Source organism: Mesorhizobium sp. M0848, assembly GCF_040319805.1.
Lineage (GTDB): Bacteria > Pseudomonadota > Alphaproteobacteria > Rhizobiales > Rhizobiaceae > Mesorhizobium.
Genome location: NZ_JAMYOM010000004.1, coordinates 1 through 110,325, shown reverse-complemented (window position 1 = coordinate 110,325; position 110,325 = coordinate 1). Strand labels below are relative to the sequence as shown.

Sequence of the window (110,325 nt, the reverse complement as noted above, 5' to 3'; positions counted from 1 at the left end):
CTTCTCATCCTCGGTCATGATGACTTCGGGCTGCATGGCAGCCTTTTCACCACGCCCGGTAATGATCGAACGGGTCGAATCGTTGAGGATTTCGTTGACCACTTCGGCCATGAACGACTTGCCGTAAACCTTGCGCAGGTGCTGCACCGGCACCTTGCCGGGACGGAAGCCGTTGATGCGGACCTTGTTGCGGGCATCCGAAAGCCGCGCCATCAGCTTGGCTTCCATGTCACCGGCCGGCACGGTGATCTTGATCTCTCGCTTGAGACCGGAGTTGAGCGTTTCGGTGACCTGCATCGTAAAACCTTTGTTTTCACCAATGAGACTGCCACGGCCTCTGCCGTTCACAGCCTGCCGGTATATTCTTGCCGGGAATGGCTTTTGGTACGGAACCTGGCGATTTGACCGAAAACCCGGCTCAAACTCTCCCAAACTGCGTTCCAAAATGTGAATAAGTTCTTGTTTTTCCTACTTCTTATCACATTCTGCAGAAGCGGATCGTCGCGTCCCGTCACATTTGACACGCCTTTTGTCACAGGCGAGGCCAATTTTCAACAGTCTTCGCATTCCGGCGAATAACCAGCATTCGGGCCTGACCACATCTTGTCGCTGACCCACATCTTGTCTCTGACATTGACAGAATGATGGCCACATGGGATTGCCGGTCCATGCGGATGTGGCGGAACTGGTAGACGCCCTGGATTTAGGTTCCAGTGCCGAAAGGCGTGGGGGTTCGAGTCCCTTCATCCGCACCACCCTTCGCTCTGCGAGCTTCGGGTGGCGGCCACCGAAGCTCGGTTCAGGCAGCGATCGGATTGAGCTTCAGATGCTGGATCAGAATAATGGTCTTGGCGTCGAGGATACGGCCATCGGCGATGCCGGCCAGGGCCTCGTCGAGCGGCATTTCCAGGACCTCGATGTCCTCGCCCTCTTCTTGCGCGCCGCCGCCGGCCGAGATGCGGTCGGCGGGTGAATAACGGGCGATGAAAAACCAGAGACGTTCGGTGACACTGCCGGGGCTCATATAGGGCGAAAACAGCCGCTCGACGTTCTGTAGCCGGTAGCCGAGTTCTTCCTCCGCCTCCTTTCGGATGCAGGTTTCGGGATCGTTTTCGTCCAACAGGCCGGCACAGGCCTCGATCAGCGGCTCGCGGTGGCCGGTGACGTAGGCGGGATAGCGGAACTGGCGCACCAGAAGCACGGTCGAACGCAAGGGGTCGTAAGGCAGGATCACCGCGCCATCGCCGCGATCATAGGTCTGGCGGATTTGCGTCTCCCACTGACCGTCGCGCCGACGGTAGTCGAGAACGGTCTTCTTCAGGACGGCCCAGTCGTCGGAGAGGATTTCCTCCGAACGGACGCGAATACGATCTTCCATCGTGGTCTCCATGCAAAAGCGCGTCGCGCTTTATGCTCCTGTTTTATGCGTGTCGTTCTCCCAAACCGGGGCCACTTTTGGGCGCCATGCATTGCCGAGGCCTATCCGCGAACCGGCATTTCGGCAATCCCGTCAGTGATTGGTCCAGAACCCCTTTCACCGCCTCGTGTCTGGCGCAGGCGCCATCGGTCGCCTAAATAGCTGCGAACCCTCCCGGAGTTTCTCATGACAGCGTCGCTTTTCCAGTCGATCACCCTCGACGGCCTCACCTTTCCCAACCGCATCGCCGTCGCGCCGATGTGCCAGTATTCCGCCGACGACGGCTCGGCCAGTGACTGGCATCTCCATCACTGGATGAATCTCGCAATGTCCGGTGCCGGCATGGTCACAGTCGAGATGACCGATGTCGAGCGGCGCGGGCGTATTACCCATGGCTGCCTCGGCCTTTATTCCGAAGACAATGAAGCCGCCGCCCGCCGCGCACTGAACGCCGCACGACGCGTCGCCGCACCCGGCACGAAATTCGGCTCCCAACTCGCCCATGCCGGCCGCAAGGCTTCGAACCGCAAGCCGTGGGAAGGCGGCGGGCCATTGCAGCCAAACGAGGATCCCTGGCAGACCGTTTCCGCCTCGGCCATCCCCTACGACACCGGCTGGAACGTGCCGCACGCACTGGAGGACGAGGAGATCCTGCAGCTCATCGAACGCTTCACCGAGGCCGCAAGGCGAGCCGAACGCGCCGGCTTCGATTTCATCGAACTGCACGCCGCGCATGGCTATTTGATCTTCCAGTTCCTGTCGCCCTTGTCCAACCAGCGCTCGGACCGCTGGGGTGGCTCGCTGGAAAACCGCATGCGTCTTGCCGTCGAAATCGCCAAGGCGGTGCGCAAGGCGGTGCCAAAGCTGATGCTCGGCGCAAGGCTGTCGGTGAAGGATTGGGTCGACGGCGGCTTCGATGTGGCGGACGCGATCGAAGTGGCCAAAGCGCTCAAGGACGAGGGCGTTGCCTATCTCTGCTGCTCGAGCGGCGGCAATTCGCCGTTGCAGAAATTGCCCACCGGCCCCGGCTATCAGGTGCATCTGGCGGAGGCGGTGCGCAAGGGTGCTGATATTCCGACCCGTGCCGTCGGCCTGATCGACGACCCCAAGCAGGCCGAAGCGATCCTCACCGAGGGCCGCGCCGACATGGTGGCGCTGGCGCGGGCCTTCCTGGCTGATCCGCGCTGGGGATGGCGTGCGGCGGCGACATTCAGCGAAACGATCCACCCGGCGCCGCAGCTTGCCCGTTCGGTGACCACGATGCAGCACTGGATGAAGGCGGTGGGCTGAACGGTCCGCGCTCCCGAAACGCGCGCCCCTCCTGTCTCCAGACAGTTTGACGGTGCTTCGCAGCTATTCCGTCCGCAAGCTGTTGGGTGGGACGAGGCTGCGGCGGGCGTGGCCGGCGTGGGAGGAAACTGTTCAGGGCATTCTTGCCGGTTGCGCGCTGACCGCAGGTGTAGAGCCTTCAAACAGCCTCTGAGACGTTTGGGCGCAGGCTGACGGCCATGGTTGCAACCAAATTGGCTGCTTTGCGTTGCGGCCATGATGGACAACAAACCTTTTGAAGTGCCGGTCGTCGTCGAACTTGGCCACGTCGGCAAATATCGCCACATCCGCAGCGCCCAGGAGGCCGCGGAGTGCCTGATGACGGTGTGGCCGCTCAATCGCGGCCCGCGCCATCGTGATGCCCTCGACACTTGCCTCAAAGTGCTGGAAGGTTATCGTTCGACAGCAGATGCGCGCCGGGCGCTGATTGAAGCCGCCAAGGAATCGGAAGTGCTGGTGCCCGACGACAGACTGCCCGACGACCGGCTGCATTGAGCAGACGGACCTTTCAACCGGAGGTTTTCCATGGCGAAGCTGACTTACAAGATCGTCGAGCATGACGGCGGCTGGGCCTACAAGGTCGGAGCGACCTTTTCCGAGACGTTTCCCACGCATCAGGACGCATTGCGCGCAGCCGAAATCGCCTCGGCCGAGCAGCAGGTCGCCGGAGCGACCGACGGCATCCAGTATGAGGACGCCGAAGGCAAATGGCACGAAGAATTGGCCGACGGCCGCGACCGGCCGCAGACAGAAGTCTCAGATTAATTCGGTATAGCGCTTGATGTTGAGCGGTCCGACAGGGCGCCGACCGTAGCGCCGTCCGGAGAAAGGACGCGCCAGCGGCCAGCGGCTGTCCTTGCGGACTAGCCCTCGAACATTGCTTTCCAGAAAATCAGTGTGCGCTTTTCGGAAATCGCGTTCTGGCTATTTGCCGCAATACTGATCGTTGACGTTTTGCCCTGCGTTGGCGTCCGGGCCGGGCGTGTTGTGGGCACATGGGCCTATTGCGCCGGTATTGCCTTGGGTGTTCAACCCGGAGCCGTCACGGATGCTTCCCGTGGTATAGGGGTCGACAGTTGTCTGGTCGTTGTCGCCGAACAGCCACCAATCACGATTGTTGGAATACCTGTCGTCCAGTGACTGCGCCATCGCCGATGTTGCGAGACCGATCGTCAGAACAGATGCTGCGAGAATTTTTGTAACCATTGAATCACTCCGTATCTTAGCCGCCTTGGTGCGACACTCATAAAACCCGGTAGTCAGCCGAATGGTTCCTTGAAATTGTCGTGAAGCTGAGGTGAGGCCCTGACCAGCAAAGCCCGGCCGGCGATGCGCTCGATGAATGCGGCGGTTCGCTCCGGGATCACGAATTGCGGCATGTGCCCTATTCCCTCGACCAGTTCGAACCTAGATCCTTGACCTCATCGGCTCGCCGTGGCGGCGCGAAGATGACATTGCGGCCACCGTCGCGCCGCGCTATCTCAGACCACTCGCCTTCCCAGGCCACTCGCCTTGCCGGAGCCTTCCATGCCTGAAATCGTGACCGCCGCCATGCTCGTCATCGGCGATGAGATTCTGTCCGGCCGCACCAAGGACAAGAACATCGGCCATCTCGCCGACATCATGACGGCGATCGGCATCGACCTCAAGGAAGTGCGCATCGTCCCTGACGAGGAAGACGAGATCATCGCGGCGGTGAATGCCGTGCGCAGCCGTTACACCTATGTGTTCACCACCGGCGGCATCGGTCCGACGCATGACGACATCACGGCCGATTCCATATCCAAGGCTTTTGGCGTGCCTTGCGAATACGATGCCCGGGCCTATGCGATGCTGGAAGCAAGCTATGCCGCGCGCGGCATCGAATACACGCAGGCCCGCAAGCGCATGGCGCGGATGCCGCGCGGCGCCGATCTCATCGACAATCCGGTGTCGGTCGCGCCTGGCTTCCGCATCGGCAACGTCCACGTCATGGCCGGCGTGCCATCGATTTTCCAAGCCATGCTCGACAATGTCGTGCCGACGCTGAAGGCCGGCACGAAGATGCTGTCGGCGACCGTGCCCTGCCCGTTCGGCGAAGGCCTCATCGGCGGGCCGCTGGGTGATATCCAGAAAGCGCATCCCGATACGATCATCGGCTCCTACCCGAAATATGGCGATGGCAAGTTCTGGACCGAGTTGGTCGTGCGTGCCCGCAGCCAGGAGGCGCTGGACGCCGCCCGCGCCGATGTCGAGGCGATGGTCGCCGGCTTCGCCAGCAATCCCGGCTGATCTGGTCCAGGCCGGAACAAAGCACGACGCTGCAACGTTTCCCCGGCACGAGTTCGCCAGCTCGTAAACCGAGGGATTGTCATGCGATTCAAAACCATCGTCGCCATTCTGCAGAACGAGCAGGACGCCGAGCGCGTGCTCGACTGCGCCATTCCGCTCGCCACCCGGTTTCAGAGCCATCTGGTCGGCATCCACGCCGAAACGCTTCCCGTGCCCTACACCTCCGCCACAGGCTTTCCCGACACCGAATTCCTGCAGGTTTCGGCAGACATGAACCGGGAACGGGCCGAGAAGTTGAGGACGCTGTTTCTCAGGCATATCGAGGATTCCGGTCTTTCCTTCGAGTGGCGAAGCCTGGAAAGCTTTTCGGGTGACAGCGCACTGTCCGGGATTTCGAGCGTGCGGGCCGCCGACCTGATCATAGCGGCGCAGCGCGAAACGGGCGGAGATTCCAGCGCGGACGTAGACACGCTGGTCTACGATGCCGGCCGGCCGGTGCTGGTGGTGCCGCACGAGGGTCCGCTGATCACCACCTTCAAACGCGTCTTGCTCGCCTGGAACGGAAGCAAGGAAGCGGCACGCGCCGCCTTCGACGCGCTGCCCTTCATCATCGAAGCCGAGAAGACCGACATATTGGTTATCGACCCTCCTGAAACGCTCGACGACAGCCCGGAGGCCGCCGGCGCCGAAATCGCGTCGGCGCTATCGCGCCACGGCGCCACCGTCAGCGTCTCGGTGCAGCAGTCGGGCGGCAGTTCGGTCGATGACATCATCCAGACCAGGATCGCGGAAACCGGCGCCGATCTGCTGGTGCTTGGTGCCTACAGCCACTCATGGCTGCGTCAGCTTCTGTTCGGCGGCGTGACGCGCAGCGTGCTGCGCACCGCGCCGGTGGCAGCCTTCCTGTCGCGGTAGGTCCACACCGATCGTTGGCCCTTGCCTTTGCCAAGGCCCTTGCTCTTGCCAAGATGGGGGCTTTCCAGCTAATTCCGCGCGCATTCCCCTGTTTACCTGCGCGCGATCCTCGCGTGCTGTGGAGTGCGCGACATGTCCCTTCCCGAAAAAGCCTTTCCGGTCTCCTGGGACCAGTTCCATCGCGACGCCCGGGCGCTCGCCTGGCGGCTTTCCGGCGCCAACAAGGGACAATGGAAAGCGATCGTCTGCATCACGCGAGGCGGGCTGGTCCCCGCGGCGATCATCTCGCGTGAACTCAGCATCCGCGTCATCGAGACGGTCTGCGTCGCCTCCTATCACGACTATACCAGCCAGGGGCAGCTGCAGGTCCTCAAGGAGATCACCCCTGCCCTGCTCGCCGAAGACGGCGCCGGCGTGCTGATCATCGATGACCTGACCGACACCGGCAAGACGGCGGGCATCGTGCGCGCGATGATGCCCAAGGCGCATTTCGCCACCGTCTACGCCAAGCCGAAAGGCCGGCCGCTGGTCGATACTTTCGTCACCGAAGTCAGCCAGGACACCTGGATCTATTTCCCGTGGGACATGGGCTTCACCTACCAGAAGCCGATCGCCGACGACCACGCGGGCTGATTCGAACTACCTGCCTGTTACAGACCGGCAGCTTGCACTGGGGATGATTTGCTTTCGCAAACAGGTCCGGCAGGGCCGGATATTTTGTGAAATCGACCTCTATCGGCGGAAATCGGCCAGGCGAATGAAATTTTTTACTTTTATTGCCGACAATTAGCCGTAAGATTCGTGAGACGGCAAACGATTCCGGAGGCTGGGGCTAGCTTCTTCGATGTTGACGAGGCCAACGACACATAATCATCTGGCCGAAAGGGTCCGACGGCTCTTCGGCACGGCGCCGTGCCGCCTGCAGGTTGCCGCCCTGCCTTGGCGCGACACGGGAGACGGCGTCGAGATCATGCTGATCACCAGCCGCGATACGGGTCGATGGGTGTTGCCCAAGGGCTGGCCCGAGGCCAGGGAGCCGCTCTGCGAGGCCGCGGCGCGCGAAGCCGGCGAGGAGGCCGGGCTGCGCGGTCGTGTCTCTCATCTTGAAGCCGGCCGTTACTTCTACGCCAAGGTACTGGCTTCCGGCGAAGAAGTGCCGTGCGAGGTCCTGGTGTTTCCGCTGCATGTCGACAAAGTCGCGGACCGCTGGAAGGAAAAACACTCACGCACCCGCAAATGGGTCCGCGCAAGCGAAGCGGTGCGCATGGTCAACGAACCCGACCTTTGCCAGATCATCGCCTATTTCTGCGCCGACCCGCACAGCTTCTCCTGACGGGCGGCCACACCGCGCTCTTTGCAAAACGGGACTGGCTTGCAAGGGCTGGACATGCGTTGCCGCGTATCGACATGAATGCTTTGCTAAGGAATCAAGGATAGGATTCGGCAGCTCTGGTATTTTTGATCGATGGCGAATCCCGCAAATCCAATTCCAAACGAGTCCGACGAGCCCCAGCGCGAGCGTCGTCCGCGCGTGCTCAAGGGCGGGTCGATCATCACCGGAATTTCGAATTCGGAAGTGGGCTGCACGCTGCGCAATCAGCACGACGGCGGCGCCGAACTGAAGATACCGCTCGAAGCCCGGGTCCCAGATCGCTTCCTTCTCTATGTGCCGCTCGACGGCATTGCCTATCGTTGCGAGGTCCGCTGGCGACGCAACGACCGTATCGGGGTGCAGTTCACCGGCACCGAGCCAAAACCCCGGCTGCATTACGGCTGACGCCCGGGCAAGCTTGCGCGCGGAAAATCGTGATCCGCGCCTGCATTCTATCCCCGTTATCCACATATGTGACACACAAGATGTTGGGGTCACAAAAGCTACGCAAACGAATCCTTGACGGCGCAAAACGAGTCGCCTTTTATAGGCCATGTGCTCCTGTTGAGAGTGCGACCGGAAAGTTCTGAGCCCGGTCTTTTTTCCCGGACTATGTGCGTTTTTGCTCGCATTTCCGCCTGTTTACGAGGCCGGCGGAAGCGTTGGGATTGTGGGGCGGTTGGGACGATAGGGACAATTGTCGGGCTTGAATAAATTGTCTGTTAATACTATATTTAGTGTTTGCAGGTAGGTTCGACGCTAGATAGTGTGAATTTCCCTCGATCGAGGGAATCGGAAAAAATCAGTTTTGAGGGACCCGCGGGTTCGTCGGCGCGTTGGACAGATACTTCGCAAGGAGTTTGACCAGCAGGGCCGGCGGAGACCGCGAAAATGGAGAGCCGGTCGTTTCGAACGCCCGGCAGACGGCGGACATGCGCGTTTCGCATCGGGGGCAGAAATCCCTTGGGAAAAGCGCTATATATAGACAAAAGGGACCGGACCAATGCGCATCGAGCGTCGTTTCACCAAGCCAGGACAATCTGCCTATGCGGAGATCGAATTCCGCAAGGCGCTTTCGGAGATCAAGAATCCGGATGGTTCGGTGGTGTTCCGCTTGGACAATATCGACGTGCCGGCGCAGTTCTCCCAGGTTGCAGCCGATATCCTGGCGCAGAAATATTTCCGCAAGGCCGGTGTCCCCGCACGCCTTAAGAAGATCGAGGAGAACGACGTCCCCTCCTTCCTGTGGCGCTCCGTCGCCGATGAGGCGGAACTGGCGAAGCTGCCGGAAGCCGAGCGCTACGGTTCCGAGATCGACGCCCGCCAGGTCTTCGACCGGCTTGCCGGCACCTGGACTTACTGGGGCTGGAAAGGCGGCTACTTCAAGGGGTCGGAGGAAGACGCGCGCGCCTTCCGCGACGAGCTTGCCTACATGCTGGCCACCCAGCGCGTCGCGCCGAACTCGCCGCAATGGTTCAACACCGGCCTGCACTGGGCCTATGGCATTGACGGCCCGAGCCAGGGCCACTTCTATGTCGACCCGTTCACCGGCAAGCTGACCAAGTCGAAATCCTCCTACGAGCATCCGCAGCCGCATGCCTGCTTCATCCAGGGCGTACAGGACGACCTCGTCAACGAGGGCGGCATCATGGACCTGTGGGTGCGTGAAGCGCGCCTGTTCAAATACGGCTCCGGCACCGGCTCCAACTTCTCGCTGCTGCGCGGCGAAGGCGAAAAACTGTCCGGCGGCGGCCGCTCGTCGGGCCTGATGAGCTTCCTCAAGATCGGCGACCGTGCGGCGGGCGCGATCAAGTCGGGCGGCACCACGCGCCGCGCCGCCAAAATGGTCATTGTCGACGCCGACCACCCCGATATCGAGGAATTCATCGACTGGAAGGTCAATGAAGAGCAGAAGGTCGCCTCGCTGGTGACCGGCTCGAAGATCGTCAAGAAGCATCTCGAAGCGATCATGAAGGCCTGCGTCAACTGCGAAGGCAATGGCGACGACTGCTTCGACCCGTCGATCAACTCCGCGCTGAAGCGCGAGATCAAGGCGGCCAAGAAATCCGCCGTGCCGGAGAACTACATCTACCGCGTCATCCAGTTCGCCAAGCAGGGCTATAGCTCGATGTCGTTCAAGACCTACGACACCGACTGGGATTCGGATGCCTACCTCACGGTTTCGGGCCAGAACTCCAACAATTCGGTGTCGCTGAAGGACAATTTCCTGCGCGCCGTCGAGGACGATGCCGACTGGCACCTGACCGCCCGCAAGGACGGCAAGGTGATGAAAACGCTGAAGGCCAGGGATCTCTGGGAAAAGATCGGTTACGCCGCCTGGGCGTCGGCCGATCCGGGCCTGCATTTCAACACCACGATGAACGACTGGCACACCTGCGCTTCCGCTGGTGCGATCCGGGCGTCCAACCCGTGCTCGGAGTACATGTTCCTCGACGACACGGCCTGCAACCTCGCCTCGATCAATCTGCTGCCCTACCGCAACGCCGACGGCACCATCGACATCGCTGCCTATGAGCACACGGTGCGGCTGTGGACCATCGTTCTCGAAATCTCGGTCATGATGGCGCAGTTCCCGTCGAAGGAGATCGCCAAGCAGTCCTACGAATACCGCACGCTTGGCCTCGGCTATGCCAATATCGGCGGCCTGCTGATGACGTCGGGCATTCCCTACGACTCCGATGAAGGCCGCGCGATCTGCGCCGCACTCACCGCGATCATGACCGGCATGGCCTATGCCACCTCGGCCGAGATGGCCGGCGAGCTCGGCGCCTTCGCCGACTACGACCGCAATGCGCAGAACATGCTGCGCGTCATGCGCAACCATCGCCGTGCCGCCTATGGCGAGAAGCAGGGCTACGAGAAGCTCGCCGTCAATCCGGTGCCGCTGGTCGCTTCCGACCTGAAGCAGCAGGACCTTGCTACCCACGCTAAGGCCGCCTGGGACCGCGCCATCGAACTCGGCGAGGAGCATGGCTACCGCAACGCGCAGGCGACCGTGATTGCGCCGACCGGCACGATCGGTCTGGTCATGGATTGCGACACCACCGGCATCGAGCCCGACTTCGCGCTGGTGAAGTTCAAGAAACTGGCCGGCGGCGGCTATTTCAAAATCATCAACCGCGCCGTGCCGGAAGCGCTGCGCACGCTCGGCTACTCCGAAGCCCAGATCGCGGAGATGGAGGCCTATGCGGTTGGCCACGGCAACCTCAACCAGGCGCCCGCCATCAACCCCGGCGCGCTCAAGGCCAAGGGCTTCACCGACGACAAGATCGCCGCGCTCAACGCAGCCTTGAAATCGGCCTTCGACATCAAGTTCGTCTTCAACCAGTGGACGCTCGGCGCCGACTGGGTGAAGGAGACGTTCGGGTTCACCGACGAGCAGCTCAACGACTTCTCGTTCGAGATCCTGCCGGCGCTCGGCTTCTCCCGCAAAGACATCGAGGCCGCCAACATCCATGTCTGTGGTGCGATGACGCTGGAAGGCGCACCGTTCCTCAAGGCCGAACACCTGGCGGTGTTCGATTGCGCCAGCCCGTGCGGCAAGATCGGCAAGCGCTCGCTTTCGATCAACAGCCACATCCAGATGATGGCGGCTGCACAGCCCTTCATTTCCGGCGCCATCTCCAAGACCATCAACATGCCCAACGATGCGACGGTGGAAGACGCCAAGGGCGCCTACATGCTGTCGTGGAAGCTGGCGCTGAAGGCCAACGCGCTCTACCGCGACGGCTCGAAGCTGTCGCAGCCGCTGAACTCCTCGCTGCTCGCCGATGGCGAGGATGACGAGGATGATGCCGTCGAGCAGCTGCTCGCCGCACCTGCGGCAGCACGTGCCGCACAGATCACCGAGCGGATCGTCGAGCGCATCATCGAGCGCGTGTCGCGCGAGCAGGAAAAGCTGCCCGGACGCCGCAAGGGTTACACGCAGAAGGCCAAGATCGGTGGCAACACCATTTTCCTGCGCACCGGCGAATATGACGATGGCCGTCTCGGCGAGATCTTCATCGACATGAACAAGGAAGGCGCGACCTTGCGCGGCCTTCTCAACAACTTCGCCATCGCCATTTCGCTGGGCCTGCAATATGGCGTGCCACTCGACGAATATGTGCATGCCTTCACCTTCACCAAGTTCGAGCCGGCCGGCATGGTGCAGGGCAATGACGCCATCAAGAGCGCGACGTCGATCCTCGACTACGTGTTCCGCGAGCTGGCGATCTCCTATCTCGGCCGCAACGACCTCGCCCATGTCGACCAGTCGGACTTTTCCAACACCGCACTTGGCCGTGGCATCAGCGAAGGCAAGACCGATGCGGTCTCCAAGGGCCTGACCCGTGGCGCCTCGCCGGTGAAGCTGGTGTCGCGCGTCAGCGGCAACGATCCGAAAGGCTTTGCAGCCCCCTCGGGCGCCCCTGCCCGCTCGGCACCGACCGCCTTCTCCGGCTCCAACGTGCTGGCGCTGAAGCCAGCCAGCGACGAAGCGGTCGCCTACAAGCGCGACTATGAGGAGCGGGCGAAGGAACTGGCCGAGGACATCGCCTTCGAGGAAGCGGCTGCATCCGACGCCACCGCGGGATTGTTCACCGACGCCGCGGCCGTCGAGGCGGCCGAAGCCAAGAAACTCGCCAACGACCGCCGCGCCAAGTCCCTGCTCCAGGGCTACACCGGCAATTCCTGCTCCGAGTGCCAGAATTTCACCATGGTGCGGAACGGGACTTGTGAGAAGTGCGATACGTGCGGCTCCACGAGCGGGTGCAGCTGAGGTCTAGTGCCACCTCGGCTTACAGTTCGACGGCTGGTATCTGGTTGCAACCAAGGGCAGCCATCGCCAATATAAGCATGAAGTCAAAGCCGGCCGCGTCACCGTGGCTGGCAAGCCGTCTGAAGAGGTTGCACAGGGAACACTGAACAGCATCCTCAAGCAGTCAGGTTTGAAGGAGTGATGACATGCGTTACGCGGTGGTGATTGAAAAAGCAGGAAGTAATTTCTCTGCCTATGTGCCGGACCTACCCGGCTGCATCGCGACAGGTGCCACTGTGCCTGAAGTGGAAACCGAGATTCGCGATGCAATACGCTTTCACATCGAAGGTTTGCGAGCCGATGGGCTGGATGTGCCCAAGGGTGTCAGCCTCGCGGAATACGTAGAGGCGTAGAAGGCAATTCACTCAATCGGATCAGGCTCTGATCCCGCCTGCTATCTCTACGGCAACACCTCCAGCGTCTGCTCGTCCTACCCTATCCGCACGAACAGCACCTTGCGCCCCTCACCCGTGGGCACCTCGAAATACTGGATGCCGTCAGGCATTTCGCCGCAGGGCGGCTCGGGGATCTCATTGAGGTCGGCTACTGCTTTCAGTTCTTTCGCGTGGGCGGCGTCAGGGCTGAACGTGTAGCGTTTGACGGCGGCAGGCGCGGCGTCCTCGGCGTAAAGGCTCGAATTCAAGAACTTGTTTGCATCTGCCCATGCCTTAGGCTTGCCCAGCTCAAAGTCTCTCGCCATGCCATCTCAGATGGTCGTCCATAAAGCTGGAGATGAAAAGATACGAGTGATCATATCCATCCTGCATCCGCAGCTTTAGCGGAATACCTGCTTTGTTGCAGGCCGCTTCAAGCAGCCAAGGCCTGAGCCCGTCGTCAAGAAATCCATCCGACGTTCCCTGATCCACCAAGAATTCGGGGAAACGGTATCCGTCATCGATGAGCGACGTCGCGTCGCAAGTTCGCCACGAGGCCTCATCATTGCCGAGATACTTCTCAAAAGCCGGTCTCGACCAGCCGGCGGTGCTTGGCTGGGCGATCGGGGCGAATGCCGAGCAGCTCTTGAAACGTTGCGGATTCTTCAAGGCAATCGTCAGCGCGCCATGCCCGCCCATCGAATGGCCGGAGATAGCCTGGCGGGCCATATCGGCTGGAAATTCAGCCGCGATGAGGGCCGGCAACTCCTCGGTGACATAGGAATACATGCGATAATTCTTCGCATAAGGCTCTTGCGTCGCATCGAGATAGAAGCCGGCGCCGGAGCCGAACTGCCAGTTGTCTTTTTCATCCGGAATGTCGGCCCCACGCGGGCTGGTGTCGGGACAGACGACGATCAGGCCAAGCTCGGCGGCCATGCGCCTGTACTCGCCCTTGTCCATTACATTGGCGTGGGTGCACGTCAGGCCTGAGAGATACCACACAACGGGACAAGGCGCCTCCCGCGCCTGCGGAGGTATGAAAACGGCAAAAGTCATGTCGCAACGGCAACTCGTCGACAAATGGGAATAGACGCCCTGCACGCCGCCATGGGCTTTCGTTTGAGAGATGATTTTCATGTGTTCTCCACGTTGCGGGTCGGATGACGGTCGCCACCTACTGCCATCCAGCGGCAGCACTTGCGTCCTGCCATCCTATGGCTCTTGTGTCGACGGATCTCAGCGCGGAAAAAGAACCTCGCCCATTCCGAGCACTGCGTTATCCCCGCCATATTTGCGCGGTGCGCTCCCCAGAAGCGGCCGCTTCAATATGCCCTCGGTGATCAGATGACGATCGATGATGGCGGCGAAAACGCTCTCGGGCGCGCCGCATTCGACGAAGCTCGGCGACATGCGTGCCGGCGCGCGATCGAGAAGGATCGAACCGCGACGCATCAAATAGCCGGGCATCTCGCCGGTGCCACCGGCCACCACCAGCGTGCCGGCGATCATGCGGCTGCCGGCAAGGTCGCCGGAGCCTTTCAGCACCGCGATCAGGCCGCGCCGCATGCGGTCCGCCGCGAAGGCGCCCGCCTTGCCCCTGACAATCAACACACCGCCGTTCATGCCGGCCAGTTCCCCCACGAGCGGCGCACCGAGGTGGTCGCCGGCATTGCCCGTTATCTCAAGCCTGCCGCCGCGCATGCCGGAGCCGGCGTATGGACCCGCATTGCCCTCGATCGTGAGCTTGCCACCGCGCATGGCGCGCCCGGCCTGGGCGCCGGCATTGCCAACGAGGCGAACCGACCCGGTCCGCATGCCTTGCGCCACAAGGTCAAGGCGCGCGCTTCCACCTTCGAACACGATGCTTGTCGGATCGCTGCCGGCGACGCGAAAAATGTCGCCCACCTTCGAGCCGTGCCTCGTCATGCCGATCTGGATTCTTTCGACGTCGCGCCTGTCGACCCCGGCCAGCCGCTCCGGCGTCAGCGGCGACAGGTCAAGGCGCTCCGGCGGCTCGGTAACCAGGGTGAAGGTCAGCCCCTTCATGGCAGCATATCCTTCAGCGAGTAGATGAATTTTCCGAGCTTGCCGCCGTAATTGCCGGCGCTGATGCGAACCGCGCCTCTTTTCGGTCCGAGCTCTATGACAGCCTTGATGCCGGCCTTCATCGCGGCGGCAACTGCATCATTGGTTTCACCATCGATGACGATTTCCAGGACGGCGTTGATGTCGGGACCGAGCTCACTCGCGACGACGCCGCGCAGCGTCGGCGCGTAGGCTTCGTTGGCCGAAGCGATCATGCGTTTGTATTTGCCACCTATCTTGGAACCCGAACGGGCAATTCCGCCCGGAAACGGCACGATGGCGCCAGGCACCATGCCGATCGCAGCGACCGCGGCCTCGGCGGCGACCAAAGCGTTGGGGCTGCTTTGCGCCATGACAAAGAAATTGCCGCCACCGACAGCTTCCTTCGTCAGTCCGGTCGTTGCTTCGCACAGGAACTCGCCATCCATGACGGGAATACGCCAAAAATGCCTGTCGCCGATCTTCTTGGAGATTTGCCAGCCGTCGCCGAAATAACGCAGCGCCGAACCGAGCTTGAGCTCGGCGCTGCCCTGCAGTCCGGCAAAGCAGGCGGAACCCGGCGAGGTCAAAACGCACTGGCCGACACGATTGAGCAGTTGTTTCTGCAATTCGTCCGTTCCCATCGCGAAAATCATGACGCGGCAGCCCGGCCGGCCATCCGGTGTGGCCGATGGCGGCAGGTCGAGATCGATTGCCGCTTCGCAGCCGCAACCGATCACCGAGGTGGCGAAGCCGGTCATCGTGATCGCCGCCTGGCGAGCCCATTTCCGACTCGGCGCGGTGATGACGATGGCGGTTGCGCGCATGCCGAAGGCTTCGGCGAAGGTATCGTCGATCGTTACCCCATTGACGCTCATGTCCGGCATGGCACCTCGCCGAATGGCTGTTCGCGCGCAATCGCGGAATCCGGAAAATTGAACCAGTCCAGCGACAGGCCGTAGCGCTGCTGGTGATAGTCCTCGAGCCGTCGCACCATTGCCTTGTCGACAGGCGGCTTGAGCCTCAATGCCTTGCCCCAGCGGTAATGGATGATTTCCCCGTCTTGCACGACGAGATCGCCATCCTTGAAAACATACGCCGCCCGTCCGAGCATTTTCGCGATACTGCGGTCCCTGCGATAGATAGCGATGTCTGCTGTTGCGCCGGCGCCGAGATGGCCTCGGTCCGTCAAGCCGAGCAGCTTGGCTGGCGCCGCGCGCGTCATGATGGCGATTTCCTCGAACGTGTATTCGCGGTCGATTGCGGCCAGGGTAGAGAGCGCCAGAGCGGATCGTGAAAGTCCGGCGGTCATTTCGGCGCGCGCTTCCCGGCTCATCAGCAGTTCGAACAGCGCCGGATAAGCGGTAAAAGGTGCACCGTTGGGATGATCGGTGGTGAAGAACACACGCCAGGGATCGTCGATCAGGAGAAAAAGCTCGAGCCCGATCGCCCACTGCATCGTGCCGTAGAAGTCCTTGCCATAGCTGTAGGGCACGATGCCGCCGCCATTGCCGTCACCGTCATGAATGACGGTCTTTTTCGGGTGCGCGCTGCCACGCGCCGAAAACTGCCGCATGACGTCGGAGGAGACCGTGACCGTCTGGCCGAACATGACCTGGCCGATATCGATGGTGACTTCCGGCGTCGCGTTGACCAGTTCGGCAAGCCGTGCGGCGGCGGAAGAAAACCCGCGTTTTCCTTCCGTGCCATAGCCATAGAACTGGAGGTGGGCGAGATGCAGCGGCAGCCCATCCGCCGCTGCAATCGTCGCAGCCGCCGTATCCGCCGATCCGGGGCTGCCCAGATTGTTGCAATGGACATGCAGGGGATGCGGCAGGCCAAGACTGTCGACGGCGGCCTGCAGCGTCTTGACGATCTTGCGCGAACTGACGCCATAGGAAGGCACGACATCGTCCAGCGAGAAGGTGCGGACGTTCTCCTTGAAGGCGGCCGCCGCACCGGCGTTGATCACCTTGACCCCAAGCGCTCGCGTCGAAGCGACCGTCCAGGCGACATAGTCCTCGATCATCGTTCGGGGGGCGTCGTCGCGGATCATCGACAACAGGAAATCGTCATTGCCGAGAATGGCGAGGGTTGCTTTGTCGATGATCGGGATGTCAGCCAGTTCGAGATGCGTGTGAAGCGCCGCTCCCGGCGACATCGCCGGCTCGACCACCGTCGTAAAGCCCATCTTTGCGTAGAGGCAGCCGGTCTGGAACGTCGACCAGCCGGCATTGGAGAGCGGCGTCATTGCTGGCCGCGGCTGATGGGCGGCGTGCTGTTCGGGCAAGAGCAGCCGCGCGGTGTTCACATTGCCGCCGCCGATGTGGGAGTGGATGTCGATGGCGCCAGCCATCACGATGCAGCCGCTGGCTTCGATGATCCGGTCGGCCGCCCCTCCCGCCGGCGCCGGAACGATCTTGTCGTCCTTGATCCAGAGGTCGCCTTTGCCGAGACGGCCGTTGACGGGATCGATGATGTCGCCGCCGGCGATTTTCGTCAGCATGGCAGTGCCTCGGCGAAAGCATGGGTAGCGATCAGGCGGATGATCGTCGCGGCGGAGGGCAATTGCGAGGCCGCTTGCGCATCGATCGACCTGAGCGAGCCCGTGCGGCTGGAGTAGACAACCGCATCGTGATCGACCCCAGCCTCGCCGATGGCGATGGTGACCGCGGCGCCGGCAACCGGCTCTTGCGTTTTCGTCAACGCAATCAGCGCCATGCGGCGCTTTTTTTCCATCGCTTGAGCCGTTGTGGCGGAGATCCGCAGGTGCAGGTCGGCTTCGCCGGCAGCGATCATGCGCGCCACATCGTAACGCCAGGGATCGAACTCCGGGAAGCCGCGCGCAAAGCCCGTGCGCAGCGGAAAACCTGTCATCCAAGCCGAGGCGAGCGTGCTTCCCCAGCCGTTTTCGTTCGCCGGCAGATGAAGGCCGGATGCGCGCGATTTGCGATTGAGATCGGCGATTAGTCCTTGCAGCATCTCCAAAGCCAAGCCTTCGGCGGCGTGGCCTGAAAACAGGAACACGGGAAAATGCGCGGCCGCCAGAGCTTTGGCGAAATCATTGAAATTCGACACCGGTTGCGATGTACGCTGCCCTTTGTACTGTGCTCTCAGTGCCGCCAGCGTGGCGGCGAGGCTGGCTTGGCCACAGGAAAGTTGCGTTGCCTTGCGCCCGCCGTTCAGCGGCGGCACAGACATCCCGTTTGGACCTACCACGAAGAACGCGCGCTGGTTCCCGGTCGAGAGGTCGGGAACCGTTCCAGCGAGTTCGCCAACAAGACCATGATGGATCCGCGGGAGCTCGCCCACGATCACCACGACATCGGCACGCCGGCGCGTCTCTCCGGGGGCGACGGTCATTGCCCCCGTGTCCGTAAAAAGCGCGGTCTCTCGGGCAAGTGCCGCGCCATCGGCATGGTCGTATGCCGCGCCAGCCCGCTCGGCCAGCGCGATCGCCGCCCTAGTGCCGTCTATATCCGTATCAAAGCTGAAAACCGGGCACCGACTTGACGACAATAGCGACGCGGCATGCGCAGCCGCGTGCTCAATCAGCGCTTCCCGGTTGCCGATCCAAGCAACCGCCATTCGCTAAACTACTTTCTGGTGCCGGCCCGATCCTAGACGAAACTGGATTGGCCGTGAACCCCACCTTGCAGCGGATCAGCGAATGTTTTCATACGCGTCAACAAATTCCGACCCTGCCTAGTCATATTTGACGTAAGCGAAGCGTTGATCGGTCAGCGGAGTGCCTTCCAGCGCCCCGCCTTCCTTGGCCGGCTGCCACTGAACAACATCCTCGATCTTTTTCGCCAACTCGAAATCCTTGTCGGTAATGCCTTTCGCCGCGTGGTTCGTCAGGCGCACCTCGACCCAGGCATAGGAGGCGGTGATATCGGGATGGTGCCACGCCGCCTCGGCGAGATGGCCAACCGTGTTGATGACCATGAGCGTCGATTTCCAGCTGTGGGTCTTGTATTTGCGCCGGATCCAGCCGTTTTCGTAACGCCATTTCGGCAGCTCCTTCTCAAGCCGATCGGCGATCTCGGCTTCCGAATAGACCTTTTCCTTGACTGTCTCGTTCATCTCGACCTCCGCGAATTGCTCGGTCTGTCTATGCGCCGGAGCCGGCAAACACGTGATGCATTCTCTTTGGCTTGCCCCATCGACGAAAACAGTTATCATGGTACCGGGCACCTAAACTTCCATGATGCATCCATGATGCACCCATCGGGGGGCAGATGTCGAATTCTGTTACCATACGAGTGCCCGCTCGCCTGCACCTTGGCTTCCTTGATCTCAATGGCGATGCCGGACGGCGGTTCGGCAGCGTCGGGCTTCCATTGAGCGAACCCGAAACCGTCGTCACCCTGTCGCGGTCCGGCGAGACCATCGTCGAAGACTCCGAGAGCACCCGCGCCAGCGAGCATCTGTCGACGCTCTGCAAGCATCTCGGCATTCGCGGCCAGCACCATCTGGTGGTCGAGCAGTCGATCCCCAGTCATGCGGGTCTGGGGTCCGGCACGCAGATCGCCCTTGCCGTCGCCTCGGCATTGCGCACTCTCCATAATTTGCCTCTGGATATCGTCGGCGACGCCAGCCTGCTCGAGCGGGGCGGCCGATCCGGCATCGGCATCGCAAGTTTCGAAGACGGCGGCGTCATAGTCGACGCCGGCAAGAACGACCGCGGCGGAACGCCTCCGGTCGTCGCGCGGCTGCCGTTTCCGGAAGAGTGGCGCGTCATCCTCATCCTCGACCATTCCGGGCATGGACTGCATGGCGCTGCCGAGGTCGCGGCGTTTCGTTCGCTGCCGCCATTCCCAACGGCAGGCAGCGGGGAGATCTGCCGGAGGGTGCTGATGGGCATTATGCCGGCTCTGGTCGAGCGGGACCTTCCGGCATTCGGCGCCGCCGTCACCGCGATACAGATGCTGATCGGCAGCCATTTCGCCCCGGCGCAGGGCGGCGTGTTCACCTCGAAGGGGGTCGAGATGGCGGCCCACCGTCTCAATGAAGCAGGCGCCGTCGGCATCGGCCAGAGTTCCTGGGGGCCGACAGGCTTTGCCTTCGCGCCATCGCATGACGCCGCACTCAAGTTCGTCGACGCGGTTCGGAAGACGAAAGTTGGAGACGGCCTTGAGATCAAGATCGTCAAGGGCAGGAACTCCGGCGCGAAGATCAGCTCAACCAGGCTGAATCTCGTCGGCAGCTGACGCTCCCGTTTCAGGCAGAAAGGCAAGAAATGGCCCGCAAACACATCCTGCACATGCTGACACCGTTGAAGCAGATGAGCCCCTTCGACGTGAATATGGCGCTCGACGCAGGTTTCGACGCCGTCGTCCCCTATGTCGATGTAAGCCTCGCCGAAGTGACAGGCCTGGTCCAGGACGCGATCTTTTCGCGCCCGCCGGATGCGGGTGTCGACACCGGCATCTTCATCGCCGGGAAAGATGCCTCGTTGGCGCTCGACATGTTCGACGCCGCGAAGAAGGCGATGGTGCCGCCTTTCCAGGTTTCGGTATTTGCCGATCCGGCCGGCTCGTTCACCACGGCCGCGGCGATGGTGGCCAAGGTCGAAAAGGCGCTGGAGAAGAAATTCCAGCGTGGGCTCAGGGATACGAGGGTGGCTGTTTTCGGCGCCACCGGCGTCGTCGGCTTCTGCACCGCCGTCATCGCGGCAGAGGAAGGTGCACGGGTCACACTTGTCGGCCATGACGGCATTGAAAGGGTCAAGCAGATCGCGGCCGAGATCGAAAGCAGATTCAACATCATCGTCGATGCCGCTGACGGATCGAGCGACGCCCGCAAGACAAAGCTGGTCGAGGCAAACGAAATTATCCTGGCTTGCGCTAAAGCCGGCGTCCAAGTGGTCTCCAAAGCCCAATTGAAAGGCAATGACCTGCTTATTGCGGCCGACGTCAATGCTGTTCCCCCGGCCGGCATCGAAGGATTGGCCGTCAATGCCAATGGTGATCCACTCGAAACGGCAAAAGCTGTCGGCATTGGTCCGCTTGCCATTGGCAATGTCAAATATAAGGTCGAATTCGGTCTCTTCAAAAGAATGATCGAATCCGAAAAGACGATCACGCTCGATTTTCAGGAAGCGTTTTCCCTTGCACGCGAGATTGCCAAGTAACGCCGGATCTCTTTTGATCGCGGCAATTTCAGGCCGGGCGCTGGCCGCCGCCGCGCGTCGCGCCGGTTATCGTCCGCTGGTCGCCGATTTCTTTTGCGATACGGACACCGTCGCGCTCGCAGAACGCGCGACGACATTGCCGGGCGACCTGCAGGGGGGCGTCGATGGCGAGCGCATCATCGACACGCTTCGGCGATTGGCTGGCGACGACCTCCCGGTCGCCATTATCCTGGGCTCTGGGTTTGAGCGGATGCCTGAGACCGTGGACAAGATCGCGCGACACTTTCCGCTCGCAGGCAATGGCGGCGGCGCGATCCGCAGGATCAAGGATCCGCAGTTGCTGGCTGATGATTGCACCGAACTCGGCATCCCGCATCCGCAATTGCGATGGGACCAGCCGCCTGATCCGGAGAACTGGGTGGTCAAGACCGCGGGCGGCGCCGGCGGCGGGCACGTCAGACGAGCAGCCGGAGAAAGCCCGACCGCCGGCCGCTATTTCCAGCGCTTCGTTGCCGGACGCAGCATCTCGGCCCTGTTCGTCGGCAACGGGCAAACCGCGCACATCGTGGGCTTCAGCCAACAGTGGACGTCCCCCTCCCCGACAGCGCCCTATCGCTACGGCGGCGCCGTGCGGTTGAGACGCTTCGATCGCAGACAGGCGGCGCTCATCGGCGGTTGGCTCTCAAGTCTGACGCGGCGCGCCGGCCTGGTTGGATTGTGCAGCGCCGATCTCATCCGCGGGCCGGATGGCTACAAGTTCATCGAGATCAATCCGAGGCCGGGCGCCACCCTCGACATTTTCGACGATGTCGAAGCGCCATTGATCGAAGCGCATCTGCGCGCCGCGACGGGTCAGGTCTTCCGCTTGCCGCGCTTCGTCGATTCGATGGCGTCGATGGTGACTTACGCCGCGACGCCAATCACTCACTTTCCGTCGATCGCCTGGCCTGAATGGACAGCGGACCAGCAGTCGGCTGGCACCCGTCTGATTGCCGGCGACCCTGTCTGCACGGTCTTCGCACGCGGTCCGAGCGTCCAATCGACCAAGCGGCTCATCAAGGGACAAGCCAGTCAATTGCAACTCCAATGGGAAGGAGACCGGACATGAAAGACGGTTCGGCATTCCTGAACGACAATGCACAGCGCATCGTTGACGGCATGATCGGCGACGCCGAACGCCTGCGTATCGTCGTCTCCACGGGGCCATTGGGCGAGCGCCTGATCGATGCCGGCGCCAAGACCGTCGGCAGCGTCGAAGCCGGGCTGCGCATGGCTGAGGCCGCGATGGGCGGTCTCGGCAGCGTTTCGGTGTTCATGGATCGCGCGTCACAGCAATGGCCGTTCACCGTCGAAGCGCGATCTTCGCAGCCGGTGCTAGCCTGCCTGGGCAGCCAGTATGCGGGCTGGAACCTGTCTGGCCAGGACTATTTCGCCATGGGATCTGGACCGGCGCGGGCACTCGCCCGGGTCGAACCGCTGTTCGAAACACTTTCCTATCGCGACATCGCATCGTCCGCGGTGCTTATCCTGGAGACCGCCGAACCGCCTCCCCGCGCGATCGTTGAGAAAGTGGGCAAGGCAACTGGACTGGCGACGGAAAAGCTCACCTTCCTCTATGCGCCGACACAAAGCCTTGCCGGCGGCGTGCAGATCGTTGCGCGCGCGCTCGAGGTTGCCCTGCACAAGATCAACGATCTCAAATTCCCGCTGGAGAACGTTGTCGATGGCATCGGAACGGCTCCGATCCCCGCCCCCCATCCGGATTTCCTGACCGCCATGGGCCGAACCAACGATGCCATCATCTATGGCGGCAGCGTCCAGCTCTTCGTGAAAGGATCGGCGAAAGAAGCTGGCAAACTCGCGGAAAAACTCCCAAGCAGCGCCTCACGGGACTACGGCCAACCCTTCGCCGAGATCTTCACGCGGTTCAAGGGCGATTTCTATGCCATCGACCCGCTGCTGTTCAGCCCGGCCGAAGTGATCGTGACAGCGATCGAAACCGGCGATACGTTTCGCGCCGGTGGGCGTGATCTGAAGATGCTCGAACGGAGTCTCGGCTAAGAGGATGGCGGTGCAAAGGGATTCGTCCGTCATTCGCCTGCCCGACGACTGCATTTCGTGCAGCCCCATCGCGGACGCGGCCATTGGGGCGTGGAATCGCTCGCGCCGCCGACATTCCCGTACCCGAGAGGCCACATGATCCCTCGCATCCTGATCGTCAGCGACAAAGTGGACACCGGCTCCAACGGCCTGGCGGCAGGGCTTGGTCGGCGAGGCGCCGCCGTTGCAGCCGTGCCGCTGGCGGCGATCGCATTCGACACCAGCAGCCCGAGCGGGCTTTCGATCCCTGGCTTCGGCGGCACGCTGCCCGACGCCGTGCTCGTCCGTTCGATCGCCGCCGGATCGTTCGAAGCGATTACCCGGCGCCTCGGCGTGCTGCACGCGTTAAGCAGACTGTCGGTTCCCGTGTGGAATTCCGCGCAGGCGATCGAGCGCTGCGTCGACAAGTCGATGACGACATTCCTCCTGAAAAATGCCGGCCTGCCTACGCCACGCACCTTTGCCGTAGAAGGACTTGCCGTCGCCGAGGAGATCGCGGCGCAAGAGCTTCCGCGGGGACCGCTGGTGCTGAAACCATTGTTCGGCGCGCAAGGCCGCGGGATAAAGCTGATCCGCACGCTCTCGGACCTGCCGGCCGCAGAAGAGGTGAACAGCGTCTACTACCTTCAGCAATATGTGTCGCGTGCCGGTCCGCCTTTCCGGGATTTTCGCGTCTTTGTCTGCGCCGGCGAGACCGTGGCGATGATGAGCCGCATCAGCGACGACTGGATCACGAACGTCAACAGGGGCGGCGTGCCGGAACAGGTTTCCGAACATGGCAAGGCGGAACTGGCCTCGCTGGCTGTCGCCGCGTCAGCCGCGGTCGGCGCGGATTTTGCCGGCGTGGACATCGTGCGGGCTGACGACGGCAATCTGTTCATACTCGAAGTGAACAGCATGCCCGCCTGGTCGGGATTGCAATCGGTGGTCGCCGTGAACATCGCCGAAGCAATCGCCGATGCCTTGCTGAAACTCCTGGCCGACCGCGCCGAAGCGGCCGCCGCGCCGCGGCCCTACCGTTTCGCCGCGCCTGCGAATTCGTGAGGGCCCGTAGGATGGCGCTATCGCGTGAACGCCTCCGGGCCAGCTACAAGGATGCCTGCAGGATGGAGATCGAAGCCCTCAAACCGGGCAACGTCCATCTGTTCGCCGACGGACACGGCATGTCGGCCGCTCAATTCATGATGAGTGCGGAGGTTTCTTCCGGGCCGCTGACCGATCCTCGTCTGCCGGTCGGACAGCGCATGCTGGAGGCGGTGCGCGCGACCCGACTGGCGGTCGCAACCAATACCAATCTCGGAATCATCCTTCTGACAGGGCCACTGATATGCGCCGCCGAAATGAGCGGTGACAGACTGCAGGACAATCTCGACTCGCTGCTTCGGGCTTTGAGCGTGCAGGATACCAAGGCGGTGTTCGAGGCGATCGTCACGGCCGCGCCAGGCGGCCTCGGAGAAGCCGCCAACGATGTGCGGCAGGAGCCGAAGATCCATTTGCTGGACGCGATGCGGGAGGCCACCGACCGGGACATGATCGCCCGCCAGTACGGCAGCTGTTTCGGCGACGTGTTCGGGGTCGGGCTCGCGGCGCTGGAGGGAGCGTTGGCACGTGGAGAAACCGGCATGTGGCCGACGGTATTCGTCTACATGGCGTTTTTCGCCGACTTCCCCGACAGCCATGTGATGCGCAAGCACGGCGTTGACGTCGCAAATCAGGCGCGGCAGGAAGCCGTTGCCGTTCAGGCGGCGCTCCATGCGGAGGGCGACGAACCGTCGCGCATTCGCCTGCTCATGGAGTTCGACCGCCGGTTAAAGACCGACAACATCAACCCCGGCACCTCGGCCGACCTCACCGTGGCTACTCTTTTAGTCCACACCCTCGCCCTCACCTTGCATAATCGCGGCGTTGGTGCTTGACTTCCAAAAGTGGAAGCTGTGCTTCCGCGGCTATCTAGCCAACCGGTCCGGGCAAATCCGGACGCTGCCAACAAGGATAGCTGTCCATCGAGCGCCTGCTCGGTTGCAGCGTCCGTGGACACCATAATTGTGTCTTGGAGGAAATTGGCATGGCAAAAATCTCAAAGGTTATGGTCGGTGAATCGCTGGTGGGAGACGGCAACGAAGTCGCGCATGTCGACCTGCTCATCGGCCCGCGGGGGAGCGCGGTCGAAACGGCATTCTGCAACGCGCTTACCAACAACAAGGACGGCTTTACTTCGCTTTTGGCGGTGATCGCGCCCAATCTTCAATGCAAACCCAACACCGTGATGTTCAACAAGGTCACGATCAAGGGCGCCAAGCAGGCGGTCCAGATGTTCGGCCCGGCGCAGCACGCCGTGGCAAAGGCCGTGCAGGACAGCGTTGCGGACGGGACCATTCCGGCCAACGAAGCGGACGACGTGTTCATCTGCGTTGGGGTATTCATCCATTGGGACGCGGCGGACGACGCCAAGATCCAGAAATACAATTACGAGGCGACAAAGGAAGCTATCCAGCGCGCCGTTGCAGGAACCCCGACCGCCGCCGAAGCAACGGCCCAGCGCGACAAGGTCAAGCATCCGTTCGCAGCCTAGACAAGAGACAGCCCCGCACAGGAAAAACCCTCTTCTGAGACGGATGGTCTGTTGCGCCGGCTGAAAAAGGTTCTGGGCTTTTGAAACGTCAGTTCCCGAAGGGCGCTCGCCCTTCGGGAGTTGACGAGCGACGATTGTCAGGCGCCGAGTGACGCGAGGCGGCCGGGTGTGAGCGTAGCGTTGTGCAATGAGGTTGCGACCAGCGCCGCGGCGACGCCCATTGCGGACAAGGCGCTGATGTCGGTCTCATCTCGGACGCCGCCGGCCGCGATGACGGCGCGATTTCCGGCCTTGGCCTTGACCTCCTGCAACCGCCCGAAGTCGGGACCGGCGGCCGCACCGACCTTGGCCAGCGTCATGACAATCACCTTTTGCGGCCAAAGCTCGGGCTCATCGAGAAGAGAACGCGGTCCGCAAAAACTATCGCCGACGAAATCAAGGGACAGGATGAGATCGGGATGATCGCGAAAACGCCGCAGCAACATGTCGTCCCGCTGCGATTCAGTGCCCAGAACAGGAGACAGCGAGCGTTCGGCAAGCGCCGCCAAAAGTGTCTTTTCGTCGTCCACGCCGGCATCGACCCAAAGTTCCGGCGGCTCCGCCATCGTCCTCAGCCGGGCGAGTGCGTCACTGTTTGGCGCTCCGCCCTCGATAGCGTCCAGATCTGCGATGTAGAAGGTCGAAAAAGGATAAAGCCCACGCAGTCCTTCAGCGACCGCGACGACATCAGGGCTTCGGCTGAGCGGCGTAACGATCGGCCTGTAGCGATCGCGTTTTCCCTGCTGGGCGCGAACCACCACGCCGTCTTTCAGGTCGAGAACCGGAATGATACGCAACGCTTTTTTCACCGACCAATTGCCCCCGTCATGAAAGCTTGAAGCGTGGAAAAAAGAAAGGGCATCATTGCCGGTTTCGACATTGGCGGCGCACATCTGAAGGTGACCCGCGCACAAGACGGTCGCATCGTCGAGGCGGTAACGATCGCAACGCCGCTCTGGCAAGGGCTGCACAAGCTGGCTTCAGCCCTCGACGAAACGGCTCCGATCTACGCGGGTGCGGATCTCAACGCATTCACCATGACAGGCGAACTGTCGGACATCTTTCCGTCCCGCGATGTCGGCGTAGCGGCTCTGCTGGGTCAGATTTCCACCCATTTCCCCACAGACAAAAAGCTGGTCTACGCCGGACCATACGGTTTCGTCGGGGTCGAGCGGGCAGCGCAGCTAGCCGCCGATGTGGCTTCCGCCAATTGGCACGCGACAGCCTTGTTGGTGGCAAAACTCGCCGGCGATGCCCTGTTCGTCGACATGGGCTCCACCACCACCGATATTATCGCCATCAAGAACGGCGCCGTGGCCAACGACGGCTACACCGATGCCGGACGGCTTCTAACCGGCGAATTGGTCTATACCGGCTTTACCAGGACATTCCTGTTCGGCGTAGCCTCGTCGGCTCCCGTCCATGGCAGGCTAACGCCGCTGATGAACGAGTATTTCGCCTCGATCGCCGACGCGCATCGCATCCTGGGCGTGCTCGACGAGGACGACGACAGGCACCCTCCCGCCGACGGCAAGGAAAAGACCGTGGATGGCTCGATCGCGCGGCTGGCGCGCATGGTCGGGCGCGACGCCACTGACCTGACCCCGCCGGAATGGGGTGAAGTCGCGCGCTGGTTCAGCGAGCAGCAACTGCGCAAAGTGCACGATGCAGCGTCGCTGGTTGCCGGAACCCTGCCTCGGGACGTCCCGATCGTCGGCGCCGGAAGCGGTCGCTGGCAGATCAAGCGACTGGCCCAACGCATGGAACGCAGTTACGTCGATTTCGCCGACATCATCCCCGCGGATGACACCGTTCGCGGCCAAGCGAGCAGCGCGGCACCCGCTTCCGCGGTAGCGCTTTTGGCGGGATATCCGTCGTAAGCAGGATGCGGCGCTCGGCCTAAGCCCGCGCGTCCTCGCTCCCGGAACCTTTGGCGGTCAAATGATCGCTGACACGCTGCATCAGCCAGCCCCAGGCTTCCTTTTCACCGTCGCCTGCTGTCTTTTCGATGGCGATCGAAAGGTAGGCGATTTCCGCCTCGATCTTGTCGCGCGGCAGCATGCCGAGCCGGCTGACCAGGATGGCCAGCTCAAGCACCGCCGCCTTGGCTCGGTTAAGGCCGGTGAACGGCGCAAGCGCTTCCTCCCGCACCACGCGGCAGAAATGGCGGGGGCGCACGCCATTGTCATCGACCGCTTGGACTTCGAGGCCCGAATACGCCAGCGCGGCCTCGAGCCTCGGCACCGGAAACCCGTCAACCGGAACAGTTGGCCAATGCTTGCGGCCTGTCAGGCAGCCGGCAAAGACACGCACGTCGTCGGTATAATTGGCGATGGCGAACGGCACTTCGGCGAGATTGTCGAGCGTGACCGACGGCCGGAAGGGCGCAATCACCCAGCCGTCATTCTCGGCGATGATGCCGATCGGCGCGATGTGGACGTTGCCTGCCTTGTTGACCGTCGTGATGATCGATTCGCGAATGTAGGGCATGGTCCTAGCGCTCTTTCCTTGCGCGGAGCGTCTTGCCCGGCTCAGCAAGACGGGTACGGTCGGGTTCGGGAGCCGGCGCGGCAACGCCCCATGCGAGCGGCTCGTCCTGCACATAACGCTTGCCGAGGCGCCACGCGATCTCGGCCTTCATCAGTTCGGCGCCGAGGTAAAAAGCGTGTGCGCCATCGGCGTTGACGTCCAGCCCGGCAAAAAGTTCGAACGCATCCGTGGCAACTGCATGCCCTTTGCTATTGAAAACATGGATGCCGTCCTCCGCTACCGCGATCCGGAAGTTGGCATCGCGCACCTGGGCCGCCAATGCCTCGATATCGTCGGTTGAGGCTGTGAAAGGCTTGCGATCGTGGACCTGCAACAGGCCTGGGTGATAGCCGCGCGGCAAGGCGCCGTCCGTGCAAGCAGCCAACATGACGCGGCGGGCGATATCGTGCTCCTCGATCGTCCGCACCGTGTGTGGGCTGACATGCACCGCCAGCACGTTTCGGATCCGGAGTTCCGAGCAGAGTCCCGCTAGAACGGCCGTAACACCAGAACTGTCCGCGTCGGTCAATTCGGTGAGATTGCCGGTGCCCATCAGCAATTCGACGTCCGGCCAGCGGCGCCGCGCCTCGATGAAGCGCCCGAGTGAAACGGCGAAGCCGAAATGGATCGGGTCGAGCACGGGATCGGCAATGAAGGCAACGCCGGCCTTTTGCGCGGCTTCGATGGCCCGGCCGAGCGAATCCAGATCGCCAGGCGTGGAAGGTATCAACACTGCCGTAGCCCTATGGTCGAAGATCAACGGCAGCGTGTTCTCGTCGAGGCTGAGAAGATAGTCCGCGCCGGCGCGTGCCCCGATCGTCAGTTCGTCCACGCTGGCCGAATCGACGCTGACCATGAATCCCCGTGCCTTGAGCGCTCGCACAGCCTCCGCCAGCAACGGAAACGGCGTCTCCGGCAGGCAGCCCAGATCGATGACATCGGCGCCGGCCGCAGCTAGCATCGAGGCCCTCGCCATCAGTGCCTCGACCGACAGCATCGGCGCATCGACGATCTCGGCGAAGATGCGCATATCGTGACGCGTCAGATCCGGCGGTTTGCCCGCCCGGCCAAGGAAGGCCGGAAGGTCGGCGATCTCGTCGGGGCCGCGCACAAAAGGCACGCCGAAATGCTCCGACAGGTGCTCGATGTTTCCCCGATAGCGTCCGGGCAGGATTACGCGGTCGACGTCTCCTGTCAGAGTGAGCCGACGCTTCACAATGTCCTCGCTCATCAGCGCGGCGACCTTGACGCCGACGTCGACGATTTCCCACGCGAATTCGGTTTTGCCCAGCCCGGCCAGCAGCCGTTCCAGCCGCGCCTTGGCCAGATGGCCGGTAAGAAAAACCAGCCGCTCAGCCATCGCTTGCGAGTTCGGCCTGTCGCCGTGTGAGCGAGGCTTCGAGATCAGCGAGCGACTCGACCACCTGGGTCCGCTCGAAACTCTTCAACTGCTTGGTATTTTCCAGGTCGATCCCGCGCGGATAGACCTTGACTAGCCCGTGCGGTGCCTGGGTTTCGAGTTCCGGCGCGGTGTCGCAAGCAAAGACGATGGCTGGCACACGGCACTTTCCCGCTTGGGCAAAGACATTGGTGGCGAGCGTGTCGGAAATGCCATGCACGCATTTGGCGACCGTGTTGGACGTGGCCGGCGCCACCACGACCGTGTGATAGACACCGTGGTAGAATTCGCCGACCGGGATCGCGCTCGCGGTCTTGTCGTGCAGCACGCGCGTCGTCTCCGGGAAATCAAGTTTAAGCTTGTACATGCGCAGCACTTCGTTGGCGGCCTTTGACACGAAGACATCGCAGTGTTCGAGTTGGCGAACAAGTGCGAAGCTCTCCGTAAAAAAATGCCCGGAACCCGTCAAAACCCACGCCCAGCGCGGCACATGCAGCTTCACCATCGGCTATCCCGCCTTCTTTGCCGACGACCCTGTTGAAGCCACGATCCTGATGCCGGGCAGCTTGCCCAACGCGAGCATCGCGCCGGCCTCGGCAGCATCCTTCGGACCGGCGAGATGGAAATCGACGCCGTCAGGCAGCATGGCGGCAAAGCCTGGGTCGACAATGCCTCGGGTCCTCAGGCTGTCAGCGGTATCGCCGTCGAAGAATGCACCGGTCTGCTTGATAAGCAACAGCGCGTCTGCGCCAAGCTTGCCGGCAAGCCAGGCGGCCAGAGAATCGGAGGTAATGTCCCAGGAAGCCGGAACATCCAGCGCCGGCAGTGCCAGTGACGACGGCAGCCATACCGGAACCTTCCCCGCCTCCAAGGCTCGCCCGATCTCATCCAGCGACCGTGCCGGCGTCAGCCTTTCGTCCCGGTCGAGGATGACATGGCCGAACTGTTCCATGGCCAGGATCGCCATGGCATGTGCGGCGGTGTCGGAAAAATCCATGCGTGTCTGCGTCTCGCGCACATGATCGGCAAAGAGCCCGCCGCCGGGCACGATGACGATCGGCAGCCTGGAACCCGCCAGCGCTGCGATCCAGCTCTTCATCTCCGCCGCGTGGGCCGTGCTGCCGCCAAGCTTGACGATGGCCCGTCGGAGCATTTCGGGGCGTTCCTGGCGCGGCCGGAAGACAACGCTTCGGTCTTTTCGGCCAGCAGTGCCGGAGGCAGCGCCGCGTCCCGCCGATTGGCGCTTGCGTTCGATCTCGACGCCGACACCGCCAGGACCGAGCTCGAGCTTTTCCACCCTTACCGTAACGCGCACGACCCGCTGGTTCTCCAGGACGTGCGCTGCCACCTGCTCGGCCAAAGCCTCGCTGAGCTGGATATGGCCTCGCGCGACGATGGTGCGAATGCCGTCCATGATGATGTCATAAGAGAATACATGGCGCATGTCCTCGGGATGGTCGGTGATTTGCAGCACGTCGGCGGTCACATCAAAGCGCACTTTTTGAGTATGGCCATGCTCGAAGCTGTAGGCGCCGATCTGGACCGGCAGAACAAAATCCCGCACAAAAATCCTGTCCGTGCCCAGTGTCGGGTCGGTGTCCGGCGAATAGCCTCTCGCCGCCAACAGGCGATAGTCGATACTCAATTGACCGCCGGTCCCGGATTCCGTCGGGATCAACTCTCGAATCTGCGAGACCGCCTCGGCGCTGATCGAACTCGTGCGACCGGAATGGCCACACAGCGCCCCCCGAAAGCCGAGAAAATCCGGAGCGAAAGGCAATAGGCGCGGAATATCCGGAGCTTCCAACGATCCACTCAGGCCTGCCATCAGACCGAGCGATTTCGTGCGATCGACGAATCCCGGAATACGCTCCGGCGGCAGATGATCGAGCAGCCGGCCCTTCCCCTTTTGCGCGGTATCGACCATCACGCCATGGAAGCGATGCCTGGCGAACATCGGCAGAAGCTCGAACTCCGGCGCCAGATCGGCAAACAGCACGGCAATCAGCTTCGTTCGTGCAGCGAGCGGTTCGAGCGCTTCTACGCAGGCAGAGATATTTGCCGAAGGGAAAAATCCGATCTTCACATAGTCGACGCCGGTCGCCGCGATCTCTTCGGCCTTGATGCGGATCGTTTCGGGCTCCATCGGCAGGTCGCCGCAGACCGCGCTGACCGGAGCCCGACCAGCGATGAACGAAATGGTTCGGCGCATGGTTTCCGTGGACACCGCGCCCAGGGCTCCCGCCTTCGGGTCCTTCAGGTCGACGATATCGACACCTCCAGAAAGAGCGATCTCCGCCTCTTCGATTCCGGTGACGCTTGCCAGCATTCTGGTCATTTGAACAGTTTCTCCAGTTTGGAGGACAAGACGTTTTTATAAAGGCGGTCGATGCCCCTGCGCCACGTCTCGTCGGTGTTGCCACGCGAATCGACGCTGGCGACTTTCCGCACCGTTCTGGCAGGCGCGAAAAGTCGTCCGATAGGGTTTGATAAATTTTGCGGGTCGGCTAAGTTGATCATGGGCACCTTGACTTGGCGCGGGTCCGGCAACAGTCGAACCTTTGCGCAAGAATGGGTAATTACTATCGATGACGAGCGCGGTGCCAGGCACTCTCGCTGCCTTTTTGTGCTTTTTTTCCCTGACCGTCAACGTTTCCGACGCGACAGGCCAGGAAACGGTGGCGAAGCCGGAAAAAAAGACAACTGAAATCAAAATAGGCTATTTGCGGGCCTACGCACCGCGATTGACGCTTTCCATGCTCGACCTGCCGCCACGTGACGAAGGTGTCGCCGGCGCCGAGGTGGCGATCGGCGACAACAATACGACGGGAAAGTTCACCAACCAGAAATTCAGCCTCGACGTGACCGAGATCAAACCCGAAGGCGACGCGGTTCGGGCGTTCGAGGACATGATCGCCAAAGGCGACCGCTATGTGGTCGCCGATCTTTCAGCCAAACAATTGCTGTCGATCGCCGACATCGCCCGCGAAAAAGGCGTGCTGATCTTCAACGTCGGCGCGACCGACGACAGCCTTCGCGAGGAGGACTGCCGCATCAACGTTTTCCATATCGCGCCGACGCGCAGCATGCTGGCCGATGCGCTGGCGCAGTATCTCATGGTAAAGAAGTGGCCGAATTGGGTGCTGCTCTATGGATCGCATAAGCAGGATCATCTCTACGCCGATGCGTTGCGCCGCGCGGCAACCCGCTTCGGCGGCCAGATCGTCGCCGAGAAGGAATTCAAGGATACCGGCACAGCCAGGCGCACCGACACCGGCGCCACGCAGATACAGCAGCAGATTTCCGTGTTCACGCAAGATCTCCCGGAGCATGACGTGGTGCTTGTCGCCGACGAAAGCGAGGTTTTCGGGACCTACGTGCCCTATCGCACCTGGACGCCGCGGCTGGTCGCCGGCACGGCCGGTCTGGTTGCATCGTCGTGGCATCCCGCCAGCGAACAATGGGGCGGCATCCAGATGCAGAGTCGCTTCCTGAAGACGACGAGCCGGCGGATGCTCTCCAAGGACATGTCGGCCTGGACGGCGGTGCGTGCCGTCGGCGAGGCCACCACGCGCACCAAGGGCGACGATGCGAAAAAGATCAGCGACTACATGCGCTCTGACGATTTTTCGGTTGCTGCTTTCAAGGGGCAGAAGCTGACCTTCCGCAAATGGAACCTCCAGCTTCGCCAGCCGATCCTGCTTGGCGACACCAAGTCCGTCGTCTCGACATCGCCACAAGAGGGCTATCTTCACCAGGTCTCCGAACTCGACACGCTCGGTGTCGATCAGCCGGAAACGAAATGCGCTCTCAAGTAGAGTCAATCGGGAGGAATTTGCGTGCAGAAACGAGCTTGCGCATTCGCCATTCTCGCGGCCGGCCTGACGGCCAGTCCGGCATCGGCCTATACGGCCTACGTTTCCAACGAGAAGGACAACACGATGACCGTCGTCGACACGGCGACGATGCAGGTGGTGAAGACAGTTGAAGTCGGCCAGAGACCTCGCGGCATCACCATCTCGCATGACGGCAAATTCGTCTACCTATGCGCCAGCGATGACGATACGGTCCAGATCATCGATACCGCGACGCTTGAAATCGTCGGTACGCTGCCATCCGGCCCCGATCCCGAATTGTTCGTGCTCTCGCCGGACGGCAAGACGCTTTATGTCGCCAATGAGGACGATAATCTCGTCACCGCCATCGACGTCGAAAGCAAGCAAGTCCTGGCCGAGATTCCGGTCGGCGTGGAACCGGAAGGCATGGGTGTCAGCCCCGATGGCAAGACCATGGTCAACACCTCGGAAACCACCAGCATGGCGCATTTCATCGACACCGGCACGCATGAGGTGACCGACAACGTGCTGGTCGACACGCGCCCGCGCTTCGCCGACTTCAAGCCCGACGGCACGCAGGTCTGGGTCAGCGCCGAGGTTGGCGGCACCGTCAGCGTCATCGACAACGCCAAACGCGAAGTGGTGAAGAAGATCCAGTTCGCGATTCAGGGACTGCGGGCCGAAACCATCCAGCCGGTAGGCATCGCCATCAGTGCCGATGGCAAGAAAGCCTATGTCGCGCTCGGCCCGGCGAACCATGTCGCGGTGATCAATACCGATACCTACGAGGTGGAGAAATACATCCTCGTCGGCCAGCGCGTCTGGCATCTGGCCTTCACGCCCGACCAGAAAACGCTAATCACCACGAATGGCAATTCCAACGATATCACCTTCATCGACACGGCCACCGACGAGCCGGTCCAATCGCTCACCGTGGGCCAGCAGCCCTGGGGTGTGGTCATTTCGCCCAAATAGCAGACATTGATCATCGGGAGGCTCAAGACATGAAACTTTGCCGCAGGTTTTTCTTCGCCGCACTCGCCGGATTTGTCCTTGCTCCGATCGGAGCAAACGCCGACGACGCAACACCAAAACCGTCGCGTGCCAGCAAGAACCTGCCGGAATTGATTATCGGTTCGGCCGATTCCACCTATGCCGTCAATCAGAAGGACTTCGAGCTGATCGCCGGCCAGGGGTATCGCTGGAAGATCACCTCCAAAGGCGGTTTCGAATACAAGTTCGTGACCGACCTCTTCCGCAATGTCTGGATGGACCAGATCGTCATCAACGATTTGGAAGTGCATATGGACGGCGGACCAGCCTGGCTGGAATTCGACGATGCGGGAACGATCCAGGTGCAGTTCCATACCGTTCGCCCGGGCGAATATACCTGGTCGGTTCCCGACCTTGCCGACAAGGGACTGAAGGGCAAGATTACGATCAAGTGAGACAAAGGCGACCAGGGCGCCAGATAGCCAACGCGTCCTGAAGGAGCGACCCGGCATGCAGCATATGAGGACAAACGGTCCGGGAGAAGAGGTGGCGGCGCTCGATGTCGGCGCCGTCAGCCATTCCTATGGCCAGAAGCGGGCGCTCAACGACGTCTCCTTCTCGATCGCGCCGGCGACTTTCACCGTTCTGCTCGGCCTCAACGGGGCCGGCAAGACAACGCTGTTCTCACTGATAAGCCACCTCTACGACACGCGTCACGGATCGATCCGCATCTTCGGCCATGACATTCGCCGCGCGTCCGGCGAAGCACTCAGACGGGTCGGCATCGTGTTCCAGGCACGCACGCTCGACCTCGACCTCAGCGTCTACCAGAATCTCTCCTACCACGCCTCGCTGCATGGCATTGGCGGACGCGAAGCTCGCCAGCGCATTGCCGCGCTGCTTGAAACGGTCGACATGCAGGGCCGCCAGCACGACAAGGCACGCAGCCTCTCCGGCGGTCAGATGCGACGCATCGAAATCGCCAGGGCGCTGCTTCACCGACCTTCCCTGCTCCTGCTTGACGAGGCGACCGTCGGCCTCGACATCGAATCCCGCGCGGGCATCCTCGCCACCATCCGCAAGCTCGTCCAGGCAGAGGGCATCGGCGTGCTCTGGGCCACGCATCTGATCGACGAAGTCGAAGACGCCGACCATGTTGTCATACTGCGGCGGGGTGATCTGGTCGCGAGCGGCAAGGTGTCGGATGTGACCCGTGCGAACGGTGGAAATTCGATTCGCGAAACCTTTTCGAAGCTCAGCCGCGTCGATGCGGCGGGCATGGCGGAGACGTCGCCATGAGCGCTCCTGCGATGCCTGGAAAGGTCGCCGGCATCATGCCGGTGCGGTCTGAGCCATTCGGCCTGCGCCACTATCTCATTTGCCTGAAAGGCGTCGTCCTGCGCGAGTGCCTGCGCTTCCTGCACCAGCGCGAACGCTTCATTTCCTCGCTGGTCCGGCCGCTCGTCTGGCTGTTCATCTTCGCCGCCGGCTTTCGCCAGGTGCTCGGCGTGTCGATCATCCCGCCCTACAAGACCTATGTGCTCTACGAGGTCTATATCACACCGGGCCTTTGCGGCATGATCCTGCTGTTTTCCGGCATGCAGTCTTCGCTGTCGATGGTCTACGACCGCGAGATGGGCAACATGCGCATCCTGCTGGTCAGCCCGTTTCCGCGCTGGTTCCTGCTGGTGTCGAAGATGCTGGCCGGTGTGGCCGTATCGATCGTGCAGGTCTACGCGTTCCTGATCGTTGCCTGGTTGTGGGGCGTCAAGGCGCCGCCACTCGGCTACCTCTACGTGCTGCCGGCACTGTTCCTGTCGGGCATGATGCTTTGCGCGCTCGGTATGCTCTTGTCTTCGCTGATCAAGCAGCTCGAAAACTTCGCCGGCATCATGAACTTCGTCATCTTTCCCGGCTATTTCGCGTCTCCGGCGCTCTATCCCTTGTGGCGCATCCAGGAGGCGAGCCCGCTGCTCTACAAGATCTGCCTCTGCAACCCGTTCACCTATGCCGTCGAACTGATCCGCTTTGCCTTCTACGGACAGATCGAATGGCTGTCGCTGGGCGTCGTCGCCGGCTGCACGCTGCTGTTTCTGGGCGGCGCCATCATCGCATACGATCCTTCGCGCGGTTTGGTGATCCGCAAACAGGACATGGGAGGAAACGCCTGATGGCGCGAATGAGGCTTGCTCACACTCTGGTTCTGGTCGCCACGCTTGCCTCGATGGGGAGCGCCGGCGCGGCAAACACCGATCCCGACTGGCCCTGCATGCAGCGTAAGGTGCCACAGCTCTCGCTTGGCCAGATCTGGAATGGGCCGGAGCTTCCTGCGACCGCGAAAGATTGGGCGAAGGATGCCCGTGTGTCGGCGCTTGTCGAGGCGGTGGCGGCCCGGCGGACGCCGGTTGCCGAAGCCCAGAAAGAGATCAAGGATTTCGCGACTTCCCTGTCGGCCGAGCAGGTCGCACCAAAAATGACGATGCTGGTGCAGGGAATGTTCGACCATATGGACGCCGAGCGTTCGCACGTGATCTCCGGCATCTCCCGCTATGCGCACAAACAGCTCGAAATGGCGGCACAGTTGCGCAAGGAAGCATCCGAAGTCGACGCGCTGCGCGCCAAGGCCGATGCGGATCCGGACGAAGTCGAACGGCGAACCGACCAGCTGAATTTCGCGACGCGAATTTTCACCGAACGGGTCCAGTCGCTGACTTATGTCTGCGATGTGCCCACGATAATCGAGCAGCGGCTTTACCAGTTGTCGAAGACCGTCTCGGAAACGCTCGTCGTGAAGAAATAGACCTTGGCGCCTGCCTCATGACCCCCTGCCAGGCAGCACACGCCAGCGCTGCACGAAATAACCGGGATGCGTCTCGATCCACCGAGCCACCAGCGGCTGCGCCTGCATGAAGGCAGTCCCGGGATTCATCGCCAGACCGTCTACCATTTGTTCGCGTTGTTCGCAGGTCCGCGGTACATCCGTCAGGCAGACCATCATAACGAGTGTGTAAAGCATTACCCCTTTTCCCCATCGAATTCCCGAACCCTACCCGGGAGATTTCTGCAGGGGTTGCACATACGGATCGCTTACGGGTGTGAAAGGACGTGGCCCCCGCTCTTTCGCACTGCAACATAACATATTGCTTATATAACACCAACGATCGCGAGCGTTATCCACCGGGCTTTCATCCGTTGCGTTCGTGCAATGTCATCCCGCCTTGTCTGGATACAGCTTTCCGAAAAGGGGCAGATACATCGCGCCCTTGCGCATCAGGAAATCGTTGAACGTGGCCATGGCCGGCGAGATCGCGTGATCGGTTCGCATCACCGAAAACCATTGCCGGCGGATCGGCATGCCGACAACGTCGAGGATGACAAGCCGGCCTGCTTCGGTTTCCGCAGCGATGGTGTGGGCAGAGATGAAGGCGATGCCGAGACCAGCCATCACCGCCTGCTTGATCGTTTCGTTCGAGGCCATCTCGACACCGAGGTCGTCGATGCGCCCAGGTACGTCGCTCAGGAATATTTCCAACGAGATGCGGGTTCCGGAGCCGGGCTCGCGAATAAGGAAATGCTCCTCGGCGATGCGCTCCTTGGAGATATCGCGCGCCGCGACCAACGGATGGTCGGGCGGCGCGATGATGACCAGCGGGTGATCGCCGAAGACCGAAGCACGCACCGGAACCTCCTTCGCCGGGCGCCCCATCAGCGCGATATCGATGTCGTGGTTCCTGAGGTTGTCGATCGTCTGGGCACGGTTGCCGATGGCAAGCCGCATGTCGATGTCGGGATGGTCCTTCATGAACGCAGCCATCAGCCGCGGCGCGAAATATTTGGCGGTGGAAACAACGCCGAGCCTCAAGCTGCCGGTGCGTACGCCCTTGATGGCATCCATCTTGTCTTCGAGCAAACCGAGATGCTCCTCGATAACCTGCGCCGTCTCGACGAAAGCCCGACCTGCGGCAGTGGGACGCATGCCGTCCGACGTTCGGTCGAACAGAGCCAGCTGGAATTCTTCCTCCACTTGCCGCAGCTGGATTGTCAGCGCTGGAGGAGACAGACCTAACATCTTGGCTGCGCTGACAATTTTGCCGCACTTGATGATTGCCTGGACGGTCTTGAAATGCTTAAGCGTGAGGTTTCTCATGCCGCACACTAAATTATTTTTACTGGTTAAGTAAAGTTATTGAATTTTACTTATCTGGCGACGTTTGTTTCCATTCCTCCAGTCCAGCCGCTCCGAGGAGATGCGGCCCGACCGGGAGGTTACGATGCCAGCGGCAACGCTCGACGCTTTTCTGAACTCCTATCTCGGCCAGCCTGACGAATTTCGCTCGGCAGTTGTGACGACCGTCCGTCAGTTGACACAGGCCGCCATCAAGGTCCGCAACACCATCAACCAAGGGGTGCTCGGCGCCGCCTTTGCCGAAACCCGTGGCGCCAATGCCGACGGCGACGTCCAGAAGGATCTCGACGTCTTCTCCGACGACATCTTCCTCGACGCCATGCGCCGCGCACCGGTCGCGCTTTACGCCTCCGAGGAACTGGAGCAGCCGGTCCTGCTCGACAGGCAAGCGCCACTCGCCATCGCGATCGACCCGCTCGACGGCTCTTCCAACATCGACACCAACGTGTCGATCGGAACGATCTTCTCGCTCCTGACCGCAACTGGCGCGCCGGACGCTGATCCGACCGCCTCTTTCCTGCAGGCGGGCGTGAACCAGCTAGGCGCCGGTTTCTTCATCTATGGGCCGCAGCTGGCACTCGTCCTGTCGCTCGGCAGCGGCACGCATGTCTTCGTCTTCTCGACAAGGCTCGGAACCTTCGTCCAGGCCTATGAAAGCCGGATCATTCCGCAACGCACTCAGGAGTTCGCCATCAACGCCGCCAACTACCGGCACTGGGACGAGGCCGTGCGGCTCTATGTAGACGACTGCCTGGAGGGCACCGAAGGACCGCGCGAGAAGGATTTCAACATGCGCTGGATCGCCTCTCTGGTTGCCGACTGTTACCGCATATTGATGCGCGGCGGCGTTTTTCTCTACCCCGGCGATCGGCGCAAGGGCTATGGTCAGGGACGGCTGCGCCTCGTCTACGAGGCCAACCCGATCGCCTATCTCATAGAACAGGCTGGCGGTGCCGCCACCGATGCGATCAACCGCATCCTGGAAATCGAACCCGAGAGCCTGCATCAACGCGTGCCGATGATCTTCGGGTCGGCGCGGGAAGTCGCGCGCATCACCCGCTACCACACAGAGCCGAGCAACATCGGTGAGCGTGCGCCGCTGTTCAGCCGCCGCGGCCTGTTCAGAGCCTGAGCAGCACCATGTCAGCCAAACACCCTATCATCACCATCACCGGGTCGTCGGGCGCCGGCACGACCTCGGTCAAGCGCATCTTCGAGCTGATTTTCCGGCGCGAGAACATCGAGGCCGCTTTCATCGAAGGCGACGCATTCCACCGCTACGACCGCGCGGCGATGAAGGGAAAGGTGGCCGAGGAGGAAAAGGCCGGCAACCCGAACTTCACCCATTTCAATGCCGCGGCCAACGAACTCGGAATTCTCGAAGAGGTGTTCGCGGAATATGGCCGCCGCGGAACCGGCAAGACCCGCACCTACATTCATGATGAGGAAGAGGAAAAGCAGCACGGCACGCCACCGGGAACCTTTACCGAATGGCGCGAATTCGCTCCCAGCGACCTGCTCTTCTACGAGGGGCTGCACGGCTGTGTCGTCACCGACACGATCAATTTGGCCAAGCATGCGGATCTCAAGATCGGCGTCGTGCCGGTCATCAATCTCGAATGGATCCAGAAGATCCATCGCGACCGTTCGACACGCGGCTATTCCACCGAGGCGGTGATGGACGTCATCCTGCGCCGGATGCCCGACTATGTCCGCTACATTGTCCCGCAATTCTCGCAGACCGCCATCAACTTCCAGCGCGTGCCGATCGTCGATACGTCCAACCCGTTTATCGCGCGCTGGATTCCGACGCCCGACGAATCGATGCTGGTTATCCGCTTCGCCAATCCGCGCGGCATCGATTTTCCGTATCTGCTGTCGATGATCCACGACTCGTTCATGTCGCGGCCAAATTCCATCGTGGTGCCAGGCAACAAGCTCGATCTTGCCATGCAGCTGATCCTGACGCCGCTCATTCTGCAATTGACTGAACGCAAGAGCCGTGTGTCGTGAGGAGGATGCAATGACCAGCCAAACAGCACTGAAGCCCGTCACCACAACCGCTCCCGTCTCGGAGCGCGACATGGCGAACGCCATTCGCGCGCTGGCGATGGACAGCGTCCAAAAGGCGAATTCGGGTCACCCTGGCATGCCGATGGGCATGGCCGATGTCGCAACGGTGCTGTTCAACCGCTTCATCAACATCGATCCGTCGAGGCCGGGCTGGCCCGACCGTGACCGTTTCGTGCTTTCAGCCGGCCACGGCTCGATGCTGCAATACGCGCTGCATCATCTGCTTGGCTATGAAGACATGCAGATCGAGGAATTGCAGCGATTTCGGCAGTTGGGCAGCCGCACCGCCGGACATCCGGAATACGGCCATGCGCTTGGCGTGGAGACCACCACCGGACCGCTCGGACAGGGCATTTCCACGGCGGTCGGCATGGCGCTGGCGGAACGTATGCTTGCCGCCCGCTATGGTACCGATCTGGTCGATCATCATACCTATGTGATTGCGGGCGACGGCTGCCTTCAGGAGGGCATCAGTCACGAGGCGATAGACCTCGCTGGTCACCTGAAGCTTTCCCGCCTGATCGTCTTCTGGGACGACAATGCGATTTCCATTGACGGGCCGACCTCCCTCTCCACGTCGATGGACCAGCCGGCGCGCTTCAAGGCCGCCGGCTGGGATGTCCAAAGCGTCGCCGGCCACGACATGGAGGCAGTCGCCGCGGCAATCGAGTCGGCGCGGCGGTCGGATCGGCCATCGCTGATTGCCTGCCGCACAGTGATCGGCATGGGTGCCCCCAATCTCGGCGGTTCGGAGAAGACGCACGGCGCACCGCTGGGTGAAGCAGAGATCGCCGCGACACGCGAAAACATCGGCTGGGCCCACGCGCCGTTCGATGTGCCGGATGATATTTTTTTCGCCTGGCGCGAGATTGCCGGTCGCGGCGAAGCGATGCGGCGCGCCTGGGAGCAGCGGCTTGCCGCCTCGCCGCGGCGCGAGGCTTTTGAGAGCGCCGTCGCGGCCGAACTGCCCGACACCGTCTTCAAAGCGCTCGACGCCTTTCGTCGCGAACATGTCGAGAAGGCAACCAAGGTGGCGACGCGAAAAGCCTCCGAAATGGCGCTGGAGGCCATCAACGGCGTAACGGAATTGACCGTCGGCGGCTCGGCCGATCTGACGCATTCAAATCTGACGATCACCAAGGGCATGAACCGCATTGCGCCGGGTGATTATGCCGGCCGCTACATTCACTACGGCATTCGTGAGCACGGCATGGCGGCCGCCATGAACGGCATCGCGCTGCATGGCGGTTTCGTGCCCTATGGCGGTACGTTCCTGTGCTTCGCCGATTATGCGCGCGGCGCGATGCGGCTCTCGGCGCTCATGGGCCAGCGCGTCATCTATGTGATGACACACGATTCCATCGGCCTCGGCGAGGACGGCCCGACGCACCAGCCGGTCGAGCACCTTGCGATGCTGCGTGCCACGCCTAATCTCAACGTCTTCCGCCCGGCGGATGTCATCGAAACGGCGGAGTGCTGGGAACTCGCGCTAAAGAGCAAGGATCGGCCGAGCGTCCTGGTGCTGTCGCGCCAGAACTTGCCGATGCTGCGTCGGTCGCACAGCGACGAGAACCGCTCCTGCCAAGGCGCTTACATCCTGCGCGAGCCGTCAAAGCACCGCGCCGTCACCCTGATCGCCACCGGCTCGGAGGTCGAGATCGCGGTTGCTGCCGCCGAAAGGCTGGAGACCGAGCATGGCGTCGCCGCCGCCGTCGTGTCGATGCCGTGCTGGGAGCTTTTCGAGGAGCAGGAAAGCGCCACCCGCAAGGCCGTCCTCGGCTCGGCGCCGCGCGTCGCGGTCGAAGCGGCAGCCCGGCTGGGCTGGGACCGCTGGATCGGCGAGACCGGTGCTTTCGTCGGCATGACCGGCTTCGGCGCCAGCGCCCCTGCCCCCGACCTCTACCGGCATTTCAACATAACATCCGAAGCGGTTGCTGCAGCGGCGCTGAAGCTCATCATCTAGGAGGATTCACAATGGCTCGCATCACCCTTCGCCAGCTTCTCGACCATGCCGCCGAGCACGGCTACGGCGTTCCGGCATTCAACATCAACAACATGGAACAGGGCCTCGCCATCATGGAGGCGGCCAAGGCCTGCGACGCGCCAGTCATCATCCAGGCTTCACGTGGCGCCCGGTCCTATGCCAACGACATCATGCTGGCCAAGATGATGGAGGCGCTGACCGAAATCCACCCGGCCATCCCGCTATGCATCCATCAAGACCACGGCAACAGCGAGGCCACCTGCCTTTCCGCGATCCGCCACGGCTTCACCTCGGTGATGATGGACGGATCCTTGATGGCGGACGCCAAGACGCCGGCAAGCTACGACTACAACGTCGCCATAACCGAACGCGTCGCACGCATGGCGCATTGGGTCGGCGCTTCCGTCGAAGGCGAACTGGGCGTGCTCGGCTCGCTGGAAACCGGCCAAAGCGAGGCGGAGGATGGCCACGGCGCCGAGGGCGCGCTCTCTCACGACCAACTCTTGACCGATCCCGATCAGGCGGTCGACTTTGTGACTGCAACCCAGGTCGACGCGCTGGCGATTGCCTGCGGCACCTCGCACGGCGCCTACAAATTCACCCGCAAGCCGGACGGCGACATCCTGGCCATGCAGGTGATCGAGGCGATCCACGAGAAGCTGCCCAACACGCATCTGGTCATGCACGGCTCTTCCTCGGTGCCGCAGGAGCTGCAGGACATCATCAACAGATACGGCGGCGAGATGCCCCAGACCTTTGGCGTTCCGGTCGAGGAGATCGAGCGCGGCATCCGCTACGGCGTGCGCAAGGTCAACATCGACACCGATTGCCGCATGGCCATGGCCGGGCAGTTCCGCCGCGTCGCGACGGAAGACCCGCGCGAGTTCGATCCCCGCAAATTCCTGAAACCCGCCATGGATGCCTTGCGCGACCTTTGCCGGGACCGCTTCGAGCGCTTCGGTACGGCGTCCAACGCCTCGAAGATCAAGGTCATCGCCATGGACGAGATGGCGAAACGTTACGCCGCGGGAAAACTCGACCCCCATATCGCAACCGCGAAAGCCGCCTGAGCAACAAACAGGAGACCTGTCATGAACAAGATCGACATACTGCCAGTGGGGACGCTCAAGGAAGGCAAGGAACGCTACAAGTCAGGGGTCATCCCCTACAAGAAGATGGGCTATTGGGAGCCTGACTACAGGCCCAAGGAAACCGATCTGATCGCCATGTTCCGGATCACGCCGCAACCCGGTGTCGACCACGAGGAGGCGGCGGCGGCCATCGCCGGCGAATCCTCCACTGCGACGTGGACCGTGGTGTGGACCGACCGGCTGACCGCTTGCGAGCTCTACCGCGCCAAGGCGTTCAGATCCGAGCCGGTGCCGAACACCGGTCCCGGAACCAAGACCGAGCAACAGTACTTCGCCTACATCGCCTACGACCTCGACCTGTTCGAGCCGGGCTCGATCGCCAATTTGACCGCATCGATCATCGGCAATGTGTTCGGCTTCAAGGCAGTCAAGGCGCTGCGGCTGGAAGACATGCGTATCCCGGTCGCGTACCTCAAAACCTTCCAGGGGCCGGCGACAGGCATCGTGGTGGAGCGTGAGCGGCTCGACAAGTTCGGCCGGCCGCTGCTCGGCGCTACGACGAAGCCGAAGCTCGGCCTCTCGGGCCGCAATTATGGGCGCGTCGTTTACGAAGCGCTGAAGGGCGGCCTCGACTTCGTCAAGGACGACGAGAACATCAACTCGCAGCCCTTCATGCACTGGCGCGACCGCTTTCTCTACTGCATGGAGGCCGTGAACAAGGCGTCGGCCGCCACCGGCGAGGTCAAAGGCCATTATCTTAACGTCACCGCCGGCACGATGGAGGAGATGTACGAGCGCGCCGAATTCGCCAAGCAGCTTGGTTCCTGCATCGTCATGATCGACCTCGTCATCGGCTACACGGCGATCCAGTCGATGGCCAAGTGGGCGCGCCGCAACGACATGATCCTGCACCTGCACCGTGCCGGCAACTCGACCTATTCGCGCCAGAAGAACCACGGCATGAATTTCCGCGTCATCTGCAAATGGATGCGCATGGCCGGCGTCGACCACATCCATGCCGGCACGGTGGTCGGCAAGCTGGAAGGCGACCCGCTCATGATCAAGGGATTTTATGACACGCTGCGTGAGGAGCGCACGCCGCAGAACCTCGAAACCGGGCTGTTCTTCGATCAAGAATGGGCCTCGCTCAACAAGGTGATGCCCGTCGCCTCGGGCGGCATCCATGCCGGCCAGATGCATCAGTTGATCCACTATCTCGGCGAGGACGTCATCCTGCAGTTCGGCGGCGGCACAATCGGCCATCCGGACGGCATCCAGGCAGGCGCGACGGCCAATCGCGTCGCCCTGGAAGCGATGATCCTGGCCCGCAACGAGGGGCGCGATTATTTGCGCGAAGGGACCAAGATCCTCGAACAGGCGGCCAGATGGTGCACGCCGCTGAAGGCTGCCCTGGAGACCTGGAAGGACGTCACCTTCAACTACGAATCGACCGACACGGCCGACTTCGTGCCAACCGCAACGCCCAGCTTCTAGACGAAAGGAACCATCGTCATGATGACCAATCCGGGAAACAAGGTCACGCAGGGACAGTTCTCGTTCCTGCCAGACCTGACCGATGAGCAGATTTCGGCGCAGATCAAATACGCGCTGAAGAACCATTGGGCGGTCAGCGTCGAGTACACGGACGATCCGCATCCGCGAAACACCTACTGGGAAATGTACGGCAACCCGATGTTCGATTTGAAAGATCCGGCGGGCATACTGCTCGAGGTCAATGCTTGCCGGAAAGCCTGTCCGAACATGTATGTGCGGGTAACCGCCTTCGATTCGACCAAGGGCTGGGAAGCGCCGCGCATGTCGTTCATTGTCAACCGGCCGCCCAGCGAACCCGGGTTCCGGCTGCTGCGCCAGGAGCGCGACGGCCGCAGCCAGGGTTATTCGATCGTGCCTTATGCGACCGACAGGCCAGAGGGCGAGCGGAGCTAGCTGAACCATGCTGAACGCGATGGCCAAGGACGCTGCCGCACAGGACGCGACGGTTGATCTGCAGGCCGAGTTCGAGGCCTCCAACATCGACGAGGTGATGGACAAGCTCGACCGTGAACTCGTTGGCCTGAAGCCGGTCAAGACCCGCATCCGCGAGATCGCCGCTCTCCTCCTGGTCGACCGGCTTCGCCGCAAGTTCGGGCTGACCTCGGGCGCCCCGACGCTGCACATGAACTTTACGGGAAATCCCGGCACCGGAAAGACCACCGTGGCGCTGAGGATGGCCGAAATCCTGCATCGTCTGGGCTATGTCCGCGAAGGCCACATGGTCGCCGTGACGCGCGACGATCTTGTTGGCCAGTATGTGGGCCACACCGCGCCCAAGACCCGCGAGGTGATCAAGCGTGCCATGGGCGGCGTGCTTTTCATCGACGAGGCGTACTATCTCTACAAGCCCGAGAACGAACGCGACTACGGCCAGGAATCGATCGAAATCCTGCTGCAGTGCATGGAGAACAACCGTGACGATCTGGTTGTGATCCTTGCCGGCTACAAGAACAAGATGGACCGCTTCTTCGACAGCAATCCCGGTATGCGTTCGCGCATCGCCCACCATCTCGATTTCCCCGACTATGGTGTCAGCGAACTGAAATCAATCGCCGAGATTATGCTCGCGGAGCAGAATTATCGCCTCAGCGAGGCGGCATCCCGTGCGCTCGAAGAGTATCTTCCGATCCGCATGAGGCTGCCGCATTTCTCCAACGCGCGTTCGGTCCGCAATGGGCTCGATCGGGCACGGCTGCGGCAGGCCAACCGGCTTTTCGCATCGCGCAGCAGGGTGTTGACCAAGGCCGATCTTGTCACCATCGAGGAATCCGACATCCGCGGCAGCCGCGTGTTCGCGGAAGGGAAACTCGAAGGCGAACCGGAGACGAAGATGCGCTGACGGGATGAAGCCGGCTGGCGCAGAGACCAACAGCGCAGACAGGATTGGAGACGACGACCATGGTCACCAGGACAATCATCGCACCCTCCGTGCTTTCCGCGGATTTCTCGCGGCTCGGCGACGAGGTCGAAGCTGTCGTGCGGGCGGGTGCCGACTGGATCCATCTCGACGTGATGGACGGGCATTTCGTACCCAACATCACCTTCGGTCCGCCGGTGATCAAGGCGATCCGCGACCGAACGGACAAAGTCTTCGACTGCCATCTGATGATCGCGCCGGCCGACCCCTATCTGGCCGCCTTCGCCGACGCCGGCTGCGACATCATCACGGTGCACGCCGAGGCCGGGCCGCATCTCGATCGTTCCCTGCAGGCGATCAAAAATCTCGGCAAGAAGGCCGGCGTATCGCTGAATCCTTCGACGCCGGAGAGCGCCATCGAATATGTGCTCGACAGGCTCGACCTGGTGCTTCTGATGACGGTCAATCCAGGCTTTGGCGGCCAGGCCTTCATTTCCGCGGTCATCGAGAAGATCAGGCGAATCAAGGCACTGGTTGGCCACCGCCCGATTGACATCGAAATCGATGGCGGCGTCACGGCCGAAACCGCCCCGCTGGTCGCCGCGGCCGGCGCCAATGTGCTGGTCGCCGGGTCGGCCGTGTTCAAGGGGGGCACCGAGGCGGCCTATCGCGCCAACATTGGAACCATCCGAAAGGCGGCCGACGGTGCGATCCGGAAAGCCGCGTAAACCATTCCATCGGAGGCAAGCATGGCGGCCGTCCCCCCTGTCTGCGATTTCGGCTGGCGCGCCATCGATGCCGTTTTGCCTGACGTCGACGGCAGGTCGCATTCGATCTTCAGCCAGGCCGGCCCGAACGGCCTGGTCGTGGCCTTCATCTGCAATCACTGCCCTTATGTGAAGGCGGTGATTTCACGTATCGTGCGCGATGCCAACGACCTCAAGGCCGAAGGTATCGGCTTTGTCGCGATCAACTCAAACGATGCCGATGCCTACCCGGAGGATTCCTTCGACCAAATGAAGCTCTTCGCCACGACGAGCGGCTTCAGCTTCCCTTACCTGCACGACCAGCACCAAACTGTGGCGCGCGATTACGCAGCCGTGTGCACTCCCGATTTCTTCGGGTTCAACAGCGAGTTGGGACTGCAATATCGCGGTCGGCTGGACGCCTCGCGACGAGAAGCCGGAGCGCCCGGGCTGAGACGCGATCTGTTCGAGGCGATGAAGCAGGTTGCCCGAACCGGCGACGGGCCGCTGGACCAGATCGCCTCGATCGGCTGCTCGATCAAGTGGAAGGATGCCGCATGAACGTCGGCGCAGGTAGGCCGCTTCGATCGCCGAAGGCGATCCTGTTCGACCTCGACGGCACGCTGGTCGACTCGGCGCCGGACATAGCGGCCGCAGTCAACGAATTGCTGGCCAGCCGCGATCTGCCGCCGCTGCGCCTGGATCAGGTCACGGCCATGATCGGCGGCGGCGTCAGGAAATTGATCGAGCGAGCCTTCGCGGCGTCGGGAGCGCCACTGCTCGGTAACGCTCTCGATGAGGCCAACCGCGTCATGGCGCCTATCTACCGCCGGCATCTGACCGGCCTGACAAGGCTGATGCCTGGCGTCAGGGAGGCTCTCACCCACTTTCATTTGGGCGGGGTAAGCATGGGGGTGGTAACCAACAAACCGCAGTTGGCGACCCGCGAAATCCTGCTTCATTTCGGATTGACGGAATATTTCGGCGCCATCGTTGGCGGAGACGCGGTGACATTCCTGAAACCGGCGCCCGATGCCCTGCTGCTGGCGTTGGCACAGCTTGGGGTCGACGCCGGTGACGCGCTGCTGGTCGGAGACAGTGGCGCTGACCTGGGCGCCGCACGCGCCGCCGGCTTGCCCGTCATTCTGTTGCGCGGCGGCTACAGCCACATTCCGGTGGAAGAGCTTGGCGCCGACCTTGTTTGCGACAGCCTTTTCGATCTGCCTTCGGCAATGCAGAGGCTGCAAGCCGATGCGTGATTGAGGCGTCCGCCGGCCGAACGCAAATTCGAACGGCCGGCTGCGCTCTATTTCGAGAATTGCTTCAGATAGGCAATGACATTGGCGATGTCTTCGTCCTGCTTGAGGCCGACAAACGCCATCTTCGTTCCTTTGACCATGGCCTTGGGATCGTGAAGATAGGTCTTCAGTGAGGGCTCATCCCATTTGACGCCGGATTTGCCAGCCGCGACCATCGCCTGAGAATAGCTGAACCCCGGGTGTGTTCCAGCCGTTCGGCCTATGACGCCGTTCAACGACGGGCCGACCTTGTTCTTGTCCTGGTCGGCGACGTGGCAGACCTTGCATTTGGCGAAGACCTTCTCACCCGCCGCCGCATCCTGTGCCTGGGATTGGCTCGCGATGAAGGGCACAACGGACATGACTGCGAAAAATGCGATTGCGCGCATGGCATTTCCTCATTGATCGTCTGGGTGCCCTGGACGATTTGCGCATGCCGATCCTTTGATCCGTCGGCATGCGCCTTACGCGGTGGTGTCCGCTTCTCCCGTGGAGCCGCGCCGCGTGATTCAGAAGCTAATTGGCATGTTGTGAAAGTCAATCGTACAAAGGTTTAGAGGCCTGGGTGCTCAACAGACCCGTCCATTCGTCTTTGTTGACGGTGATCCGGCGAGCGCGTAGCTTGACCTCACTCCGGTTTCTCCATTGGCACCTCGGGAAATCCGGCAAACGGTGATTTTGCCCTCGCTTCTGGTTGGGCTGAGCTCGCCGGGATGAGCGTTTGGGAACGCGCAAGAGGTGCTGAATGGACATGGTCGATCTCATATTGACGGTTTGCCTCAGCGCCAATCCGAGCAATTGCCGAGACGAACATCTCTATTTCGAGAGCCGCGGCACTCTGTTCCAATGCATGATCCTTGCCCCCAGCGAAATCGCGAAATGGTCCCAAGAACACCCGACCCTCAAGGTCATGCGCTGGAAATGCGCATTTCCAAACAAGGAACGAGCCATCTGATTTGGCAGCGCGGAACCCTGGGGAGGAGGTGTCATGATGGTTTCACGGCGCATGACGTTGCGTCTGGCGGTTCTCGGGACAGCCGCTGTTCTTGCTACCAGGCCGGGCGTTGCGGCAGCCAGGATTCGCCTCGGTGTGCTGAAGTTTGGAACCGTGAGTTGGGAACTCGATACGCTAAGGCAGCACAAATTCGATGCCGCGAACGGGATCGGTCTGGAGATCATCGACTTCGCCGGCGAGGATGCAACCAACGTCGCGATGCTGGCTGGCGCGATCGATATGATCGTCTCCGACTGGCTGTGGGTCTCGCGCCAGCGCTCCGAAGGCGGCGACCTCACATTGACCCCCTATTCGACCGCGGTGGGTGCGATCATGGTGAAGGAGGATTCGCCGATCCGGACGGTCGCCGATCTCAAGGACAAGAAGATCGGCGTCGCCGGCGGCCCGCTCGACAAGAGTTGGCTGCTGATACAAGCGCTGACCAGACGCGATCTCGGCGTCGACCTGTCGGCAACCAGCGACATCGTCTTTGGCGCGCCGCCACTGATTTCGGAAAAGGCGATACAGGGCGAACTCGATGCAGTGCTGAATTTCTGGCATTTTTGCGCGCGTCTCGAGGCCAATGGCTTCCGTCGATTGATCGGCGTGAATGACGCGGCAAAGACGCTCGGGGCTCTGGGACCCGTTTCGGCGCTCGGTTACGTCTTCCATGACCAATGGGCCAACGAGAACCCCGATGCCGTCAGGGGTTTCGTGAGGGCGTCCGCGCAAGCCAAGGACTTGCTGGCCAGATCCGATGACGAATGGCTGCGCCTGGCGCCGATCATTCGCGCGGAAGGCAAGGAACTGGAAAAACTGCGCGATCGCTACCGCCAGGGCATTCCCAGCCGGTCGATCGCCGAGGAAGCGGCCGACGCCGGGAGGCTATACCATGTGCTTGCGGCGATCGGCGGCGCGAAGCTTGTCGGCAGCGCGCCGGAAATGGCGCCCGGCACGTTCTGGCAGGACCCCGAGAAATGACCGCATTGGGAACCGACGGCGCGCGTGATGCCCCGCCGACCATGTCCGGCCGACGCAATCTGGCGACGGCACTCATGCCCGCGCTGACCGTAGCGGTCTCCCTGCTCGGGCTTTGCCTGCTATGGAACCTTGCGGCAAGTGTCTGGCCAAGCCGTGCCTTTCCAGGACCTGGGCAGGTCTGGCAGGTGCTTCTCAGGGAGGCTGCGAGCGGCGACCTTTTTTACCATCTCGGCGTGACCCTCGGCCGGGTCGCCGCGGCATATATCGTCGCAATGATCATCGGATCCGTCATCGGCGTTTTGCTCGGCAGCCATCGTCGCGTCGACCGTTTTTTCAACCCGTGGGTGATCCTGTTCCTCAACATCCCGGCGCTGGTGGTCATCGTCCTCGGCTATATCTGGTTCGGCCTCAACGAGGTGGCGGCGATCGGCGCGGTGGCGGTGAACAAGATCCCGAATGTCGTGGTGACGATGCGCGAAGGCGCCAGGGCGTTTGATCCAAGTTACGCCGAAATGGCCACCGTCTATCGCTTCGGCCGCCTTGAACGCATCCGCCATATCCTGCTGCCGCAATTGCAGCCCTATCTTGCCGCCGCATCGCGATCCGGCATCGCCCTCATCTGGAAGATCGTCCTGGTCGTCGAGTTGCTCGGCCGCTCGAACGGTGTCGGCTTCCAGATCCATCTCTATTTCCAGCTCTTCGATGTCGCCGCCATTCTTGCCTACACGCTGGCTTTCGTGGCGGTGATGCTTGTCATTGAACTTCTCCTGGTGCAGCCCGTTGAACGACATGCAACCCGTTGGCGCCGTCGTCCCGCTTAAGGTCGACATCGCCGAAAAGACCTTCAGGTCCGCGCGAGGCGTCTCGATCACGGCGCTTCAGGACCTTTCCTTCGAGGTCCGGCAAGGCGAATTCGCCTGCTTGCTGGGACCGTCGGGCTGCGGCAAAACCACGACGCTGCGTATCCTGCTTGGCTTGGACAAAGACTTTTCCGGCTCCTTCCAGTTGCCGCAAGGAGGTTCGAACCGCATCGCCGCCGTATTCCAGGAACCGACCCTGCTGCCGTGGCGAACGGTGGAGCAGAATGTCAGGCTGGCGTTGCCGAAAAGCTTGAGAGCGAAAAATCTCGACAGGCTGTTCGACACGCTCGGCCTCGCCGGCATGCGCTCGCTCTATCCTGCCGAACTGTCGCTCGGCCTTGCGCGCAGGGCAGCACTTGCCAGGGCTTTCGCCACCGAGCCGGCGGTGCTTTTCCTGGACGAACCCTTTGTCTCGCTCGACGAACAGACCGCCGAGCGGCTTCGGCATCTGCTTTTGACCGTGTGGTCGGCACGGCCAACGACCGCCTTGATGGTGACGCACAATCTACGCGAGGCACTGATGCTGTCGGACCGCATCATCGTGCTCGCGCCGCGGCCAACCCATGTGCTCGGCGTGTTCGACGTACGGCTGCCACGGCAACATCGCAATTCGCAGGTGATGAGCGACCTTCTGCGGTCGTTCCATCATAGATTTCCGGACGTCACCTGATTGCCAGCAGGCGAAATGCATATCGGAGGCCTTCATGTCGGTTGATCGGCTAAGACGCAGGCTTGTGAGTGGCTTCGCCTGCACCGCCGCCAGCGCCGCCTTGCTGCCATGCTGCCTCGGACGAGCCGTTCTGGCCGCAGGTGGCAGTTCTCGGTTCTCGGTCAGACAAATCGCCGACGGCGTCTTCGCCTTCCAGGGCGCGGATGAGTTGATGACCGCCGCCAACGACGGTGCGATCTGCAATCTGGGCGCCGTCATCGGCACCGATGCGGTTGCCGTCATCGACAGCGGTGGCAGCCTGATCGAGGCGCACGCCTTTCTCGCCGCGATCGGAAAGCTGACAGCAAAGCCGGTTCGCTTCCTGGTCAACACCCACATGCATCCCGACCATATCTTCGGCAATGCGGCATTCCGGAAGATCGGCGCGACCATCGTCGGTCACCGCAATCTGCCGCGTGCCCTTGAGGCGCGTGGCGCGTTCTATCTGCACAACTATCGCGAACAGCTTGGCGAGGCGCTGATGGAGGGGATCGAGATCGTGTCGCCGACCATGCTGGTCGACGATCGCCTGCAACTCGACCTCGGCGGGCGCATGATCGAACTGCGGGCATGGAAGGCGGCGCACACCGACAACGACCTGACCGTGTTCGATCCCGCGACCAGAACGCTCTTTGCCGGCGATCTCGTGTTTATGGGCTCCTTGCCGACGCTCGACGGATCCCTGCTTGGATGGCTCCGCCAGATGGATGCGCTCACCGCGATCGACGCCGCGCGCGTCGTTCCAGGTCATGGTCCTTTAACGGCCGACTGGCCACAGGCGCTGGCGGGGGAGCGACGCTATTTCGAGGTTCTGGCGCGCGATATCCGCAAGGCGATCGCCGACGGAACGCCGCTGCGCGAAGCAGTCAAAACCGCTGGCGAAAGCGAACGGGATAATTGGCACCTGTTCGACGACTACAACGAGCGCAACGCAACGGCCGCATTTGCCGAACTCGAATGGGAATAGACGACACCGACATGCGCCAGGCAGCTGTAAGGCACGGCGATTTGCCAAGGCGTCGCCAAAGGCTTATCCTCAACGCCAGCCTGGGCACCACCTCTCTTGCATTGGTGGAGGCATCGAAATGCAAAATCACGCTTACTCGAGCCGGCAGCTCGCTTTGCCGCTCGCATTCGTTTTCGTCGCGATCATCTTGGCCATCGGCACGCTGCTCGGCTCCTCGGGAACCGCCAGCGCACAGCAAACAACCGCGTCCTCGGATAGGATCTGGCAGGATTTGAAGGTCGACGTGTTCGGCGATCGGGCAATTCTGGTCGATACCGGCGTCGTCAGGATCGAAGCGCCGAAGCGGGCGCAGGATGCCGCCATCGTGCCCGTCGACATCTATCTCGATCCAGCCAAGGCCCCGGACGGCATCAAATCCGTTACCTTGATCATCGATGCCAACCCTGCACCGGTGGCGGCAACGTTCCAGCTCGGCAAGGATGCCGGCGTGACGCATCTGTCGACGCGCGTGCGCGTCAACGACTATTCCTATCTGCGTGCCATCGCTGAGACGCAGGGCGGCCAACTCCATATGGCGCAGACCTTCGTCAAGGCGTCAGGCGGATGCTCCGCCCCTGCGGTCAAGAACCAGGACGAGGCCAACGCGACGATGGGTCAGATGAAGCTGCGCCAGTTCCCGCCCAAAGAGACGATGACCAAGACCGAGGAACTGCAGTTGATGATCCGGCACCCTAACAATTCGGGGCTGCAGCGGGATCCGCTGACCCAGTATTTCATACCGGCGCATTTTGTCCAGAAACTGTCGATCTCCCAAGCCGGCCAGCCGATCCTCTCCATGGAAGGTGGAATATCGATTTCGGAAGACCCCAATTTCCGATTTGATTTCACCGTGCACGGCAACGGCGAAATCCAGGTTGAAGCGATCGATACGGATGGCAAGACATTTCGCAATCAGTGGCCGCTGGAGACAGCGGGACTCTGAAGTCTCGATATCCTGCCGGACTGCCGGGTGCTTGCCAGCTTGACCCCGAAAGTGGAGCTTGTTTCGGGAAGGTACTGTCCAGACAAAGGATGGAACTCCATCCGGCTTGCGGATTTGAGCAGGTTCTAAAAGCAGCGCACGTCGGCTTCCGACTGCGCGCGCTTCAATTCGGTACGGGCTGCCTTCGCCGGTGCGCTCTCGCGAAACAGCCCCGCGTTTTCCCCTGTGGTCAAAGACATGCTCTTGAAAGTCTCGGCTCTCTCATAGTGGTCGTAGGGAAGGATCGAGGCGATGACGTCGATCGAGCAGGAACAGCTTTCCAGCGCCTGACGTGTCTGGCCGTTCGTCTGCATGCAGCCGAGCACGTAATCGGCAATCGTTGCTGTCGGGTAATCTCCCGCGGCGCCCGCCGGGTTTGCGAAGGCCAGCGGCGCGGCAAGGAGCAGCGGCAAAGTCGAAAATCCAACATATCTGATCACGGGAAAACCTCCGGTTGGCCTAGGCGTGATGCGCCCAGTCGGGATCACCGTGGCAGTTGGCAACGTGCCGCAGAGTCAGTCAAGCGCCCATGGCTTCCGTATACGACCAAAGGAGGAATGCGGTGCTGGTCGACGGTGGTTCCGCATGGGGCCCCCATGGCCCGCTCCACGCTCCAACTCCAACGATCATCTCATGCTTGGCTCACTATCGTTTCCCAACGGGCACGTACATGGCCATGCCGAGACATCGAAGTGAATACCTCCAAATAAAATCCACGCTTAGGTGAAATGTAAAACTCATAAAATAATCAAATTTTATCCGGCCCACCGTTATTTCTCAATCAGGAATACTTCATCTAACAAATACTACCCCACTTATTTCCTTATATTGCGCCGCAGCATTTACGATATTGCGGTGCAAAAAAACACTCAGGCTTTTTTGCTTGCCTAGCGTTTTGCGATGACATAGCCTCACCCTGTTTCCGGCTTCAAGGGCGTCACCGTCATTAGGGAGCGGCGACAGTCTTTCGTAGGCCAAGGTGAGGTGGGCAGTAACGGTGCCCTCTGCACATCTGGCTTAGGTCGTGACACGCTGCCGGAAATATTTCCCCCCCGTGAATCGCTTGGGCAAGCCCTTGTGGGCTCAGCAAATGATTCATCACTATGAACCTCGGGAGGAATTCGGATGCGTGTACTTACGAAAGCTACCTATATTCTAACCACTGCGGCGTTTCTGTCGCTCGGCGCGGCCTTTACGGCGTCGGCTAACGAGGACCTTGCAAAGCTGGCTTCGGATTCGAAGAACTGGGCAATGCAGACAGGTGACTACGCCAACACCCGCTATTCCAAACTCAACCAGATTACTGCGGACAATGTGAAGAACCTGCAGGTCAAGTGGACCTTTTCCACCGGCGTGCTACGAGGCCACGAGGGTGGACCGCTTATCATCGGCGATGTGATGTATGTCCACACGCCTTTCCCGAACAATGTCTTTGCGCTCGACCTCAAGAATGACGGGAAGATCCTCTGGAAATACGAACCCAAGCAGGATCCCAACGTCATTCCGATCATGTGTTGCGATACAGTCAATCGCGGCGTTGCCTATGGTGACGGCAAGATCATTCTCAATCAGGCCGACACCACGGTCGTCGCCCTCGACGCGAAGACCGGCAAGGTCGTCTGGTCGGTCAAGAACGGCGACCAGACCGATGGCGGCAAAGGCGAATCCGGTACGGCTGCCCCCGTCGTCGTCAAGGACAAGGTGCTCATCGGCGTATCCGGCGCCGAATTCGGCGTTCGCGGCTGGCTGGCCGCCTACAATCTGAAAGATGGCAAACTCGCCTGGAAAGCCTATTCGGAAGGTCCGGACGCGGACACCCTGCTCGATCCCGAGAAGACCACGCATCTCGGCAAGCCGGTGGGCAAGGATTCCGGCACGAACACCTGGGAAGGCGAGCAGTGGAAGACAGGCGGCGGCACGACATGGGGATGGTATTCCTATGATCCCAAGCTGAACCTGGTCTACTATGGCACCGGCAATCCCTCGACGTGGAACCCGGTACAACGCCCCGGCGACAATCGCTGGTCGATGACGATCATGGCCCGCGATGCGGATACGGGTGTTGCCAAATGGCTCTACCAGATGACCCCGCATGACGAATGGGACTATGACGGCATCAACGAGATGATCCTCGTCGATGGCATGGAGGTCAACGGCGCCAAGCACGACGTGCTGGTCCATTTCGATCGCAATGGTTTTGCCTACACCATGGATCGCGCCACCGGCGACCTTCTCGTCGCCAAGAAATACGATCCGGCCGTGAACTGGGCGACGGAAGTCGTCATGGACCCCAAGAGCGAACAATATGGTCGCCCGCAGGTCGTGGCGAAATATTCGACCCAGCAGAACGGCGAAGACACCAACTCGACGGGCATCTGCCCGGCGGCGCTTGGAACGAAGGACCAGCAGCCGGCGGCCTATTCGCCGAAGACCGGGCTGTTCTATGTCCCGACCAACCATGTCTGCATGGACTATGAGCCTTACAAGGTGAGCTACACCGCCGGTCAGCCTTATGTTGGCGCCACCGTGTCGATGTATCCCGCACCTGGCGGCGACGGCAACATGGGCAACTTCATTGCCTGGGATGCGGCCAAGGGTGAGATCGTCTGGTCGAAGCCCGAGCAGTTCTCGGTGTGGTCGGGCGCGCTGGCGACAGATGGCGACGTCGTCTTCTACGGTACACTCGAAGGCTATATCAAGGCGGTCGATAAGGACGGCAAGGAACTCTACAAGTTCAAGACCCCGTCCGGCATCATCGGCAACATCACGACCTACGAGCAGGGCGGCAAGCAGTACATCGCCGTTCTGTCCGGCGTCGGTGGCTGGGCAGGTATCGGCCTGGCAGGCGGCCTGCTTTCGCCTGATAACGCCGCTGCCTGGCATGGCGCCGTCGATCAGGGCCGTGCCCAAGGCGACGAGGCGGCGGTCGTTGGCACCGCTGGTCTTGGTGCCGTCGGCGGCTACGCGGCACTTGCCGACTACACAACGCTGGGCGGTCAGCTCACCGTCTTCGGTCTCCCGGATTGATGCGCCGGGAACCTTGAGCACGCCTCGGGTCTTGTGAGACCAAAGGCTTGAAGAACGAGAGCCCGGATCATCCGGAAGCCATGTCCGGGCTCTCGATTCGGTTACGCACCCAAAAACACCGATCAATGCCGGTCGCGACAGCAAAACCGTGTCCATTGGCAAATGAAGGAAGCGTTTGAATGTCCGTTCGCATTGTAATTTCGGCTTTGGTCCTGGCTCTGCTGCCTCTGGCAAGCTCAGGCGTCGCCCAGGCCGACGACAGCATGGAAAAAGCCAAGGCGGTAAAGGAAGAAGGCGGCAAGTATATGGATGCGGATGGAAATCCGACCTACAAGATCGAAAACGGAACCGTCGATTGGTACACGTTCAGCGGCTACCGCCGGTATCACTCCGATTGCCATGTCTGCCACGGACAGGACGCGACAGGTTCGAGCTATGCGCCGGCTTTGGTCAACAGCCTGAAAACCATGGATTACGCCACATTCCTCTCGATCGTCGCCGAAGGCCGCAAGAATGTCGGCGGCGGCAAGGAAAACGTTATGCCTGCTTTTGGCGACAACAAGAATGTCTATTGCTACATGGACGACCTCTACGTCTACCTGCGCGCGCGCGCAGATGGCGCGGCCCCCCGCGGACGGCCGCCCAAGCACGAAGACAAGGCCCAGGCGGCGAAGGATGCCGAAGCATCCTGCATGGGTGGATGACATGATTGGCCGCGATGCATTGAAGCTGCGCGTCGTTCTGCCGATCCTCGGCACACTCGCCTTGCTGCCGTCGAACGCGCATGCGCAAAGCGCCGGTCTTGGCGCGGCGGGAGAACTGGTCGATCCCGACATTCTGCGCGTCTGCGCCGATCCCTCGAATATGCCCTTCACCGACAAGAGCGGCGAAGGCTTCGAAAACAAGCTGGCCGAGCTGGTTGCCGCGAAAACCGGGCGCAAGTCCGTCTCCTACACCTGGTTTCCCACGATCACCGGCTTCGTGCGCAATACGTTGGGGGCCAACCGATGCGACATCATCATGGGCTATGCCCAAGGCGATGAGCTGGTGCAGAACACCAACGCCTACTATCGCTCCGCCTATGTGCTGGTGCATCCAAAAAGCCACGATATGGAAGGTGTGGAAACGATCGAGGATCCCAGACTCACGGGCAAGACGATCGGCGTCGTTGAAAGCACGCCGCCAACCGCCAACATGGCCGCCAACAAGCTTCTGCGGACCGCCAAGATCTATCCGCTTGCGGTGGATACGCGCGTCACCCCATCCATGGGAGAGGTCATGATCAAGGACATGCTGGCACACAAGATCGATGCGGCGGTGCTGTGGGGACCGATGGCAGGTTACTATGCAAGGGAACTCGGAGCTGATGTGACGATCGTTCCACTGGTGAAGGAAAAAACCGGCTCGCGCATGTCTTACCGCATCACCATGGGCGTACGTCCGTCCGACCAGGAATGGAAGCGGACGCTCAACCGGGTGATCAGGGAAAACCAGGCTGAGATCACCAGGATCCTGCTGAGCTACAACGTGCCGCTGATCGACGAACACGACAACCTGATTACCCAATGAATGGAAGGGAGACTATTTTCTTGCTGGTCGCCGCGAGCCTTCTGGGTCTGACCGAGCCGACATGGGCCGGCGATGTCGTCGAACCCAGCGGTTTCCGGATGGACGACTATCGGGCGCCGGTGCCGCGGACGCTGCAAGGCGCGAGGGTGGTGACGACGGTGGAAGCGGAAGCGCTGTGGCGAGCGAAAAAGGCGATCTTCTTCGACGTGATGCCGGACACGCCCAAGCCGGCCAATTTGCCGGCAGGAACCATATGGAGGGACAAGGTCAGAAAGGACATTCCAGGCAGCACATGGCTGGCCAATGTGGGATACGGCGCTATTTCGCAGGAGACCGCCAGCTATTTTCGCCGAGGCCTCACGGCCAAGGCCGGGACGGACAAGTCGCGCGCGATTCTGTTCTACTGCATGACGAATTGCTGGATGTCGTGGAATGCGGCGAAACGCGCCGTCGAGTGGGGCTACAGTTCAGTAATCTGGTATCCGCTTGGCGCTGATGGGTGGGAAGATGCAAACCTGCCACTGGAGGAGAAAAAACCCTACGCCACGACCAATTGAAGTAAGGACTGCAATTATTCTCGATAGTTTGTTTTCAATTTTTCAAAACCTATTGTTTCATTTGTCCATTTTGAGACTTGATGGACGAGCCATTGCGTCGGTGCCCTGCAATGGTTGGCTAACGACAGGATCGGTCCCTTCGGGCTGGTATAAGAGGAGAAATGTCATGAAGAAGAACTGGAAAAAACCGACCATGTGTCAGGTTGCCGCTGGCTTCGAAATTTCACGGTATCTGCCTGCTGAAATTACTCCCAAGAAGTAGGCCGCAGAGGTGCGCGTCCCTGGCGACAGGGGCGCGCATCCCCTCGCCGCATGGGATTTTCGTGAAAGATTTTGACGCACGCAAAGCGTGCGAAGCGTTTTTTGTGACTGCAAATTGCCTGCAGGTCAGAGAAGCCGCCGCGCGGGCATTTTCATGCATTTAAAGATCATCGGATCGGCGGCGGGCGGCGGCTTTCCGCAATGGAACTGCAACTACCGTCTGAGTCGTGCGGCTCGCACCGGCATGGCCGGCGTACATTCACGAACCCAGTCAAGTGTCGCCGCCTCTGCGGACGGGTTCGGCTGGGTTCTTTTCAATGCCTCGCCCGACATTCGCCAACAAATCGCTGCAACACCTGAACTGCAGCCTGCGGGCGATGCGCCGCTGCGCTCGACGCCTATTCGCGCGGTGGTGCTGACCAATGCCGATGTCGATCATATCGCCGGACTGCTCAGCCTGCGCGAACGGCAGCCTTTCGCCATCTATGCAACGGCGCAGGTTCTGGCGACGCTGGAGGCGAATTCGATTTTCAACGTTCTCGATCCAGCGCTTGTGCCGCGGCGCATCCTGCCGCCGACGAAAGAATTGGCCATCTGCGATGCAGAAAGCCGCGAGACCGGCGTGATGATCGAGCCCTTTCCGGTGCCCGGGAAGATAGCACTCTATCTGGAGGATAGAGACCATCCGGATGCCAATTTCAGCTCCGACGCAGGTGATACGATCGGAGTCCGAATCGCCGGCATCGGCAGCCGCGGCTCCGTCTTCTATATTCCGGGCTGCGCGCGCATCGATGCGCGCTTACGCGCGCGTCTCGCCGATGCCGCCTGTCTTCTGTTCGACGGCACGGTCTATACCGACGAGGAGATGATCGTCGCCGGCGTCGGTCAGAAAACCGGCGCGCGCATGGGGCATCTGGCGATCTCGGGAGAATTGGGTTCGATCGCCGGCTTGGCCGATGTGAAGGTTAGCCGCCGTGTGTTCGTCCACATCAACAACACCAATCCCATCCTTGACGAGAATTCCGCCGAGCACGCGGCGGTCAAGGCGGCAGGCTGGGAAATCGCAAGCGACGGTATGGAGATGGAATTTTGAGCGGCTTCCGCGATGCAGCCAAAGGCGGACTCTCCACGAGCGCTCTCGAAGCCGTATTGAGGCAGGTTGGCGCCGAGCGCTATCACAATCGCCATCCCTTTCACCACAGGATGACCAGCGGCGCGTTGTCAAAGGCCGAGATGAAGGCCTGGGCGCTGAACCGCTATTGCTATCAGGCGGTCATCCCGCGCAAGGATGCCATGATCCTCGTGCATGCCGAGGATCCGGCGTTTCGCGCCGCTTGGCGCAAGCGGATCGAAGACCATGACGGCGAGGACGGCTGGAGCGGCGGCATCGCGCGCTGGCTGCATCTGGCAACTTCGCTCGGCCTGGACGCCGAGGCCGTGAAGAGCCAAAGGCTGGCGCTGCCGGCGACGCGCTTCGCGGTGGGCGCTTACCTTTCCTTTTGTACAAACCGGACGCTGTTCGAGGCGGTCGCGTCGTCGCTGACCGAGATGTTCTCGCCACTCATCATCGGCGAGCGGGTGCCGGCAATGCTGGCCAAATACGACTACATCACCGAGGATACGCTGGCCTATTTCAGGCAACGGCCCGAACAGGCCTCGCGTGACGCCGACTTCGCCCTCGCCTACGTGCTCAGCCACGCCGATACGGCGGAGCGCCAGCAGCAGGCAATCGATGCACTGGTGTTCAAATGCGATATACTCTGGGCCATGCTTGATGCGCTTCAACACGCCTATGGCGAGCAGGGAAACATACCGCCCGGCGCCTTCCAGCCTGAGGCAGCCCTATGATGGCGCTGCGCGAAAGAGCCGTGGTGTCGCTGCGGTCGGTACCTTCGCTGCCGAAGCACGTGCGCATACAGTACGATTCCGTGCGGCAGGCATTCGCCGTGCTTTCACCGGAAAAGATATTCTGGCCGAACGATGTCAGTCTCGACATATTGCGCCGCTGCGATGGACGGGCAACGGCAGGTGACATCATTGCCGGCCTTGCCGCGGATTATGAGGCTGAACAGGAGGCCGTGGCGACCGACGTCATCGCCTTCCTGCAGGAATGGTCGGACAAGCTGCTGGTGAGGCTATGAGCACGCCCCTCCTCCCTCCAATCGGCATGCTGGCGGAACTGACGCATCGCTGCCCGCTGCAATGCCCTTATTGCTCCAATCCGCTCGAACTGCTGAAGGCCAATCGCGAACTCGACACAGAGACCTGGCTCGCTCTGTTCTCGGAGGCAGCCGATCTCGGAGTGCTGCAGGTGCATCTGTCCGGCGGCGAGCCGACACTGCGCCGCGACCTCGAGCAATTGATCGCCGGGCTTGCGGGGCGCGGCGTCTACACCAATCTGATTACCGCGGGCGTTGGCATCGTCGAGGGCCGTATCGAGGCATTTGCCGAAGCCGGTCTCGACCATCTGCAACTGAGCTTTCAGGGTGCGCGGCCGGCGACCACCGATCGCATCGGCAACCACAAGGGCGCTCACGAAAAGAAGCTGGAGACGGCACGCCGCGCGCGCGCTGCCGGTCTGCCTCTTACCATCAACGCGCCGATCCATCGCCATAACATCGAGGAAGTGCCGGAATTCATCGATCTCGCCCTTTCGCTGGGCGCGGAGAGGCTCGAGATCGCCAATGTGCAGTATGCCGGCTGGGCGTTGACCAATCGCGACCAACTGATGCCCGAGCGTGAAGCGGTCGACAGGCAGGCGGAGATCGTCGCGGAGGCACAGGAGCGGTTGGCCGGCATCATCAACATCGATTTTGTGACGCCGGACTATTTTGCGATCTATCCCAAGCCGTGCATGGGCGGCTGGGCGCGTGACGCCTTCATGGTGACGCCTGACGGCACCGTACTGCCCTGTCATGCCGCACAGACGATCCCGTCTCTCAGCTTCGAGCGTTTCGAACCACGCAGACTGTCCTCGATCTGGGCCGATTCACCGGGGTTCAATGCCTTTCGCGGTACGGACTGGATGCAGGAGCCGTGCCGCGGCTGTGAGCGGCGCGAGATCGACTGGGGCGGCTGCCGCTGCCAGGCGATGGCGATCGCCGGCGATGCCGCCGCAACGGACCCGGCTTGCGCGAAATCGCCGATCCATGCTCGCATGGCAATGCTGATCGACGAAGCCAAGCGCATTGCCACAATTCCTTCGAGAGAAGAACCATTCGTCTACCGGCGGATCGGCGCCGTGACCGAATCCGCCTGACCAGTGTCATACCAGCCCGAGCAGAAAGGCGGCGCCGCCGAGAAAGCCTGCCGAGCAGATCCATAGCAGCCCAAGCCCCCGGACCCGGCATTCGAGCACCGCTGAGCCGGGGTTGACGGGGTCATAGTGAACGTCGACCTTGCTACCTTCGACATATTGCCGTGCCTGGCCGCCGACGAGGCCGGGCAGCGAGGCGGTCACGGTGGCGCCGAAGGTCACACGATCGGCGCTGTAGCGCTGGCCGGCGACGCCATAGGAGTAGACGATGCGGGATTTGAAGACGGTGCGCCAGCGACCATAGCCTGAATGGTTTCGGAGCGCCTGCAGGCCTGAGGTTTCGATGCGGCCGGCCGCGATCGGCCATTTTGCCGCCTGTTCGGCCAACGATTTCTGGGCAAAACCCATGCGCAGGATGAACAAGCCCATAAAAAGCAGCAACGCCGCGGCACCGAGATTCTGCGGCTTGGGCAAATGCGGCCCGATCGCTTCCAGAACACCGCCGACGGAAAACACCAGCACAACCGCCCCGATCACCAATCCTGCCGAAAGTTGGACCATGAACTTGAAGGCGCCGTCCGGCAGTGTGCGCTCGATCACCGCTTTGCTCGGATCGGCCGGATTGTAGAAGACAGTCACCTCCGCGCCGCGGGGAAACTGGGCAAGGGTTTCAGCGACTTCGAAATTCCCCAAATTCTCCTTCACGCTGTGGCGCGAGCTTTGAAATTTCTTGCCGCCGACCTTGTATTCGAAGGTGATCGCCGGAAAATTCCGCATTTCGGTGGTATCGCTGCTGTCCGAGCCAACGCCCGAGTTTCTCACTTCACGTGCCTCGACGCGCGAGGAAATGATCTTTCCCGGCGCCGGCAGCCAGCGGCTGAGCGCTTTCACCTCTCGCCATTTCATGAAGGTGATGAACGACAGCGCGCCCGCGACCACGCAGGCAAAGCCGACAAGCATGATCTTGAGTTCCAACTCGTCTCCCCCAGGAGTGCAGGAACTTCACATAGACAGCAAGGCTGCGGCAATGTCTTGCTTATTCGCGAAATCTGAAAAGGCTGAGCAGCGCAAACAGCGACAGCGTTCGGCGGGTCATGCAGGCTTGACGGCCAGGAACGTGTTCCATTCTTCGCTATCGCGGCCGACGTTGAAATCGTCCCTGATGAGGACGAGCCCGGCGCCTTCGAGACGGGCCGCGAAGTCGTCCCTGCGCCAGTAGACCATGTGATATTCGCCTGATGTCTCGCCGTCGCCATTGCGCATCGAGACGAGGAAGGCGCCGCCCGGCCGCAGCGACCCGGCTATCTTGGCAAGTACCTGGTCGGTCTCGTCGCGAGGCACATGGATGAGGACGCATAGGGCCAGGACTGCGTCGTAGGGGCCGCCGAGATCATCGGTGATGAGATCGAGCAACTCGCCATGCTTGCCACGCGCGGCCTGCAGTTCCAGAAACCGCTTGGTTGCGTCGGTGCGCCGGACTTTGACGCCCAAAGTCTCCAGAAAATCCGCGTCGTATCCAGCTCCGGATCCGACTTCCAAAATCCGGCCGCCTGCACCGGCGATTGCCACCAGGCGCTTCAGCGATGCCTGCTCTCTCTCATTGGGAACATGGCGCACAATGGCATCATATTGTTCCGCATAATCCTCGTAAGCGCTGATCGTTTGACGGCTCTGCGCCAGAGCCTCCGATGACACACCCATCTTTCCCTCCCATGCGTCCATGTCGGTCAAAGGGCCGGACACTTTCCTCAGCGAATGCTGCCGGCGGAAGCGTGTCCATCGAGCAGTCCGATATCGCGCTTGCCCAGACCGCGGGCATCAGGCAGAGCGAAGCGCGCCGGGACTGACGACTGTCTCAGTTGGCGTCGGCTACCGTCTGCCGGCCGCCGGCCCAGGCGCGCCATTGCCGTTCGTCGCCATGGAAGACATTGAGGTCTATACGGCCGGTGACGCCGTGCGACAGGCCGGAGCCGGAATACTGCCAGAAGAGCCATTTGCGGCCGGGATAGACCTTTGACGGATGCTGGGCCACGGCACGCAGCCAGAACGGATAGTCGAGGAATTCGCCCCTGAGATTGTCGCGGTAGAAATCGGGCGCGGTGTAGATGATGGGACGCTGGCCGTAATGGCGCTCCAGCTTGTCCATGAACACCTGCATCTTTTCCAGCACCTTTTCGCGCGACGGCCGGCGCTTGCAGCTGGACTCGCCGTTCCACTCGACGTCTATCACCGGCGGCAGTGCGCCTTCGACCCTGGGCACGTTGCGGATGAACCAGTCCGCCTGCTCGCCGGCCGTGCGGCACCAGTAGAAGAAATGATAGGCGCCGCGCTTCAAGCCGGCGGCGTCGGCGTTGCGCCAGTTTTTCATGAACATCGGATCGAGGTGGTCGCCACCGTCGGTCGCCTTGATGTAGGCGAAGTTGGCGCCCTGGGCGCGCAGCTTGTCCCAATTCACGTTGCCTTGCCAACGCGAGACGTCGACGCCGTGCACTGCAAGGCGGCGAGGCGAAGCCTTGCCGAAATTGATAGGCTTGGCATCACGAAAACCGTAACGGGTGAGCGGCCCGGCAAGCATGGCCGGTGCCGCGCGGGTCAACAGCTTGGGCGGCGACACCAAGGCTGCCGGCTCGACCGGCAACCCGCCGACATCAGGCACTTGGGGATCAGGCACATCAGGTGCGGCAAACACCCCCGTCTCTTCCTCCTCCGCCAAACCAAACGGGCGCCTCGGACCGTTGTCAGACATGGAGGCCAATTCGGCCCTTGCCGCCCTGTTGCCCTTTGCCGCCGGAGCAGCGGCGATCGGTGCCGGCGGCCGAATCACGGAACTGGTGGTCTCGTTGGACGGTTTCTGCAAATCCAGCGCGTCGACGCCGGCCGTTGAAGAGCAGCCGGCAAGGCATAGCGATGCGATCAAAAAACTGACGACGCCCGGAATCCGCATCTGGACCTGTACTCAAAACACAACAGACCGAGGGCAAAACGACAGCCGACGGACAAACCGGATCAGTTATGAATGAGAAATTACCAATAAAGTTTGAATCAATTTTTTTCGCCCATACCGCGTGTGGGTAAGCGCGGTGGAAAACCGGCTAGGATTTCCTGAAAACGCCGATCATCGGCCCGAGATTCCAGTAGTCGTCTTTGCGGCCGATGGCAGGCGCAAACAAGCTTGATATCGTGCCGTCGAGGAACAGCGCGTTGTCGCAGCCAAGCGCGTCGCGGAAAAGCCGGGCGAAGGCATGGAAGGTCACTGTGCCGTTCGAAATCGCAAAGACCGCGACGCCGTCCTTTCGCACCCCGACACCGTCGCGGGTTTTCCGCGAAGTGCCGTCAGCCTGGAATTTTGGATGCAGCTTGCCGTCGATCACCAGCATCGGCCCCGATTGCGTCGCATAGTCGACGGTCGGGCGCCTTTTCACGAAATCCCTGGTGGCACGGACCGCGGCCTTGCCGTCGCGCAGGTAGAAAATGCCGTTCGGCTGCAGGGAAAAATTGCCGCTTCCCGATCCCGTTTTCACCGAGGCCATCTCCTGGCCACGCTCGACATAGAGGCCGACCGGCGCGAGGTTAGGGTGATACATGCCGGCATTGATGCCGAACACCATCGTGCGCCCGATCGCCTGTTGCGCGGCATGCAGATTGTGCAGCGACTGAAACGGCTTGCCCGCCGCATCCTTCCAGAACAGCTCGAGCTGGTATCGTTTCGGATCGACCTCGCAAACGAGATAGCTGGTCGCCTCGAAGGTGAAGTCCCGGCATGGCGGCAGTGAAGCGGCCCACTGGCCAAATGCCGCCACCGACGGCAGTGCGCCCTTGGCCAACGCCAGCAGCAACGGCAGTGATTGCAGGAGGGTCAAAAAATCCATGTGCGTACCGGAATCGAAGTTCGAGGTCCGGTACGGATATAGCCCGTTTCAAGCGATACTGTGGAACTTGCCTTAGACGAGCCATCCCATCGCCACGCCCAGCAGCAGGACGACACCGAGCAGGCCGCGATAAATGACGAACGGCCAGGCCGAGAAACGCTCCAGCACGTGCATCAGCCCCCATATGGCGAAGAAGGCGGAGATCGAGGCGACGACCAGCCCGACGGCAAGGACCGACCACCCATGGGCGTCGAGATGGACCTTGTGCAGTTCCCAGAGTTCCTTAAGGCCGGCGAGTGCAATCGCCGGCAACCCGAGCAGGAACGAGAAGCGCGCCGCCTCGGCCCGCTTGAAGCCGAGCCCCAGTGCCGCCGTCAGGGTCGAGCCCGAGCGCGAGACGCCGGGGACAAGCGCGCCGATCTGGGCAACACCGACGAGCAGCGCATCGGTCAGCGACGCACCGCCCATGCTGCGCCGGTGACGGGCAAAGATCTCGGCCAGCGCCAGCAAGATCGCCATTGCGATGCAGGCCCAGCCGATCACCGTTAGGCTGCGTAGCGGCGAATTGCAGGCGTTGAGCACGCCCGACAGCGCCACGCCGGCGATGACGATCGGGATCGTCGCCAGCACGATCCAGAGCGCCAGCTTGAAATGCCGGTCGGCGAAATCGCGTCGCGCCAGAGCGTCGAACGAACCAAACAGGATATTCCTGACATCACTCCAGAAATAGCTGACCACCGCGGCAAGAGCCGCGAGTTGCATGGCGGCGGAGAAGGCGGAGCCAGGATCCTGCCAGCCGAGCACGGCCGGCACGATGCGCATATGGGCGGTCGAGGAAATCGGCAACAGTTCGGTGATGCCTTGCACCACGCCGAGGAACGCCACCTTGGCGAACCCCAGCCCGACGAAGCCCGTGTCCAGGCCTTGTGTGCAGATGTCGGCCAAAATCGAATTCCGTGCATGAGAGATCAGAGTTGCGTGGACCGACCACCGGTCAATCCCCGACAAGCCTTATCGTCATGGGCCGGATAATCAATTTACGGATTTGTAAGCTGGCGTGCCGAAGTGCACGCCGTTCGAAAACCGGCCCACCTTGGAGCCGGCTTGAGATACACAGGGAAAATCGCAAAGCGACTACGGGCAGAGCCAGAGTTTCTGGCATGTCCTGGCGATCACATGCGCCGGCGGCACTTCGGGCTCATCGGTCGAAGGCCGGCGAGCCCGTTCGAGCAGCATGCGCACCTGTTCGGGGCGCACACGATCGCGCTCCATCACAAGCAGGACCATCGGATCGCTCAAAAGCTCGTCCAGGGTGCTGATGCTGTCGTTCATCCGTCGTCTCCTCGAATGCCGTACCCGCGACCCATAAATAGGGAGACAATGATGGCCCGCCAATGACGCTTTGCCGGCTATCTCGTGTCGATTTGGATTAAATTTTGGCCATGGTTGCGTTCTTCCTTCTCGCTGGCGTAGCGCGTCGATCCACCTTCTTCCACAACAAAGGGAAAAGGGAAAATTAGCCTGGCGGAGGGGCGCCTTCGTATTTCGGCAGGCTGTCATCGAGCACCACCCAGGGCTGCTTCGAGGCGGTGAAAATATGCATTTGCGGCTTGAAAACCGTGGGATCGTCGAGCGAACCGGTGGTGATGCCGATGATATCAGCGGAATCACGCCGGGAAAACATCGTCGTGCCGCAGCTCGGGCAAAAGCCGCGCTTGAGATCCGGCGAAGAGTTTATGGTCGCCAGCGGCCCGTCGATCGTCACGTCGTCGATGCGAAACAGGACGCGTGCGTTGAAGGCGGCGCCGATCGCCTTCTGGCAAACCCGGCAGTGGCAGACGCGTTCGTTGATGGGGGCCGCGTCCGCGCGGTAGCGCACCGCCTTGCACAGGCATCCGCCGTCATATCTTGCCATTGTCCGGATCGATCCACTGGTGGGGGAGAATAGGCGCGCAAGGTATCGGCGCGGCCGATTGGGTCAATTGAAAAGCTTTGATGCAACGTCATCGCTTATGCTGATGCGAGTGGGGCTGAAGTCATGACGCCGAAAGCCGTCATGGCGGCCGCATGACGATCCGCCGGCTGCCAGCCAACAACCGGCGGCCTTGGCGTTCACTCCGTTTCGCCGACGACCTCGTCCCAGGTTTTGACCTTGGTCTGGCCGTTGAGGAACGGCAGCGCGGCGGCCGTGAGTTCGGGGGCGAAGAAAGTGTCGTAGTGGGTGCGGTTGGGCAGGATCGCCAGGCGGTTCTGCGACAGGTTCTCGCGCATCCAGCCGGCGTCCTTCAGCCCGCCGCCGAGCATCTGATAAAACTTGATCTCGTGCTCGGGCTTGTACATATCGCTGTCGCCATAGACCAGCATGACAGGCATCTTCAGCTTGGCGACGTCGGCCGAGTAATCGCGGTTCTGACGCATGAAGCCGCCCAGCGCATCGAGGAGCTTCGGGAACTCCTCCGGATGCGGCGCCACCGCGACGTAGGATTTGTACATCGGCGTGTCCTTCATGAACTCAGCGGCAGCCGCGCTCACCTGTGCCTGCTGGGGACGCATCTCGTCATAGAAGCCGTCCGTGGCGTAGCCGGTCGATACCAGGACGAGGCGGCGCACCGCTTCGGGATGCTGGCCGGCCATGCGGAAGGCGACGCCGCCGCCCAGCGAATAGCCCATGACATCGACCTGGTCGTAACCGAGCGCCTTGACGATGGCGGCCATGTCGTCGCCCATCGCTTCCACGGTGAATGGTCGGTCACCCAGCGCGGTGCGACCGTGACCCTGCAGGTCGACGCCGATGACGGTGCGGTTTTCGGCAAGTTTCGGCAGGATCGGCGCGAACATATCCGTGGTGCCGAGACCGCCATGCAGCAGAAGCAGCGGCTCGCCCTTGCCATAGATGGCATAATAATAATTCAGGCCGTCGATCGGCAGCAGGCCAGACTTTTCCGGCTTCGGCAGTGCGTTCGTCTCAGTCGTCATGGCGGGTTTTGTCTCCTCCGCATTGGTGGTGCCCGGGCAGGCAAGCAGTGCTGCGGCCGAAGCAAAAATGGCGAAAAACAGGGTTTTGGACATATCGATCTCCTCTCGTCCTGCCGGTATCAGAGCGTCATGCGGATCAAAGCGTTTTGGCGAGTTCTTCGAGCTGGTCGGCGCACTGTCCCCAACCCTCGTGGAAACCCATCTTCTCATGCTGTTCGCGGTCGGCGACGCTCCAGTGCCTGACCCGAGCGATGTAGCGCGTCTTGCCGTTGCCCTCGTCCTCGAAGGTCAGCACGACGGTCATGAACGGCTTTTCCGAAGGCTGCCAAGCCTCTGTGTGGGCGTCGGTGAAGACGATCTTCCTGCCGGGAACGACTTCGAGGAAGATTCCCGGGTTGGGGAATTCGTTACCGTCCGGGCTAGCCATGACGACAAGGCTCGAGCCGCCGGTGCGCACATCCATCTCGGCGCGCGGCGTCGTCCACGGCTTTGGCGAGAACCAGCGCGTGATCAGTTTCGGATCGGTCCAGCAGCGATAGACGTTCTCACGCGGCGCATCGATGATGCGGGCAAGAACCACTTCACGGTCGTTGGTGGGGGCGGTGTCGAGCTTGGTGGTCATAAGGGCGTCCTGCGTTTGATCTGGCTTCCGTCCCAAGGACGAGCCGATGAACCGCAAACCGACATCGTCCACGAAAATTTTGCGATGACGTCCCTGCTCCGCGTCGGTCCGTGGGGAACGAAGGAAGTGTCAGTGGCGCTTGGCTTGCACCAGATAAGCCTCGATTTCGGTCTCGCCGAGCCACTTTGCCGCTTCCAGCCGGTGCAGGCCTTCGACGAGGATGTGGCGTTTGCCGTCATGGCGGACCTGGATCGGCGTCTTCATGCCGTTTTCCAGAATGTCCTCGGCCAGATGGCGGACGGTCTCGGGATGCAGCGTCTTCTTGCGCGCTGTCGGCACGTAGATCTCGTCGACTTTGACCTTTTGCACTCTGAGCATTCCGACCCCCGTGGCGGAAACGCCGCCTGCCCTGAGATAGTCCGTTTGATGGAGGCGGCCAAGGGTGCGGCTAACGAATGCTGGTCCGATCGTTTCCATTTGACGCAACGACAGCAGATCGCCGAAATGGCGGCCTTCGACCTTTCAGGTGTTCATGACCCATCTGCCGACCGAATTCCCCGATTTCGGACTGACGCCGGAGCAGCGCCGCCACGCGGTGCGTGGCCATTACTACGAATGGCCGGGGATGGATGGCGAGCGCGGCGAGATCTGGTGCTACAGCGACCGCTTTTCCTATCGCGCCGGCGAAACGGTGGCGTTGCATGTCAGTTCGACAGCTCCGAACTTCGGCATGACAATCACCCGGGATGGCGGCAGCGAGACCAAAGCGTTCGAAAAATCGGGCATCGCGGCACGCCGGCAGGACACACCTGACCAGTGTTCGGTTGAAGGCTGCGGCTGGGACGTATCCTTCGAATTTCGCGTCGGGGCGGACTGGCCGTCCGGCGCCTATCGGGTCACGCTGACCGCCGACGGCCGCGACGGCAAACCGATCCAATCCCATCATCTTTTCATCGTCAGCCCGCAGCCGGGCCGTAAACCCGGCCGTGTGCTGCAGGTGGCTGCGACAGGCACATGGCTGGCCTACAACACCTGGGGCGGCTCCAACCACTACCAGGGCATCACCGGGCCGGATCGCAACCAGTATTCGCCCATCGTGTCGACGCAACGCCCCTGGTGCCGCGGCTTCGTCGTGCTGCCGAAAGACGCGCCGCGCGTGCCGCTGGAAGTCGCCGTGCCACCCAAGACGATTCCCCGCTATCCGCATATGGAATGGGCGCTCGCCACAGGCCATTCGAAGAAATACGCCTCTTCGGGCTGGGCCAGCTATGACAGCCATTTCTTCCGCTTCGCCGAACAGGCCGGCTATGGCGTCGATCTCATCAGCCAGCACGATCTGCATTTTTCGTCCGAAATTCTCGACGGCTACGACTGTGCCGTCTTCGTCGGCCATGACGAATACTGGACCTGGGAAATGCGCGATGCCGTCGACGCCTATGTCGAGCGCGGCGGCCATGCGGCGCGCTTTGCCGGCAATTTCATGTGGCAGACGCGGCTGGAAGACGAGGCCCGCCGGCAGGTCTGCTACAAATATCGCGCGCGTGCCGAAGACCCCGCCTATCTCCCAGGCGGCGACATCACCCGCGCCACCAACTCCTGGGAAGCGCCGGAAATCGGCCGGCCGGGTTCGGCGACCTTCGGGCTCAACGCCACGCGCGGGGTTTATACCGGTTGGGGCGGTTGCGCGCCGCGCGGCGTGCGTGGCTTTCCGGTCTACCGGCCGGAGCACTGGGCCTTTGCCGGCACCGGCATCTATTATGGTGACCTGCTGGGCTCCGACAGCCATGTCTATGGCTATGAAGTCGATGGGCTCGACTTCGAGATACGCGGCGGCCTGCCCTACCCCACAGCGACCAGCGGCGCGCCAGACGGCCTGCAGGTTCTCGCGGTCGGCATGGCATCCCAGGTCGAGGAAAGCGCCGACATTCCGATCGAGGATCAGTTCCTCACCGACGAAGACGGTCGCTTCACCGCCGAAACACTGTTCGGAGAGGCGAGCGACGCCAATCTGGAAAAGGTCAAACGCGGCAATGGCATGATCGTCAATTTCCCGCGCGGCAAGGGCGAGGTGTTCCACGCCGGAAGCTGCGAATGGGTCGCCGGCCTGCTAAGACAGGACCCGATGGTCGAACGCGTCACAAAAAATGTCCTCGATCGTTACCTCGGAAAGCCCTGATATGTCGAAAATCCAATCCGCCGTTGAAGAAACCGAAGTCCGGCGAGACTCGCATCTGTTCTATCTGTCCAGCCTGCGCCGGCCGCTGATCGACCGTGCCGAGGGCATCTATATGTGGACGCAGGACGGCCGCCGCTTTATCGACGGCTCGAGCGGCCCGATGGTCGCCAATATCGGCCATTCCAACCGCAACGTGCTGGATGCCATGAAGCGGCAGATGGACCGCGCCACCTTCGCCTATCGGCTGCATTTCGAGAACGAGCCGGCCGAAGAACTGGCACGTGAGCTGGCCGGCAAGCTGCCGGAAGGCATGGACCGTATCTTCTTCGTCTCGGGCGGCTCGGAGGCGACGGAATCCTGCATCAAGCTGGCGCGGCAATGGGCTGTCGCCACCGGCCAGGCCAGCCGCTGGAAGGTGATCACGCGCTTCCCCTCCTATCATGGCGGCACGCTGGGTTCGCTGTCGATTACCGGCGACGATGCGCTGGCCGAAACTTTCGAGCCGATGATGCGGGTGATGCCGACCGTGCCGGCGCCGAACGCCTGGCACGACCGCGACAATCTTTCGATGGAACAGCGCGGCATCCGCTATGCCGACATGCTGGAGGAGAAGATCCTGGCCGAAGGGCCGGAGAGCGTGGTCGCCTTCATCATGGAACCGATCGGTGGCGCTGCGACCGCAGCGCTGGTGGCGCCCGACAGCTACTATCCGCGCATCCGCGAGATCTGCGACCGCTACGGCATCCTGCTCATCCACGATGAAGTGATGAGCGGCGCCGGCCGCACCGGCAAATTCCTCGGCGGCGACCACTGGAACTGCAAGCCCGACATCGTTGCGCTGTCGAAGGGGCTGGGTTCGGGCTATGCGCCGCTTGGCGCGCTCGCCGCCCCGATGCGGCTGGTGCAGCCGCTGCTTGACGCCGGCGGCTTCCAGCACGGCCACACCTATGCCGGCAACCCGCTGGCCTGCGCCGCCGGGCTGGCTGTGCTCGGTGAAATGGACCGGCTCGATCTGATCGCCAATGCGGCCGCCATGGGCGACGTGCTGATGGATGGGCTGAAGGGGCTGGCGAAGCGGTTTCCGTTCATTGCCGACGTGCGCGGCAAGGGCCTGCTCACCGGCGCCCAGATGGTTGCCGATCCCGAGACGCTCCGACCGATCGACCAGACCAAGAAAGCCACGCAACGGCTGCTCGACCTCGCCTATCAGCGCGGGCTGATCATCTATGGCCGCAGGGTCAAGGGCGGCGTCGACGGCGACAATTTCATGGTCGCGCCGCCGATGATCGTCACCAGGGAGCAGGTCGGCGAGATCGTCTCCATCATCGGCGACTCGCTGGACGTTCTGGCCTCCGAACTCGATCTACCGGTCGAAGGCTGAGGCGACAAAGATGGCGCCTAGAAAAGTCATCATCACCTGCGCTGTCACCGGCTCGGTGCACACGCCGTCGATGTCGCCCTATCTGCCGGTGACGCCGGACCAGATCGCCGCCGACGCGATCGCCGCCGCAGAAGCCGGTGCTTCGATCCTGCATCTGCACGCCCGCGATCCGAGTGACGGCCGCCCGACCGCCGATCCGGACGTCTACATGCAGTTCCTGCCGCGCATCAAACAGGCGACCGATGCAGTGATCAACATCACCACCGGCGGCTCGTCGTTGATGACCTTGGACCAGCGGCTGGCGGCACCGCTCAGAGCCGAGCCCGAAATGTGCTCGCTCAACATGGGTTCGATGAATTTCGCGCTGTTCCCGATGCTCGACAAGCCGAGGGAATGGCAGCACGAGTGGGAGCCGAAGCTGCTGGAAGCCACCCGCGACACGATCTTCAAGAACACCTTCGCGGACATGGAGGGCGTGCTGGAGAGGCTGGGCAAGGGCTGCGGCACGCGCTTCGAGTTCGAATGCTACGATGTCGGCCATCTCTATTCGCTGGCGCATTTCCGCGACCGGGGACTGGTGTCGGGACCGCTGTTCATCCAGTTCGTGCTGGGCATTCTGGGCGGCATTGGCGCCGACCCGGACAATCTCGTCCACATGAAGCGGATCGCCGACAAATTGTTCGGCGACAGCTACCAGTTCTCGGTGCTGGCCGCCGGCCGCCAGCAGATGCCGCTGATTTCGATCGCCGCGGCAATGGGCGGCAATGTCCGCGTCGGGCTGGAAGACAGTCTCTATGACGGACGCCAGCTGGCGAAATCCAATGCCGATCAGGTGCGCCGCATCCGTGGCATTCTCGAGGGGCTGTCGCTGGAGGTTGCAACCCCCACCGAAGCGCGCGACATGCTGGCGCTCAAGGGCGGCGACCGGGTGGCGTTTTGAGATGCTGGCGTTTGAAAGGGAGACAATCTGAAATGATTGCGTTCCTTCGCACCCCCCTCTGTCCTGCCGGACATCTCCCCCGCAAGGGGGGAGATCGGATGTCATTTCGGCTTTCGCTAACTTCCAACGTTGCAGGATGGGCGGTAGTATCAAAACTGCCAATCTCCCTCCTTGCGGGGGAGATGTCCGGCAGGACAGAGGGGGGTGCCTGGGCACCGAACCTCCGATGATTGTCCCCCCGCCCAATATCCTCCTTCGACTCGGCACTCTCGACGACGTCGAAACGATCCACGCGGCGATCCTGAAACTCGGCACCCATATCGGCGCGCCGGAGGAGATCATCTCGACACCGGACGATCTCAGAACCTATGGCTTCGGCGAAAAGCCCGCCTTCTCGACCCTGATCGCCGAGGTGGACGGCGAATTTGCCGGGCTTTGCCTGCATTTTCCGTTCTTTTCAACCTGGATGGGGCGGCCTGGCGTCTATGTGCAGGACCTCTATGTCGAGGATCGTTTTCGCGGGCGCAAGATCGGCGAGCGGCTGTTGCGGCATGTTGCGGCGCAGTGCCGGAAAGAAGGCGGCGTCTATCTCCGACTGTCGGTCGACACCGACAATGAAGGCGCCAAGACCTTCTACGAAAGGCTGGGCATCGCCTGGTCGAGCTATGAGCAGACCCAGAAAATCATTGGCGAGGCGTTCTTTGCCTTCGCCGATGCGCCGCAGAACGAGGATCCGGAATGAAAGCCTTCTATGCCGAGGAACAGAAGCGTCACGACCCCAAGGCCTTTCTGTCAAGCGGCGCGGCGCAGCCCAATCCGGAAAAGCCGGAGCGCGTCGAGAGATTGTTATCCGGCGCAAAATATGCTGGCTGCACGATCGAGCGACCTCGCAACCATGGGCTCGGCCCGGTCGCGGCTGTGCATACGCCCGAATATCTGGATTTCATCGAGCATATCTACGCGCGCTGGCAGCGCATCGAGGGCGCTTCGGCCGAAGTGATCCCCAACATCCATCCGATCGCGCGCAACGGCTCCTACCCGGCCTCGGCAGTCGGGCAGGCCGGCTACCACATGGCCGATACTGCTTGCCCGATCTCGGGCGAGACTTGGCAAAGCGCGCTGTGGAGCGTCTGGAGCGCGGTCGATGCGGCCGAGGCGGTGATGTCAGGCGTACCGGCCGCCTACGCGCTATGCCGCCCGCCCGGTCACCACGCCTTTGCCGATGTCGCCGGCGGCTTCTGTTTCATCAACAATTCGGCCGTCGCCGCACAGGCTCTGCGTAAACAGGCCGCACGGGTGGCGATCCTCGATGTCGACCTGCATCACGGCAACGGCACGCAAGGCATCTTCTATGCACGACCGGATGTGCTGACCGTCTCGCTGCATGCCGATCCCGTGCGTTTCTACCCGTTCTTCTGGGGCCATGCCGACGAGCGCGGCGAAGGGCCAGGCCTCGGCTACAATTTCAACCTGCCGCTGCCACGCAAATCCGCCGACGCGGCGTTTCTCGAAGCGCTCGAGGTAGCGTTCCAGCGCATCCGTGCCTTTTCGCCCGACGCGCTGGTCGTGGCGCTCGGGCTCGATGCGTTCGAGGGCGATCCGTTCGGCGGACTTTCGGTGACGACGCCGGGTTTCTCGCGCATCGGCGAGGCCATCGCAAAGCTCGACCTGCCGACGGTCATCGTCCAGGAGGGCGGCTACCTCTGCGACGAACTCGGCGACAATCTCACCGCGTTCCTCACCGGCTTCGGCGGCAAGATGCGGTGAGTACTCAAGCCAGTGTCAGGAGCGCTGCTGCCTGAGCATGGCGATGACCCGGTGCACGCTCTCCAGCGTCTCGTCGATTTCGGCAGATGTGTTGTAGTGAGCGATGCCGATGCGCACGACGCCATACTCGGCCGGGATGCCGAGTTGATGGACGATCTCCCAGGCATAGTTGTGCCCCGACCACAGGAAGATGTTCTCGGCGTTCATCTGCCGTACGATCGTCTCCGGCACGATGCCGTCGACGGTGAAGGACACCGTCGGCACGCGCTCGCCAATCCGCTTCGGATCGGTGATGCCGTGGATGGTCAGACCCTCGATATCGGACAGACCGTCGATCAGCTGTTGCGCCAGCGGGTTTTCATAGGCGATCGACACCGCGAACGCCTTGGCGATCTTCTGCCTTCGCGATCCACCCTCGCCCGCTGCCGCGCCAAGGTCGGCGAAGTAATCGACCGCGGCCGTGAGGCCGGCCATCAGTTCGATCTGCGGCGTGCCCAGCTCGAACCGCTCCGGCAGGCCGTTGGATGAACAGCGGCACTTGTAGGGTTTCAGATCATCGATGACATCATGCTGGCCCCACAAAATGCCCATATGCGGGCCGAAGAATTTGTAGGCCGAACAGATCAAGAAATCGCAGCCGAGCTCCTGAACGTCGATCAGGCCGTGCGGGGCGAACTGCACGGCATCGACATAGACCAGCGCGCCGGCGTTCCTGGCGATGGCGCTCAGCGCCTTCACCCGGTTGATGGAACCAGTCAGGTTGCTGGCATAGTTCAACGCGACCAGCCGGGTCCTGTCGGATAGCAACCCGGCGAGCGTCGCCTCTTCGACCTGCCAGCTCTTTTCGTCGAACGGCAGCCAGCGCACGACGAGGCCGAGATCCTCGGCCAGCTGCAGCCAGGGCGACACATTGCCCTCATGGTCCATGCGGGTGAGGATGATCTCGTCGCCGGGCTTCATCGTGCGACCGAGCGTGCGCGACATGTGATAGGTCAGCGTCGTCATGTTGGCGCCGATGATGATTTCTTCCGGGCTCGCCGCACCAAGGAAATCGGCCATTGCCCGATGCGCCTCATCGACGACGGCCTGCGCGGCAATCGTCGTTTCGAAATAGCCGCCAAGGTTGGCGTTGGTGGTCAAAAGACAGCGCGACACGGCGTCTGCGACGACTTGCGGCACCTGCGTGCCGGCCGGATTGTCGAGATAGATGCGGCGACGGCCCTTGTCGGTCAGGGAGAGAGCGGGAAATCTTTCGCGGACCAGCTCGATCGGAAAATTCATTGTTGCCCTCTCCCATTGTAATCATTGGATTCGGCCAGCGGCCAATCCCCGTTCAAGGACAGGGATTACCGACCCGCTGATGGATCGCATCCACCGCCTTCTGCATTTCTTCGGTCCAGACGACATCGACGGAAGACAGCGCCATGTCGAGCTGCGAAAGCGTCGTTGCGCCGACGATGTTGGAGGTTACGAACGGCCGGCTTGAGACATAGGCATTGGCAAACAGTGCCGGCTCCAGGTCAAAGGAGCGCGCCAGCTCATTGTATTCAAGTTGTGCTTCGGCAGCACCTGGCGTCTCGTAGCGCTGGCCGCGGTTGAATAGCTGCGTGCGCGAGCCCTGAGGCCGCGCGCCATGGTCGTATTTGCCAGTCAGGTATCCCTGTGCCAGCGGCGAATAGGGCAGCAGCGACACTTGCTCGCGCTCGCAGACCTCGGCGAGGTTCACCTCGAAGGTGCGGTTGACGAGATTGTAGGCGTTCTGGATCGACGCGACGCGCGGGCCGATGTCCTTGTCGGCTTCGGCAAGGAACCGCATCACGCCCCAGGAACTCTCGTTCGACAGGCCGAAATGGCGTATCTTTCCTGCCTTCACCAGTTCGTCGAACACGGCAAGCGTCTCGGCGACCGGCGTTTCGTCGGCCGGTGCGCCGACGGAATCGGCGCGCGGCGACACGGCGCCGACGCGCGTCGGGTTGGCGCCCCAGGGGATATCCCGCTCCGGCCAGTGGATCTGATAGAGGTCGATATAGTCGGTGCCGAGCTTGGCCAGCGACTTGTCGATGGCGTCAAAGATATCGGCGCGCACCAGTTGCGACGGCCTGTCGCCGCGAAACCAGCTGTTGGCCGTGCGGCCGACGACCTTCGAGGCCAGGATTACCTTGTCACGGTTGCCCTTGGCTTTCATCCAGCTGCCGATGATCTTTTCGGTCCGTCCCTGCGTCTCCGCCTTGGGCGGGATCGGATAGAGCTCGGCGGTGTCGATGAAATTGACGCCGCGCGAGAAAGCCAGGTCCATCTGGGCGTGGCCTTCGGCCTCGGTGTTCTGCTGGCCCCAGGTCATGGAGCCCAGGCAGATCTGGGTAACAAGGAGATCGGTCCGACCGAGACGGCGTTTGTGCATGGAATTCGGCTCCGGAGGAAGGCTGGCGCGACTGCGCGGAGGAAGCCGCATCTATAGGCAAAGCAGAGCCGCTCTCCAAGCCTGGCCAGAGCGACTTTTGCGTGAACCCGAAAGGTTTAGCGGCGAGCGCCGGCCAGCGCGCGGCGCTTGGCCTCGTCGATCAGCATGTTGGCCACTTGCATGCGGATCATGGCGCGCTGGCGCAGATGCGGAGCGACACGGTCGGGGTGGTTGGCAAAGGCAAAGCTGCGGCGCATGCGGCCGAAATCGGCGACCTGCTTGGGCTGATTGAGGCCGAGTTCCACGGCGATGGCTTCGGGATCGATCGGCGGCAGTTTCTCCTCGGGCTTTGGCTCTTCGCCGGCGAGAGCCAGCTTGGCATGATCGAGCAAGGCGGCGAATTCGGTCGCCAGATCCGCGCCCGCCTCGCGATATTCGGCAGCGGAAACCTTGATGCGGCCGGAATGGAGTTCATCGGCCACCGAAAGATAGTCGAACGGGATGGATGGACGAGCGCCGGCCTCTTCGCCCTCGCCATTCTTGTCGGGGGCGATGAAGAGGTCGTCGAGCAACGAAGCGAAATCCCGCTTGGCGCCAGTAGCGATGTCAGCCTCCCCCTCGCCCGACCATTCGGGTATCAAAGCATAGAACCGGCTCGTTAAAAATGCATGGCACCGATCTTAACGAATTTAGCCTTCGCCTCGTCTACCGCTTGACCCACCGCAATCCCAAAAACAAAAGCCGGACTGCATTTTCACGCAGTCCGGAATTCGCCAGGAGTGGCGAGGAAAAACCGGCCATGTAGCCAGCATTCGAGGCTACGGTGCGCGTCGGCCAAAAGTTTCACCGGGTTGCAGAAAATGGCGAAAGATTCGCCAAGGCAAAAATTCGCCAAGACATGGCAGGTATGCAAATGCTGCACTGCACAATTGTCACGATTCACCTATATTGGCTGGCGTGGAGGACCAATTTGGGGCTTGAATCATGGGTTTCTTCACTGAAATGTTCGCCCGGCCTCGGCCGCAGGAATATCTGAGATACCGCTCGGCGCTCGCGCTGCTTCATTCGATGAGCAATGCCGACCGCGCCGACATCGGGATCAAGCCGGCCGACTTCCCCCGCATCGCCCGCGAAATGTCCGTTCGCTAGCTGTATCCGGTGTTCAGGATGTCCCGGATCGCTCCGGGACACCTCCAAAAAACTCAACTCCTTAGCGCGACCCCAGAAACGTCGCCTTGCCCAACGGCACACCGTTGTGGCGAAGGATGTCGTAAGCCGTGGTGAGATGGAAATAGAAGTTGGGCATGGCCACATGCAGCAGATACTGCAGGCCGGGCATCGAACTTTCCCGTCCGCCAAGCTTCAGCTCGATGATCTTGTCGTCGGAGCCGTCGAATTCGGCAGCCGAAAATGTCGCGAGAAGGTCGAGCGTCTTCGTGATGCGAGCCTGGATATCGGCAAAACTCGCCTCATTGTCCTCGTATTTCGGCACTTCGCGGCCGGCGAGCCGTGACGGCGCGCCCTTGGCATGATCGGTGGCGATCTGCACCTGCCTGGTCAAGGCAAACATGTCTGGCGCCAGCCGCGCCGTCAGAAAAACTTGCGGGTCTATCTTGCGGTCAAGCGCATTCTGCTCGGCGGTCGCAAGCATATTGGAAAGCGCTTTCAGCCTGGCCGAAAACACAGGCACGGATGCCTCATACATCGATATCGCCACGTCAAATCTCCTACCCGGCCGAACGCCGGCGGACGCGACGTAGCGCCTTCGCGCGCGATTCTTCAAGACCGCCGAGCCTGCGTCACCACGTTGCCGCAATCGCCAGAGTAGAATCTCCCCATCGAGCGGAGGTTCCCGATGAGACGCGCCCTTTTCGCAGCGACTGCCTTTCTCTCCCTTGTCCCGATCGGCCAGACGCTATTGGCGGCCGACGATGCCCCCGAAACGCCCTATGTCGACGACCGGTCTAGCGCCGATGCGGTTGTGCGTTCGCTCTACAGCGCCATCAGCCGGCACGAATTCGCCCGCGCCTGGGGTTATTTCGGCGATACAAAGCCGGCAAAGGATTTCGACAGTTTCGTCAAGGGTTTTGATGGCACCGACAAGGTCGAGGTCGAGACCGGGGCTGTTTCCGACGAAGGTGCGGCCGGCAGCATTTTCTACAACGTCCCCGTCGCCGTCCGCGCCACCGACAAGAGCGGCGGCAAAAAGGTCTTTGCCGGGTGCTACACGCTGCGCCAGGTGAATGCCCAGACACAAGTGGAGCCACCCTTCGATCCGATCCACATCGAGAAAGGGGCACTGAAGCCCTCCACTGCCGATTTCGAGGAGGCGCTGCCGCCAAGCTGCGGCGATGGCCCGCCACCGCCAAAGAAAGACACCGCACTGGAGCAGGCCAAGAAGGCCTTTCTGGCAACCTATGGCGACCAGTGCGACAAGCAGTTCCTCGCCAATGAACCGACCGTTTTTTCGATCAAATACAAGGACAAGGATGCGCAGCCCGGCGATCCCGACAAGGAAACGCGACTGTTCCATTTTTCCTGCTCGGCCGCCGCCTACAATGAAAGCTCGGTCTACTACATGACCGACGAGACATCGGGCGTGCAGCAATTGCAGTTCGCCGAACCCAAAATGGATATCCGATACGAGAACAATGACAGCAACGGCAAATTGCTGGGCATGACCATCGTCGGTTTCCAGACGTCCGGCTGGGCAGTCAATTCCGACTATGACGAAGCCGCCCACACGATCACCACGTTCAACAAGTGGCGCGGCATCGGCGATGCGTCCGACGCGGGGACGTACCTGTTTCGCAACGGCAATTTCTCGCTGGTCCAGTACGACGTCGATGCGTCCTATGACGGGGAGCAAAACCCCGAGACTGTCGTCGACTACAACACCGCGCCCTGAGCCTCACACGAGCTTGCAGGCTGATCGATCAGGGCGCCTTCGACAGCATCCAGTTGAGTGTGCCGCGCCAGTCGGTCATGCGAATCGGCGTACCATGGGTGCCGGTCTCGAAACGGACGAAGCGGGTCGGATAGGTCTTCGATTTGGCCAGGATCGAGCGAAAGAACGCCTCCTGCTTTGCCACGGGGTAGACCACGTCGTGGCTGCCCTGGCCGAAGAAGACCGGCACGCGGCGCTTGAAGGCCGGGCTGGTGAAAAAGCTCTCATCCCACAGCGAACCGAGCAGCAGCAGACCATTGATGCGTCCGCCCGTGTCCTTGCGCGCGGCCAGCTCCCAGCACAGCGCGCCGCCCATCGAGCCGCAGGCGACGAAGATCTTCGCGCCGGGCGACTGTTCGGCATAATGACCGATCAGCGCCGCCACCTGCGCCGCTCCCGTATCGCCGAAATCGGGGAAATCAGGACTGAGATAGAGGCCGCCATTGCTGGCCATCAGGTTCTTGAGCCGGTTGAAATTGCCGCCGAAAGTGAAGTCGTCGACACCCTGCTTGCGGCTGCCGCCCTGCCCGTGCAGGTAAAGCACGATGATGCCGGCGCCCTCGGTCTTGCCGACGGCGACATGCCTGACATCGCCGGCATCGGTCTTCAGCAACAGATCCTGCTGCACCTTGCGCACGCTGGCGTCGGTATATTGGGCGTTCACCCGCCGCTCGGGCACCTGGTCACGCTGGTTGATGTCGCGCATCTCGCGGTAATCGATGACCGTGTAGGCGCCATTGGTGTCGGACGACAGCGTGGCTGGATAGGCGAAGAGATCGTCCTTGAAGGGTTTTAGGGACAACGCCTGACTTTGCGCGGCCGAAGACAGCAACGCGGTCGCGACTGCAAAGGCACAGAAAATTTGGCGGCGAATAGACATGTCCAAGGCATGCGTAATTCAGCTTGGGTTTGTCAATCCTGCAGCACGCCGCCGGCGCCTTCCAGCGCCTCGCGCGTGTCGACATCGACAGATGCCGCCGCGCCGATCTCGACATCGATGACATCGAGCCCTTCGGTCTCGACCAGATGGCGTGCGCCGGTGTCGCCTTCGAGATGGGCGATCGCGGGAAACAGCGAACGCGGCAACAGCACCGGATTGCCGCGCTTGCCGTCATGCGAGGCGCGGACCACCGCATTGCCGCCGGCCTTGCGGAAAGCATCGATCAATCTGTCGAGGTCGTCGGACGTGATATCAGGCATGTCACCGAGAACGATCATCACGCCGGCGGAATCTTCCGGCAGATAGGCGATGCCGGCTTTCAGCGAGGTGGACAGGCCCTCGGCAAAATCGGGATTGTCGGCGAAGGTCACGTCGAGGCCCGCCAGTGCCGCGCGCACCCGCTCGCGCTGGTGGCCGGTGACGACGACAGTGCTGGACGCCTTCGAGCCAAGCGCCCGCTCAGCGGTGCGGCGCACCAGCGGCTTGCCGTCGAACAGTGCCAGCAGCTTGTTCGGCCCGCCCATGCGGCTCGACCGGCCGGCCGCCAGCAGCACGATGCCGACCTTGAGCTGAGATTTGGCCGGCAGCGGTTCGCGCGGCTGCGGCCGTGTCGGGATTTCCATCAACAGCCCGCCGACCCCCATGCCGGCAATATCCCTGGCGGTCACGTCGATACCGGCGATCAACCGGTCCAGCACCCAGTCGAAACCATTCTCCTTGGGGCTGCGGGCGCAGCCGGGCGCGCCGATGACGTGCTTACCGCCGAGCGTGCCCAGCACCAGCAGATTGCCGGGATCGACCGGCATGCCCGCGCGGATGACTGCACCACCCGCCCTCTCGATCGCCGCGGGAATGACATCGGCGAAATCGCTCATCGCCGAGGCGCCGAAGATCACCACCATGTCATTGTCGCGTGCCAGCGAAGCCGCGGCCTCCGCCACCGGAGCGATCTCATGCGGCGTGCGGCGCTCGGCCGTCAATCTGCCGCCCGTACGCGCCAGCCGCGCTTCGGTGACGCGCAGCGTCTTGTCGAGCACGGAAGGCTTGATGCCGGGTAGAACCGTCTGGATGACGCCGACACGCACGGGCCGGTAGGCATTGACGGCAAAGATCTCGCCTGCGGCGCAGATTTCTGTCGCGGCGCCGACCAGCGCTGCACTGACCGCGAAGGGGATGATCTTCACGGTCGCGACCATCTGGCCTTTCTCGACCGGCGCATGCTGCGCCAGCGTGGCGATGGTGATGGCGGGATCGATGGCATTGATGGCGTCGATGGCAGCGGCATCGACCGTGAAGATGCCCGGCGCCTTGGCATGGAGGTTGATCCGCCCGGTCGCGGCAGGCCTCGCCTCGATCCCGCGAAAGGTCATGCTCTCAGCTATTTCCTGCGCGGCGGCATCCTCGCCGAGGTCGTCGGCAGCCAGCACGGCTGCAACGACCTGCGAAATGCCGGCGGCCCGCAGCAGCGCCACATCTTCGGCGCTGAGCCTGTGCGCCTTGCGGAAGCGGCGTTCACCAGCGGTGGTGGAGTGCGCCAGCACCGCGCCTTCCGCGGTCTCGATCGGGATCGGGCCGAATTTCACGCCGCAGCGCCCGTAGAGCGCCGCGCGTCCTTTTGGACGCGCAAAGGACGCTCTACTACTTTGAATCTACGCATCGTGCTTTTCCAAAATCGATTTCGATTTTGGAGCCGATGCGGAGGCATCGAAACCGCGCGAGCGGAAGGCGTGGATCGCCTGGGCCAACACCGCAACGGCGATCTCTCCCGGGCTGGCAGCACCGATGTCGAGCCCGATCGGCGCATGGATACGGGCGATCTGATCGGCGCTCGCGCCCAGCGCCAGCAGGCGTTCGACCCGCTTGGCATGCGTCTTCCTGCTACCGAGCGCCCCGACATAGAAACAGTTGGCGTCGAGCGCGGCCTTCAGGGCGAAATCATCGACCTTCGGGTCATGGGTGACGGCGGCAAGTGCGGTGTAGCTGTCGAGCGGCTGGCGCTCCAGCACATCCTCCGGCCATTCGGCATGAAGCGCCACCTCGGGAAAGCGGTCCGGCGTGGCGAAAGCGGTGCGGGGGTCGATGATCTCCACGGGATAGCCGGCGATCTTCGCCATCGGCGCCAGCGCCTGGCTGATATGGACAGCGCCAATCACGACCAGACGCGGCTGCGGCAGATGCGCGTTGAGAAAGAAATTCCGCCCCTCGGCTTCGACCGAACCGGAGTTGCCTGTGCGAAACGCCCTGGCGATCGCGGCGCCAAGATCGCCGGCGACCTGATCGCCCTCGCGCACGATCCTGTCGCGGCCGTCACCGAGATCGGTGACAAGGATCGCTGCTCGGCGAGCGCGTCGTTCGGCGTTCAAAGTTTTTAAGGCGTAGGGATCCATCAGGAAATCTCTTGTCCGAGCATGATCTTGTCCAAAAACCGGGCCCCACTTTTGGGCATGCTCTAGCCCAGTCTTTCCACATACACCTTGATGCGGCCGCCACAGGACAGGCCGACCTGCCATGCGGTCTCATCGGCAACACCGAACTCCAGCATCCTGGCCTTGCCGCTGTCGATGACGTCGATGGCCTCGCTGACCACAGCGCCTTCGACGCAGCCGCCCGAGACGGAGCCGTGGAAATTGCCGTCGGCGTCGATGACCAGATGGCTGCCTACAGGTCGGGGCGCCGAACCCCAGGTCTCGACCACTGTCGCGATGGCCACGTCCTTGCCGTCCTTCATCCAGCCCTCCGCAATGATCAGCGGGTCGCGGGCCTCATCCAGATAAATGCTGTTTTCCATGACCGTTTCTCCAGAAGTCTGTTTTTCTCGGGATCTGTTTTCCGGATGGGAAAGATATGGCTATGCGGCGTGCCTCGCGCCAGCTTCCAGCCATCGGCGCGGATCGACGGATTGTGCCGACTTCTTATCCAGCGACGCGCAAAGATCGGCGAGCGCGTCGAGATTGTGCACCGAGCGGAACTCGTCGACGTGCGGCAGCATCGTCTTGACGCCGCGGGCGCGCGCCTGAAAGCCGTCGAAGCGCAGCAACGGATTCAGCCAGATCAGACGCCGGCAGGATTTGTGCAGGCGCTCCATTTCTTCAGACAGGCCGGCGACATCGTCGCGCTCCAGCCCGTCGGTGATCAGAAGCACGACCGCGCCCTGCCCCAGCACGCGGCGCGACCATATCAGGTTGAACTCGGCCAGCGTGTCGCCGATGCGGGTGCCGCCCGACCAGTCCCTGACCGCCGCCGAACAGTCGGCAAGGGCTGCATCCGGGTCGCGATGGCGCATCTGCCGGGTCAGGTTGGTCAGCCGGGTGCCGAAGACGAAGGTGTGCACGCGACGCCTTTTTTCAGTCAGCGCATGCAGGAATTGCAGGAAGATGCGCGTGTACTGGCTCATCGAGCCGGAAATGTCGGCCAGCACCACCAGCGGCGGGTGAACCTCGCGGGCTGAGCGGAATTTCGGCAGGATCAGTTCGCCGCCGGTGCGCGCGGCCGAACGCATCATGGCGCGCGGATCGATGCGGCGGCCATGCGCATCGGCCTTGAAGCGCCGGGTGCGCACCATGTCGAAAGGCAACCGCAACTGCGCGATCGCCTTCTTGGCGTCGGCCATCTCGGCGGCGTTCATCTGGGCAAAATCCTTGGCCCGCAGCACCTCGTTGCCGGAAAAGGTGAAGCGGGCGTCGACCTCGATCTCGGGAATTTCCTGTGGCGGCTGGTTCTTCTGGTGGCCCTCGAACATCGCCTGGCTGACCCGATTTTCAGCGGCGCGTGGCTTCTGCTTTTCCCTGGTGTCGGGTGCCACCGGCGAAAACATAGCCAGCATCTTTTCGATCAGTTCGCGCGACTTCCAGAACAGCCGGAAGGCTTCGTCGAAAGTGGCGTGGTCCTCATGCCGCGAGACCAGCACGGCGTGCAGCGTCCAGTAGAAATCGTCGCGCGAACCGATGCCCGCGGCGAGCACCGCCTCGATGGCGTCCTTGACCGAGGCCGGCCCGACCCGCATGCCCGCCTTGCGCAAGGTGCGGGCAAAATAGACGATGTTGTCGGCGATCCGCCCGTGCGGCATGGCCTCTTTTGGTTCGGGGCGCGACATCGCCTACTCCGCCGCCGAAAGCTCGGCCTTCACCTCGTTGAGGATGCGCCGGCCTTCGCCCTGTTCGATGCGGGCAATGTCGTCCTGGTATTTCAACAGCACGCCGATCGTGTCGGAGACGGTTTCCGGATCGAGCGCCACCTTGTCGAGCTCGGTCAGCGCACCGGCCCAGTCGATGGTTTCGGCGACGCCAGGCACCTTGAACAATTCGATCTGGCGCAGCTTCTGGATGAAGGAGACCACTTCGGCCGAAAGCCGCTGGTTGGCCTGCGGCACCTTGCGGCGCACGATCTCCAGTTCGCGCTCGGCGTTGGGATAGTCGACCCAGTGATAGAGGCAGCGCCGCTTCAGCGCATCGTGGATTTCGCGGGTGCGATTGGTGGTTATGATGACGATCGGCGGTTCTTCCGCCTTGATGGTGCCGAGTTCGGGCACCGTCACCTGGAAGTCGGACAGGATTTCGAGCAGGAAGGCTTCGAACGCCTCGTCGGTACGGTCGAGCTCATCGATCAGGAAAACCGGGGCAGCGCCCGTCTTTCCGGTCAGCGCATCGAGCACCGGGCGGCGGATCAGGTATTTTTCGGAAAAGACGTTGCGCTCCATGGCGGAGCGTTCGACCTTGCCGGCCGCCTCCTCCATGCGGATCTCGATCATCTGCGCGGCGTAGTTCCACTCATAGACGGCGGACGAAACGTCGAGGCCTTCATAGCACTGCAGGCGGATCAACCGGCGACCGAGCGCCTGTGCCAACACCTTGGCGATCTCGGTCTTGCCGACACCGGCCTCGCCCTCGAGGAACAGCGGCCGCTTCATACGCAACGACAGGAACAGCACGGTCGCCAGCGACCGGTCCGCCACATAGTCCGCACCGGTCAGGAGATCGAGAGTCTCGTCGATCGTCCGTGGCGCGGCGCGCGGTTTCAGCTCGGTCATTCTTTCTCCGTGAACGCCGCCGCTCCGCTTTCCAGTACGTGGTAGCCGCGGGCGTGATAGATCAGCGGCCGCAAATTATCGCCCATACGCAGACCTGTCACCTTGCCAAAAAGCACACGATGGGTGGCCAGATCCTTGGTGTCGATCAATTCGCAGTCGAACACGGCGAGCGCGCCTTTCAGCGTCGGTGCGCCGGTAGAGATCACATCCCATTCGCCAAGCGCGAAACGTTCCTCGACCGGCAGGCCGGTGATGCCGGAAAAGCCGACCGACAGCGGCTCCTGGTGCGAGGCCAGCGTGTTCAGGGCAAACCTGCCGTTTTTCACGAACTGCTCATTCTTGGCATTTTCGCGGTTGAGACAGACCAGGATGGTGGGCGGCGTGTCCGACACCGAACAGGCGGCGATCACCGTCGTGCCACGCTTGCCGGCCGGCCCGTCGGTGGTGACCACATGGACGTGGCCGGCAAAGTGGCTCATCGCATCGCGATAGGCCTGCGGCCCAATGTCGTTCTTCTTCAGCACCGTAAATTTTCCATGGTCAGGATCCTACCGACATATATGGCCAGACATAGCCCGCCACAAGCGAAGTGCCTGAGCCATATCCCGAAATTCGCGTGTTGCACCAAGGCCAGGCAGCCTTTAGGTCTTGGCGGCAATAGTGCCAGGAGCATAAGACCGGCACGGAGGACCCCATCGCTCGAATGCGACCCAGGACAAGAACAATAGCGGCGCTGTTCTGGCTGTTTCTGGCCAGTGGTGCGGATGCCCAGACGCTGCTGGTCGGCGTCTCAGCGCCCCTGTCGGGACCATCGGCCATTCTCGGCAAGCAGATCGAGGCCGGCACCGGTCTGGCCGCCGAGGCGAACGGCATCGAACTCAAGACGGTGGATGATGCCTGCACCGCCGATGGCGGCGCTGCCGCGGCCAGGGAATTTGCCGCCGCCAAGGTCAATATCGTGGTCGGCTTTCTCTGCACCGAGGCGATCGAGGCGGCGATGCCTATTCTCAAGGACGCCAACATTCCGGTCATCACCATTGGCGTGCGAACCGAGAGCCTGACCGACCGCCGCGCCAAGACTGGCTGGCCGGTCTATCGCCTCGGACCACGCGGCGACGATGAGCGCAACACCGTCGCTTCTGCCCTCACCCATCTGTGGCAGAACGAGCTGTTCGCCATTATCGACGACGGCACCATCTACGGCCGTGAGATCGCCGAGACGTTGCGGGCAGCGGCCGAACAGGCAGCGCTGAGGCCGGTATTCACAGACACGTTCCGGCCACAGCTCGACAACCAGATCGGCATGATCGGCCGGCTGAAGAAGGCCGGCGCGACGCATGTCTTTGCTGGCGGCGACGGCGACGACATCGCCATCATGGGCCGCGATGCCGCACAGCTTCAGGCTGGCATCGTCTTTGCCGGCGGCGAAAATCTCCGCGCACCGCCGGGCGACGTGCCCTATGCCGTGGGCACGCTGATGATCGCACCGCCTGAATGGGCCGATGTCGCCGATCCAAAAGTGCTGGCGGCATTTGACGCTAGGAAGATCGTGCCCGACGGCTATGCGCTGCCCGCCTACGCCGCGGTCGAAATCGCCAAGGCGGCATCAAGCTTGTCCGAAAGCTCGGGCAAGCCATTGGCTGAAGCCCTGACCGGGCAGGATTTCACCACGGCGATCGGCCCGATCCGCTTTGATGCAAAAGGCGACCTCAGCCAGAGCCCCTACCGCGTCTTCCGTTTCGACGGCACGCGCTTTGCGCCCTTGGAAAGCAACTGATGTTTCGCAACGGCCCACGCAACCTGATCACCGACGTTGCCGGCCTGCGCGTCGGCAATGCGTCCGACGCCAGGCTGAAATCCGGGGTGACGACCGTGCTTTGCGATGCGCCGACGGTGGCTGGCGTTCAGATCCTGGGCGGCGCGCCGGGCACGCGCGAGACAGACCTGCTCGAACCGCACAATTCGGTCGATGTGGTGCACGCCGTCGTGCTTTCAGGCGGTTCGGCTTTCGGCCTCGACGCGGCATCCGGCGTGCAGGCGGCGTTGCGCGAACGCGGCATCGGCCTCGAGGTCGGTGGCTTTCGCGTGCCGATCGTGCCATCGGCGATCCTGTTCGACCTGCGCAATGGCGGCGACAAGGATTGGGGCCGTTATCCGCCCTACCGTGAGCTTGGCTATGAGGCGGCGCAAACCGCCACCGCCGATTTCCAACTCGGCACGATCGGTGCCGGCACCGGTGCGCTGACCTCGGGGCTAAAGGGCGGCCTCGGCTCCGCCTCGACGCTGCTGGAAAGTGGCGTCACCATCGGCGCGCTGGCCGCCGTCAATCCGACGGGCTCGGTAACCGTCAGCCGAACCCGCCATTTCTGGGCAGCACCATTCGAAATCGGCGACGAATTCGGTGGGCTTGGCTATCCCTCGCCGATGCCGGACGACGCGAAAAGGATTCTTTTGAAATACCGCGACAAGCATATGGGAAGGCCGATGGAGACCGGCGGCAACACCACCATCGCCGTCATTGCCACCGATGCGGTGCTCACAAAAGCTGCCGCCAAGCGCCTGGCGATATCGGCGCATGACGGGTTCGTGCGCGCCATATGGCCGACGCACACACCGGCCGATGGCGATCTTGTATTCGCGCTGGCGACCGGCACGAGCGGTATCGAACTCTCCGCCGATGCGGCAATCGATCTCTACGCCGCCGCCGGCGCCACCATGGCGCGCGCCATCAGTCGCGGCGTCTATGCAGCAACGCCTGCCGAAAACGATCTGTTTCCGGTCTGGTCGTCACGCCTGAGGTGAAGCGATCAATCAGACCCGATCGGACTTTTCTTCCTCGAACGTCACCGCAACATCGGAATTCGCCGACAGCCAGACCTTCTTCCCGTCGACTTCGGCAATCAGGCTCAGGGGAATATAGTGATGATGGCCCTTGTGAGCGCCCTCGCCGCTATCGGCCTTGGTCAGCTTGATGCGCTGGCCATCGACCTTGTCGACAGTGCCGACATGCACGCCGTCGGCGCCGACAACTTCCATATGCTCGCGAATTTTGCTGGTGTCGGTCATGGTGGTTCTCCATTGGGACTGCCGACCATAACAAATGACGGGCCGATTGGATGCATCGGCTTTCGCACCGCACGACGTTTTGATTTCGGCGTGCTAGGGGATTGAGACGATCACGGGGGTGAAGACCGATGCGAATGCTCTTTCTGTTTGCCGTTGGCCTGCTTGCACAGTTTGCCACCTCGATCGCGGCTCATGCCGGCGATGTCGCCGAACTTGAAATCCTCGGCTTCACCAAGGACGGCAGCGTCTTTGCTTTCGAGGAATATGGCGTGCAGGATGGATCGGGTTTTCCCTATGCCAACCGCTACTACATCGACACCAGCACCGACAGCTTTCTCAAGGGCACGCCGATCCGGGTCCGGCTTGAGGACGAGAATGCCAAACTGGATGCGGCGCGCCTTCAGGCCCGGCAAAAAGGCGAAGCCATTGTCAGTCAGGCCGAGCTGAGCGCCAATCGCGGCATCACCGCGGGTTTCAACCCGGTGACCGAGCTTTCGGCGGATCCGCACCGGATGGCGGTCAATCCGCGCCCGATCTTTTCGCCGGTCGACCCACCGCTCGAGTTCCGGCTCGACGAGATCGGCATGAACAACACCAAGGGCTGCGAGAGCCAGGGCGAGATCAACGGCTTCCGGCTGCTGCGCATCGAGGCGCAGGATGGTGGCACCACCAAGCTGCTGCACGAGGATAAGGCGATACCGAAAAGCCGGGGTTGCCCGAACGGCTACCGCATCGGCGCCGTGCAGACCTTTTCGATGGACAGTCTCAGCGCCTATGCCGTGCTGATCGCGGTGCGCCAGTACGGCTTTGAAGGCCCGGACTTTCGCTGGATCGCGGTGACCGGCCGCCTGTGACACCGCTTGTCCCACCCGCCCCGCGCGATCGTTCGCTGAACCGCCTTCGCCGCGCTATACCGACGCCGCGCACTGCGTTTTATGGCGCCTTGCTATGGGCCACGACGATGGGCGCCAGTGCGCTCGTCACCCTGTTGTTGGACGACTGGGAGACGCCGGCGAAAATCCGCATTGTCACCGTACTGTTCGCGGTGGGAGCTGCGCTGGCCTTTCCTATCGGCCTGTTCGCGGCGCGGCTGGTTTCGCAGGGAAGACGCTGGGAAGTCGCCTTTGCCGCGGCCTTCGTGTGCCTAGCCGCGGCGACGATCGGCCTGACCGCCGGGCTGTTTGCCCTGCAGTACCGCTCCTACTATGCCGAGTGGCATGCGCCTGCTTTCACCCGCACCTGGGTCCTCCAGTTCGTCTTCACGACGTTGATTGCGCTTTATCAGTTCGTGGTGCTGGGCATCCGGCTCTATTTTCCAGTTGGTTTCATCGCTCTGTTTGCCGCGGGCGTCTGGTTTGCGCGCCAGCGGCGTTGAGCATTTTGCTCGCCTCTGTTAGGACGCGGGCAAACTTCTCGATATGTCAGGACTGACCGATGATCCCTCGCTATTCCCGGCCGGAAATGGTCGCCATCTGGTCGCCAGAAACCCGGTTCCGCATCTGGTTCGAGATCGAAGCCTATGCATGCGACGCGCTGGCCGAACTCGGCGTCATCCCCAGGGAAGCGGCAAAAACCATCTGGGAAAAGGGCGGGGCGGCAAAATTCGATGTCGAGGCGATCGACGAGATCGAGCGCGTTACCAAGCATGACGTGATCGCCTTCCTCACCCATCTTGCCGAATTCGTCGGGCCGGACGCCCGCTTCATCCATCAGGGCATGACCTCGTCCGACGTTCTCGACACCTGCTTTGCGGTGCAGCTTACCCGCGCCAGCGACATCCTGCTCGCCGACATCGATGGTCTGCTTGCAGCGCTCAAGCGCCGCGCCTTCGAGCACAAGGACACGGTCACCATCGGCCGCAGCCATGGCATCCATGCCGAGCCGACCACCTTCGGCGTCAAGCTGGCGCAGGCCTATGCCGAGTTCTCGCGCTGCCGCGAGCGGCTGGTGCACGCGCGCGAAGACATCGCCACCTGCGCCGTTTCGGGCGCAGTCGGCACCTTCGCCAACATCGATCCCTATGTCGAGGAGCATGTCGCGGCGAAGCTCGGCCTGAAGCCCGAGCCGGTGTCGACGCAAGTGATCCCGCGCGACCGCCATGCGATGTTCTTTGCCACGCTCGGCGTCATCGCCTCCTCGGTCGAGCGGCTGTCGATCGAGATCCGGCATCTGCAGCGCACCGAGGTGCTGGAGGCGGAAGAGTATTTTTCGCCGGGCCAGAAAGGCTCGTCGGCCATGCCGCACAAGCGCAACCCGGTGCTGACCGAGAACCTCACCGGCCTTGCCCGCATGGTGCGTTCGATGGCGCTGCCGGCGATGGAGAATGTGGCGCTCTGGCACGAGCGCGACATCTCGCACTCCTCGGTCGAGCGCATGATCGGCCCGGACGCCACCGTGACGCTCGATTTCGCGCTGTCACGGCTGACCGGCGTCATCGACAAGCTGCTCGTCTATCCCGACAACATGCTGAAGAACATGAACAAGTTCCGCGGCCTCGTGCATTCGCAGCGCGTCATGCTGGCGCTGACGCAGGCGGGCCTGTCGCGCGAAGACTCCTACCGGCTGGTGCAGCGCAACGCCATGAGAGTGTGGGAGCAAGGCGCTGATTTTCTTGAGGAATTACTGTCCGACAAGGAAGTGACCGCAGCGCTGCCGGAAGCCGAGATCCGCGAGAAATTCGACCTGGGCTATCACACCAAGCATGTCGACACGATCTTCAAGCGGGTGTTCGGATAGGATTTCCATGCGACTGGCTGTCCTTTCCGACATTCACGGGAATCTGCGCGCGCTTGAAGCGGTTCATGCGCGGATCAAGGACAATTCTCCCGACATCATCGTCAATCTGGGTGATTGTCTCTCCGGGCCGCTATAGCCGGAAGAAACCGCGCAATATTTGATTGCACAGAACTGGCCGACCGTGCGCGGCAATCACGACCGTGTGCTGATCGAGCCGCCGGCTTCCGGGCTGGAAGACGTCGATGCCTTTACCCACCATTGCCTCTCCCAGACGTCATTGGCTTGGCTTTTGGCATTGCCGATTGCCCTGACGCTCGCCCCTGAAATTCTGCTCTGCCACGGCAGCCCCAGCGACGACGAGACGTTCCTGCTCGAGGAAGACGGCGGCAATCACTTCTATCCATCCAATCAAAAAGAAATCAGACACAAGCTCGGCAGCATCGATGCCGGGCTGACCTTGTGCGGCCACACCCATACGCCGCGCGTCGTGCGGCTTTCCGACCGCCAGACGATCCTAAATCCCGGCAGCGTCGGTGTTCAGGCGTTTCCCGGCCTTACCGTGACCGGCAGCCCGCATGCCCGCTACGCCCTCGCCACGCACAAGCGCGGAGAATGGTCGTTCAGCCATCACGCGGTCAGTTATGACTGGGCCGAAGCATCCAGCCGCGCGACGGCGGCCGGCTTCGACAGTTGGGCACACGGATTGCTGACCGGTTACGCCGCCAGTTCTGTTTAAGAGCGCAGCGGGCGCTTAGCCGGCAGCGCCAGGCACGGTGCGGATCACCGTGCCCCACGGGTCTTCCCGCGTGGTTTCGGTGGATGCCTTGTCCGAACGCATCTCGACCCAGGCCAGACCTGACCGGGAGGGATCGCGGCGGCCTGCGCCTGAACTCTGCCAGGCGTTGGCGCCGATGTGGTGGTGATAGCCGCCCGAAGACAGGAACACCGCCTGGCCGCCATATTTCGCCACCGTGTCGAAGCCGAATTCCTGGTTCCACCAGGCTTCGGCGTCTTCCGGCCTGCCGACACGCAGGTGGACATGGCCGACGATGCTGTTTTCCGGCGCGCCCTGCCAGCCGGCGTCACCCGCAGGCACTTCGGCAACGACGGACGGAATGTTCAGCCGCTCCGTTGCCATGGCAATCTTGTCGCCATTCCACTTCCAGTCCTGCGGGCGGCGGTCGGCATAGATCTCGATGCCATTGCCTTCGGGATCGGTCAGGTACAGAGCTTCGCTGACCAGATGGTCGGAAGCGCCCTCGATCGCGATCTTGTTCGATATAGCGTGGTTGATCCAGCGGCCGAGATCGGCGCGGCTGGGCAGCAGGAAGGCGGTGTGGAACAGCCCGGCGCTGCGCGGATCATCCGGCTTAGCTGAAGCGTCCTGCTCAAGCACCAACAAGGGACGGTTGGCGGCGCCCAGCGTGATCGAACCATCGGCACGGCTCAACTCCTGCAGACCGACAATTTCGCGGTAATATGCGGCAAGGCTTTCCGCGTCGCGCGCCTTCAGCCCGACGCGGGCAACGCTGACTGGGGTGGTGGCGGCAAAAGGCAACTCGCTCATCAAATGCTCCGTTCGACCGGCCTGCGATGAAGCTCCCAAAGCGAGAAGCCCCACTCCGCCGATCATTGTACGTCGTGTCAGTTCCAAAGTCAGGGTTCCCGCGCACGGCTGTTTCTTTTCCTGACCACAGATCGTCCATCGGCATCGTTCACACAAGACGCGAAGAAGCGAACATGGTGTTCACTATTGTGATCAAAAGTGGCGTTCCCGCCGGTTGCACGAAGCGATGCCGCTCGCTATCTCAGCGCCATGAAGGTCAAGGAAGCAGATATCCTCATCGTGCCGGGCTACACCAATTCCGGCCCCGACCATTGGCAGAGCCGCTGGCAGTCGAAACTGTCGACGGCGCGCCGCGTCGAACAGGCCGAGTGGTCGAAGCCGGTTCGCGAGGACTGGACCGCGAGCGTCGCCAAGGCGGTCAACGAGGCCGAGCGGCCGGTCGTCCTGGTCGCGCATTCGCTCGGCGTCACCACTGCGGTGCAAGCCATTCCGCAATTCCGCAAGCCGATCGCCGGGGCCTTCTTCGTGGCACCTCCCGACGTCGCCAATCCCGAGATCAGGCCCAGGCACCTGATGACCTTCGGTCCCTACCCGCGTGAGCCGCTGCCCTTTCCCTCGATCGTGATCGCCAGCCGCAACGATCCGTTCTGCGCCTTCGATGTCGCCGAAGACATTGCCGGTGCATGGGGCTCACTATTCATCGATGCCGGCGAGACCGGTCATCTGAACGCGGATTCAGGCTTCGGGCCGTGGCCCGAAGGTTCAATGACCTTCGCCAAATTCCTGACGGATTTGAAACCCTGAGTTTCTTCAGGACCCAATCGAATCGCGGACGCTCTTGATCAGCGTTTTTGCGCCAAGCCCGATCAGCGAATGCTCGGAGCCCATGGCCAGCAGGCGATAGCCCATCGACACAACCCGGCCGGCAATTGCCGGCTCGACAACGTAGATCGCCGCATGTTTGCCGGCCTTGCGGGTGCGCTCGGCCACCGATGCCACCGTCTCCATCATGCTTTCCAGCGTCGAATTGACGGTCGCACCATTGCTCCAGGCGATCGAGAAATCCGATGGGCCGAGGAAGATGCCGTCGATGCCGGGCGTGTCGAGGATGCCGTCGAGCGCATCGAGGGCCGGACGCGTCTCGACCATGGCGAAGGCCATGGTGCGTTGGTTGGTGTCGCGCAGCCACTCGGCCTGGTCGCCCTTGCCGTGGCGTGGAAAAGCGTAAGTCGGCCCCCATGAGCGCTCGCCGAGCGGCGGGTATTTCATGGCGGCGGCGAACAGTTTTGCATCGGCAACCGAATTCACCATCGGCGCGATGACCGCCTCGGCGCCGAAATCGAGCGCGCGGCTTGCCATGTCGAAACGGCCAACAGGAATGCGCACCAGCGCCGGCTTGCCGGCAGCGAGCACCGGCACCAGGCCACGCAGCACGCTGTCTTCGTGATGGCCGCCATGCTGCATGTCGAGCGTGACGGCATCAAAGCCCTGCTTGGCGACGATCTCGACGGTCAAGGCATCCGGCACGCCGGACCATGCGGTGAACAACGTTTCGTCGGCCGCGAGGCGGGACTTCAGGGACATGGGTACTTTCCTTGTTAACTCCGGCAGTTTCAGCCGGAAATCGTGACAAAGGCAAAGAAAAACCGCCCGGATAGGCCGGGCGGTCGATTGGTCCAGCGTATGGCCGGGATCAGCGCATGGCCCGGATCAGGTGTTCTTGATCTGCTCGATCGCCTGCGCCATCAGTTCGTCCATGGTGCGGCGGATCTGGTGGTCCGACTGCTCGACGCCGGCCGCGTCGAAATCCCCGCGGATTTTGCGGAACACGTCGTGGTCGCCGGCTTCCTCGATGTCGGAAATAACCACTTCCTTGGCATAGGCGTCGGCATCAGCGCCGGACTTTCCGAGCTTTTCGGCGGCCCACAGGCCGAGCGCCTTGTTGCGGCGCGCCGAGGCCTTGAACCGAAGCTCCTCGTCGAATGCGAATTTACGCTCAAAGCCCTCTTCGCGGTCTTTCATGCTGCTCATGGCGTCCCTCCGGTCAAATTCGATTCGTTGGCGGTGAATATGTGCGTTGCCAAAGCACAAACCAAAAGGTCGCGGGCCGGTCAATACGCTTCATCGCATGCTGCGCTGCGGCATTTCAGTCCCGAAAGCGGTTGATTGGAAGGATTTGCCGATTGAGCAAACGATGTGATTGGGATAGACCCGGCATTGAACCCTACCGTAGCCGCACTATTTCAGGCAGACGGACAGGAAATGGTCTGATACCGCCTGTCCGGAACCCCAGAGAAAAATCCAGATGAAAAATCGCCGCCGCATTTATGAAGGCAAGGCCAAGATACTCTATGAGGGACCCGAACCGGGCACGCTTATCCAGTTCTTCAAGGATGACGCCACCGCGTTCAACAAGAAGAAGCATGAAGTCATCGACGGCAAGGGCGTCCTCAACAACCGCATTTCCGAGTACATCTTCAACCATTTGAACCGCATGGGGATCCCGACCCATTTCATCCGCCGGCTGAACATGCGCGAGCAGTTGATCAAGGAAGTCGAGATTATTCCGCTCGAAGTGGTGGTGCGCAATGTCGCCGCCGGTTCGCTGTCCAAGCGGCTCGGCATCGAGGAAGGCACCGTTCTGCCGCGCTCGATCATTGAATTCTATTACAAGGCCGACGCGCTTGACGATCCGATGGTGTCGGAAGAGCACATCACTGCGTTCGGCTGGGCGAGCCCGCAGGAGATCGACGACGTCATGGCGCTGGCCATCCGCGTCAACGACTTCCTCTCCGGCCTGTTCATGGGCGTCGGCATCCAGCTCGTCGACTTCAAGATCGAATGCGGCCGGCTGTTCGAGGGCGACATGATGCGCATTGTCGTCGCCGACGAGATCTCGCCGGATTCCTGCCGCCTGTGGGACGTGGCGACGCAGGACAAGCTCGACAAGGATCGTTTCCGCCGCGACATGGGCGGCCTCGTCGAGGCCTACCAGGAAGTTGCCCGCCGCCTCGGCATCATGAACGAGAACGAGCCGCCGCGCCCGACCGGCCCGGTGCTCGTCGCCTCGACCGACGGCCTCAAAGGCAAGCCGCACTGATCGCGGCTTGCGAACTGATAGTCAGAACAGGAGCATGTCCAGCGTGATCAAGGCCCGCATTACCGTCACCCTCAAGAACGGCGTGCTCGACCCGCAGGGCAAAGCGATAGAACACGCATTGTCGGGCCTTGGCTTCGGCGGCGTCGGCGCGGTGCGGCAGGGCAAGGTTTTCGACGTCGAACTGGCCGAAAGTGACAAGGCCAAGGCCGAAGCCGACCTCAAGGCCATGTGCGACAAGCTGCTGGCGAATACGGTGATTGAGAATTACGCGGTGGAGATTGCCTAAATTGAAAGCAGCCGTCGTCCTCCTGCCCGGCCTCAACCGCGACCGCGACATGATCGCGGCGTTGACCAAGATTTCGGGAACACCGCCAGTCACCGTCTGGCAGACCGACACCGAAATCCCCGATGTCGACCTGATCGCCATTCCGGGCGGCTTTTCCTTCGGCGACTATCTGCGCTGCGGCGCGATCGCTGCGCGCATGCCGGTCATGCGGGCAGTGGCCGAAAAAGCGGCCGCGGGCGTTACAGTCATCGGCGTCTGCAATGGTTTCCAAATCCTGGTCGAGGCCGGCCTGTTGCCGGGCGCCTTGATGCGCAACACCTCGCTGAAATTCGTCTGCCGGCAGGTGAAGCTCGAGATCACCAATGCCAACACCATGTTCACCCGCCGCTATCAGCCGGGCCAGATCATCCGCTCGCCGGTCGCGCATCATGACGGCAATTATTTCGCCGACGCCGACACGCTTGCCCGTCTCGAAGGCGAAGGCCAGGTGGTGTTGCGCTATGCGGAGGGCACCAACCCCAACGGCTCGATCAACGACATTGCCGGCATCGTCAACAGCCAAGGCAATGTGCTCGGGCTGATGCCGCACCCGGAAAACCTGATCGAAGCAGCCCATGGCGGCACCGACGGCCGCGGACTGTTCGAGAGCGCCCTCGGCATCGCCGCCTGACGATATCGAAGCGAACAGCTTGAAAACAGCCGGACATTCCTGTCTCTTTGGAGCAAGTCTGGTTCATTGGGGAGAGAGACGGTCATGAAACTCTATTCGCGGCCGTTGTCGCCCTACTCGTCGATCGTGCGGGCACTGGCCTACATCAAGGACGTACCACTCAAGATCATCGCGCCGCCGCCCGGTTTCCCCATCCCGGAAGAGTTTCGCGCCATCTCACCGATGAACCGGATTCCGGTTCTGATCACCGGCTCGGGCGAAACCATCGTCGAATCGGTGGTCATCGCCGAATATCTCGAGGAACGGTTCCCGGAACCGGCGCTGCTGCCGCCCGATTCCAAGGACCGCGCGCTGGTGCGTATGTTCGCCCGCATCACCGATCTCGATGTGCTGACACCGATGATGAAGCTTTTCGAGCTTCATTCCGTGCCGAAGCGAAACAATGCCGAGATCGACGCCCAGTTCGCCCGCCTACATCATGGACTGGCGGCGATCGAGGCCCGCATGGCGCAAGGGCCCTTCGCACTCGGCGACGACATTAGTTTCGCCGATGCCTGGCTGACGCCGACGCGGTTCATCTTCAACAATTTCCGGGCCATGACGGGACGCCACGACCTGCTCGATGCCTATCCCAAATTCGACGCCTACCAGCAGATCGCCTCGCAACACCCGGCATTGTCGAGGGTGTGGGGCGAGATGACCGATGGTTTGAAGATTTTTCTGTCCGAGCTTGAGATGGGTGCCGCTTGATCAAGTCGAAGACGATCGCGCTGGTCGCCGCGGCGGGCTTTGTGCTGGCATCTTGCCAGTCGACGCCAAAGAGCACGCCTGTTCCCTCAGGCAAAAGTGCTGCGCTGCTGGCCATGGAACAAGTGGCGATCGCTGCCCACAAATGCTGGATCGCCAGCAAGGACCCAGCCTTCAAACCGTACCAGATGGCCAATGAGCTGAATTCGTTCAGCGGCACGCCGCGTTTCCTGCTGGTGCCGGCCAAGCACTATGGCGGCAAACCTTTGCTGGTCGTGCAGGCGCAAGGCAATTCTAGCCGTGTCGACGTCTTCGGACCGCTGATGAACGATCCGCTCGGCGCCCGCATCGGCTCGGACATCGCCCGTTGGCAGACCGGCAATCCGGCCTGCGCCGCGACGGCCTAGCCCATGGGCCGCTTTCTGCAGATTGTGGGGCTGGTCATCGGTCTGGCCGGGCTCATCCTGCAGTTCTGCATCAGCATTCCGGCATCGATGGAAGCAGGCCGCAGCCTGCTTGGCTCCGTCATTTTCGTCTTCAGCTTCTTCACCATCTTGACCAACATCGGCGCGGTGCTGGTGTACATGTCGCTGCTGTCACCCACCTTCTATGCCTGGGTGCCGGCCTTTGCAGGCGCGCGGATGCGGGCCGGCGTTGCCGCTTCGATCGCGCTGGTCTTCATCATCTACGCAACGGTCCTGGCACAACTCTGGCAGCCGCAGGGGCTGTTCCTGCTCTGCGACGTCCTGCTGCATTATGTGACGCCGGTGCTCTTCGTGCTGTGGTGGTTGATATCGGGCGCTGACGGCAGGACGCGCTGGAGCGACATTTCCTGGTGGGTGATCTATCCCATCGCTTATCTGGTCTATGCGCTGGTGCGGGCGCCGTTTGCCGGCGAGGTGCCCTACCCTTTCCTGGACATCGCCAAGAACGGCGCGACCAGCGTCGTCATCTCGGCCGCAGCCATCACCGGACTTTTCCTCGTGCTGTGCGTGGTCGCCGTCCTTGCGGACCATGGCATTGCTCGCACCAGGGCATCGAGCGTCCGTTAGAACTGTGCGGACGTCCTGTCCGCATTTCCAGGGACCATTATCTTTCCCAAAAACCGGTTCCCACTTTTGGGATCACGGTCAGTCCCAGAACGGCCTGATGCCCTCGCGGTGGGCATCGCAGCGCGAGATGCCGATATCCTTGAGCTGGTCGTCGGTCATCTCCAGCAGCGCCAACCGGCTGCGGCGGCGATCCAGCAGGTTGTCGATCCATCTTGCCAGCGACCTCAGCACGCGCACAAGGCGGCTGACAAAGCCGCGCTGAACCGACGGGCGTATCGATTGGCCTGATAATGCAGCGCTCGAATGACGTATTGTCGCGATTGTATTCATTTTCTTTCTGCCGACGTTCTAAATTGTACCTTTTTTGCACGCGATTGATATGTATTGACTCATGTGCCGGTGCAATATAGAAAATTGTCACCATGACAAATTGGCTTCCAGATCTCACTGCCGGCTCCGGCCCGCTGTATCAGCGGCTGGCGGATTCCATCGAGACGGACATCGATCGCGGCGTGATCGATGCCGGCGCAAAGCTGCCGCCGCAACGCGACCTCGCCTACGACATCGGCACCACCGTCGGCACGGTCGGCCGGGCCTATCAATTGCTGCGCGAGCGTGGGCTGGTGAGCGGCGAAGTCGGGCGTGGAACCTATGTGCTCGGCCAGCGCGCGAAGCCGGATTTTCCGGCTCCGGACGTCGGCGGCGAAGGCACACGCTATATCGATGCGCCTAAAGGCAAGTTGCGTTTCGACAGCACCGCAGCACCCGATATCGGCCAGGGCGACATCGTCGCCGGTGTCCTGTCGCGCACGGCGCAGGACCATCCACATGAGATTTCAAGCTACACGCGGGATTTTCCCGACCGCTGGTACGAAGCCGGCGCCCGCTGGTTGGCGCGCAATTCGTTTCGTCCGAGTGCCGACACCGTCGTTCCCACGCTCGGCACCCATGCGGCGGTGATGGCGGCAATCGCGGCGCTCACCATGCCTGGCGACTATGTTGCCTTCGAGCACCTCACCTACTCGCAGATTTCCCGCAGTGCCGGCCTGATCGGCAGGCGCACCGCGCTGGTGGCATCGGACGAGGAAGGCATCGATCCGCAGGATTTCGAGCGCGTCTGCGCGCAAAAGCATCCCAAGATGATCTTCCTGATGCCGACTGCGCAGAATCCGACGCTGGCCACCTTGTCGGCGGCGCGCCGCGAGGCGATCGCCCATGTCGCACGCGAATACAACGTCGTCCTCATCGAGGACGACCTCTATGGCAATCTGACCGATGATCCGACACCATTGCTGGCCGAGTATGCGCCTGAACGCACCATTGTCGCGGGCGGCCTGTCGAAGTCGGTCGCAGCCGGTGTACGCGGCGGCTGGCTTTCTTGCCCGCCCGCCTACCGCCACCGCATCCGTGTCGCCCACAAGATGATGACCGGCGGCATGCCCTTCCTGCTGGCGGAGGTGAATACAAGGCTGGTGCTGTCAGGTCAGGCGGATGAGATACGCAAGCGCAGCATCGCCGAAATCGGCGCCCGCATCGCCATCGTGCGCGAGACTTTGGCCGGCTTCGCGTTCAAGTCGCATGACAGGGTGCCCTTTGTCTGGCTGACCCTGCCCGACCCCTGGCTTTCCGGCACCTTCAAGAACGCCTGCCTTGAGCACGGCGTGCTGATCGACGACGAGGACGAGTTCAAGGCCGGCCGCTCCGAGCAGGTTTTCCATGGCGTCCGCTTTGGCGTTTCGCAGCCGAGACAGCGCGAGGACATAGCCGAAGGCGTCGCGGCGATCCGGCGACTTCTCGATGAAGGCCGCGCCGGCTACGACAGCTTCTCCTGACACTGCGTGGCTTTGTCCGGTTTTCCGTCGTTTTTCGTCAATCCATGGGTATATCGGCCGCAAGGCTTGCGATAAGACGGGACTCAAAATCCCAACGTCCCGGATATAAATCGCCGCCCATGACCATTTCCAATTCCGTGCCGATCACCCCTGAGCTCATTGCCTCACACGGGCTCAAGCCCGACGAGTATCAGCGCATCCTCGATCTTGTCGGGCGCGAGCCGAGCTTCACCGAACTCGGCATCTTCTCGGCGATGTGGAATGAGCACTGCTCCTACAAATCCTCGAAGAAGTGGCTGCGCACGCTGCCAACCACCGGTCCGCAAGTCATCCAGGGGCCGGGCGAGAATGCCGGCGTGGTCGACATCGGCGACGGCGACTGCGTCGTCTTCAAGATGGAGAGCCATAACCACCCGTCCTATATCGAGCCCTACCAAGGCGCGGCGACCGGCGTCGGCGGCATATTGCGCGACGTCTTCACCATGGGCGCGCGGCCGATCGCGGCGATGAATGCGCTGCGCTTCGGCTCGCCTGACCATCCCAAGACCCGGCATCTCGTTTCAGGCGTGGTTTCCGGCGTCGGCGGCTATGGCAACGCCTTCGGCGTGCCGACAGTCGGTGGCGAGGTCAATTTCGACGCCCGCTACAATGGCAACATCCTGGTCAACGCCTTTGCGGCGGGCCTTGCCAAGACCGATGCGATCTTCCTGTCGGAAGCCAAGGGCGTCGGCCTGCCGGTCGTCTATCTCGGCGCCAAGACCGGCCGCGACGGCGTCGGCGGCGCCACCATGGCGTCGGCTGAATTCGACGACAAGATCGATGAGAAGCGCCCGACAGTGCAGGTCGGCGATCCCTTCACCGAAAAGTGCCTGCTGGAAGCCAGCCTCGAACTGATGGCCTCGGGCGCCGTCATCGCCATCCAGGACATGGGTGCCGCCGGCCTCACCTGCTCGGCGGTCGAAATGGGCGCCAAGGGCGACCTCGGAATCGAGCTCGATCTCGACAAGGTTCCGGTGCGCGAAGAGCGCATGAGCGCCTACGAGATGATGCTGTCGGAAAGCCAGGAGCGCATGCTGATGGTGCTGCGCCCGGAAAAGGAAAAGGAAGCCGAGGCGATCTTCCACAAATGGGGGCTCGATTTCGCCATCGTCGGCAAGACCACCGACGATCTGCGCTTCCGCGTTCTGCACCAGGGCGACGAGGTCGCCAACCTGCCGATCAAGGATCTTGGCGACAAGGCTCCGGAATATGATCGGCCGTGGACCGAACCGAAGAAGCCGGCGCCGCTGGCCGCCAATGACATTCCGCAAGCCGACGTTGCCGACGCGCTGCTGAAGCTGCTCGGCGGGCCGGACCTTTCGTCGCGGCGTTGGGTGTGGGAACAGTATGACACGTTGATCCAGGGCAATTCGCTGCAGCTTCCAGGCGGCGATGCCGGCGTGGTCCGGGTCGAAGGCCATGCGACCAAGGCGCTCGCCTTCTCGTCCGACGTGACGCCGCGCTATTGCGAGGCCGACCCCTATGAGGGCGGCAAGCAGGCGGTGGCCGAATGCTGGCGCAACTTGACCGCCACCGGCGCTCTGCCGCTGGCCGCCACCGACAACCTCAATTTCGGCAACCCGGAACGGCCCGAGATCATGGGCCAGCTGGTCGGCGCGGTGAAAGGCATAGGCGACGCCTGCCGTGCGCTTGGCTTCCCTATCGTCTCCGGCAATGTCTCGCTCTACAACGAGACCAACGGCCAGGGCATCCTGCCAACCCCGACTATCGGCGGCGTCGGGCTGATCGCCGACTGGTCGAAGATGGTGCGGACCGGCTTTGCGGCCGAGGGCCAGATGATCCTGCTGGTCGGCGCGCCGGGCTCCTGGGGAACGCATCTCGGTCAATCGGTCTATTTCAGGGACATACACGGCCGCACGGATGGCCCGCCGCCGCCGGTCGACCTCGATCACGAAAAGCGCGTCGGCGACCATGTGCGCGCGCTCATCGCATCCGGTGTCGTCACGGCGGCGCACGACGTTTCCGATGGCGGTGTCGCCGTTGCACTTGCCGAAATGGCGATGGCGTCCGGTATCGGCGCCACCGTTCCCGGGCTTGTCGGCACCGACCCGATCCCGGTCTGGTTCGGCGAGGATCAGGGCCGTTATCTCCTGACGCTGTCGATCGATCCGCATGGTGACGAATGGGACGCCATTCGCAAGCAGCAGGGCGAACTCGGCATCTTCGCGCCGTGGATCGGCTCGACCGGGGGCAACGCGCTGAAGCTTGGCGACGCCAGGGCAATCCCGGTCAGCGAACTCTCCGCGGCGCACGAAGGCTGGTTCCCCCGCTTCATGGACCAGGCCAGTTGACGAGAGCATGATCCCGAAAAGTGGGAACGGTTTTTCGGGAAACTCATGATCAATCACAGGAAACTGGCTGCCCGGGCGCTGCTTGCAGTCGTCTTCTGGCCGTCGTTGTTCTTCTTCTGGTTCCTGGGACCGTTCGTCTTTTCCTGCTGTCGACAACCTCAAGCGAGGTGTGCATGCGGCTGGAAACGCGCGCGGAGTTCCTTGCCGCGGCCAATGGCGCCATCCCCATGCTCATCGCGCAGAATCTCATCTACGCGGTCCCGATCGTCTGCCTGGTTCTGTGGGACCGCCTGGCGCCGGATCCGGCACGGGCAAGGCACATTGTCACCTGCATCAAGCTTTTTGCCAGCGCGGTGGTCGTAGGCGCGATGTGGGAGTACGGCTCGTCGCTCATCTGCGACGGCTATGGCGAGGGGTTCTTCTCGCCAGCTTGGCAAATGACGAGTTACCTTCCCATTGTCAGTCTCGTGCTCAACGTGCCGCTCTACGTGCTGGCCTTCAGCCTTGGCCGCGCCTTCTCGACACGCGAGGACATTGCCGAGGATGAAGCAAGCCCACCGGTCTAGTCTTTCTCTGAAGCCATCGAACCGTCTTGCCGTTGGTGGGACAGAACGGCTTCAATCCGGACCGGAAAGGCTTTAGGCTCGCCCGACTCTCATCTTATGGCCGGCTGCCGGCCGCTCCAAACAGGATTTTGCCATGGCAATGGATGCCCACGACATCGAAAAACTGATCAAGGACGGCATTCCGGACGCCAAGGTGACGATCCGCGATCTCGCCGGCGACGGCGACCATTATGCGGCCGAGGTGGTGGCCGAGAGCTTTCGAGGGAAAAGCCGCGTGCAGCAGCACCAGATGGTCTATGACGCGCTGAAAGGAAATATGGGTGGCGTGCTGCACGCACTGGCGCTGCAGACCAGCGTTCCTGACTGAGCCGCACCGGAACAACCGCAACCACGCGGATCAGTGTCGAGAGAACCGCTTGGCCCAACACGGCTCATCCTTTGCGCCATTTCAGCCACGGCACGGCTAACGTCTTGTTTCGAGCAATCGTTGGGTTTATTTGAAGGGATATGTTTCGAGCCTGACTCCCACAGGCGGGAAAGGATTTTCCATGAGCGGTATCAACGACTACATCGACAATGAAGTGAAGGGCAACGACGTCGTCCTTTTCATGAAGGGCACGCCCGGTTTCCCGCAATGCGGATTTTCCGGCCAGGTCGTCCAGATCCTCGACTATATCGGCGCCGACTACAAAGGCGTGAACGTTCTGGACTCGGCTGAACTGCGCCAGGGCATCAAGGAATATTCCAACTGGCCGACGATCCCTCAGCTCTACGTCAAGGGCGAATTCGTCGGCGGCTGCGATATCATCCGCGAGATGTTCCAGGCCGGTGAGTTGCAGACATTCCTCGTCGAGAAGGGCGTCAGCGTCAAAGGCGCCGCCTGATTTCTGTTTGTGCATATTGCCATCCGAAGGTTGATTTTGATTTTCGGGGTCGTGCACAAAGGCGCCGGGAGCAGCCCACCTCGGCAATTTTCATGTCCTGAACCCAGGACCAAGACGAGCCAATGCGCCGGCCCGCCGGCGCATTTTCGTTTGAAAGATCGGACTTGCCGTGGACCAGTCAAAACCAGAGCCGCAATCGGCAAGCAAACTGCCCATTCCGCGCTGGGAGTTCATCGCCCTGTGCGCGGCGCTGATGGCGCTGAACTCGCTGGCCATCGATATCATGCTGCCCGCGCTGCAGCAGATCGGCGCCTCGCTCGGCGTCGAAAATGAAAACCACCGGCAGTACGTCATAACGGCCTACATTCTGGGCTTCGGCGGCGGACAGCTGTTCTTCGGGCCGATCTCGGATCGCTTCGGGCGTCGCGCACCGCTGGTCGCCGGGCTGGTGATTTATGTCGCCGCGGCGGCGGCTGCCGCCATTGCGCCAAGCTTTGAAACACTTCTGCTGTGCCGAGCCGTGCAGGGCATCGGTGCAGCCGCCACCCGCGTCATCGCCGTCTCGATCGTGCGCGATACGTTCGACGGCCGGCGCATGGCCGAGGTGATGTCGCTGATCTTCATGGTGTTCATGGCGATACCGGTCATTGCTCCCGGCATCGGCCAGTTCATCATGCTGTTTGCGACCTGGCATTGGATCTTCGTCACCATGGCCGTCGGTGCGCTCCTCGTCTCGGCCTGGTCGCTGCTGCGCCTTCCTGAAACGCTGCATCCCGAACATCGCCGGCCGCTGACCGTGAACTCGATTGTCGGCGGGTTTCGCATCGTGCTCACCAACCGCATTGCGATCTGCTATGCCTTCGCCAGCACCTTCATCTTCGGCGCCATGTTCGGCTTCATCGCTTCGGCGCAGCAGATCTATGTGGACATCTTCCATGTCGGCGAGATGTTCCCGGTCATCTTCGCCGGGGTTGCGGGCGTGCTCGCCTTCTCCAACTTTCTGAATTCGCGCCTTGTCGGCCGCATCGGCATGCGCCGCCTGTCGCAGAGCGCGTTGCTGCTGTTCCTGGTCATCAGCCTTGCCTGGCTGGTCGTTTCGCTGGAAATGAAGATGCCGCTCTGGCTGTTCATCACCTTCTTTGCCTGTGCCATGCTTCCGTTCGGTGCGCTCGGCGCGAACTTCAACGCGCTGGCCATGGAACCGCTCGGACAACTGGCCGGCACGGCGTCGTCGATCCTCGGTTTCATGCAGACGTTTCTCGGCGGCATTCTCGGCACGCTGATCGGTCAGGCCTTCAACGGCACGGTGACGCCGCTGGCCGCCGGCTTCTGCAGTGTCTCGGTCGCGGCGCTGCTGATGATCTTCATCGCCGAGCGCGGCAAGATGTTCCAGCCACAGAACCCGCCCGTTTCAGGGCACATCACCGACTTGCATTAGGACGCACCTTCAAGAGTTGCCGTGAACCGAGGGGCAAGCATGCGCCCTGCGATTGCTTCACCCATGCTGTCCGAAAAAGGCAATGGCAGAGCGTCATCAAGTGCCCTGAGGATGGATGCCACGAAGGCCCTGCTGCGCTGGGCATCGGTTCCCAGATCGGAATATGTGGCGCGAGGTTTGCCAATCAGTGTGCCGTTGCGGCGAAGCGAGAACCGCAGTGTCAGGGACATGCCCGCGGTTCCGGGTGGCGGTTTCCAGCAGGCATAGATAGCGTCCGACATCTCCCTTATCGTATCGACGGGATCGGAACTGCGACAGCTGCGCTCTTGCGATCTTGCTTCCTGGGAACTGGCAAACAGAGCGGCGGCAAGAGCCGTGGCGACAAATGCGAACCGAGGTTTCATTCGAGAGCCTCCGGATTTGCGTGAAATTGCACCGCTCCTTCGGCTAACGCAGCAATTAATCCTGTGCCGCCCAGAGTTCGCGGCGCAATTCGTGCCAGCTTTCGCGATCGGGCGCGACAAGCAGGCCGCCGCCGAGATGCGAGGGCAGATAGGTGCTGCCGTCGAAGCGCGCCGCGTGGCCGCCGGCCTCGGCATGGATCAGCACGCCGGCCAGATGATCCCACGGCATCAGCTTGTTGTAGACGACGAAGTGGGCATGGCCGCTCGCCAACAGGCGGTATTCGTGCGCGGCGCAGCGATAGGCGAATTGCGACAGGATCTTCGTCTGGTTGCGCGCCAGCCGCGACCGCTCCGGCTCGGCCATATATTGCCAGGAGACGGAGCCGGTCATCTGCGCGATCGGCGCAGGTGCCGCGACATGCACCTTCTCCAGGCTGCCATGCGCATGCCGGATATGGCTGCCAGCGCCCCTGGCACTGATCAGCCAGTCCTTGCCGACGGGATCGTGGATGATGCCGGCAACCGTCTCGCCCTGGACCACGACCGCCAGCATGACGCCGAACAGCGGCACGCCGGAGGCGAAGTTGAAAGTGCCGTCGACCGGATCGATGACGAAGGCCAGATCGGCATCGCCCAGACCATCGAGCAGTGCCGGATTGTCGGAACAGGCCTCCTCGCCGACGATCATCGCCTGGGGATAGCGCTCGCGCAGCCGCGCGGCGATCAGCCGCTCGGCATTGACGTCGGCTTCGGTCACAAGGTCGGCAGCCGACGTCTTCTGGCGGATGTCGCCCTCACCAAGCCGGCGAAAGCGCGGCATGATCTCGGTCAGCGCCGCCTCGGCCAGAATGCCGGCCAGCCAGTCGATCGCGGTGTCGTCAAATGTCATCGGAAATATCTTGCCTTGTGCTGAGGGTCTCATTGAGCGCAGCGAAGTCGAACAGCTTTCTGTCGAGCAGATGCGATGGCCTGCTGTTCGACAGCGCGCGCAGCATCGTATCCTTGCGGCCCGGCATGCGCTTTTCCAGGTCCTCGAGCATCGCCTTCATGGCGTTGCGCTGAAGACCTTCCTGGCTGCCGCAGAGATCGCAGGGAATGATCGGGAAATGCATGGCGGCGGCGAATTTTTCCAGATCGGCCTCGGCGCAGTAGCTCAATGGCCGCAGCACCATGACGTCGCCGTCGTCGTTGAGCAGTTTTGGCGGCATGGCGGCGAGACGGCCGCCATGGAACAGGTTCATGAAGAAGGTTTCGAGAATGTCCTCACGATGGTGACCGAGCACAAGCGCCGAGCACCCCTCCTCGCGCGCAATGCGGTAGAGATGGCCCCGCCTGAGGCGCGAGCAGAGCGAGCAATAGGTGCTGCCCGCAGGCAGCTTGTCGGTGACGACGGAATAGGTGTCCTGATACTCGATGCGATGCGGGATGGCGTATCTGTCGAGATAGTCCGGCAGGATATGTTTGGGGAAATTCGGCTGGCCCTGGTCGAGATTGCAGGCCAGAAGATCGACCGGCAAGAGCCCGCGCCATTTGAGGTCGAGCAGCACCGCGAGCAGGCCGTAGGAATCCTTGCCGCCAGACAGGGCAACGAGCCAGCGCTGGCCGGGCTTCACCATCGTGAAATCCTCGATCGCCTGCCGGGTCAGCCGCAGCAGCCGCTTGCGCAATTTGTTGAATTCGACCGAGGACGGCACGTCGGCGAACAGCGGATGGAAGCCGCCTTCGCTGTCGGCGATCGGTTCGATGTCTGGAAGCATGTTCATGGCATGTCGCTTTCAGTGGCCCAGAGCGCCGGATTAGCGGACATGACCGACAAAGAAAAGGCCGCCTCGACGGGCTAATGCAGTTCACTTAAGTTGGGCTGGATGAGGATCTGGTAAGACCTATCGAACAGGATGGAGATTCGTTTCCATCCTGTTCGT

The 110,325-nt window shown here is 61.9% G+C and carries 123 protein-coding genes, 1 tRNA gene and 2 pseudogenes (1 of these 126 only partly in view); 78 read left to right on the top strand and 48 right to left on the bottom strand.

Annotation, left to right across the window (positions count from 1 at the left end):
* Positions 1-297, bottom strand: partial view of a trigger factor gene (gene tig, locus NKH95_RS05820; RefSeq protein WP_352555251.1) — the start only. Its footprint begins 1,170 nt before the window's first position; only the first 297 of its 1,467 coding nucleotides appear in the window; its start codon is at positions 295-297; the stop codon falls past the left edge of the window.
* A gap of 373 nt (positions 298-670) precedes the next feature.
* Here tig and NKH95_RS05815 point away from each other — a divergent pair.
* Positions 671-755 (top strand) — tRNA-Leu (locus NKH95_RS05815).
* A gap of 44 nt (positions 756-799) precedes the next feature.
* Here the strand turns inward: NKH95_RS05815 and NKH95_RS05810 are convergent.
* Positions 800-1,378, bottom strand: a complete 579-nt coding sequence (locus NKH95_RS05810) for an NUDIX domain-containing protein (RefSeq protein WP_352555253.1) — start codon at positions 1,376-1,378, stop codon at positions 800-802.
* Between the two features lie 225 nt (positions 1,379-1,603).
* On the opposite strand from NKH95_RS05810, the gene NKH95_RS05805 reads away from it, so the two are divergent.
* From NKH95_RS05805 to NKH95_RS05795, 3 genes are all read left to right on the top strand, one after another.
* Complete coding sequence (locus NKH95_RS05805) at positions 1,604-2,707, top strand: NADH:flavin oxidoreductase/NADH oxidase (RefSeq protein ID WP_352891172.1); 1,104 nt, start codon at positions 1,604-1,606, stop codon at positions 2,705-2,707.
* A 255-nt stretch (positions 2,708-2,962) separates the two neighbouring features.
* Positions 2,963-3,241 (top strand): DUF982 domain-containing protein, encoded by a 279-nt coding sequence (locus NKH95_RS05800; protein WP_013532012.1) that lies wholly within the window; start codon positions 2,963-2,965, stop codon positions 3,239-3,241.
* Between the two features lie 30 nt (positions 3,242-3,271).
* Entirely contained in the window at positions 3,272-3,511 is a 240-nt protein-coding gene (locus tag NKH95_RS05795) for a DUF2188 domain-containing protein (RefSeq protein ID WP_013532013.1), read from the top strand.
* Positions 3,512-3,670: 159 nt separating this feature from the next.
* Here NKH95_RS05795 and NKH95_RS05790 read toward each other — a convergent pair whose 3' ends face one another.
* On the bottom strand, positions 3,671-3,952 hold the full coding sequence (locus tag NKH95_RS05790; protein WP_023810439.1) for a hypothetical protein: 282 nt from the start codon (positions 3,950-3,952) through the stop codon (positions 3,671-3,673).
* A gap of 321 nt (positions 3,953-4,273) precedes the next feature.
* Here NKH95_RS05790 and NKH95_RS05785 point away from each other — a divergent pair, with 321 nt between their 5' ends.
* From NKH95_RS05785 to NKH95_RS05750, 8 genes and pseudogenes are all read left to right on the top strand, one after another.
* Complete coding sequence (locus NKH95_RS05785; RefSeq protein WP_352720282.1) at positions 4,274-5,017, top strand: competence/damage-inducible protein A; 744 nt, start codon at positions 4,274-4,276, stop codon at positions 5,015-5,017.
* An 81-nt stretch (positions 5,018-5,098) separates the two neighbouring features.
* On the top strand, positions 5,099-5,932 hold the full coding sequence (locus tag NKH95_RS05780; protein WP_352720284.1) for a universal stress protein: 834 nt from the start codon (positions 5,099-5,101) through the stop codon (positions 5,930-5,932).
* Positions 5,933-6,064: 132 nt separating this feature from the next.
* On the top strand, positions 6,065-6,565 hold the full coding sequence (gpt, locus tag NKH95_RS05775) for a xanthine phosphoribosyltransferase (RefSeq protein WP_352891171.1): 501 nt from the start codon (positions 6,065-6,067) through the stop codon (positions 6,563-6,565).
* A gap of 211 nt (positions 6,566-6,776) precedes the next feature.
* A complete protein-coding gene (locus NKH95_RS05770; protein ID WP_023810435.1) occupies positions 6,777-7,265 on the top strand; it encodes an NUDIX hydrolase in 489 nt (162 codons plus the stop codon).
* A 132-nt stretch (positions 7,266-7,397) separates the two neighbouring features.
* Positions 7,398-7,709 (top strand): PilZ domain-containing protein, encoded by a 312-nt coding sequence (locus NKH95_RS05765; protein WP_023810434.1) that lies wholly within the window; start codon positions 7,398-7,400, stop codon positions 7,707-7,709.
* A gap of 598 nt (positions 7,710-8,307) precedes the next feature.
* Positions 8,308-12,084, top strand: coding sequence for a vitamin B12-dependent ribonucleotide reductase (locus NKH95_RS05760; RefSeq protein WP_352673748.1), 3,777 nt, complete (start codon positions 8,308-8,310; stop codon positions 12,082-12,084).
* 19 nt (positions 12,085-12,103) lie between these two features.
* Positions 12,104-12,265, top strand: a pseudogene (locus NKH95_RS05755) (type II toxin-antitoxin system HicA family toxin); the annotation flags it as partial.
* Positions 12,266-12,269: 4 nt separating this feature from the next.
* Entirely contained in the window at positions 12,270-12,476 is a 207-nt protein-coding gene (locus NKH95_RS05750) for a type II toxin-antitoxin system HicB family antitoxin (protein WP_127293307.1), read from the top strand.
* Positions 12,477-12,553: 77 nt separating this feature from the next.
* Here the strand turns inward: NKH95_RS05750 and NKH95_RS05745 are convergent, their stop codons facing one another.
* The 7 genes from NKH95_RS05745 to NKH95_RS05715 form a co-directional block, all read right to left on the bottom strand.
* Complete coding sequence (locus NKH95_RS05745) at positions 12,554-12,823, bottom strand: hypothetical protein (RefSeq protein ID WP_352673750.1); 270 nt, start codon at positions 12,821-12,823, stop codon at positions 12,554-12,556.
* The gene (fghA, locus tag NKH95_RS05740; protein ID WP_352673752.1) at positions 12,807-13,637 is read right to left on the bottom strand and encodes an S-formylglutathione hydrolase; all 831 of its coding nucleotides are present in this window, start codon (positions 13,635-13,637) and stop codon (positions 12,807-12,809) included. Before fghA ends, NKH95_RS05745 begins: the two co-directional genes overlap by 17 nt.
* A 99-nt stretch (positions 13,638-13,736) precedes the next feature.
* Positions 13,737-14,546, bottom strand: a complete 810-nt coding sequence (locus NKH95_RS05735; protein WP_352891170.1) for a formylmethanofuran dehydrogenase subunit C — start codon at positions 14,544-14,546, stop codon at positions 13,737-13,739.
* Entirely contained in the window at positions 14,543-15,451 is a 909-nt protein-coding gene (gene fhcD / locus NKH95_RS05730; RefSeq protein ID WP_352891169.1) for a formylmethanofuran--tetrahydromethanopterin N-formyltransferase, read from the bottom strand. The genes NKH95_RS05735 and fhcD overlap by 4 nt, the downstream gene beginning before the upstream one ends.
* The gene (locus NKH95_RS05725) at positions 15,439-17,070 is read right to left on the bottom strand and encodes a formylmethanofuran dehydrogenase subunit A (protein ID WP_352673758.1); all 1,632 of its coding nucleotides are present in this window, start codon (positions 17,068-17,070) and stop codon (positions 15,439-15,441) included. The genes fhcD and NKH95_RS05725 overlap by 13 nt, the downstream gene beginning before the upstream one ends.
* On the bottom strand, positions 17,064-17,927 hold the full coding sequence (locus tag NKH95_RS05720; protein WP_352891167.1) for a tungsten formylmethanofuran dehydrogenase: 864 nt from the start codon (positions 17,925-17,927) through the stop codon (positions 17,064-17,066). The genes NKH95_RS05725 and NKH95_RS05720 overlap by 7 nt, the downstream gene beginning before the upstream one ends.
* Positions 17,928-18,269: 342 nt before the next feature.
* Positions 18,270-18,650, bottom strand: coding sequence for a 4a-hydroxytetrahydrobiopterin dehydratase (locus NKH95_RS05715; RefSeq protein ID WP_013532029.1), 381 nt, complete (start codon positions 18,648-18,650; stop codon positions 18,270-18,272).
* Positions 18,651-18,805: 155 nt separating this feature from the next.
* On the opposite strand from NKH95_RS05715, the gene NKH95_RS05710 reads away from it, so the two are divergent.
* The 7 genes from NKH95_RS05710 (at position 18,806) to fae (ending at position 25,372) form a co-directional block, all read left to right on the top strand.
* A complete protein-coding gene (locus tag NKH95_RS05710; RefSeq protein ID WP_128303333.1) occupies positions 18,806-19,777 on the top strand; it encodes a beta-ribofuranosylaminobenzene 5'-phosphate synthase family protein in 972 nt (323 codons plus the stop codon).
* Positions 19,778-19,806: 29 nt separating this feature from the next.
* A complete protein-coding gene (locus NKH95_RS05705; RefSeq protein WP_023810423.1) occupies positions 19,807-20,700 on the top strand; it encodes an NAD(P)-dependent methylenetetrahydromethanopterin dehydrogenase in 894 nt (297 codons plus the stop codon).
* A gap of 13 nt (positions 20,701-20,713) precedes the next feature.
* Entirely contained in the window at positions 20,714-21,808 is a 1,095-nt protein-coding gene (locus NKH95_RS05700) for an ATP-grasp domain-containing protein (RefSeq protein WP_352796696.1), read from the top strand.
* Positions 21,805-22,761 carry a methenyltetrahydromethanopterin cyclohydrolase gene (mch, locus tag NKH95_RS05695; RefSeq protein WP_352440197.1) on the top strand — a complete coding sequence of 319 codons (957 nt, stop codon included), beginning with the start codon at positions 21,805-21,807 and terminating at the stop codon, positions 22,759-22,761. Before NKH95_RS05700 ends, mch begins: the two co-directional genes overlap by 4 nt.
* A 135-nt stretch (positions 22,762-22,896) precedes the next feature.
* Positions 22,897-23,844 (top strand): ATP-grasp domain-containing protein, encoded by a 948-nt coding sequence (locus NKH95_RS05690; RefSeq protein WP_128303330.1) that lies wholly within the window; start codon positions 22,897-22,899, stop codon positions 23,842-23,844.
* A gap of 11 nt (positions 23,845-23,855) precedes the next feature.
* On the top strand, positions 23,856-24,716 hold the full coding sequence (locus NKH95_RS05685) for a triphosphoribosyl-dephospho-CoA synthase (RefSeq protein WP_352891166.1): 861 nt from the start codon (positions 23,856-23,858) through the stop codon (positions 24,714-24,716).
* Between the two features lie 149 nt (positions 24,717-24,865).
* Positions 24,866-25,372: a formaldehyde-activating enzyme gene (gene fae / locus NKH95_RS05680; protein WP_013532036.1), complete on the top strand. Its 507-nt coding sequence runs from the start codon at positions 24,866-24,868 to the stop codon at positions 25,370-25,372.
* Between the two features lie 137 nt (positions 25,373-25,509).
* Here the strand turns inward: fae and NKH95_RS05675 are convergent, their stop codons facing one another.
* A complete protein-coding gene (locus NKH95_RS05675) occupies positions 25,510-26,220 on the bottom strand; it encodes a HisA/HisF-related TIM barrel protein (protein WP_352891164.1) in 711 nt (236 codons plus the stop codon).
* A gap of 33 nt (positions 26,221-26,253) precedes the next feature.
* Between NKH95_RS05675 and NKH95_RS05670 the strand changes: the two genes are divergently transcribed.
* A complete protein-coding gene (locus NKH95_RS05670) occupies positions 26,254-27,291 on the top strand; it encodes a hydantoinase/oxoprolinase family protein (RefSeq protein ID WP_352891163.1) in 1,038 nt (345 codons plus the stop codon).
* Positions 27,292-27,310: 19 nt separating this feature from the next.
* Here NKH95_RS05670 and NKH95_RS05665 read toward each other — a convergent pair whose 3' ends face one another.
* The 4 genes from NKH95_RS05665 to NKH95_RS05650 are packed head-to-tail and all read right to left on the bottom strand — an operon-like array spanning position 27,311 to position 31,677.
* Positions 27,311-27,901: a DUF447 domain-containing protein gene (locus NKH95_RS05665; RefSeq protein ID WP_127379793.1), complete on the bottom strand. Its 591-nt coding sequence runs from the start codon at positions 27,899-27,901 to the stop codon at positions 27,311-27,313.
* Between the two features lie 4 nt (positions 27,902-27,905).
* Positions 27,906-29,300 (bottom strand): DUF6513 domain-containing protein, encoded by a 1,395-nt coding sequence (locus NKH95_RS05660; protein WP_352630227.1) that lies wholly within the window; start codon positions 29,298-29,300, stop codon positions 27,906-27,908.
* Positions 29,293-29,844, bottom strand: a complete 552-nt coding sequence (locus NKH95_RS05655; protein ID WP_352630229.1) for a flavoprotein — start codon at positions 29,842-29,844, stop codon at positions 29,293-29,295. The genes NKH95_RS05660 and NKH95_RS05655 overlap by 8 nt, the downstream gene beginning before the upstream one ends.
* 3 nt (positions 29,845-29,847) lie before the next feature.
* Entirely contained in the window at positions 29,848-31,677 is a 1,830-nt protein-coding gene (locus NKH95_RS05650; protein ID WP_352891160.1) for a (5-formylfuran-3-yl)methyl phosphate synthase, read from the bottom strand.
* Positions 31,678-31,927: 250 nt separating this feature from the next.
* On the opposite strand from NKH95_RS05650, the gene NKH95_RS05645 reads away from it, so the two are divergent.
* From NKH95_RS05645 to NKH95_RS05620, 6 genes are read left to right on the top strand one after another with little or no spacing between them, the layout of a single operon-like run.
* Positions 31,928-33,157 carry a lanthanide ABC transporter ABC transporter substrate-binding protein PedA1 gene (locus tag NKH95_RS05645; protein ID WP_128303322.1) on the top strand — a complete coding sequence of 410 codons (1,230 nt, stop codon included), beginning with the start codon at positions 31,928-31,930 and terminating at the stop codon, positions 33,155-33,157.
* A 21-nt stretch (positions 33,158-33,178) separates the two neighbouring features.
* Positions 33,179-34,150, top strand: a complete 972-nt coding sequence (locus NKH95_RS05640) for a YVTN family beta-propeller repeat protein (protein WP_023810412.1) — start codon at positions 33,179-33,181, stop codon at positions 34,148-34,150.
* Positions 34,151-34,179: 29 nt separating this feature from the next.
* Positions 34,180-34,623, top strand: a complete 444-nt coding sequence (locus tag NKH95_RS05635; protein WP_127259695.1) for a hypothetical protein — start codon at positions 34,180-34,182, stop codon at positions 34,621-34,623.
* Positions 34,624-34,678: 55 nt separating this feature from the next.
* A complete protein-coding gene (locus NKH95_RS05630) occupies positions 34,679-35,467 on the top strand; it encodes a lanthanide ABC transporter ATP-binding protein PedB/LutE (protein ID WP_128303321.1) in 789 nt (262 codons plus the stop codon).
* A 35-nt stretch (positions 35,468-35,502) separates the two neighbouring features.
* A complete protein-coding gene (locus NKH95_RS05625) occupies positions 35,503-36,339 on the top strand; it encodes a lanthanide ABC transporter permease protein PedC (protein ID WP_050580490.1) in 837 nt (278 codons plus the stop codon).
* Positions 36,339-36,968, top strand: coding sequence for a hypothetical protein (locus NKH95_RS05620; RefSeq protein ID WP_352440191.1), 630 nt, complete (start codon positions 36,339-36,341; stop codon positions 36,966-36,968). Before NKH95_RS05625 ends, NKH95_RS05620 begins: the two co-directional genes overlap by 1 nt.
* Before the next feature lie 15 nt (positions 36,969-36,983).
* Here NKH95_RS05620 and NKH95_RS05615 read toward each other — a convergent pair whose 3' ends face one another.
* Together NKH95_RS05615 and NKH95_RS05610 are read right to left on the bottom strand one after the other, a co-directional pair.
* Positions 36,984-37,184 carry a hypothetical protein gene (locus tag NKH95_RS05615; protein WP_023810407.1) on the bottom strand — a complete coding sequence of 67 codons (201 nt, stop codon included), beginning with the start codon at positions 37,182-37,184 and terminating at the stop codon, positions 36,984-36,986.
* A gap of 192 nt (positions 37,185-37,376) precedes the next feature.
* The gene (locus tag NKH95_RS05610) at positions 37,377-38,315 is read right to left on the bottom strand and encodes a LysR family transcriptional regulator (protein WP_127319312.1); all 939 of its coding nucleotides are present in this window, start codon (positions 38,313-38,315) and stop codon (positions 37,377-37,379) included.
* A gap of 124 nt (positions 38,316-38,439) precedes the next feature.
* Here NKH95_RS05610 and NKH95_RS05605 point away from each other — a divergent pair, with 124 nt between their 5' ends.
* The 10 genes from NKH95_RS05605 to gph are packed head-to-tail and all read left to right on the top strand — an operon-like array spanning position 38,440 to position 48,418.
* Positions 38,440-39,486: a class 1 fructose-bisphosphatase gene (locus tag NKH95_RS05605; RefSeq protein WP_352610612.1), complete on the top strand. Its 1,047-nt coding sequence runs from the start codon at positions 38,440-38,442 to the stop codon at positions 39,484-39,486.
* 8 nt (positions 39,487-39,494) lie between these two features.
* Entirely contained in the window at positions 39,495-40,367 is an 873-nt protein-coding gene (locus tag NKH95_RS05600) for a phosphoribulokinase (protein ID WP_352610610.1), read from the top strand.
* A 10-nt stretch (positions 40,368-40,377) separates the two neighbouring features.
* Positions 40,378-42,390, top strand: coding sequence for a transketolase (gene tkt, locus NKH95_RS05595; protein WP_352440188.1), 2,013 nt, complete (start codon positions 40,378-40,380; stop codon positions 42,388-42,390).
* Between the two features lie 11 nt (positions 42,391-42,401).
* Complete coding sequence (gene fba, locus NKH95_RS05590; protein ID WP_023810402.1) at positions 42,402-43,481, top strand: class II fructose-bisphosphate aldolase; 1,080 nt, start codon at positions 42,402-42,404, stop codon at positions 43,479-43,481.
* Between the two features lie 21 nt (positions 43,482-43,502).
* Positions 43,503-44,996 carry a ribulose-bisphosphate carboxylase large subunit gene (locus NKH95_RS05585; RefSeq protein WP_023810401.1) on the top strand — a complete coding sequence of 498 codons (1,494 nt, stop codon included), beginning with the start codon at positions 43,503-43,505 and terminating at the stop codon, positions 44,994-44,996.
* An 18-nt stretch (positions 44,997-45,014) separates the two neighbouring features.
* Positions 45,015-45,449 carry a ribulose bisphosphate carboxylase small subunit gene (locus NKH95_RS05580; protein ID WP_013532057.1) on the top strand — a complete coding sequence of 145 codons (435 nt, stop codon included), beginning with the start codon at positions 45,015-45,017 and terminating at the stop codon, positions 45,447-45,449.
* A gap of 7 nt (positions 45,450-45,456) precedes the next feature.
* On the top strand, positions 45,457-46,395 hold the full coding sequence (gene cbbX / locus NKH95_RS05575; protein WP_352891159.1) for a CbbX protein: 939 nt from the start codon (positions 45,457-45,459) through the stop codon (positions 46,393-46,395).
* A 59-nt stretch (positions 46,396-46,454) separates the two neighbouring features.
* Positions 46,455-47,141, top strand: a complete 687-nt coding sequence (rpe, locus tag NKH95_RS05570) for a ribulose-phosphate 3-epimerase (RefSeq protein ID WP_352440186.1) — start codon at positions 46,455-46,457, stop codon at positions 47,139-47,141.
* Positions 47,142-47,162: 21 nt separating this feature from the next.
* Positions 47,163-47,720, top strand: coding sequence for a thioredoxin family protein (locus tag NKH95_RS05565; RefSeq protein ID WP_023810397.1), 558 nt, complete (start codon positions 47,163-47,165; stop codon positions 47,718-47,720).
* Positions 47,717-48,418, top strand: a complete 702-nt coding sequence (gene gph, locus NKH95_RS05560) for a phosphoglycolate phosphatase (RefSeq protein WP_352440185.1) — start codon at positions 47,717-47,719, stop codon at positions 48,416-48,418. Before NKH95_RS05565 ends, gph begins: the two co-directional genes overlap by 4 nt.
* Before the next feature lie 47 nt (positions 48,419-48,465).
* Here gph and NKH95_RS05555 read toward each other — a convergent pair whose 3' ends face one another.
* Positions 48,466-48,846, bottom strand: coding sequence for a c-type cytochrome (locus tag NKH95_RS05555; protein WP_023810395.1), 381 nt, complete (start codon positions 48,844-48,846; stop codon positions 48,466-48,468).
* Positions 48,847-49,202: 356 nt separating this feature from the next.
* Between NKH95_RS05555 and NKH95_RS05550 the strand changes: the two genes are divergently transcribed.
* The 6 genes from NKH95_RS05550 to NKH95_RS05525 all read left to right on the top strand — a co-directional run bounded on the left by NKH95_RS05550 (position 49,203) and on the right by NKH95_RS05525 (position 53,950).
* Positions 49,203-49,412, top strand: coding sequence for a hypothetical protein (locus tag NKH95_RS05550; protein WP_023810394.1), 210 nt, complete (start codon positions 49,203-49,205; stop codon positions 49,410-49,412).
* A 33-nt stretch (positions 49,413-49,445) separates the two neighbouring features.
* On the top strand, positions 49,446-50,432 hold the full coding sequence (locus NKH95_RS05545) for an ABC transporter substrate-binding protein (protein WP_023810393.1): 987 nt from the start codon (positions 49,446-49,448) through the stop codon (positions 50,430-50,432).
* Positions 50,429-51,253: an ABC transporter permease gene (locus tag NKH95_RS05540; protein ID WP_352891158.1), complete on the top strand. Its 825-nt coding sequence runs from the start codon at positions 50,429-50,431 to the stop codon at positions 51,251-51,253. The genes NKH95_RS05545 and NKH95_RS05540 overlap by 4 nt, the downstream gene beginning before the upstream one ends.
* Positions 51,222-51,962: an ABC transporter ATP-binding protein gene (locus tag NKH95_RS05535; RefSeq protein WP_023810391.1), complete on the top strand. Its 741-nt coding sequence runs from the start codon at positions 51,222-51,224 to the stop codon at positions 51,960-51,962. Before NKH95_RS05540 ends, NKH95_RS05535 begins: the two co-directional genes overlap by 32 nt.
* 34 nt (positions 51,963-51,996) lie before the next feature.
* Positions 51,997-52,968: a quinoprotein relay system zinc metallohydrolase 2 gene (locus NKH95_RS05530; RefSeq protein ID WP_352440184.1), complete on the top strand. Its 972-nt coding sequence runs from the start codon at positions 51,997-51,999 to the stop codon at positions 52,966-52,968.
* Between the two features lie 118 nt (positions 52,969-53,086).
* Positions 53,087-53,950: a quinoprotein dehydrogenase-associated SoxYZ-like carrier gene (locus tag NKH95_RS05525; RefSeq protein ID WP_352440183.1), complete on the top strand. Its 864-nt coding sequence runs from the start codon at positions 53,087-53,089 to the stop codon at positions 53,948-53,950.
* A gap of 125 nt (positions 53,951-54,075) precedes the next feature.
* Here the strand turns inward: NKH95_RS05525 and NKH95_RS05520 are convergent, their stop codons facing one another.
* A complete protein-coding gene (locus NKH95_RS05520) occupies positions 54,076-54,429 on the bottom strand; it encodes a hypothetical protein (protein WP_023810388.1) in 354 nt (117 codons plus the stop codon).
* 685 nt (positions 54,430-55,114) lie between these two features.
* Between NKH95_RS05520 and NKH95_RS05515 the strand changes: the two genes are divergently transcribed.
* The 9 genes from NKH95_RS05515 (at position 55,115) to pqqE (ending at position 62,662) form a co-directional block, all read left to right on the top strand.
* Entirely contained in the window at positions 55,115-57,016 is a 1,902-nt protein-coding gene (locus NKH95_RS05515; RefSeq protein ID WP_127293373.1) for a methanol/ethanol family PQQ-dependent dehydrogenase, read from the top strand.
* Positions 57,017-57,195: 179 nt separating this feature from the next.
* Complete coding sequence (locus tag NKH95_RS05510; protein WP_023810386.1) at positions 57,196-57,720, top strand: c-type cytochrome, methanol metabolism-related; 525 nt, start codon at positions 57,196-57,198, stop codon at positions 57,718-57,720.
* Positions 57,692-58,585 carry a quinoprotein dehydrogenase-associated putative ABC transporter substrate-binding protein gene (locus tag NKH95_RS05505; RefSeq protein WP_352440181.1) on the top strand — a complete coding sequence of 298 codons (894 nt, stop codon included), beginning with the start codon at positions 57,692-57,694 and terminating at the stop codon, positions 58,583-58,585. The genes NKH95_RS05510 and NKH95_RS05505 overlap by 29 nt, the downstream gene beginning before the upstream one ends.
* A complete protein-coding gene (locus tag NKH95_RS05500) occupies positions 58,582-59,142 on the top strand; it encodes a PQQ-dependent catabolism-associated CXXCW motif protein (RefSeq protein WP_352440180.1) in 561 nt (186 codons plus the stop codon). The genes NKH95_RS05505 and NKH95_RS05500 overlap by 4 nt, the downstream gene beginning before the upstream one ends.
* A 166-nt stretch (positions 59,143-59,308) precedes the next feature.
* Positions 59,309-59,404: a coenzyme PQQ biosynthesis protein A gene (locus NKH95_RS33435; RefSeq protein WP_013532074.1), complete on the top strand. Its 96-nt coding sequence runs from the start codon at positions 59,309-59,311 to the stop codon at positions 59,402-59,404.
* Between the two features lie 153 nt (positions 59,405-59,557).
* Positions 59,558-60,496: a pyrroloquinoline quinone biosynthesis protein PqqB gene (pqqB, locus tag NKH95_RS05495; RefSeq protein ID WP_352440307.1), complete on the top strand. Its 939-nt coding sequence runs from the start codon at positions 59,558-59,560 to the stop codon at positions 60,494-60,496.
* Positions 60,493-61,251, top strand: a complete 759-nt coding sequence (gene pqqC / locus NKH95_RS05490; RefSeq protein ID WP_352891157.1) for a pyrroloquinoline-quinone synthase PqqC — start codon at positions 60,493-60,495, stop codon at positions 61,249-61,251. Before pqqB ends, pqqC begins: the two co-directional genes overlap by 4 nt.
* On the top strand, positions 61,248-61,544 hold the full coding sequence (pqqD, locus tag NKH95_RS05485; protein ID WP_128303310.1) for a pyrroloquinoline quinone biosynthesis peptide chaperone PqqD: 297 nt from the start codon (positions 61,248-61,250) through the stop codon (positions 61,542-61,544). Before pqqC ends, pqqD begins: the two co-directional genes overlap by 4 nt.
* A complete protein-coding gene (gene pqqE, locus NKH95_RS05480) occupies positions 61,541-62,662 on the top strand; it encodes a pyrroloquinoline quinone biosynthesis protein PqqE (RefSeq protein WP_128303309.1) in 1,122 nt (373 codons plus the stop codon). The genes pqqD and pqqE overlap by 4 nt, the downstream gene beginning before the upstream one ends.
* A 6-nt stretch (positions 62,663-62,668) precedes the next feature.
* On the opposite strand, the gene NKH95_RS05475 is transcribed toward pqqE, so the two are convergent.
* From NKH95_RS05475 to NKH95_RS05425, 10 genes are all read right to left on the bottom strand, one after another.
* Positions 62,669-63,634, bottom strand: coding sequence for a DUF3592 domain-containing protein (locus tag NKH95_RS05475; protein WP_352440178.1), 966 nt, complete (start codon positions 63,632-63,634; stop codon positions 62,669-62,671).
* Between the two features lie 117 nt (positions 63,635-63,751).
* The gene (locus NKH95_RS05470; RefSeq protein WP_128303308.1) at positions 63,752-64,360 is read right to left on the bottom strand and encodes a class I SAM-dependent DNA methyltransferase; all 609 of its coding nucleotides are present in this window, start codon (positions 64,358-64,360) and stop codon (positions 63,752-63,754) included.
* Positions 64,361-64,514: 154 nt separating this feature from the next.
* Positions 64,515-65,603, bottom strand: coding sequence for a glycoside hydrolase family 25 protein (locus NKH95_RS05465; protein WP_502895165.1), 1,089 nt, complete (start codon positions 65,601-65,603; stop codon positions 64,515-64,517).
* A 148-nt stretch (positions 65,604-65,751) separates the two neighbouring features.
* Positions 65,752-66,528 carry a phosphodiester glycosidase family protein gene (locus NKH95_RS05455; protein ID WP_128303307.1) on the bottom strand — a complete coding sequence of 259 codons (777 nt, stop codon included), beginning with the start codon at positions 66,526-66,528 and terminating at the stop codon, positions 65,752-65,754.
* Between the two features lie 72 nt (positions 66,529-66,600).
* Complete coding sequence (locus tag NKH95_RS05450) at positions 66,601-67,473, bottom strand: undecaprenyl-diphosphate phosphatase (protein WP_023810374.1); 873 nt, start codon at positions 67,471-67,473, stop codon at positions 66,601-66,603.
* A gap of 189 nt (positions 67,474-67,662) precedes the next feature.
* Entirely contained in the window at positions 67,663-67,860 is a 198-nt protein-coding gene (locus NKH95_RS05445) for a hypothetical protein (RefSeq protein ID WP_013532087.1), read from the bottom strand.
* A 184-nt stretch (positions 67,861-68,044) separates the two neighbouring features.
* The gene (locus NKH95_RS05440) at positions 68,045-68,443 is read right to left on the bottom strand and encodes a GFA family protein (protein WP_023810373.1); all 399 of its coding nucleotides are present in this window, start codon (positions 68,441-68,443) and stop codon (positions 68,045-68,047) included.
* A 197-nt stretch (positions 68,444-68,640) separates the two neighbouring features.
* Entirely contained in the window at positions 68,641-69,597 is a 957-nt protein-coding gene (locus tag NKH95_RS05435) for an alpha/beta fold hydrolase (protein ID WP_128303305.1), read from the bottom strand.
* 43 nt (positions 69,598-69,640) lie between these two features.
* Entirely contained in the window at positions 69,641-70,126 is a 486-nt protein-coding gene (locus NKH95_RS05430) for an SRPBCC family protein (protein ID WP_352891155.1), read from the bottom strand.
* A 129-nt stretch (positions 70,127-70,255) separates the two neighbouring features.
* Positions 70,256-70,504 (bottom strand): ParB N-terminal domain-containing protein, encoded by a 249-nt coding sequence (locus tag NKH95_RS05425; RefSeq protein WP_013532091.1) that lies wholly within the window; start codon positions 70,502-70,504, stop codon positions 70,256-70,258.
* 154 nt (positions 70,505-70,658) lie between these two features.
* Between NKH95_RS05425 and NKH95_RS05420 the strand changes: the two genes are divergently transcribed.
* The 5 genes from NKH95_RS05420 (at position 70,659) to NKH95_RS05400 (ending at position 76,390) form a co-directional block, all read left to right on the top strand.
* The gene (locus tag NKH95_RS05420; protein WP_023810369.1) at positions 70,659-72,302 is read left to right on the top strand and encodes a N,N-dimethylformamidase beta subunit family domain-containing protein; all 1,644 of its coding nucleotides are present in this window, start codon (positions 70,659-70,661) and stop codon (positions 72,300-72,302) included.
* A 1-nt stretch (position 72,303) separates the two neighbouring features.
* Complete coding sequence (locus NKH95_RS05415) at positions 72,304-73,683, top strand: aminotransferase family protein (protein WP_352891154.1); 1,380 nt, start codon at positions 72,304-72,306, stop codon at positions 73,681-73,683.
* A 10-nt stretch (positions 73,684-73,693) separates the two neighbouring features.
* Entirely contained in the window at positions 73,694-74,623 is a 930-nt protein-coding gene (gene kce / locus NKH95_RS05410; RefSeq protein WP_352891153.1) for a 3,5-dioxohexanoate:acetyl-CoA acetone transferase, read from the top strand.
* Between the two features lie 226 nt (positions 74,624-74,849).
* On the top strand, positions 74,850-75,365 hold the full coding sequence (locus NKH95_RS05405) for a GNAT family N-acetyltransferase (RefSeq protein WP_352891152.1): 516 nt from the start codon (positions 74,850-74,852) through the stop codon (positions 75,363-75,365).
* Complete coding sequence (locus tag NKH95_RS05400) at positions 75,362-76,390, top strand: histone deacetylase family protein (RefSeq protein WP_352891151.1); 1,029 nt, start codon at positions 75,362-75,364, stop codon at positions 76,388-76,390. Before NKH95_RS05405 ends, NKH95_RS05400 begins: the two co-directional genes overlap by 4 nt.
* A gap of 15 nt (positions 76,391-76,405) precedes the next feature.
* Here the strand turns inward: NKH95_RS05400 and NKH95_RS05395 are convergent, their stop codons facing one another.
* From NKH95_RS05395 to NKH95_RS05385, 3 genes are all read right to left on the bottom strand, one after another.
* Complete coding sequence (locus tag NKH95_RS05395) at positions 76,406-77,671, bottom strand: cysteine desulfurase-like protein (protein ID WP_352440169.1); 1,266 nt, start codon at positions 77,669-77,671, stop codon at positions 76,406-76,408.
* A 52-nt stretch (positions 77,672-77,723) separates the two neighbouring features.
* A complete protein-coding gene (locus tag NKH95_RS05390; RefSeq protein ID WP_352796647.1) occupies positions 77,724-78,791 on the bottom strand; it encodes an aldo/keto reductase in 1,068 nt (355 codons plus the stop codon).
* Between the two features lie 116 nt (positions 78,792-78,907).
* Positions 78,908-79,363: a hypothetical protein gene (locus tag NKH95_RS05385; protein ID WP_127258340.1), complete on the bottom strand. Its 456-nt coding sequence runs from the start codon at positions 79,361-79,363 to the stop codon at positions 78,908-78,910.
* 412 nt (positions 79,364-79,775) lie between these two features.
* Here NKH95_RS05385 and NKH95_RS05380 point away from each other — a divergent pair, with 412 nt between their 5' ends.
* Positions 79,776-79,940, top strand: a complete 165-nt coding sequence (locus tag NKH95_RS05380) for a hypothetical protein (RefSeq protein WP_128303299.1) — start codon at positions 79,776-79,778, stop codon at positions 79,938-79,940.
* Between the two features lie 61 nt (positions 79,941-80,001).
* Here NKH95_RS05380 and NKH95_RS05375 read toward each other — a convergent pair whose 3' ends face one another.
* Positions 80,002-80,508 (bottom strand): DUF1993 domain-containing protein, encoded by a 507-nt coding sequence (locus tag NKH95_RS05375; RefSeq protein ID WP_027036955.1) that lies wholly within the window; start codon positions 80,506-80,508, stop codon positions 80,002-80,004.
* Positions 80,509-80,646: 138 nt separating this feature from the next.
* Between NKH95_RS05375 and NKH95_RS05370 the strand changes: the two genes are divergently transcribed.
* Positions 80,647-81,699 carry a DUF1176 domain-containing protein gene (locus tag NKH95_RS05370; protein WP_352759215.1) on the top strand — a complete coding sequence of 351 codons (1,053 nt, stop codon included), beginning with the start codon at positions 80,647-80,649 and terminating at the stop codon, positions 81,697-81,699.
* 28 nt (positions 81,700-81,727) lie between these two features.
* Here the strand turns inward: NKH95_RS05370 and NKH95_RS05365 are convergent, their stop codons facing one another.
* From NKH95_RS05365 to NKH95_RS05335, 7 genes are all read right to left on the bottom strand, one after another.
* Positions 81,728-82,618, bottom strand: a complete 891-nt coding sequence (locus tag NKH95_RS05365) for an alpha/beta hydrolase (protein WP_352552699.1) — start codon at positions 82,616-82,618, stop codon at positions 81,728-81,730.
* A 32-nt stretch (positions 82,619-82,650) separates the two neighbouring features.
* The gene (locus tag NKH95_RS05360; RefSeq protein WP_352891150.1) at positions 82,651-84,261 is read right to left on the bottom strand and encodes an NTP transferase domain-containing protein; all 1,611 of its coding nucleotides are present in this window, start codon (positions 84,259-84,261) and stop codon (positions 82,651-82,653) included.
* Positions 84,262-84,327: 66 nt separating this feature from the next.
* Positions 84,328-85,065 carry an XdhC family protein gene (locus NKH95_RS05355; RefSeq protein WP_352440163.1) on the bottom strand — a complete coding sequence of 246 codons (738 nt, stop codon included), beginning with the start codon at positions 85,063-85,065 and terminating at the stop codon, positions 84,328-84,330.
* A 62-nt stretch (positions 85,066-85,127) separates the two neighbouring features.
* Positions 85,128-85,466 (bottom strand): XdhC family protein, encoded by a 339-nt coding sequence (locus NKH95_RS05350; protein WP_013532112.1) that lies wholly within the window; start codon positions 85,464-85,466, stop codon positions 85,128-85,130.
* Positions 85,467-85,526: 60 nt separating this feature from the next.
* Entirely contained in the window at positions 85,527-86,771 is a 1,245-nt protein-coding gene (locus NKH95_RS05345; protein WP_352891149.1) for a vWA domain-containing protein, read from the bottom strand.
* A 3-nt stretch (positions 86,772-86,774) separates the two neighbouring features.
* The gene (locus tag NKH95_RS05340; protein WP_023810354.1) at positions 86,775-87,704 is read right to left on the bottom strand and encodes an AAA family ATPase; all 930 of its coding nucleotides are present in this window, start codon (positions 87,702-87,704) and stop codon (positions 86,775-86,777) included.
* A complete protein-coding gene (locus NKH95_RS05335) occupies positions 87,701-88,228 on the bottom strand; it encodes a flavin reductase (RefSeq protein ID WP_352891148.1) in 528 nt (175 codons plus the stop codon). The genes NKH95_RS05340 and NKH95_RS05335 overlap by 4 nt, the downstream gene beginning before the upstream one ends.
* A 179-nt stretch (positions 88,229-88,407) precedes the next feature.
* On the opposite strand from NKH95_RS05335, the gene NKH95_RS05330 reads away from it, so the two are divergent.
* Positions 88,408-89,481: a branched-chain amino acid ABC transporter substrate-binding protein gene (locus tag NKH95_RS05330; protein WP_352891147.1), complete on the top strand. Its 1,074-nt coding sequence runs from the start codon at positions 88,408-88,410 to the stop codon at positions 89,479-89,481.
* Entirely contained in the window at positions 89,481-90,506 is a 1,026-nt protein-coding gene (locus tag NKH95_RS05325) for a P1 family peptidase (RefSeq protein ID WP_352891146.1), read from the top strand. Before NKH95_RS05330 ends, NKH95_RS05325 begins: the two co-directional genes overlap by 1 nt.
* Positions 90,507-90,515: 9 nt before the next feature.
* Here the strand turns inward: NKH95_RS05325 and NKH95_RS05320 are convergent, their stop codons facing one another.
* Entirely contained in the window at positions 90,516-90,770 is a 255-nt protein-coding gene (locus NKH95_RS05320; RefSeq protein WP_127269889.1) for a DUF2171 domain-containing protein, read from the bottom strand.
* A gap of 128 nt (positions 90,771-90,898) precedes the next feature.
* On the opposite strand from NKH95_RS05320, the gene NKH95_RS05315 reads away from it, so the two are divergent.
* The 5 genes from NKH95_RS05315 to NKH95_RS05300 are packed head-to-tail and all read left to right on the top strand — an operon-like array spanning position 90,899 to position 94,242.
* Entirely contained in the window at positions 90,899-91,624 is a 726-nt protein-coding gene (locus tag NKH95_RS05315) for a DUF2259 domain-containing protein (RefSeq protein WP_128303288.1), read from the top strand.
* Positions 91,621-92,145: a hypothetical protein gene (locus NKH95_RS05310; protein ID WP_352673813.1), complete on the top strand. Its 525-nt coding sequence runs from the start codon at positions 91,621-91,623 to the stop codon at positions 92,143-92,145. Before NKH95_RS05315 ends, NKH95_RS05310 begins: the two co-directional genes overlap by 4 nt.
* Positions 92,146-92,204: 59 nt before the next feature.
* Positions 92,205-93,506 carry an adenylosuccinate lyase gene (gene purB, locus NKH95_RS05305; protein WP_352552709.1) on the top strand — a complete coding sequence of 434 codons (1,302 nt, stop codon included), beginning with the start codon at positions 92,205-92,207 and terminating at the stop codon, positions 93,504-93,506.
* Between the two features lie 7 nt (positions 93,507-93,513).
* Complete coding sequence (locus NKH95_RS33430) at positions 93,514-93,642, top strand: metallophosphoesterase (RefSeq protein WP_502895164.1); 129 nt, start codon at positions 93,514-93,516, stop codon at positions 93,640-93,642.
* A 45-nt stretch (positions 93,643-93,687) separates the two neighbouring features.
* Positions 93,688-94,242, top strand: coding sequence for a metallophosphoesterase family protein (locus NKH95_RS05300; protein WP_502895163.1), 555 nt, complete (start codon positions 93,688-93,690; stop codon positions 94,240-94,242).
* 15 nt (positions 94,243-94,257) lie between these two features.
* Here NKH95_RS05300 and NKH95_RS05295 read toward each other — a convergent pair whose 3' ends face one another.
* Entirely contained in the window at positions 94,258-95,073 is an 816-nt protein-coding gene (locus NKH95_RS05295; RefSeq protein ID WP_023810345.1) for a VOC family protein, read from the bottom strand.
* A 249-nt stretch (positions 95,074-95,322) separates the two neighbouring features.
* Here NKH95_RS05295 and NKH95_RS05290 point away from each other — a divergent pair, with 249 nt between their 5' ends.
* On the top strand, positions 95,323-95,877 hold the full coding sequence (locus tag NKH95_RS05290; RefSeq protein WP_023810344.1) for an RBBP9/YdeN family alpha/beta hydrolase: 555 nt from the start codon (positions 95,323-95,325) through the stop codon (positions 95,875-95,877).
* A gap of 6 nt (positions 95,878-95,883) precedes the next feature.
* Here the strand turns inward: NKH95_RS05290 and NKH95_RS05285 are convergent, their stop codons facing one another.
* Both NKH95_RS05285 and NKH95_RS05280 read right to left on the bottom strand, forming a co-directional pair.
* The gene (locus NKH95_RS05285) at positions 95,884-96,657 is read right to left on the bottom strand and encodes an HpcH/HpaI aldolase family protein (protein WP_023810343.1); all 774 of its coding nucleotides are present in this window, start codon (positions 96,655-96,657) and stop codon (positions 95,884-95,886) included.
* A 126-nt stretch (positions 96,658-96,783) separates the two neighbouring features.
* A complete protein-coding gene (locus tag NKH95_RS05280) occupies positions 96,784-97,104 on the bottom strand; it encodes a DUF1476 domain-containing protein (protein ID WP_013532126.1) in 321 nt (106 codons plus the stop codon).
* Positions 97,105-97,378: 274 nt separating this feature from the next.
* On the opposite strand from NKH95_RS05280, the gene purC reads away from it, so the two are divergent.
* The 6 genes from purC (at position 97,379) to NKH95_RS05250 (ending at position 100,928) form a co-directional block, all read left to right on the top strand.
* Positions 97,379-98,173: a phosphoribosylaminoimidazolesuccinocarboxamide synthase gene (purC, locus tag NKH95_RS05275; protein WP_013532127.1), complete on the top strand. Its 795-nt coding sequence runs from the start codon at positions 97,379-97,381 to the stop codon at positions 98,171-98,173.
* 43 nt (positions 98,174-98,216) lie between these two features.
* Positions 98,217-98,459, top strand: a complete 243-nt coding sequence (gene purS, locus NKH95_RS05270; RefSeq protein WP_023810342.1) for a phosphoribosylformylglycinamidine synthase subunit PurS — start codon at positions 98,217-98,219, stop codon at positions 98,457-98,459.
* Position 98,460: 1 nt separating this feature from the next.
* Positions 98,461-99,129 (top strand): phosphoribosylformylglycinamidine synthase subunit PurQ, encoded by a 669-nt coding sequence (gene purQ, locus NKH95_RS05265; protein ID WP_352891145.1) that lies wholly within the window; start codon positions 98,461-98,463, stop codon positions 99,127-99,129.
* A gap of 84 nt (positions 99,130-99,213) precedes the next feature.
* Entirely contained in the window at positions 99,214-99,879 is a 666-nt protein-coding gene (locus NKH95_RS05260) for a glutathione S-transferase family protein (protein ID WP_127810643.1), read from the top strand.
* Positions 99,876-100,283 carry a hypothetical protein gene (locus NKH95_RS05255; RefSeq protein ID WP_128303281.1) on the top strand — a complete coding sequence of 136 codons (408 nt, stop codon included), beginning with the start codon at positions 99,876-99,878 and terminating at the stop codon, positions 100,281-100,283. Before NKH95_RS05260 ends, NKH95_RS05255 begins: the two co-directional genes overlap by 4 nt.
* Positions 100,284-100,286: 3 nt before the next feature.
* A complete protein-coding gene (locus NKH95_RS05250) occupies positions 100,287-100,928 on the top strand; it encodes a Pr6Pr family membrane protein (protein ID WP_128303280.1) in 642 nt (213 codons plus the stop codon).
* Between the two features lie 78 nt (positions 100,929-101,006).
* Here NKH95_RS05250 and NKH95_RS05245 read toward each other — a convergent pair whose 3' ends face one another.
* Positions 101,007-101,258, bottom strand: coding sequence for a DUF1127 domain-containing protein (locus NKH95_RS05245; RefSeq protein WP_128303279.1), 252 nt, complete (start codon positions 101,256-101,258; stop codon positions 101,007-101,009).
* 92 nt (positions 101,259-101,350) lie between these two features.
* Between NKH95_RS05245 and NKH95_RS05240 the strand changes: the two genes are divergently transcribed.
* From NKH95_RS05240 to NKH95_RS05215, 6 genes and pseudogenes are all read left to right on the top strand, one after another.
* Positions 101,351-102,760 carry an aminotransferase-like domain-containing protein gene (locus NKH95_RS05240; RefSeq protein WP_352552720.1) on the top strand — a complete coding sequence of 470 codons (1,410 nt, stop codon included), beginning with the start codon at positions 101,351-101,353 and terminating at the stop codon, positions 102,758-102,760.
* A gap of 119 nt (positions 102,761-102,879) precedes the next feature.
* Entirely contained in the window at positions 102,880-105,111 is a 2,232-nt protein-coding gene (purL, locus tag NKH95_RS05235) for a phosphoribosylformylglycinamidine synthase subunit PurL (RefSeq protein ID WP_352610571.1), read from the top strand.
* 45 nt (positions 105,112-105,156) lie between these two features.
* A pseudogene (locus NKH95_RS05230) lies at positions 105,157-105,677 on the top strand (hypothetical protein).
* Positions 105,678-105,810: 133 nt separating this feature from the next.
* On the top strand, positions 105,811-106,044 hold the full coding sequence (locus NKH95_RS05225) for a BolA/IbaG family iron-sulfur metabolism protein (RefSeq protein WP_010909092.1): 234 nt from the start codon (positions 105,811-105,813) through the stop codon (positions 106,042-106,044).
* Positions 106,045-106,225: 181 nt separating this feature from the next.
* A complete protein-coding gene (grxD, locus tag NKH95_RS05220) occupies positions 106,226-106,561 on the top strand; it encodes a Grx4 family monothiol glutaredoxin (protein ID WP_006332883.1) in 336 nt (111 codons plus the stop codon).
* A 253-nt stretch (positions 106,562-106,814) separates the two neighbouring features.
* Complete coding sequence (locus NKH95_RS05215) at positions 106,815-107,999, top strand: multidrug effflux MFS transporter (RefSeq protein WP_245486115.1); 1,185 nt, start codon at positions 106,815-106,817, stop codon at positions 107,997-107,999.
* Here the strand turns inward: NKH95_RS05215 and NKH95_RS33425 are convergent.
* The 3 genes from NKH95_RS33425 to ttcA are packed head-to-tail and all read right to left on the bottom strand — an operon-like array spanning position 107,996 to position 110,166.
* Positions 107,996-108,403 (bottom strand): UCP034077 family protein, encoded by a 408-nt coding sequence (locus tag NKH95_RS33425; RefSeq protein ID WP_127293481.1) that lies wholly within the window; start codon positions 108,401-108,403, stop codon positions 107,996-107,998. The two genes, NKH95_RS05215 and NKH95_RS33425, sit on opposite strands and share 4 nt — an antisense overlap.
* Before the next feature lie 55 nt (positions 108,404-108,458).
* Positions 108,459-109,292, bottom strand: coding sequence for an inositol monophosphatase family protein (locus NKH95_RS05205; RefSeq protein WP_352610568.1), 834 nt, complete (start codon positions 109,290-109,292; stop codon positions 108,459-108,461).
* Positions 109,282-110,166, bottom strand: a complete 885-nt coding sequence (gene ttcA, locus NKH95_RS05200) for a tRNA 2-thiocytidine(32) synthetase TtcA (RefSeq protein ID WP_352793696.1) — start codon at positions 110,164-110,166, stop codon at positions 109,282-109,284. The genes NKH95_RS05205 and ttcA overlap by 11 nt, the downstream gene beginning before the upstream one ends.
* Positions 110,167-110,325 lie beyond the last annotated feature (159 nt).

Bases quoted from the DNA above. Each gene is read 5' to 3' on its own strand.
- NKH95_RS05650 (WP_352891160.1), bottom strand. From the start codon at position 31,677: ATGACCAGAATGCTGGCAAGCGTCACCGGAATCGAAGAGGCGGAGATC.
- kce (WP_352891153.1), top strand. From the start codon at position 73,694: ATGGCGCCTAGAAAAGTCATCATCACCTGCGCTGTCACCGGCTCGGTG.
- pqqD (WP_128303310.1), top strand. From the start codon at position 61,248: ATGATGGCGCTGCGCGAAAGAGCCGTGGTGTCGCTGCGGTCGGTACCT.
- NKH95_RS05500 (WP_352440180.1), top strand. From the start codon at position 58,582: ATGAATGGAAGGGAGACTATTTTCTTGCTGGTCGCCGCGAGCCTTCTG.
- NKH95_RS05435 (WP_128303305.1), bottom strand. From the start codon at position 69,597: ATGTCCAAAACCCTGTTTTTCGCCATTTTTGCTTCGGCCGCAGCACTG.
- grxD (WP_006332883.1), top strand. From the start codon at position 106,226: ATGAGCGGTATCAACGACTACATCGACAATGAAGTGAAGGGCAACGAC.
- tkt (WP_352440188.1), top strand. From the start codon at position 40,378: ATGACCAGCCAAACAGCACTGAAGCCCGTCACCACAACCGCTCCCGTC.
- NKH95_RS05725 (WP_352673758.1), bottom strand. From the start codon at position 17,070: ATGCTGACGAAAATCGCCGGCGGCGACATCATCGATCCCGTCAACGGC.
- NKH95_RS05250 (WP_128303280.1), top strand. From the start codon at position 100,287: ATGGGCCGCTTTCTGCAGATTGTGGGGCTGGTCATCGGTCTGGCCGGG.
- NKH95_RS05550 (WP_023810394.1), top strand. From the start codon at position 49,203: ATGGACATGGTCGATCTCATATTGACGGTTTGCCTCAGCGCCAATCCG.
- ttcA (WP_352793696.1), bottom strand. From the start codon at position 110,166: ATGAACATGCTTCCAGACATCGAACCGATCGCCGACAGCGAAGGCGGC.
- NKH95_RS05340 (WP_023810354.1), bottom strand. From the start codon at position 87,704: ATGACCGAGCTGAAACCGCGCGCCGCGCCACGGACGATCGACGAGACT.
- NKH95_RS05400 (WP_352891151.1), top strand. From the start codon at position 75,362: ATGAAAGCCTTCTATGCCGAGGAACAGAAGCGTCACGACCCCAAGGCC.
- NKH95_RS05705 (WP_023810423.1), top strand. From the start codon at position 19,807: ATGGCCCGCAAACACATCCTGCACATGCTGACACCGTTGAAGCAGATG.
- NKH95_RS05240 (WP_352552720.1), top strand. From the start codon at position 101,351: ATGACAAATTGGCTTCCAGATCTCACTGCCGGCTCCGGCCCGCTGTAT.
- fghA (WP_352673752.1), bottom strand. From the start codon at position 13,637: ATGAAAATCATCTCTCAAACGAAAGCCCATGGCGGCGTGCAGGGCGTC.
- NKH95_RS33425 (WP_127293481.1), bottom strand. From the start codon at position 108,403: ATGAAACCTCGGTTCGCATTTGTCGCCACGGCTCTTGCCGCCGCTCTG.
- NKH95_RS05380 (WP_128303299.1), top strand. From the start codon at position 79,776: ATGGGTTTCTTCACTGAAATGTTCGCCCGGCCTCGGCCGCAGGAATAT.
- NKH95_RS05715 (WP_013532029.1), bottom strand. From the start codon at position 18,650: ATGAACGAGACAGTCAAGGAAAAGGTCTATTCGGAAGCCGAGATCGCC.
- NKH95_RS05425 (WP_013532091.1), bottom strand. From the start codon at position 70,504: ATGCTCAGAGTGCAAAAGGTCAAAGTCGACGAGATCTACGTGCCGACA.
- NKH95_RS05610 (WP_127319312.1), bottom strand. From the start codon at position 38,315: ATGAGAAACCTCACGCTTAAGCATTTCAAGACCGTCCAGGCAATCATC.
- NKH95_RS05765 (WP_023810434.1), top strand. From the start codon at position 7,398: ATGGCGAATCCCGCAAATCCAATTCCAAACGAGTCCGACGAGCCCCAG.
- NKH95_RS05690 (WP_128303330.1), top strand. From the start codon at position 22,897: ATGATCCCTCGCATCCTGATCGTCAGCGACAAAGTGGACACCGGCTCC.
- NKH95_RS05770 (WP_023810435.1), top strand. From the start codon at position 6,777: ATGTTGACGAGGCCAACGACACATAATCATCTGGCCGAAAGGGTCCGA.
- NKH95_RS05785 (WP_352720282.1), top strand. From the start codon at position 4,274: ATGCCTGAAATCGTGACCGCCGCCATGCTCGTCATCGGCGATGAGATT.
- NKH95_RS05620 (WP_352440191.1), top strand. From the start codon at position 36,339: ATGGCGCGAATGAGGCTTGCTCACACTCTGGTTCTGGTCGCCACGCTT.
- NKH95_RS05525 (WP_352440183.1), top strand. From the start codon at position 53,087: ATGCAAAATCACGCTTACTCGAGCCGGCAGCTCGCTTTGCCGCTCGCA.
- NKH95_RS05790 (WP_023810439.1), bottom strand. From the start codon at position 3,952: ATGGTTACAAAAATTCTCGCAGCATCTGTTCTGACGATCGGTCTCGCA.
- NKH95_RS05515 (WP_127293373.1), top strand. From the start codon at position 55,115: ATGCGTGTACTTACGAAAGCTACCTATATTCTAACCACTGCGGCGTTT.
- cbbX (WP_352891159.1), top strand. From the start codon at position 45,457: ATGCTGAACGCGATGGCCAAGGACGCTGCCGCACAGGACGCGACGGTT.
- NKH95_RS05545 (WP_023810393.1), top strand. From the start codon at position 49,446: ATGATGGTTTCACGGCGCATGACGTTGCGTCTGGCGGTTCTCGGGACA.
- NKH95_RS05215 (WP_245486115.1), top strand. From the start codon at position 106,815: ATGGCGCTGAACTCGCTGGCCATCGATATCATGCTGCCCGCGCTGCAG.
- NKH95_RS05665 (WP_127379793.1), bottom strand. From the start codon at position 27,901: ATGCCCTACATTCGCGAATCGATCATCACGACGGTCAACAAGGCAGGC.
- NKH95_RS05315 (WP_128303288.1), top strand. From the start codon at position 90,899: ATGCGAATGCTCTTTCTGTTTGCCGTTGGCCTGCTTGCACAGTTTGCC.
- NKH95_RS05290 (WP_023810344.1), top strand. From the start codon at position 95,323: ATGAAGGTCAAGGAAGCAGATATCCTCATCGTGCCGGGCTACACCAAT.
- NKH95_RS05370 (WP_352759215.1), top strand. From the start codon at position 80,647: ATGAGACGCGCCCTTTTCGCAGCGACTGCCTTTCTCTCCCTTGTCCCG.
- NKH95_RS05600 (WP_352610610.1), top strand. From the start codon at position 39,495: ATGTCAGCCAAACACCCTATCATCACCATCACCGGGTCGTCGGGCGCC.
- NKH95_RS05245 (WP_128303279.1), bottom strand. From the start codon at position 101,258: ATGAATACAATCGCGACAATACGTCATTCGAGCGCTGCATTATCAGGC.
- mch (WP_352440197.1), top strand. From the start codon at position 21,805: ATGAAAGACGGTTCGGCATTCCTGAACGACAATGCACAGCGCATCGTT.
- NKH95_RS05445 (WP_013532087.1), bottom strand. From the start codon at position 67,860: ATGAACGACAGCATCAGCACCCTGGACGAGCTTTTGAGCGATCCGATG.
- NKH95_RS05260 (WP_127810643.1), top strand. From the start codon at position 99,214: ATGAAACTCTATTCGCGGCCGTTGTCGCCCTACTCGTCGATCGTGCGG.
- NKH95_RS05440 (WP_023810373.1), bottom strand. From the start codon at position 68,443: ATGGCAAGATATGACGGCGGATGCCTGTGCAAGGCGGTGCGCTACCGC.
- NKH95_RS05630 (WP_128303321.1), top strand. From the start codon at position 34,679: ATGCAGCATATGAGGACAAACGGTCCGGGAGAAGAGGTGGCGGCGCTC.
- gph (WP_352440185.1), top strand. From the start codon at position 47,717: ATGAACGTCGGCGCAGGTAGGCCGCTTCGATCGCCGAAGGCGATCCTG.
- NKH95_RS05685 (WP_352891166.1), top strand. From the start codon at position 23,856: ATGGCGCTATCGCGTGAACGCCTCCGGGCCAGCTACAAGGATGCCTGC.
- NKH95_RS05720 (WP_352891167.1), bottom strand. From the start codon at position 17,927: ATGACCGTCGCCCCCGGAGAGACGCGCCGGCGTGCCGATGTCGTGGTG.
- NKH95_RS05540 (WP_352891158.1), top strand. From the start codon at position 50,429: ATGACCGCATTGGGAACCGACGGCGCGCGTGATGCCCCGCCGACCATG.
- NKH95_RS05710 (WP_128303333.1), top strand. From the start codon at position 18,806: ATGTCGAATTCTGTTACCATACGAGTGCCCGCTCGCCTGCACCTTGGC.
- NKH95_RS05660 (WP_352630227.1), bottom strand. From the start codon at position 29,300: ATGGCTGAGCGGCTGGTTTTTCTTACCGGCCATCTGGCCAAGGCGCGG.
- purC (WP_013532127.1), top strand. From the start codon at position 97,379: ATGAAAAATCGCCGCCGCATTTATGAAGGCAAGGCCAAGATACTCTAT.
- NKH95_RS05795 (WP_013532013.1), top strand. From the start codon at position 3,272: ATGGCGAAGCTGACTTACAAGATCGTCGAGCATGACGGCGGCTGGGCC.
- pqqB (WP_352440307.1), top strand. From the start codon at position 59,558: ATGCATTTAAAGATCATCGGATCGGCGGCGGGCGGCGGCTTTCCGCAA.
- NKH95_RS05325 (WP_352891146.1), top strand. From the start codon at position 89,481: ATGTTTCGCAACGGCCCACGCAACCTGATCACCGACGTTGCCGGCCTG.
- NKH95_RS05355 (WP_352440163.1), bottom strand. From the start codon at position 85,065: ATGGATCCCTACGCCTTAAAAACTTTGAACGCCGAACGACGCGCTCGC.
- NKH95_RS05280 (WP_013532126.1), bottom strand. From the start codon at position 97,104: ATGAGCAGCATGAAAGACCGCGAAGAGGGCTTTGAGCGTAAATTCGCA.
- gpt (WP_352891171.1), top strand. From the start codon at position 6,065: ATGTCCCTTCCCGAAAAAGCCTTTCCGGTCTCCTGGGACCAGTTCCAT.
- NKH95_RS05745 (WP_352673750.1), bottom strand. From the start codon at position 12,823: ATGGCGAGAGACTTTGAGCTGGGCAAGCCTAAGGCATGGGCAGATGCA.
- NKH95_RS05645 (WP_128303322.1), top strand. From the start codon at position 31,928: ATGACGAGCGCGGTGCCAGGCACTCTCGCTGCCTTTTTGTGCTTTTTT.
- fba (WP_023810402.1), top strand. From the start codon at position 42,402: ATGGCTCGCATCACCCTTCGCCAGCTTCTCGACCATGCCGCCGAGCAC.
- NKH95_RS05350 (WP_013532112.1), bottom strand. From the start codon at position 85,466: ATGGAAAACAGCATTTATCTGGATGAGGCCCGCGACCCGCTGATCATT.
- NKH95_RS05430 (WP_352891155.1), bottom strand. From the start codon at position 70,126: ATGACCACCAAGCTCGACACCGCCCCCACCAACGACCGTGAAGTGGTT.
- NKH95_RS05390 (WP_352796647.1), bottom strand. From the start codon at position 78,791: ATGCACAAACGCCGTCTCGGTCGGACCGATCTCCTTGTTACCCAGATC.
- NKH95_RS05565 (WP_023810397.1), top strand. From the start codon at position 47,163: ATGGCGGCCGTCCCCCCTGTCTGCGATTTCGGCTGGCGCGCCATCGAT.
- NKH95_RS05760 (WP_352673748.1), top strand. From the start codon at position 8,308: ATGCGCATCGAGCGTCGTTTCACCAAGCCAGGACAATCTGCCTATGCG.
- NKH95_RS05415 (WP_352891154.1), top strand. From the start codon at position 72,304: ATGTCGAAAATCCAATCCGCCGTTGAAGAAACCGAAGTCCGGCGAGAC.
- NKH95_RS05625 (WP_050580490.1), top strand. From the start codon at position 35,503: ATGCCGGTGCGGTCTGAGCCATTCGGCCTGCGCCACTATCTCATTTGC.
- NKH95_RS05805 (WP_352891172.1), top strand. From the start codon at position 1,604: ATGACAGCGTCGCTTTTCCAGTCGATCACCCTCGACGGCCTCACCTTT.
- NKH95_RS05810 (WP_352555253.1), bottom strand. From the start codon at position 1,378: ATGGAAGATCGTATTCGCGTCCGTTCGGAGGAAATCCTCTCCGACGAC.
- NKH95_RS33430 (WP_502895164.1), top strand. From the start codon at position 93,514: ATGCGACTGGCTGTCCTTTCCGACATTCACGGGAATCTGCGCGCGCTT.
- NKH95_RS05655 (WP_352630229.1), bottom strand. From the start codon at position 29,844: ATGGTGAAGCTGCATGTGCCGCGCTGGGCGTGGGTTTTGACGGGTTCC.
- NKH95_RS05405 (WP_352891152.1), top strand. From the start codon at position 74,850: ATGATTGTCCCCCCGCCCAATATCCTCCTTCGACTCGGCACTCTCGAC.
- NKH95_RS05800 (WP_013532012.1), top strand. From the start codon at position 2,963: ATGATGGACAACAAACCTTTTGAAGTGCCGGTCGTCGTCGAACTTGGC.
- fhcD (WP_352891169.1), bottom strand. From the start codon at position 15,451: ATGCCGGACATGAGCGTCAATGGGGTAACGATCGACGATACCTTCGCC.
- NKH95_RS05530 (WP_352440184.1), top strand. From the start codon at position 51,997: ATGTCGGTTGATCGGCTAAGACGCAGGCTTGTGAGTGGCTTCGCCTGC.
- NKH95_RS05735 (WP_352891170.1), bottom strand. From the start codon at position 14,546: ATGAAGGGGCTGACCTTCACCCTGGTTACCGAGCCGCCGGAGCGCCTT.
- NKH95_RS05580 (WP_013532057.1), top strand. From the start codon at position 45,015: ATGATGACCAATCCGGGAAACAAGGTCACGCAGGGACAGTTCTCGTTC.
- NKH95_RS05420 (WP_023810369.1), top strand. From the start codon at position 70,659: ATGACCCATCTGCCGACCGAATTCCCCGATTTCGGACTGACGCCGGAG.
- NKH95_RS05470 (WP_128303308.1), bottom strand. From the start codon at position 64,360: ATGGGTGTGTCATCGGAGGCTCTGGCGCAGAGCCGTCAAACGATCAGC.
- NKH95_RS05465 (WP_502895165.1), bottom strand. From the start codon at position 65,603: ATGCGGATTCCGGGCGTCGTCAGTTTTTTGATCGCATCGCTATGCCTT.
- NKH95_RS05225 (WP_010909092.1), top strand. From the start codon at position 105,811: ATGGCAATGGATGCCCACGACATCGAAAAACTGATCAAGGACGGCATT.
- NKH95_RS05205 (WP_352610568.1), bottom strand. From the start codon at position 109,292: ATGACATTTGACGACACCGCGATCGACTGGCTGGCCGGCATTCTGGCC.
- NKH95_RS05555 (WP_023810395.1), bottom strand. From the start codon at position 48,846: ATGCGCGCAATCGCATTTTTCGCAGTCATGTCCGTTGTGCCCTTCATC.
- NKH95_RS05780 (WP_352720284.1), top strand. From the start codon at position 5,099: ATGCGATTCAAAACCATCGTCGCCATTCTGCAGAACGAGCAGGACGCC.
- NKH95_RS05395 (WP_352440169.1), bottom strand. From the start codon at position 77,671: ATGAATTTTCCGATCGAGCTGGTCCGCGAAAGATTTCCCGCTCTCTCC.
- fae (WP_013532036.1), top strand. From the start codon at position 24,866: ATGGCAAAAATCTCAAAGGTTATGGTCGGTGAATCGCTGGTGGGAGAC.
- NKH95_RS05455 (WP_128303307.1), bottom strand. From the start codon at position 66,528: ATGGATTTTTTGACCCTCCTGCAATCACTGCCGTTGCTGCTGGCGTTG.
- NKH95_RS05615 (WP_023810407.1), bottom strand. From the start codon at position 37,184: ATGCTTTACACACTCGTTATGATGGTCTGCCTGACGGATGTACCGCGG.
- NKH95_RS05365 (WP_352552699.1), bottom strand. From the start codon at position 82,618: ATGTCTATTCGCCGCCAAATTTTCTGTGCCTTTGCAGTCGCGACCGCG.
- pqqE (WP_128303309.1), top strand. From the start codon at position 61,541: ATGAGCACGCCCCTCCTCCCTCCAATCGGCATGCTGGCGGAACTGACG.
- purL (WP_352610571.1), top strand. From the start codon at position 102,880: ATGACCATTTCCAATTCCGTGCCGATCACCCCTGAGCTCATTGCCTCA.
- NKH95_RS05510 (WP_023810386.1), top strand. From the start codon at position 57,196: ATGTCCGTTCGCATTGTAATTTCGGCTTTGGTCCTGGCTCTGCTGCCT.
- purB (WP_352552709.1), top strand. From the start codon at position 92,205: ATGATCCCTCGCTATTCCCGGCCGGAAATGGTCGCCATCTGGTCGCCA.
- NKH95_RS05330 (WP_352891147.1), top strand. From the start codon at position 88,408: ATGCGACCCAGGACAAGAACAATAGCGGCGCTGTTCTGGCTGTTTCTG.
- NKH95_RS05295 (WP_023810345.1), bottom strand. From the start codon at position 95,073: ATGAGCGAGTTGCCTTTTGCCGCCACCACCCCAGTCAGCGTTGCCCGC.
- NKH95_RS05285 (WP_023810343.1), bottom strand. From the start codon at position 96,657: ATGTCCCTGAAGTCCCGCCTCGCGGCCGACGAAACGTTGTTCACCGCA.
- rpe (WP_352440186.1), top strand. From the start codon at position 46,455: ATGGTCACCAGGACAATCATCGCACCCTCCGTGCTTTCCGCGGATTTC.
- NKH95_RS05605 (WP_352610612.1), top strand. From the start codon at position 38,440: ATGCCAGCGGCAACGCTCGACGCTTTTCTGAACTCCTATCTCGGCCAG.
- NKH95_RS05505 (WP_352440181.1), top strand. From the start codon at position 57,692: ATGCCGAAGCATCCTGCATGGGTGGATGACATGATTGGCCGCGATGCA.
- NKH95_RS05585 (WP_023810401.1), top strand. From the start codon at position 43,503: ATGAACAAGATCGACATACTGCCAGTGGGGACGCTCAAGGAAGGCAAG.
- NKH95_RS05750 (WP_127293307.1), top strand. From the start codon at position 12,270: ATGCGTTACGCGGTGGTGATTGAAAAAGCAGGAAGTAATTTCTCTGCC.
- NKH95_RS33435 (WP_013532074.1), top strand. From the start codon at position 59,309: ATGAAGAAGAACTGGAAAAAACCGACCATGTGTCAGGTTGCCGCTGGC.
- NKH95_RS05345 (WP_352891149.1), bottom strand. From the start codon at position 86,771: ATGTCGCGCCCCGAACCAAAAGAGGCCATGCCGCACGGGCGGATCGCC.
- NKH95_RS05535 (WP_023810391.1), top strand. From the start codon at position 51,222: ATGCAACCCGTTGGCGCCGTCGTCCCGCTTAAGGTCGACATCGCCGAA.
- NKH95_RS05635 (WP_127259695.1), top strand. From the start codon at position 34,180: ATGAAACTTTGCCGCAGGTTTTTCTTCGCCGCACTCGCCGGATTTGTC.
- NKH95_RS05320 (WP_127269889.1), bottom strand. From the start codon at position 90,770: ATGACCGACACCAGCAAAATTCGCGAGCATATGGAAGTTGTCGGCGCC.